The following is a 113,865-nucleotide window of genomic DNA, read 5'->3' on the forward strand; positions in this document are numbered from 1 at the left end:
GACATCGGCGGCGGGTTGCCGGTCGACTTCACGTCCGAGGCGACCGCGCCGACGTACGCGGACTACGCCCGGCTGCTGGCCGCCGAGGTACCGGGGCTGTTCGACGGGCGGTACGGCCTGGTGACCGAGTTCGGGCGGTCGCTGCTGGCCAAGCACGGCACCGTGCTGGCGCGGGTGGAGTACGCCAAGAGCGCGGGCGGCCGGCGGATCGCGGTGACGCACGCGGGCGTTCAGGTGGCCGCGCGGACGGTGTACGCCCCGGCGCAGTGGCCGCTGCGGGTCGCCGCGTACGACGCCGAGGGCCGGCCCAGGTCCGGGCCGGAGGTGGTGCAGGACGTGGCGGGGCCGGCCTGCTTCTCCGGGGACCTGCTCGCCGAGGGACGCGCGCTGCCCGCGCTGGAGCAGGGCGATCTGGCGGCGGTCCTGGACACGGGCGCCTACTACTTCGCCCACCACTACTCGTACAACTCCCTCGCCCGGCCGGGCGTTTACGGCTTCGTGCCGGACGGTGCCGGGGGCGTGGAGTTCGCGGTGGTGCGCGAGCCGCAGACGGTGGCGGAGATCGTGGCCGAGTCCGGAGGGGCGCACGCGGACGCGCTCACCACCCTGGACGCGCCCGGGAGCCGTTGACGCGGGAAGTCCGCCCGGAGGACAAAGAGCGCGCGGACAAAGGGACCGACTTCCGCGCAACGCAGGCCAATCGGCCCACACTAGTACGCCGGACGCACGTTCCAACGGAAAATGCCAAAGCCCTCACCCGCCACGCACACGTTGCGTAGTGTCAGTGTCACTGAGCCGGAGTCCCAGGCGGGGAGGGGAGCCCACGGTGCCCGGAATCGACGAATGCTTACTGGAAGCCATGCGGCTGCCCGGCGCCCGGGGGGCGGCGCTGGTGGACTGGACCAGCGGACTGGCCCTCGGGACGGTCGGCGAGGCGCCCGGCGGTGACCACGAGACCACGGCCGCCGAGGCCGCCGAACTGGCCCGGCTGGCAGCCGAACACGGTGCCTTCTCGGCCGGGGAGAGCGAGGACGGGCGGCCGCCGGTCGAGGACGTGATCGTCAGCAACCACGACAGCTACCACCTGCTGCGGTTCGTGGACACGTCCTTCGACAGCAGCGTCTTCCTCCATCTGTGGGTGGGCCGCGCGGAGGGCAATCTCGCGCTCGCCCGGATCAGGCTCGGCGAGATGGCCGACCGGCTGGTGCTGGGATGACCGTGGTGGACATACCCCCGCCGCTGCCCGTACGGGACCGGAGCGACCAGCGCGACGTGACGGCGGGCGCCCTGTCCCCGATGCTCAGACGGCTGGCGGAGGAGGAGGCCACCGGCGTCCTCGTCCGCGAGCACGGCACGCTCTACCTGGCCCAGGGCCAAGTGGTGCACGCCGAGAGCCCGCTCGCCCCCGGCCTCGGCGTGCTCCTCACGGCCCATGGCACCCTCGCGGCGACCGCCTGGCAGCGCGCCACCGAGCACTCCGCGAGCCCCGCGGACGCCGCCCGGCTGCTGCTCGACGCCGGGCTGCTCCCGGAGGGCGCGCTGGAGCTGTGCCACCTGGACGCGCTGTACGACGCCGGGTACTTCGCCCTCGCGCCGAGCAGCACCCCGGGCCGGTTCCGCTACGACGGCGCGCCCAGGCTCGGCCCGCTGCCCTCGGTGCCGGTGGTGGCGCTGGAGCGGGAGACGCTGCGCCGGCGCCTGCTGCTGCACCGGCTCTGGCCCGACCCGGCCGCCGACAGCGCCCCGTTGATCCGGGCCGACCCGACGGGCGCCGCCCCGGTCCCGCCCCGCCGCCGGGCGGTGCTGGAGCGGGTGGACGGGGTCCGTACCGCGCTGCGGATCGCCCACGACCTGGGACGCCAGGCGTTCCACACCCTGGTGGACGTACGGCGGCTCACCGCGGACGGGCTGCTGGCGCCGGTGCCCGTGCCGACCGCGCCGGACCCGCCGCCCGCGGGGTTCCACCCGCCCGCCCCGCTCACCGTCACCGACCCCGACATCGCGCTGCTGAAGAGGCTCAGGAATGCGCTGGAGGCGCTTTGAACGGCAACCGCCCGCCGAGAGGAGAGAGCTGATGCTGCCCGAATCGGACCTGGCCGCCGTCGTGGACGAGCTGCGGCGGCTGCGCACCCGCGTACCCCAGCTCACCGGCGCCCTGGCGGCGGGCGTGGACGGCCTGGTCGTCGCCCACGACACGCCCGGTATCGATCCCGACGGGCTCGCGGCGCTCACCGCCGCCTCGCTGGGCGTCGCCGTCCGGCTCGCCGACGCCACCGGCAACGGCGGCTTCCGGGAGCTGCTGGTGCGCGGCGAGCGCGGCTATGTCGCGACCTACGCGGCGGGGCGCACCGCCGTACTGACGCTGCTCGCGCAGGACCGGGTCAACGTGGGGCGGCTGCACCTGGAGGGCCGCCGGGCCGGCGCCCGCGTCGGGGAGCTGCTCGACGCGGCCGAGGCCGAGGCGCGGCGCCACGCGCCGGCGCGGCCCGCCCGGCCCGCGCCCGCCCGTACCCGCGCCGCGACCCGCACCCCGCGGGCCACGGCCACCGAAACACCTACCGCAACCGAGAGTTGAACCTCCGAAAGGACAGCAGAACCATGGCGAACACCGAAACGGCACTGAAAGAGGCGCTCACCTCCATCGAGGGTGCCAGCGGCGTCGCGCTCGTCGACTACACCAGCGGCATGGCGCTGGGCACGCTGGGCGGGAGCAAGACGTTCGACCTGAACGTCGCCGCCGCGGGCAACACCGACGTGATCCGCGCCAAGATGCGCACCATGGAGCACCTGGGGCTCAACGCCGAGATCGAGGACATCCTGATCACGCTGAACGACCAGTACCACCTGATCCGGCTGCTCAAGGGGCGGGGCGGCAACGGCCTGTTCCTCTACCTGGTGCTGGACGGCCGGGCCAACCTGGCCATGGCCCGGCACCAGTTGAAGCGCATCGAGCAGGACCTGGAGGTCTGAACCGCGCCGGCACCGAGGCACGGCGGCGGGCCCCGACGGGGCCCGCGCCACCGTGTGCGGTGCTCGCGCGCCAGGCCGACGAGGCACCTGCGACGAGCCGTGGGAGCGCGCCGGCCGGTCACTCCACGAAGAGCCCTCGGGCCGAGGCCCGCGCGTCGAACTCCTCCAGCCGGGCCTGCGCGTCCGGCAGCCCGTCGCACAGCGCCTCCAGCAGGACCCGGCCCAGCAGCATCGGCGCGCACGCGGTGTCGAAGGCGAGCCCGGTGCCGACGGCGGCGGGCAGCAGCAGGTCGGAGTACTTGGCGACCGGCGCGAACGCGGAGTCGGCCACCGTGACGATCGTCAGCCCGGCCTCCCTGGCGTACGCGAGGGTGTCCAGCACCTCGCGCGGGTGCCGGGGCAGGGCGAAGCAGAGCAGCGCGGACGCCCCGGCCCGTACGGCGGTGTCGATGCGGTCCTGCACCATCGAGCCGCCCTCGTCGAGCAGCCGGACGTCGGGGTGGACCTTGGCGGCGAAGTAGGCGAAGCCGAACGCCTGCGGCGCGGCGGCACGCAGACCCAGCACCGGAAGCGGGCGGGACGCGGCCAGGACCCGCCCCGCGCGCTCGACCGGGGCCGGGTCGGCGAGGAGCTCGGCGAGGTGGCGCAGGTTCTCGATCTCGGCCTCGACCGCCTGCTGGTACTCGTTGAACGCGCCGTTCTCCGCGGCCGGTTCGGCGGGTACGACCTCGCGCAGATGGCGGCGGAGCGCCGGGTAGCCGTCGAAGCCGAGGGCGACCGCGAACCGGGTGACGGAGGGCTGGCTGACCCCGGCCAGCTCGGCCAGCTCCACGCTGGACAGGAACGGCACGTCGGCGGCGCGGCGCACCATGCTGTGCGCGATCCGGCGCTGGGTGGGCGTGAGCCGGTGCCCCTCGAAGAGCGCCTGCAACCGGTTCGCAGGGCTGTCGCTCGCGCTCATGCCGCGCTCCCCTCCAGATGTCGTCGGGACCGGGACGCCCCCGCGCGGAAAGTACGGAGGGTACAGCGCCGGGGCGGGGTCGGGCACCGCCACCTATTCAGGCGCGATACCTCTTGCATACCTTTATACAGCGCGGCGGGCGGCCCGTCAGTCGGCCGGCAGATCCTCCGGCGCCGACCGGGCGATACCGGCCAGAGTGTCCAGGGCGCGGCCGAGCACGTCGGCGGGCGGGGAGGCGAGGGCGAGCCGGACCGCGTGCGGGGCACTGTCACGGCGTACGGCGAAGGCGGCGGCCGGAGCGACGGCGATGCCGTGGCGCGCGGCGGCGGCGACGAAGGTGTCCGCGCGCCAGCCCTCGGGCAGCCGCCACCAGCAGTGGTAGGCGGCCGCGTCCCCGCGCACGTCGAACCCGTCGAGCCGCCGGACCCTGGCCGCCTGCCGCTGGGCCGCGTCCCGGCGCTTGTCCGCCGCGAGCCGGTCGGCGGTGCCGTCGCCCTGCCAGCGGCGCATGGCCTCGAGGGCGAAGCGCGCCGGGGTCCAGCCGCCGGAGCGCAGCGAGGTGGCCAGGGCGTCGGTGCGGGCGGAGGGTGTGACGAGGAAGCCGAGGGTGAGGCCGGGGGCGACACGCTTGGAGAGGCTGTCGACGAGCACGGTCCGCTGGGGCAACAGGGCGGCGAAGGGCGGGAGTTCATCGCGCAGGAAGCCCCAGACGGCGTCCTCGACCACGGGCAGGTCCAGCCGGGTCAGCACCTCGGCGAGCGCGGCCAGCCGGGCGGGCGGAGCGGTGAGCGAGAGCGGGTTGTGCAGGGTCGGCTGCGTGTAGACGGCGTGCAGCGGGGCGCGCCGGTGAGCCTGCTCGACGGCGCCGGGGAGAAGCCCCTCGTCGTCCATGGCGAGCGGTACGAGGGTGACGCCGAGCCGGGCGGCGATGGTGCGGATGACGGGGTAGGTCAGCTCCTCCACGCCGAGCCGGCCGCCGGGCGGGACCAGGGCGGCCACGGCGGCGGAGACGGCCTGGCGGCCGTTCCCGGCGAACAGCACCTGGCCGGGGTCGGGACGCCAGCCGCCTCGGGCCAGCAGGCCGGCGGCGGCTTCACGGGCGGCGGGAGTGCCGGCGGCGCCGACCGGGCGCAGGGCGTCACCGAGGATGTCGGGGCGGGTGAGCGGGGCGAGGCCCTCGGCGAGGAGGGCGGCGTGGCCGGGGAGGGTGGAGTGGTTCAGCTCGAGGTCGACCCGGGCGGTGGCCGGTTCGGTGAGGGCGGGGGCGGCGGTCCCGGCTCCGGCGCGGACGTAGGTGCCCCGGCCGACCTCGCCGACGGTGAGGCCGCGGCGGGCGAGCTCGCGGTAGACGCGGGTGGCGGTGGAGTCCGCGATGCCGTGCCGCCGGGCGAACGCGCGCTGCGGGGGCAGCCGGTCACCGGGGCGGAGGGCCCCGCCGCGGATCTCCTCGGCCACCGCGTCGGCCACGCTCCGGTAGTCACTCACTCCGCGCCCCCTCCCACGACATTGCCCCGAGAACAATAGCGGCTATTGCACCGAGAGTTGAGGGTTCATAACCTCGGGGCAATACCGCTCAGGCACCCAACGGGGGGATTTCCCATGCTCATCGAGCCCAGCGCGGCCCTCGGAGTGACGGTGGTGGCCCTCGGGATGGTCCTCACGCCGGGACCGAACATGATCTACCTGGTCTCCCGCAGCATCACCCAGGGCAGACGCGCCGGGCTCGTCTCGCTCGGCGGCGTCGCCCTCGGCTTCGTGGCCTACCTGCTGGCGGCCAACCTCGGCCTCTCGGTGCTCTTCCTCGCGGTGCCGGAGCTGTACGTCGCGGTGAAGCTGGCCGGCGCGGGATACCTCGCCTACCTGGCCTGGTCGGCGCTCCGGCCGGGCGGCGTCCCCGTCTTCGCCCCGCGCGAGGTGCCCCCGGACTCCCCGCGCCGCCTCTTCACGATGGGCCTGATGACGAACCTCCTCAACCCGAAGATCGCCATCATGTACCTGTCCCTGATCCCCCAGTTCGTGGCCCTGGACCGAGGCCACGTCCTCACCCAGGGCATCCTCCTGGGCACCTGCCAGATCGCGGTGAGCGTGGCGGTCAACCTCGCCATCGTCCTGGCCGCCGGCACGATCGCCGCGTTCCTGTCCCGCCGCCCCTCCTGGCTGAGGTTCCAGCGGTACGCGATGGGGACGGTGCTGGGGGCGCTGGCCGTCACCCTGGCGATGGACACCTCGGGGCCGAGCGCCGCGAGCTGAGGCCCCGTGGAAAGACTTTCGCGGGGACCGCCGCACCCCCGGTGAAGGGGGGCGGGACGACGGCGGTCCCCGCGAAGGACGCGGGTCGGGTCAGGCCCGTGCGCGTCCGAGGCGCCGTGGGAGGTCCGGGAGCCGCTCCGGAGGTTCCTGGGCGCCGTTCGGCGCCGGCACGGGCGGGGAGCCTCCCCCAGTGCTTAATGCCTGGGAGGTACCCCCATCACCCTTGCCGACGCCCACTACTGTGCCGGGCCCGTGTTAAGCACGTGCTGCGCGCACGTGACACGCTCGTGCCGCTTGGACCACGGCCCGGTCAAACGCGCTAGTGCAGCCCGCCCTTGGCCAGGAAGGACAGCAGGTCCTGGCGGCTGACGACACCGGTGGGCTTGCCCTCGACCAGGACGATCGCCGCGTCGGCCGCGCCGAGCACCGACATCAGGTCGCCCACCGGCTCGCCGGAGCCGACCTGGGGCAGCGGGGCCGACATGTGCTTCTCCAGGGGGTCGCCGAGCGAGGCCCGCTGGGAGAACAGCGCGTCCAGCAGCTCGCGCTCCACGACCGAGCCGACGACCTCGGCGGCCATCACGTCCGGGTGACCGGCGCCCGGCTTCACGACCGGCATCTGCGAGACGCCGTACTCGCGCAGGACCTCGATGGCCTGGCCGACCGTTTCCTCCGGGTGCATGTGGACCAGGGACGGGATGACACCGCCGGCCTTGTCCTTGAGCACGTCGGCGACCCGGGCGCTGGGGCCCTCGTCCTCCAGGAAGCCGTAGTCGGCCATCCACTCGTCGTTGAAGATCTTCGACAGGTAGCCGCGGCCGCTGTCCGGGAGCAGGACGACGACCACGTCGTCCGGGCCGAGGTCCTCGGCGACGCGCAGCGCGGCGACGACCGCCATGCCGCAGGAGCCGCCGACCAGCAGGCCCTCCTCCTTGGCGAGGCGGCGGGTCATCTGGAAGGCGTCCTTGTCGGAGACCGGCACGATGCCGTCGGCGACGTTCGGGTCGTAGGCGGTCGGCCAGAAGTCCTCGCCGACGCCCTCGATCAGGTACGGGCGGCCCGAGCCGCCGGAGTAGACGGAGCCCTCCGGGTCGGCGCCGATGACCTTGACCTTGCCGCCGCTGGCGTCCTTCAGGTAGTTGCCGGTGCCGGAGATGGTGCCGCCGGTGCCGACGCCCGCCACGAAGTGGGTGATCTTCCCCTCCGTCTGCTCCCACAGCTCGGGGCCGGTCGAGTGATAGTGCGAGGCGGGGTTGTTCGGGTTGGAGTACTGGTCCGGCTTCCACGCGCCCGGCGTCTCACGGACCAGCCGGTCGGACACGTTGTAGTACGAGTCCGGGTGCTCGGGGTCCACCGCGGTGGGGCAGACCACGACCTCGGCGCCGTACGCGCGCAGCACGTTGATCTTGTCCATGCTGACCTTGTCGGGGCACACGAAGATGCACTTGTACCCCTTCTGCTGCGCCACGATGGCGAGCCCGACACCGGTGTTGCCGCTGGTCGGCTCGACGATCGTGCCCCCGGGCTTCAGCTCCCCGCTCGCCTCGGCCGCCTCGATCATGCGCAGCGCGATGCGGTCCTTCACGGAACCGCCGGGGTTGAAGTACTCCACCTTGGCCAGGACGGTGGCCTGGATGCCCTCGGTCACGTTGTTGAGCCTCACCAGCGGGGTGTTGCCGACGAGGCTGATCATCGAGTCGTGGAAATGCACCGTTGTCTCCGGTTGCTTGCAAAAATCTGTGGTCGTCGTGGTTGTGCCAGCCTACGGCCAGCGGGAGGAGATGCGGACGGGCCTTCACTCAGTGTGGAGATTGGCGCACATGCCGTACGGGGCAAGGAGTGGGTACGGCTACGAGGAGGTGGCGGCGACGCATGACGAGCATGTCGAGGGCGAGGGTGGCCCGGCGCATCGCGGCCGGGGCGGCGTACGGCGGCGGCGGGGTCGGACTGGTGGGCGCGGCCGCCGTCGGACTGCTGCTGACGGAGATGCGGATGGCGCGGCGCCATGTGAACAACGGCGGCGCCACCGGCCGGGTCCCCCTGGCGGACGGTGTGTACGGCGCGGGGTACGGGCGCTTCGGCGAGCCCCCGCTGCGGCTGGCGATGCTGGGCGACTCCACGGCCGCCGGACAGGGCGTGCACCGGGCGGGCCAGACACCGGGCGCGCTGCTGGCCTCGGGGCTGGCGGCGGTGGCGGAGCGGCCGGTGTCGCTGCGCAACGTCGCCCTGCCGGGCGCCACCTCGGACGACCTCGAACGGCAGGTGGCGCTGGTGCTGGCCGCCCCGATCACCGCGCCCGACATCTGCGTGATCATGATCGGCGCCAACGACGTCACCCGCCGCATCCCGCCCACCCGCTCGGTCCGGCACCTGTCGGCGACGGTACGGCGGCTGCGCTCGGCCGGTGCCGAGGTGGTCGTCGGCACCTGCCCCGACCTCGGCACCATCGAGCCGGTACGGCAGCCGCTGCGCTGGCTGGCCCGGCGCGCCTCGCGGCAGCTGGCGGCGGCGCAGACCATCGGGGCGGTGGAGCAGGGCGGCCGGACGGTGTCGCTGGGCGATCTGCTGGGCCCGGAGTTCGCGGCCAACCCCCGCGAACTGTTCGGCCCGGACCACTACCACCCCTCGGCGGAGGGGTACGCGACGGCGGCGATGGCGGTGCTGCCCACCCTCTGCGCGACGCTCGGCCTGTGGCCGGCCGAGGAGGAGAGGCCGGACGCCTCGCGCCGGGAGGGCTTCCTGCCGGTCGCCCGCGCGGCCGCCGAGGCGGCGTCGGAGGCGGGTACGGAGGTCGCGGCGGCGATGCCGACCGGGCCGCGCGGCCCGTGGGCGCTGCTCAAGCGGCGCCGGCGCCGCCGGGTGCCGGAGACGGAACCGGTCACACCGTCCTGAAACACCCGCCGTCGCGAAGGGAAGGACGCGGACGGGAATGATCCGGGCCAAGCAAGCGCTTAGACAATTGCGGCCAGTGTCACACCGCCGCACCGGTGACCCGGACCATACGTACGGGTAACTTCCGACTCGGCCCTGCCCCAATTCCCGCAAGCCTCTGGAGCCGTGATGCCCGAAGCCGTCATCGTGTCGACCGCCCGCTCCCCCATCGGCCGCGCCTTCAAGGGCTCCCTGAAGGACCTGCGCCCGGACGACCTCACCGCCACGATCATCCAGGCGGCACTCGCCAAGGTCCCCGAGCTGGACCCGAGGGACATCGACGACCTGATGCTCGGCTGCGGCCTGCCCGGCGGCGAGCAGGGCAACAACCTCGGCCGGATCGTGGCCGTGCAGATGGGCATGGACCACCTGCCGGGCTGCACGATCACCCGCTACTGCTCCTCCTCGCTGCAGACCTCCCGGATGGCGCTGCACGCCATCAAGGCGGGCGAGGGCGACGTCTTCATCTCCGCCGGTGTGGAGATGGTCTCCCGCTTCACCAAGGGCAACTCCGACAGCCTGCCGGACACGCGCAACCCGTTCTTCGCCGAGGCCGAGGCCCGCACCGCGGCCGTCGCCGAGCAGGAGGGCACCACCTGGCACGACCCGCGCGAGGACGGCCTGGTCCCGGACGCGTACATCGCCATGGGCCAGACCGCCGAGAACCTGGCCCGGCTCAAGGGCATCACCCGCCGGGAGATGGACGAGTTCGGCGTCCGCTCGCAGAACCTCGCCGAGGAAGCCATCAAGAACGGCTTCTGGGAGCGCGAGATCACCCCGGTCACGCTGCCCGACGGCACCGTGGTCGCCAAGGACGACGGCCCGCGCGCGGGCGTCAGCCTGGAGGGCGTCGAGGGCCTGAAGCCGGTGTTCCGCCCCGACGGCCTGGTCACCGCGGCCAACTGCTGCCCGCTGAACGACGGCGCCGCGGCCCTGGTCGTCATGAGCGACACCAAGGCCCGCGAGCTGGGCCTGACCCCGCTCGCCCGCATCGTCTCCACCGGCGTCTCCGGCCTCTCCCCCGAGATCATGGGCCTCGGCCCGGTCGAGGCGAGCAAGCAGGCGCTGAGCCGGGCCGGTCTCGGTGTCGGCGACATCGACCTGGTCGAGATCAACGAGGCGTTCGCCGCCCAGGTGATCCCCTCCTACCAGGAGCTGGGCATCGACCTGGACAAGCTGAACGTCAACGGCGGCGCCATCGCCGTCGGACACCCCTTCGGCATGACCGGCGCCCGCATCACCGGCACGCTGATCAACTCCCTGCAGTTCCACGACAAGCAGTTCGGTCTGGAGACCATGTGCGTCGGCGGCGGCCAGGGCATGGCCATGGTCATCGAGCGCCTCAGCTGAGACCCCTTCCGATCGACCCTCGGTGACCGTCTCCGCACGGTCGGTCGAGAACGGCCCAGAACCCGGTAAAGCCCCCTGGTTCTGGGCCGTTTTGTGATCCAATCTCCCCCAGGGTGTGACCTATCTCGCTCACTGGGGGCATCGGCGCAGGTCAATGCCGTGACCCGAGTGACACCCGAGGCCGCCGGGGCCAAAAGCCTGTCCGTTTCGTGACGTTACGCACTGACAGGCGGTCAGTCCACCCTTCAAGCTGAGGTAGGAAGTCGGGGGTCGACTTTGAACCTGGGAGTACGTCAGTGAGCGCCATGTCCATCGCCCTGCTGCTCACCACGGCCGCCACGGGCGCCGTGGGCGTCGCCGTCCTGTGCACCGTGCTGCGGTTGCGCCGCCAGATCGCCGAGCTGCACACCCAGCTCGCCGCGAACCAGGCGGCCGAGATCCGCGCACTGCTGCCCGCGGCCCGCACCACCGCCGACGCGGAGGAGATACGCGAGGCCGTGGCCGCCGCGCTCGCCGAGGAGCGGGAGCGCGAGCTGGCCGAGGCCCGCGCCTTCTGGGCCGCGCAGGAGGTCCGCGACCTCTCCGACGCGCCGCCCCCGCTGTACGGCCTGGACGCCGATACGTTCCTGCCCCGCGCGTCCGACTTCGCGGGCCTCGAGCCGGTGTCGGAGCCGGCCACCGAGCCGGACGAGTTCGCCGGCGACTCCCCCGAGCTGGCCGCGGCCCGCCGCCGCCACCCCTCGCACCCGGACTTCGTCCCCGTGCAGTCGCCGGTGGGCGACGAGGAGGACCGCGCCGTCACCATCCTGGAGCGGCTCTCCGTGGAGGGCACCGCCCTCGCCGACGTCCGCCCCGGCCCGCTGGGCACGCTCGACGTCTACGTCTTCGCCGACGGCACCACGCTGTGCATGACGCCGGGCCACCGCGAGACCGCGGAACGGCTGGCCGCCGCGCTCCAGGAGGGCGAGGCCCCCTCGCTGCTGGGCGGCTCGGGCATCTCCGGCGCCTTCACCCTGACCTTCGCCTGCGGCGAGGAGACGGTGTACGTCCTCGCCGACCGGGTCATCGCCTCGCTCTAGCCGGGCGCCCGGCTACGCCCCGCACCTCAGACACCGGCCCGCTTGCGCGCCTCCTCGACCAGCTCGACGGCCTCCGCGAGCTGGTCCTCGCCCTGGAGCGCGACCGCCAGGTCGTGCCCGGCCACCGTGATCTGGTCGGCCGCCGCGAACATCCCGGCGTCCGGCATCTCCCGCGGCTCACTGCCCGGCTCCTCCAGCTCCTGCGCGCGCCGGGCCAGCTCGCGCGCCACCGCCAGCGCCTCGGCGGCCGCGCCGCGCTGCAGCCGGCTCTGCGGGGCGGCCCGCAGCCGGTCGGCGAAGAGTTCCACTGCTTTGGTCAGGGGCGTCGTATCCAGCACGCGCCGAGCGTAACGCGGGCACTGTTGCCAAGCGGCCCGTGCTCGGGCACGGTGACCTGAAGGACCGGCCTTAATTTCCCGTGTGTCCGGAGGCGCCGATGTCCCAAGTCTTCTCCGAGGAGACCCACCGCAACCTGCTCGCCCGCATCCCGCACTGCACCGGCCGTGAAGTCACCGACTGGCTGCGCACCGTCGACGAGGGACCGTCCCTCTTCCGCTTCGAGGACAAGGTCACCTGGCTCCGCCACGAGCACAACCTCGCGTACGGCCACGCCAAGGCGATCATCCACGAGTACGACCTGAGGAGGGCCGCGCGGAAGCTGGGCTGACCGCCCCGGCCCCGCACATGGCGGAGGGCCCCCGGCGCGTGTGCACCGGGGGCCCTTCGTCGCGCCGGGGCGCTAGTCGTTGTTGCTGAAGATGGCGACCAGGCGCAGCATCTCCAGGTAGATCCAGACCAGGGACACGGTGAGCCCGAAGGCGGCGAGCCAGGACTCCTCGCGCGGGGCGCCGTAGGCGATGCCGTCCTCGATCTGCTTGAAGTCGAGCGTCAGGAAGAACGCGCCGAGGATGATGGCGATGACGCCGACGATCGCGCCCAGCGGGCCCATGCCGCGCAGACCGCCGTCCGGGGCGACCCCGAACGCGACCAGCAGCAGGTTGACCACCATGGCCAGCACGAACGCGAGGGCGATGGCCATGCCGATCCGGGCGTACCGGGCGGTGACGCGGATCCAGCCGGCCTTGTAGACCAGCAGGGTGGCGGCGGAGACCGCCATGGTGCCGAGCACCGCCTGGAAGGGGGCGCCGCTCCAGCGGCTGTTGTACATCTCGCTGATGACCCCGAGGAAGACACCCTCGAAGGCCGCGTATCCCAGGATCAGCGCGGGCGACGGCTTGCGCTTGAAGCTCTGCACCAGGCCCAGGACCATGGCGACGATCGCGGACCCGAAGGCCAGGCCGAAGCTGGTCGTGGAGACCGGCAGCAGGGCCCAGGCGAGCACCGCGCCGAGGACGACGACGCCCAGCGTGGTCGCCGAACGGACGATCACGTCGTCCATCGTCATTCGGCCGGCCGCGGGCGGCGCCTGCGGCGGGGCACCCTGGCCGACGGTGGTCTGCGCGTACGGGTTCTGCGCGTACGGGTTCTGGCCGTACGGGTTGCCCTGCGCGTACCCGGCCTGCGGTGCGGTGTCGAAGCCTGCGTAGCCGTTGTCGCGGCCGAACCCTCGGCGCGAGAAGACCGGGTTGCTGCTCCTCATTTCACTCCTCCATGGCTGCCGTGCGCAGCCTTGGCTCAAGAGTAATGGATTGGCAAAGGACCGTCAGTGCTCCTCAAGGAGGATCTTTCCTTCGCCGTGCTTGACCAACGCACCACGCGGGAGCCATGTTCCCGGCCCGGTCCTTTTATATGCGCAGGCCCACGCGGAAGAGGCCGGCCGCCGGTCCCCCGCGGGAGGCGCTCGCGGGAACCGGCGGCCGGCCGGGAGGGACGGTCAGGCCGGGGTCAGTGGCCCGGCCAGCCGTCCAGTCGGCGGTGCAGCGTCACGTCCGGCTTCTCGGTGCCCTTGGGCGCCTTGGCCACGGCCTCCTTCAGGACGCCGTTCACCTCGGCCGCGAGGGCGTCCACCCGCTTCTGCAGTTCGGTGGCGGGCAGCGTGGACCGGGTCAGCGCGTCCAGCCTGCGGTGGACGCCGGCCAGCCGGTGCCGGGCCCCCGCGTCCAGGGTGAGCGCGTGGGGTGTGGAGACGACGAACTGGTAGGCGCCGGCCAGGGTCTGGCAGCCGTCGCAGTACTTGTTGGCCGCGTCGCTGACGTTGACCGCCTTGAGGTGATGCGCGTCCCCGGCGACCGTGACGATCTGGAAGGACAGCGCGACCGAGCGGCAGTGGTCGTCCACCGAGCAGCCTGTGGAGACCGCGCGGGCCTGGTTGCGGACGGAGGTCGCGCTGACCTCGCCGAACTGGCGGATGGTGAAGGAGTCGCGGGCCTGGGTGTGGTGGAGCCGGTTGGCGCCGGTGAAGACGCTGTCCGACACCACCGCGGCCGACCGCGCGGGCCCGGTCGCGGCGTGCGCGGGAACGGCGGTGGCCACGCCCGCGGCACCGGCGGCGAGAAGGACGGTCCGGACGGCCCGCCCGTTGAACGGACTGCTGCGTGGTTTCCGGTGGCTGCTCATGGGTTCTCTCCCGAAGATGAAGGACGTGCTGGTGGAGGGCCCGGCACGCGCACGGACGCGGCCGGGCCGGGGGAGCCGCGACGGGTCAGGACGTGGACACCGGGGCCGGTGGATCGGTGGTGGGCGGCGGCGTCGTGGGCACGGTCGAGGCCGTCGGCGTGGCACTCTCCGACGGGACCGACGACGTCTCCGTGACCGGGGGCGGCGGCTGCTGCGGGGACGGGTCGCCGCCCGCGGCCGGGCCGCTGCCGCTCTCGCTCTGCCCGGGCCCGTCCTCGCCGCGCGTCGGCTTGTCCGGTGCCGTCGAGGAGGCGGCGGACGGCTGCGGCGCGGAGGCGGAGGCATCCGCCGAGGCCCCGGCGCCCGGGTCCCCCGGCTCGCCCTTGGCCGGCGCTCCCGGTGAGGCCGAGGGCTCGCCGGATGCCGCGCCCCGCCCGCCGGAGGTGCCCTCCGGACCGGCACCGGGCGTCGAGGCGTCCGGGGACGGCGGCGCCGTGGTGGGCACGCCCGGCTGGAGGATCGGCGCGATGGGCGGCTTCTTCGGCAGCGGCTGCGGGGTCACCCCGGAGGTCCAGGCGTAGGCGAGCCCGCCGAGCCCGGCGAGCAGCAGCCCGCACAACGCGACCCGCAGGGCGGGCCGCCCGGCCGTGGACCGTTTGGCGAGCCGGAACAGCCGGCCGCCGATCTTCACCGAGAGGTAGAGGACACCGGCCATCGGGAACAGCAGCATCAGCGTGCCGAGCACCCCGACGAGGCCGGGCAGCACGTCCCCCGCCGCGAAGGCCGACCCCGTGCCGGTGACCTGCTCGGTGAGCGAGCGGATCATCGTGCTGATGATCCGGGGCAGGTTCCACAGCCCGTAGCCCAGCTCGCCGATGATCAGCGGCACCATGGTCAGCACCCAGGTGGCGACGATGGTGCGCGCGGACTTCTTCAGCCCCGCGACCTCCAGGCGGGCCGGCTGCCCCCGCTTCCCCGGCACCAGGGAGAGCAGGATCGGCCTGATCTTGCCGTACAGGTCCGGGACGCCCGCGAGGTCGCCCAGGATGTAGTAGCCGTCCAGGCGGACGGCGGGCATGAGCTGTTCCAGGATCTCGAAGTGGCCGAGGTAGACCGCGGCCAGGAAGAACTGCTCCCCGGTGGCGAAGTAGGCGCCGGCCATGGCCAGCATGAAGACGACGTTGAAGTACACCCCGCCGAAGTCGGTGCGGATGCGCCCGGCCTTGTTGATCCGGTACACGTCGGTGACGTCGGTGTACATCGACGGCCAGATCAGGAAGAGCCCGCAGCCGATACAGCCGGGTCTCGCGCCGCCGTACCGGCACGCGGAGGCGTGCCCGAACTCGTGGAAGACGAGCGAGGCCACGGTGAGCACGAAGACCAGCAGGATGAGCACCGGCTGGTCCAGCACCTCCAGCACCGGCTCGATCGCGCCGAAGAAGCCGAACAGCCAGACGTCCATGACGACGGCCGCCAGCAGCACCGCCGCGACCACCACCGGCCGGTGCAGCCAGGCCAGCGACCTGGCGATCCGGGCGGTGCGCCGCTCGTCGAAGATGACCCGGTGGCCCTTGAGGGCGAGCAGCAGATCGGAGCGCGGGGCGTCGACCTCGTCGCTCTCCTGACCCTCCGGGACCGTCACGCCCAGCGGGTCGAGCTTGTTCTCCACGAGGTAGCGGATGTTCTCCCCGCTGACCTCGCGGCCGAAGCGGGCGCTGACCCGGTGGGCGATCGTGTCGTCGTCGCGGACCCCGTCGACGGACGACGCCACCAGGTACAGCAGGCGTGAGAGCTGCACGACCTGCCCGTCCCCCCGACGGGCGATGTACTTGGGCTCGGTGAAGCCCGATCCCTGGTACTCACCGTGCAGCCGCAGCCCCGCGCTCAGCCGCGGGACGGGCCGGGCCGGCACCCCGGCTGCCGGCAGGCTGCCGGTCGCCACCTGCTCGTACGTCACCGGCCAGCCACCGGGTCCGGGCAGCGGTCCGGTGTCGTACAGCGTCGTCGTGCCGTTCCCCAGCACCGTCATCCGTGGTCTCCCCCCACATCGATGCCGCCGCACCGCCGCGCTTCCCCCCGGCATGGCCGCGGGGGCGGACCGCCCCGCACTGCGGGCGCGGTCCGCCCCCGTGGCCGCCGTCGCGGCGGTGGTGCTACTGCTTGACGCTGATCGTCTGTCCGGCCTGCGACTGGGCGTCCGACCACAGCGAGTGGTCGTTGAGCGCGGCGGACTGGTTGGCGGCCTCGATGTTGGCCACGTGCTTGGTGACGTTGACCGTCTTGTTGAAGCTGAACTTCAGCTTGCCCAGGGCCTCGCGGCCCGGCAGCAGCTCCGCGGACTCGGCGTCCAGGTCGCGCATGTCCATGCTCATGATGGTGTTCCCCTCTTGTCCTGCTTGACGTGCTTGCTGTTTCCCGACGGTCCGGACTACTGGCTGACGCTGATGGCCTGCGAGGCGCCGGAGCTGGCGACGGACCACGCCGAGTGGTCGTTGAGCGCGGCCGACTGGTTGGCGGCCTCGATGTTGGCGACGTGCTTGGTGACGTTCACCGTCTTGCCGAAGCTGAACTTCAGCTTGCCGAGGGCCTCGCGGCCGGGCAGCAGTTCGGCGGACTCGGCCTCGAGCTCGTGGGCGTCCATCATGATGTTTCCCCCTCGGGAAATGGGCATTTCCGGTCGGACCGAGTCAGGTTCCCCCCGGACTCTGTCCAACTTGGTCGGACGAGCTGTCCAACGAGATTGGACACTAGGCCCTCGCGGCGGCAGCCCGCAACCCTTTTGGGTAATCACCCTTTCGGCGGTCCAGCTACTCGCCCGTAGACTCCCTCCCGACAGGGACGTGCGGCCGAGCGGCGAGCAGGACGAGCAGGAAGTGACCAACGGTGGCCAACGCACTGCAGCAGTTGATCCGCGAGCGCCTGGACCGCGAGGGCTGGTCCTACGGCGAAGTGGCGCGACGCGGCGGCGTCCCCCGCTCCACCGTCCACCACCTGGCCACCACCGAGCGCGTGGTCCGCATGCCGCAGGCCGGCACCCTGGAGGGGCTGGCCAAGGGGCTCGAACTCCCGCTGGACACCGTCCGCCGGGCGGCCGCCGAGGCGTGCGGCATCCATGTGTACGGCAGCCCGGCAGGCGAGGACGGCACCCCGGCCGCGCCCCGCTCCGGTGACCCCGAGGTGGACCTGCTGATCGCCAGCGTGCAGCGGCTGTCGTCCGACGACCGCAGACATGTCACCGCGCTGGTGGAGTCGCTGCTCGGCCGGGCGGCGGAGCCGGAGCAGCGCGACTGAGCCGCGTACCGGGGCGCGTCGCGGAGTGTCCGGGCGGCGCCCTCGTCCGGCCGCGCTTCCGTCAACTCGGAAAAAGAAAGCAAGTCCACCCGAACGGGCCGAGATCCCCCGCTAGTCTCTCGTCCTGCCCGAGGAGCGAGAGCCGCACGACCACGGGCCCTTGGGGGGAACGTGTTGTTGGTGCATGGCGGCCCGGCCACCGCGGTGGTCCGGGGCCCGGACGGCGAGTCCGTCGTCCTCCTGTCCGGCGAACTCCCCGAGGTCCTCACCGACCAGGCGGTCCATGAGCTCCTCGACCTCGCCGCGGCCATCCTGGACACCGCCGAACTGGCCCTCTTTCGCACCTGCCTGGCCACCCTGCGCGCGAACGGCATGCGAGCGGGCCGCAGCATCGAGATCGACGGCGCGGTACTGACGGTGTACGAGGGCTGAGCGCGGCCCGCCGGCCGGCACAGGGGGAATCGCACGCGGAGAGGTGTTCGAGCGGTGCGTGCGCCGGCCTGCTTCGGCCAAGCCCCCTGGAAGGGAATGTGCCCGGAGCCGGACTCGAACCGGCACGCCCGCGAAGGGGCAGCGAGGTTTAAGCTCGCCGTGTCTGCATTCCACCATCCGGGCAGGCCGTGGGCTCCGCATTCGAGATCCAGAGCCTATCGGGAGGGCTCACTCGGACAGCGGAAAGTACGGACCGACGTTGTCTTATTTTATTGATGTCTGAGGGTGCATCAGACCACGGAACGCGTCATCCGCACTTGCCAACAGCCTGCCGGGACACCCGAGCACCCGTACGCGGAATGACGGAATTTCACCTACCGAACAAGGGCGGTCCCCCTGTTCCTGGTGGTACGCCCCCTCAGGGGCCCCCTCAGGGTCGGCCGTCCTCCCCAGGTATGACACGGAGCGGCTCCGTCCGACCGGAGTCGCGGTAGGGAACGGGAACAGCGGCTGACCGAACGGCCGCCGGGTACGGGGACCATGGGAACAGACCCCGAGACCCGTCCGACAGGAGCACCACCCCGTGACCACCACACCCACCACCGGCAGGACCACCGCCGTGGCCGCGCGCGCCGCGGAGCTGTCGAAGATCTACGGACAGGGTGAGACCCGAGTGGTCGCCCTGGACCGGGTCTCCGTCGACTTCCGGCAGGCCGAGTTCACCGCGATCATGGGCCCCTCGGGCTCCGGCAAGTCCACGCTGATGCACTGCGTGGCCGGGCTGGACTCCTTCTCCTCCGGCTCGGTGCGCATCGGCGAGACCGAGCTGGGGTCGCTGAAGGACAAGCAGCTCACGCGGCTGCGCCGGGACAAGATCGGGTTCATCTTCCAGGCGTTCAACCTGCTCCCCACGCTCACCGCGCTGGAGAACATCACGCTGCCGATGGACATCGCGGGCCGCAAGCCCGACAAGGAGTGGCTGGACCGGGTCATCGGGATGGTGGGCCTGTCCGGACGCCTGTCGCACCGCCCCTCCCAGCTCTCCGGCGGCCAGCAGCAGCGCGTCGCCGTGGCCCGCGCCCTCGCCTCCAGGCCGGAGATCATCTTCGGTGACGAACCGACCGGAAACCTGGACTCCCGCTCCGGCGCCGAGGTGCTGGGCTTCCTGCGCAACTCCGTGCGCGAGCTGGGCCAGACGGTGGTCATGGTGACCCACGACCCGGTCGCCGCCGCCTACGCGGACCGGGTGGTCTTCCTCGCCGACGGCCGCGTCGTGGACGAGATCCAGGACCCGACGGCCGACTCGGTCCTCGACCTGATGAAGCGCTTCGACGCGAAGGGCCGTACGAGCTGATGTTCCGCACCGCGCTGCGCAACGTCCTCGCGCACAAGGCCCGGCTGATGATGACGGTGCTCGCCGTCATGCTCGGCGTCGCCTTCGTGTCCGGGACGCTGGTCTTCACCAACACCCTCTCCCGCGCCTTCGAGAACAGCTCCGCCCAGGGCTTCGACGGCGTCGACGTGGCCGTACGGGCCAAGCACCAGGCGGCCGGCGGCGACCGGGTCGGCTCCACCCCGGACCTGACCCCGGACCTGCTCGCCAAGGCCGAGAAGGTGCCCGGCGCCGCCTTGGCCACCGGTGTGGTCAGCGGCTTCACCGCGCTGGCCGACAAGCACGGCAAGCTGGTCGGCGACGGCTGGCAGTCCATGGGCGGCAACTACTGGGGCACCAAGGACCCCCGGTACACGCTCGTCTCCGGCCACGCCCCGCACGGTCAGGGCGAGCTGCTGATCGACTCCGAGACCGCCCGCCGCACCGGCTACGGCGTCGGTGACACCGTCCGCCTCTCGGTCGACGGCCCGGTCCTCACCCCGCGCGTCGCCGGCGTCTTCACCACCGACGACGGCAACGTGGCCGCGGGCGGCAGCCTCACCCTCTTCGACACGCCCACCGCGCAGACCCTGCTCGGCAAGAAGGGCACGTACGACGAGATCGACGTGACCGCCGCACCCGGCACCAGCCAGAGCGCCCTGAAGGCCGCGCTGGACAAGGCGCTCCCGGCCGGCCAGGTCAGCACCACCACGGGTGAGAAGCTCGCCGCCGACCAGGCCGAGCAGATCTCCGCGTCGATGAGCGGTCTGCGCCAGGCGCTGCTGGTGTTCGCGGGCATCGCCCTGTTCGTCGGCACGTTCATCATCGCCAACACCTTCACCATGCTGGTCGCCCAGCGCACCAAGGAACTCGCCCTGCTGCGCGCGGTCGGCGCCTCGCGCGGCCAGGTGACCCGCTCGGTGCTCACCGAGGCGCTCGCGGTCGGCACGGTCGCGGGCGTGGCGGGACTCGCCGCCGGTGTCGGTATTGGCGCCGGACTGCGCGCCCTGCTGAACTCCTTCGGCGCGAGCATGCCGGACGGGCCCCTCGTGGTCACGCCGGGCACGGTCGTCGCCGCGCTCGCCGTCGGCATCGTCATCACCGTGCTCGCCGCCTGGCTGCCCGGCCGCCGGGCCGCGAAGATCCCGCCGGTCGCGGCGATGAGCAGCGTGCACGCGACCGCCACCACCCGCTCGCTGGTGGTGCGCAACACCATCGGCATCCTGTTCGCGGCGGCCGGCGCGGCCGTGGTGTTCGCGGCCACCACCATGGACACCGACCAGGGCCAGGGCGCGATGGGCCTCGGCGCGGTCCTGCTCATCATCGGCGTGTTCGTGCTGACCCCGCTGCTGTCCCGCCCGCTGATCGCGGCCGCCGCCCCGCTGCTGCGCCTGTTCGGCGTCTCGGGCCGCCTGGCCCGGCAGAACGCGGTGCGCAACCCGCGCCGTACGGCGGCCACCGCGTCCGCGCTGATGATCGGCCTGACCCTGATCACCGGCATGACGGTGATGGCGGGCAGTCTGCAGAAGTCGATCGACAAGATGGCCGCGTCCTCGATCCGCGCGGACTACGTCGTCTCGATGGCCAACCACACCCCGCTCTCCCCCCGTGTGGCCACCAGGCTGGCCGCCACCGACGGGGTCGCCGCCTCGAGCCCGCTGCGCAACGGCGCCTCCCGCATCGGCGGCGAGACCGAGTTCCTGACCGGTGTCACCGGTTCGGCGATCGGGGAGCTGACCGACCTGAAGGTGAGGCAGGGCACGTTCGACGTGTCCGGCACCCGGATCGTGGTGGACGCCGACCGGGCGAAGGAGCGGGGCTGGAAGGCCGGTTCGAAGCTCACCGCGCACTTCGAGGACGGCAAGCGGGCCACGCTGACCGTCGCCGGGGTGTACGAGGGCAACGAGATGATCCAGGGCATCATGATCGACGACAAGGTGCTCACCCCGCACCTGCGCGCCCCGGCCGACATGCAGGTCCTGGTCCGCACGGCGGACGGCGCCTCGGACGCGACCAAGGACCGGCTGGCCAAGGCCCTCGGCTCCAACCCGGCGATCCAGGTGCAGGACAAGCAGGACATCACCGACGGCATCGCCAAGGTCTTCACGCTGATGCTGAACCTGGTCTACGGGCTGCTCGGCATGGCCGTGGTGGTCGCGGTGCTCGGTGTCGTCAACACGCTGGCCATGTCGGTGTTCGAGCGCTCCCAGGAGATCGGGATGCTGCGCGCGATCGGCCTGGAGCGCGGGTCGGTGAAGCGGATGGTCCGGCTGGAGTCCCTGGTGATCTCGCTGTTCGGCGGGGTGCTGGGCATCGGGCTCGGCGTGTTCTTCGGCTGGGCGGCCGGTGAGCTGCTGGGTACGAAGATGGCGACGTACGAGCTGGTGCTGCCCTGGTCCCGGCTGGTGCTGTTCCTGCTGCTGGCGGCGCTGGTGGGCGTGCTGGCGGCGCTGTGGCCGGCCCGGCGCGCGGCCCGGCTGAACGTGCTCGGCGCGATCAAGGCCGAGTAGCGCTCATGCGCTCGCGGGGCCCCGTTCCGGGTTCGGAACGGGGCCCCGCTGTCGTTCGTCAGGCGTTCCAGGTGCGGGTGCGCGCCGGGAGGCCCGAGGTGCCGGTCTCCGGGGTGCGGACGGCGAGGACCTGGTTGACACCGATCTGGTTGCGCTCGAAGGCCAGCGCGGAGGCGGCCATGTAGAGCCGCCACACGCGGGCGCGGCCGAACCCGGCGAGCCGGGTGGCGCGGGCCCAGTCGCCCTCCAGGTTGGTCACCCAGGCGCGCAGGGTGCGGGCGTAGTGCTCGCGCAGCGACTCCACGTCCCGCACCTCGAACCCGGCGCGCTCCAGCAGGGTGACGGTGGTGCCCAGCGGCGCGAGTTCGCCGTCGGGGAAGACGTAGGAGTCGATGAAGGCGTCCACCTCGTAGGCGGTCTCGTCCTGCTGGGGGCGGCGGGCGATCTGGTGGTTGAGGAGGCGTCCGCCGGGCCTGAGCAGGCCGTGGAGGTCGCGGGCGTACTCCAGGTAGCGTTCGGCGCCGACGTGCTCGGCCATGCCGATGGAGGAGATCGCGTCGTAGGGGCCGTCGCGGACGTCGCGGTAGTCCTGGACGCGGATCTCGACGCGGTCGGTGAGGCCCTCGTCGGCGACGCGCTTGCGGGCGAAGGCGGCCTGTTCCTGGGAGAGGGTGACGCCGACGACGCTCACCCCGTGCTCGCGGGCGGCGTGCACGGCCATCGAGCCCCAGCCGCAGCCGACGTCCAGCAGCCGCTGACCGGGCTTCAGGCCGAGTTTGCGGCAGACCAGTTCGAGCTTGTCCCGCTGGGCGGTCTCCAGAGAGCCGTCGTCCTCCCAGTAGGCGCAGGAGTACACCATGGACGGGCCGAGGACGAGGGAGTAGAAGTCGTTGCCCACGTCGTAGTGGTGGCTGATGGCCCGCTTGTCGGTGCGGCGGGTGTGCAGGTGGCGCCGCCGGCGGACCTCCTCGCGCGGCGGGGCGGGCGGCAGCGGCGGCCCGACCAGCCGGATCAGGTCGCGGACGGCGGCCCGCGCGGCGGGGTCGCGCACCGTGTCGGCGAGGGAGCGGCCGCCGCCCTCGTCGTCGTGCTCCCAGAGCAGGCCGGCCATGGCGCCGAGAGCGGTGTACAGATCGCCCTCGATGTCCAGGTCTCCGGCCACCCAGGCGCGGGCCATGCCCAGTTCGCCCGGCTTGAACAGCATGCGGCGCAGGGCGCGCCGGTTGCGTACGACGATCACGGGAGCCCCCGGCGGACCGGCCTGGGAGCCGTCCCAGGCGCGTACCCGCACCGGGAGGGGAGCTCCCAGCAGTTGTTCGGCGACACTCACCAAGCGCGACGCGGCGTCGGCCATGACGCACACCTCCAAGACGACGATCCCGGATGTCCGTTACCACGTAAACGCCGCGCCCTACCCGGCGCAGTCCCGCATTGGGGTTACGACAGGGCAAAACAGGGGGCGCGGCCGGGAACGCCGAAGGACCTCCCGCACCACGGATGGCGGAAGGTCCTTCGGGTCGAGCTGTGTGCGGGTGGAGCCGGGGGAACTGACCGGAGGTCAGCTCGCCTTGGCCTTCTCCTCGGTCTTCGGCGCGGCGGCGACCGGGGCGGGCTTGGCGGCCTCGTAGAACTCCTCGCGCGGGTGCTCCATGGCGCCGAGGGCGACGACCTCGCGCTTGAGGAACATGCCGAGGGTCCAGTCCGCGAAGACGCGGATCTTGCGGTTGAAGGTCGGCATGGCCAGACCGTGGTAACCGCGGTGCATGTACCAGGCGAGACGGCCCTTGAGCTTGATCTTCATCTTGCCCATGACGATCATCGCCACGCCCTTGTGCAGGCCGAGACCCGCGACGGCGCCCTTGTTGGCGTGCTCGTAGTCCTTCTGCGGGAAGCCCCGCATGCCGGAGACCACGTTGTCGCCGAGCACCTTGGCCTGGCGCAGCGCGTGCTGGGCGTTCGGCGGGCACCACGCGTTCTCGTTGCCCGCCTTGCGGCCGACGAGGTCGGGCACCTGGGCGTTGTCGCCCGCGGCCCAGATGTAGTCGGTGCCGGTGACCTGGAGGGTCGGCTGGCAGTCGACGTGGCCGCGCGGGCCGAGGGGCAGGCCGAAGCGGGTGAGGGCCGGGTTGGGCTTGACGCCCGCGGTCCAGACGATCGTGTCGGAGTCGACCTCGAGGCCGTTCTTCAGCACGACGTGGCCGTCGACGCAGGAGTCCATCGAGGTGGAGAGGTAGATCTCCACACCGCGGCTCTCCAGGTGCTCCTTGCCGTACTGGCCGAGCTTGGGGCCGACCTCGGGGAGGATCTTGTCGGCGGCGTCGACCAGGACGAAGCGCATGTCCTCGCGGGACACGTTCTTGTAGTACTTGGCGGCGTCGCGGGCCATGTCCTCGACCTCGCCGATGGTCTCCGCGCCCGCGAAGCCACCGCCGATGAAGACGAAGGTGAGCGCCTTGCGGCGGATCTCCTCGTCGGTCGTGGAGTCGGCCTTGTCGAGCTGCTCCAGGACGTGGTTGCGCAGGCCGATGGCCTCCTCGATGCCCTTCATGCCGATGCCCTGCTCGGCGAGGCCGGGAATCGGGAAGGTGCGCGAGACCGCGCCCATGGCGATGACCAGGTAGTCGAACGGCAGCTCGTACGCCTCGCCCACGAGGGGGGCGATCGTGGCGACCTTGCGGTCCTGGTCGATGGTGGTGACCCGGCCGGTGAGGACCTCCGCCTTCGGCAGCACGCGTCGCAGCGGTACGACGACGTGGCGAGGGGAGATGTTGCCGGCGGCGGTTTCGGGGAGGAAGGGCTGGTAGGTCATGTACGACCGGGGGTCGACGACCGTGACGGTCGCCTCTCCGAAGCGCATCTTCTTGAGGATGCGCCGAGCTGCGTACAGGCCTACGTACCCACCGCCTACTACGAGGATCCTGGGACGCTCCGTGGTGCTCATGCCATCGAGTATCCACCCGGCCCAGGGGGGTAGCTCGTGCGCCCCTTCACAAGCTTGCAGAGGGGATATGTTATCCTCCGCCGCTCGCGTGACGCAGGTCATGTTCACAAGGGGGAACCCCACGTGATCCCGACCCGTTGTCAATGCCGCTTGAGCTGGCTTTCCGGCCTCTTCGACCCCTCCCCGGACACCCCGCGCAGGCACCCCGGACACCCCCGCGAAACCGTGCCGCAATACGGTCGTGATCATGCTCCAGGGGCCGTCCGGACCCCGAACGGGCCAATGCGGACCCCTGCGTCCCCCACGAGGGCCGATTTCCTTGTGAAGAACTTCACGAAGGTTGTGGCGAGCACCCCGCGAAGCGGCGTGTCAGCCGCCCCGCGGAGGCGCTCATACGTCGTCCCGGCTGCTCAGCCGCACGCTACTGGACGGTAACAAGCCGTCCCGGTACGGGCGTCGGCAGGGGTCGCGCGGATCAGGCGATGGACCACGCGATGCCGTCGAGGATGTCGTGCTCGCTGACGACGACCTCCTCGGCACCGGTGCGCTCCATGATCGAGAGCAGCACGAGGGCCCCCGCCCCGATCACGTCCACCCGGCCGGGGTGCATGCAGGGGATCTCCGCGCGCTCGGCGTGCGAGGAACTGAGCAGCCACTCGGTGATCTGGCGGACACGGGCCCGCGAGATCCGGGAGTGGTGGATGCGCGCGGAGTCGTACTCCGGCAGCTCCAGCGCGATGGCGGCCACCGTGGTGACCGAGCCCGCGAGCCCGACCAGGGTGCGCGCCTCGTCCAGCGGCACGGTCTCGGCGGCCAGGTCCAGCGCGGCCGCGATGTCGGTCCTCATGGCCGCGACCTGCTCGTGCGCCGGCGGGTCGGTGACCTTGCCGTCGTGCACCAGGTGCCGCTCGGTCAGCCGCACGCAGCCGATGTCCACCGACCGCGCGGCGGCCACGTGGTCGTCGCCGACGACGAACTCGGTGGAGCCGCCGCCGATGTCCACCACCAGGTACGGCTTCTCCAGGTGGTCGCTGCCGGACAGCTCCCTGGTCGCCCCGGTGAAGGAGAACTCGGCCTCCTGGTCACCGGTGATGACCTCCGGCTCCACACCCAGGATGTCCATGACCCCGCGGGTGAACTCGTCCCGGTTCTCCGCGTCGCGCGAGGCGGAGGTGGCGACGAACCGCACCCTCGTCGCGCCGAGTTCGCGGATGACCTCGGCGTACTCCCGGCAGGCGGCGAAGGTGCGCTCCAGCGCCTCGGGGGCGAGACGGCCGGTGCGGTCGACGCCCTGGCCGAGCCGGACGATCGTCATCCGGCGGTCCAGGTCGGTCAGTTCACCCGTCTCGGGAGAGACGTCGGCGACCAGCAGGCGGATGGAGTTGGTACCGCAGTCCACGGCGGCCACACGGGTCATCGCTGCTCCTCCGCACCGGATCCGGCCTCCGCCACGCAGGCGCCGGGCACCACGCAGGGGCCCTTCGCCCACCACTCGGGCAGCATGGCGATGGCCTCGTCGCCCAGCGGGTTCACGCCCGGTCCGGCGGCCAGCGAGTGGGCCACCAGGACGTGCAGGCACTTCACCCGGTCGGGCATGCCGCCCGCGCTGGGGAAGCCCGCCAGCACCTCGATCTCGTCCCGGCGCCGGATGTAGTCCTCGTGCGCCGCCCGGTAGGCCGCGGCCAGCTCCGGATCGGTCTGCAGCCGCTCGGTCATCTCCTTCATCACGCCGTTCGCCTCCAGCGTGCCGATGGCCGAGGCGGCGCGGGGGCACGTCAGGTAGTACGTCGTCGGGAAGGGCGTGCCGTCGGGCAGCCGGGGCGCCGTCTCCACGACGTCCGGCTGGCCGCAGGGGCAGCGGTGGGCGATGGCCCGCAGGCCGCGCGGCGGGCGGCCGAGCTGGAGCTCGAAGGCGGCGATGTCCGCCTCGGTGGGCTCGGTGCGCGGGGTGTGGGGCGGGGGCGTTTCCATGACTGCTTCCGTAAGTGGCTTGTCTTCGGTCACCGGCGGGTGCCGGTCACTGGTCGGAGGCGTCGGACTTGTCGACGCCGTCCCAGACGTTGGCGTACCAGGGGCGGTGAGCGGCACCGCGGTCGGTGCGGGACTGCTGGGCGGCGCCCGGGTCGATCACGACGTACCCGGTCTCGCCGGGCATCACATAGTGCAGCCTGCGCCGGATCTGCTGTTCGGCGTAGGCGTCGTCCTGCCAGCGGGCCTTGACGTCCCTGAGCTGCTCGACCCGGGCGCGGGCCTGTTCCTGGCGGTGCTTCAGGTCCGCGATCTCGGCGCGCTGGGAGACGTACTGCCGCATCGGGTAGGCGAGCGCCACGATCATCGAGCACAGCACCAGGGCCAGCAGGGCGGCGCGGCCGGTGAGGCGGGAGCGGCGGGCCTGCCGTTTGGTCTGGGAGCGGTAGACGCGGGCCGCCGTCTGCTCACCGAGCAGCCGCAGCCTGGTCGTGGTGGAGAAACGGTCCCGGTCCCTCGCGGCCATCTGGCTCTCCGCCTCCACTGTGCCTGTGCGCCTTCGGCTCTGCGCCGCGCGCGGTGCTCATACGCGCGTACGTCCCCGGACACGGTACGGGACCGGGTCCGGGGACGTACGTACGACGGGCGGAGCCGGCTCGCGCCGACCCGCCGGGGTCAGCCCTTGAAGCGCGGGAAGGCGCTGCGGCCGGCGTAGACCGCGGCGTCGTCGAGGATCTCCTCGATGCGCAGGAGCTGGTTGTACTTGGCGACGCGCTCGGAGCGGGCCGGGGCACCGGTCTTGATCTGGCCGCAGTTGGTGGCGACGGCCAGGTCGGCGATGGTGACGTCCTCGGTCTCGCCGGAGCGGTGGGACATCATGCACTTGTAGCCGTTGCGCTGGGCCATCTCGACGGCGTCCAGGGTCTCGGTCAGCGAGCCGATCTGGTTGACCTTGACCAGCAGGGCGTTGGCGACGCCCTCCTCGATGCCGCGGGCGAGGCGCTCGGGGTTGGTGACGAACAGGTCGTCGCCGACGATCTGCACCTTGTCGCCGATGCGGTCGGTGAGGACCTTCCAGCCCGCCCAGTCGTCCTCGAACAGCGGGTCCTCGATGGAGACGAGCGGGTAGGCCGCGACGAGCTCCTCGTAGTACTCCGTCATCTCGGCGGCGGAGCGCTCCTTGCCCTCGAAGAGGTACTTGCCGTCCTTGTAGAACTCGGACGCGGCGACGTCGAGGGCGAGGGCGATCTGCTCGCCGGGGGCGTAGCCGGCCTCCTTGATGGCCTCGAGGATGAGGTCGAGGGCCTCACGGTTGGAGCCGAGGTTCGGCGCGAAGCCGCCCTCGTCGCCGAGACCGGTGGCGAGGCCCTTGCTCTTCAGGACCTTCTTGAGGGTGTGGTAGACCTCGGTGCCCCAGCGCAGGGCCTCGGAGAAGGACTCCGCGCCGATCGGGGCGATCATGAACTCCTGGATGTCCACGTTGGAGTCGGCGTGCGAGCCGCCGTTCAGGATGTTCATCATCGGCACCGGGAGCAGGTGCGCGTTGGGGCCGCCCAGGTAGCGGAAGAGCGGCAGGTCGCTGGCCTCGGAGGCGGCGTGCGCCACGGCGAGGGAGACGCCGAGGATGGCGTTGGCGCCGAGCGAGCCCTTGTTGTCGGTGGCGTCCAGGTCGAACATGGCCTGGTCGATCAGGCGCTGCTCGGTGGCGTCGTAGCCGACCAGCTCCGGGCCGATCTGCTCGATGACGGCGAGGACGGCCTTCTCGACACCCTTGCCCTGGTAGCGGTTCGGGTCACCGTCGCGCAGCTCGATGGCCTCGAAGGCACCGGTGGAGGCGCCGGACGGGACGGCGGCACGACCCGTGCTGCCGTCGTCGAGGCCGACCTCGACCTCGACCGTGGGGTTGCCTCGGGAGTCCAGGATTTCCCGGGCTACGACGACGTCGATGGACGGCACGAGCATCTCCTTCATGGATGTGACGCGATGAGTGCGGGGCGTGCGCCGGATGGCATGCCTTGCCTCTAGAGCCTAACCGTCCTGGGGCCGTCGGCCGTCGACCGACCGCCTCGTGGACGGGGTGGGACAGGGAGACGGTACCCATTGTTCCCGTCCGGAACAAAGGGTTCTGGGCAAAGCTTCCGGACGCGCGGGCCGGTGCGCCGGGCGGGCCGGCCGCACCACGCGCACCGCCCCGGCGCGCGGGGGGAACGCGCACCGGGGCGGGGGGTCCATCAGGGGACCGGAAGCTCGGGGGCCGGACGGTTCGGGGGCCGGGCCGCCGAGCGGGTCGCGGTTACTTCAGGTGGAGCATCTGGCCGGGGAAGATGAAGTCGGCCTTCTCGACGATGTCCTTGTTCAGGTCGAACAGCTTCTTCCAGCCGCCCTCGACCTTGTGCTTGGCGGCGATGGAGCTGAGCGTGTCGCCCTTGACCACCTTGTACTCGCCGTCGCCCTTCTTGACCTTGCCACCGGTCGGCGTGGTGACGGTCTTGCTCGCGTCCGGACGCTCGGTGGAGCGGGAGGCGGCCTGGTCGTCGGCGGCGCGGCCGGAGGTGTCGGCCGCGGCCTTGTCCTCCGTCTTGGTGTCCGTGGACGGAGCCGGGCTCGCCGGGGCGGCGGAACCGCTGTACGGCGTGCTGGACAGACCCGTGCCGCAGACCGGCCAGGCGCCCTTGCCCTGGGCGGAGAGCACCTTCTCGGCGACGGTGATCTGCTGTTCCTTGCTCGCCTTGTCGGCGGTGGCGGCGTACTGCGTGCCGCCGTACGCGGCCCAGGTGGAGGCGGAGAACTGGAGCCCGCCGTAGTAACCGTTGCCGGTGTTGATGGACCAGTTGCCGCCCGACTCGCACTGGGCGACGGCGTCCCACTCGGAACCGGTGGCGGCGGAGGCGCTGCCCGACGCCATCACCGGGCCCGCGACGGCCGCGCCGGCGACACCGGCGAGCGCGAGGACACGGACGGTCTTGGACGGGCGACGGCGCTTGCCCTTGCTGGAAAGCAGCATGGATCGATCCCCTCACCGACGCCTGCGAGGTGAGCTGTCGGGTTCGGGCCGGTTGAGTTGCCCGGCCACCCCTCCCCGGTACTTCTGGAAGGCGTGGCTCCACCCCAAGCCCGTCCCGGTGTCGGACACCGGTTCGGGCACCTACCTTGGGTCCCCCGCTCCTGCCTACGGCGCTTTACGCGACGGTTGTCCCCGACGGCCGCTGGCAGGATTCGGCGTTGCGGCCACGGGGGCTCGTGGTGACGAGCGGTCCCGACCGTAGACATGCCGCGCGGCGAAATTCAAAGACGATCAGGTCTTCTGAGAGTCATCCCACACTTTCGCCAAATAGGACATATAAGAAGATAGCGGGGCGTCAAATGCCGCTATTCGGAGTCCTATTCGCCCGGCACCCGCAGGGTCCGGCCCGGGTCGACATGGTTCGGGTCGGCGCCGATGGCCTGCTTGTTCGCGGCGTAGAGGGCCTCCCAGCCGCCGTCCACACCAAGGGAGTCGGCGATGGAGCCGAGGGTGTCCCCGTCGCGGACGGTGTAGGTGCCCGCAGAGGCGGTGGCGTGGCGGCCCGTGCCGGCTGTGTGCTGACCTTCCGTCACGTTCTCGTCGGCGCTGCCGCCGCGGTGACGGCCGCCGCCGAGGTCGCCGGTGTCGACGAGGCTCCAGGAGCCGCCGTCCTCCCACGACTCGTCGTCCTCCGCCGCGGGGGCGCCGGAGGCCGAACCGCCGTCCTTGTACCCGTGACCGGCGGCCGGGGGCGTGGACGCGTCGGAGCGGGCGGCTCCGGTGTCCTTCCCGGCGTCGCCGGCGGTGTCCTTCTCGCCGGCGCCCGAGGACGGCTTGCCGGTCTCCTTGGCGGAGGAGTCGGACGAGCCGGACGACGGGGAGGAATCACCCAGTCCGGGCGAGTCGGAAGCATCGGACGAAGCGTCCGCCTCCGGGGTCTCGCTCGACTTGCCGGCGTCCTTGCCCGGGGCGCCCTGACCGGCGGACGGGGTCTCGCTCACACCCGTGTCGACGTCCACCGAGCCGGAGTTGGAGGTCAGCCCGGAGACCAGGGCGCAGGTGGCCCAGTGGGTGGTGCCCTGGTCGGCCAGGATCTTCTCGGCCACCGAGATCTGCTGCGAGCGGCTGGCCTGGTCGGCGCTGGCCGCGTACTGCGTGCCGCCGTACTTGTCCCAGTCGTCCTGGGATATCTGGAGGCCGCCGTAATAGCCGTTGCCGGTGTCGGCGCTCCAGGAGCCACCGCTCTCGCACTCGGCGACCCTGTCCCAGGTGGTGCCGTCGGCCGCGTTGGCGCTCGCCGCCCCGAGGAGCGGGATGGCGATGGCGGACGTGGTCACGCCGGCCGCGACGAGGAGCGCCGGAGCCTGGCGGGGGCGACGGTGCCTACCGTTCCCGGAGAGCATGCGGTTGCCTTTCGTGCGACAGCAGTACGGCGTGGCGAGTGGTGCTCGGCGCCACACTGATGGGTGAACGTAGCGTCAGACGAACACTTGTCACAAGTTCATGCCGCAGAGATCACGTGAAGATCACATAGTTGAACGTCCGTCATATGTGCTTTCACGACTGGGACCGACCGGTGTGAACTTCACCGGCAGTGTGCGCAGTCCCCGCATGATCAGCCCGCCGCGCCAGCGGAGTTCGGCCGGATCGGCCGCCAGGGCGAGGTCCGGCAGCCGGGTGAGCAGGGTGGCCAGCGCGGTCTGCCCCTCCAGCCGGGCGAGCGGCGCGCCCACGCAGTAGTGGATGCCGTGTCCGTATCCCAGGTGCTGGTTGTCGCGGCGGCCGAGATCGAGCAGGTCCGGATCGGCGAACCGCTCCGGGTCGCGGTCCGCCGCCGCGAGGACCACCAGCACCGGGTCCCCGGCGGCGATGTCCTGGCCGCCGATGGTGAGCGGCTCGGTGGCGTAACGCCAGGTCGCCAGCTCCACCGGCCCGTCGTAGCGCAGCAGTTCCTCGACCCCGGTCTGGAGCAGGCCGGTCTCCCCCGCCGCCAGCGAGAGTTCGAGCCTGCGGCGCTCCCCCGGGTGGGTGAGCAGCGCGTAGGTGCCGTTGCCGATGAGGTTGACGGTGGTCTCGAAGCCCGCGAAGAGCAGGATGAAGGCCATGGCGGCGGCCTCGTTCTCGGTGAGGTGCTCGCCGTGGTCGGAGGCCCGGATGAGCGCCGAGATGAGGTCCTCGCCGGGGGCGGGCTCGGCGGGGAGCGCCTGGCGCTTGCGGTGGATGAGCTCCGCGAGGTAGGCCCGCATCTTCTTGACCGAACGCGCCACCCCGCCCCTCGGTCCGCAGCCGTGCCGGATCATCATCCCCGCCCAGTCCCGGAAGTCGTCCTGGTCCTCGCGCGGGACGCCGAGCAGGTCGCAGATGGCGTAGATGGGGAGCGGGAAGGCGAACTCGTGGATGAGGTCGGCCGAGCCCTTCTCGGCGAACCGGTCGATGAGGTCGTCCGTCAGCTCCTGCACCCGGCCCGCGAACTCGGCGACCCGGCGCGGGGTGAACGCCTTGCTGACCAGCCGGCGCAGCCGGGTGTGATCCGGCGGGTCGATGTTCAGCAGGTGGGTCATCAGGTCGGCCTTGCGCTCACCGGGGATACCGGTCTTCCCCTTGGCCTCGGCGGTCTCGGCGTGGTGCGCCGGGTTCTTGCTGAGCCGCTGGTCGGCCAGGGCCTGCTTGGCGTCGGCGTACCGGGTGACCAGCCACGCGTCCACCCCGCTGGGCAGCTTGGTCCAGCGCACGGGAGCGTGCTCCCTGAGCCAGGCGTAGGCGGGATAGGGGTCGGCGGCGAACTCCCAGGTGAAGAGGTCCGGGGCGGGAGCCCCGGCCGGGGCCTTGGCGGGGGCTCCGGAGGTGGGGTCGTCGGGGGTGGGCTGGTGCGGCTGGGTCACTCCCCGACGGTATCCGGCGGGCGGGGGTGGGGGCGGGTCGGCTCCTTTCGCCCGGGTCCGCCGGGGGCCGGCGCCGTGCTGGTGGGGGACCCGCGCCGGTACGGGGCCGCCCGCCGGGCTAGGCGGTGCCGTGGTCCGGGGTGGTCACGCCCTCGGCGGTGCGTATCGCGTCCCGGTAGGCGCGGGCGGCCGCTCTCAGGGCCGCTTCCGGGTCGACGCCCGCCTGCTCGGCGCGGGCGGCGAGCTCCAGCAGCTCGTATCCGATGCCGTCGCCCTGGGGCAGCGGGACGTCCAGGCCGGCGGTGCGGACGCGGGAGGCCAGCTTGGCGGCGAGGGCGAGGCCGGGCTGTCCGAGGGGGACGCCCTCGGTGACGGAGCTGCGCTGCTTCTCCTCGGCCTTCGTGCGCAGCCAGTGCGCCTTGACGTCCTCGGGAGTCTCCGCCTCCTCCTCCCCGAAGACATGCGGGTGACGGTGGATCAGCTTGGCGACGATGCCCCCGGCGACGTCGTCGACGGAGAAGGGGGCGTTCGGGTCCTCCTCGGCGATGCGGGAGTGGAAGACGACCTGGAGCAGCACATCGCCCAGTTCCTCGCGCAGCTCCTCGCGGTCGCCCGCCTCGATGGCCTCGACCAGTTCGTACGCCTCCTCGATGCCGTACTTGGCCAGGCCCTCGTGGGTCTGCCGGGAGGACCAGGGGCATTCGGCACGGATGCGGTCCATGACCTGGACGAGGTCGAGGAGGCGGGCGCCGGGCAGGTCGTAGGAGGCGGGGAGCAGCTCCAGTTCGGGCATCCGGACCCGGCCGGACCCGGCGAGCCGGGCGAGGCCGTCGGTGAGGGCGGGCTCTCCCTCACCGGTGGCGACGACCACCACCGTGCGGTCGCCCGCGCAGGCGTCGACCAGTTCCTCGGCGGTGGGCGACGCCTCCGCCACCGCTATCCCGGCCTCGCGCAGATACGGCACCTGCGGGTGCGCGCCGTCCGCGCAGAGCACGGCGTCGGCGGAGCGCAGCGCCTGCCAGGCGGGCCAGGACAGCAGGCCGGGGGCGACACGGTGGCTGGTGGTGAGCAGGACGATGCGGCCAGGGGCGGATGCGGAGCTGTTTGCGTTCACGATCCGAACGTAACCCAGGACGAGGAAGGGCGGGCCGGGTTGTCCACAGGGGTGGAGGAGTCCTGTGATCGTATGACCGACGCGCCGCGCGAGGCCGGGAACCAGCAGGTCACCAGCCCCGCACCGGAGGTACCGCGCTCAGGCGCTCTGGGCCGCCGAGGCGTCCCGCAGCCAGGGCGTGCGGGCGTCGACCCGGCTGCTCTTGGCCACGTCCCAGGCGCCGTAGCGGGGGTTCACATCGATGTGGAGTTCCTTGGACGCCTTGGCAAGGGCGTTCCAGAACGGGGGCTGGCTGGTGTCGGTGCCGAGCTTGGCGGCGAGCTTCTGCGCCTCGATCTGGAGACCGAGGTTGGCGTCGAGCCGCTCCGGGGCGATGCCGTACTTCTGGAGCCAGGCCGACTGGAGCTGCTCGGCCCCGCCCGCCTGCTTCTGCAGGTCGGCGTGCATCCGCTGGATCTCCTTGCGGGTGACCGTGACGCCCTGGTCGCGCGCGGCCCGGTGCAGTACCCGGTCGAGCACCATGTTGTGCAGGGTGTCGCGGGTGAGGCTGCCGGTGGAGGCGAGGACCTGCTGGTACTGGGCCTGGTCGGTCACCTCGGCCCGCTGCGCCGCACGTACCTCGTTCACCCGGCCCTCCAACTGCGCCACGGTGATCCGCTGCCCGCCGACGACGGCCGCGGCGCCCGGATGCGCGTCGCTACCGCAGGCGGTCAGGAGCGGGGCCGCGGCGGCGATCGCGGCGGTGAGGACCAGCGTGGTGCGACGGCGGCGGAGCAAGGGGAACCTCCTGAGGAGATTGTGCGACGGTGCACAAAGTCTTGCGGTGATCGATGTTAGGCAGCCGTACTGCTCCGGCCAACCCATTGGACCAACGATTCACCACGAGTTCGGGCACCGACGCGTCACTCTGCCGGGGACGCTCACCCCTTGCGCGGCCGCCGCAGCATGCCCACGGCCGGCCAGCCCACGCCCGCCACCGCGGCCCACAGGACACACGTGAGGACCGCGTACTCGCCCGCGCCGGTCTCCGGATCGCCCGCTCCCCCGACTGTCCAGGCCAGCGCCACGAAGGCGAGCAGCGCGGCGAGCGACAGCAGCAGGAAGACGCCGATCCGCTGCCCCCAGGTGCGCCGGGCGGGCGCGCTCGCCGCGGGCGCGGGCCCGCTCGCCGCGGCCGCCGTCCGAGGGCGCGGCGCCGCCGGTTGCGGGCGGGGCGGCAGGTGCACGACCGCCTGCGGCGGCAGGGCGGCGTCCAGGGCGGCCATCGTGTGGGCGTCGACGCCGTACAGGCCCGGCTCCACCTCGACGGTCAGACCGTCCGTGCCGACCAGCCGCCTGCCGCCGTCGGGCCAGCTCAGCACGGCGGCGCAGGCGCGGTAGTGGACGGTGACGGCCCGCTCGGAGGCGTCCGTCGACCGCCCGGTCAGGCTCACGCCGTCGGCGCCCACGACCAGCACCGTGTCGCTCCCGTCGCGGGCGGCGAAGCGCCGTCCGGTGACCGCGTACGGGGAGTCGACGGGCGCGGGGGTGTACCCGGCCCAGTCGGCGCGGTGGCCGCCGGGCACCTGGAGCAGGGCGGTGCCCGCCGCTTCCACGGCCACCCGGTGCAGATCGGCGGGGGTGACCGCGCTCAGTTCGGCGCGCAGTTCCCCGGCCGTGCGCAGCTGGCGCCCGGCGAGCAGGTCCTCCGCCAGGCCGGGCAGCCTGCGGGCCGCCGTGTCGGGGGCGGCCAGGGCACCGTCGACGCGGCCGCGCACCGCGTCGAGGTCGGCCTGGGCGATCCGGCCCGCCTGGAATCCGGCGAGCACGTCGACGAAGCCGCCGAGCACCGCGTCCTGCTTGGCGGGCAGGCTGTCCGCGAACGCGGTGACGAGGGCGTAGCCGTCCCGGCGCGAGGTGAAGTCGCTCGCGGCCGTGTACGAGTAGCCGCCCTCCTGCCGCAGGGCGCGGGTCAGTTCGCGCTCCAGCACAGCCGAGTACAGCCAGGCGGCGGCGGTGTCGGCGACCACGGCGTCCAGCAGCACTCCGCCCGTGCCGTCCGAGAAGTACGCGGGGGTGACGGGGAGGGCCGAGGTGACCGAGGGCATCGCACGCCGGTCGCCCGCGGGGAGCTTGAGGGAGAGGCCGGCCGGGATGTGCTCACCGGCGATCCAGAGCACCGCGTTGTCGGTCGTGAACCAGCTCTGCGCCCACTGCCACACGTCCTGCGCGTTCGCGTTGCGCACCCCCCACTCGGGGTAGCTGACCAGCCCGTATCCCTGGGCTCCGTACCGCCACAGCGGGAGCAGGCCCGGGTCGCGGCGGGACTCCTCGGTGCGCAGGATCTCCTTCTCCGTCTCCAGCCGGTCCATGGGCAGGTCGGTCAGGGAGGCGCAGACACCGGTGAGGTAGGCGGCGATCTCGTGCTCGGCGCCCTCCGCGTGGAAGTGGGTGAACGCGGCCTTCGTCGCGCCGTTGTAGTGGTAGTCCGCGACGCCCTGGCGGTACAGCGCGAGGTGCTCGACGAGGTGGGTGAGCCCCGCCCGGCCGAGGGTCTCGTCGGCGATGCCGACCCGGAAGACGAGCCCGGCGCGCATCGGGCCGGCCGCCTGGACGAAGAGCGTGGGTATGCCGTCGACCCGGGTGTGGTGGACGGCTGCGTGCGGGTTCATCCTCGGCCTCTGTTCGGCATGGTGGTCATCCTCGGGCGAGCGCCGCGTCGCGGTGCTTGACGTACGCCTCGGCGGGCTTCCCGAGGTAGCTCCAGGGGAATTCGGACGCCAGGTTGCCGAGAGCGCGGAAGTGGTGGGCGGCCCGGGCGGTGTCCCCCATCAGGGAGAACAGGGCGGCGTACGTGCCCTCCACACCGACCCAGCCGTGACCGCGCGCGAAGCCGGGGTGGGCCACCGAACGCCCGGCGCTCTCGACCAGTTCGGCGTGGACGTGGGGCTGGCGCAGGTACGCGGTGCGCTCCCGGCCGGCGTCGAGCTCCAGCCAGTGCTCGAGGTGGACCTCGGCCACCAGGCCCGCGTTCAGGGCGCCTTCGGGGGCGGCGAGCATGCACTCGCGGGCGAAGCCGTGCGCGTCCTCCCAGGTGCCGCTCCACTTGGGGCACAACTGCTGGAGCAGCCGGGCCTGGCCGGTGAAGTGGTTCGGATGGTGCTTGGCCAACTGCTGGTAGCGGCGCCGCGCCTCGTTCTGGCCGAGTTGCAGCCCCCGCGCGGTGTCGAGCCGCGCGGCCCAGGCCGCGTCGTCGGACGGGTCGAGGGCGGTGGCGCGTATGAGGTACTGCTCGGCGGTCCGCAGATGCGCGTGGAAGGCGGCGAACTGCTTCCGGCTGACGTGCTCGGCGCGGGCCGCGGTGCGTACCGCCCAACCGATCTCGATCTCCCGGGCACCGAGCAGCGTCAGGCCCAGTACGTCGTCCGGGACCGACTCGACCCGCGCGCGCAGGGCGTGTTCGACACCGTCCACCTCGCTGACGATCCGGACGGGGAACGCCCGGTCGGTGCCGTGCGGCAGCCCGTGGAAGTACCGCCACAGCGCTTCCAGGTCGCCCGCGGCGGCGGCCTGCCGGAGCCGGGCGACCTCGGGGAAGGCGGACGCGACCTCGAAGTCGGGGGGCGGCAGGGCAGATCCGGAAGCGAACGACATGCGGCGGATACTAGGTGAGACCAGTGACAACCCCGCCCACGGGGCGCCTTCCGGAACTTCCGTACAACCATCGGCGCCCGGCGCGGGTCTCCTTGGAGCCCGTTTCCCCAGCAGCGCTTCCCCGGAGTCCGAGATGTCCCTCAACGCCCGCCGCAACCGGCAACTGCTCGAAGCCACCGCCCCCTTGCTCCTCGAGGGTGAGCGGGTGGAGTTCACCTCGCTGGCCGCGGTCGGCTCGGTGTCGGTGCGCAGGCAGGCGCTCACCGCGGCGGTGGTCGGTGTGCTGAGCGCCGGCACGGTGATGGCCGCGATCACCCCCCGCCCGCTCTACCTGGCGCTCACCGACCAGCGCCTGCTCTTCTTCGACGGCAACCAGGGCCGCAAGCCGGGCAGGCTGGTGCTGAACCTGCCTCGCCGCTACCTCTCCGCGGGCAACTCCAGGAAGGTGTTCCTGGGCCTGCAGTTCGCCACCGTCCTCTCGCTGGCCGGCGAGGAGCAGGGGCTGAAGGTGACGTTCCCGGTCCAGCACAAGTCGGACGGGCCGCGCTTCGTCTCGGCGCTGCCCGTGACGCGCTGAGCCTTTCAGCGCACCTGGCCCAGCCATTGCAGGGTGCGCCGGATCTCCATGGCCATCGGGTGTCCGGGACCGTGCAGCCGCTCCACGTCCATCAGCAGCCGGGCCAGCGTGTCGTGCGCGGCCGGGCGGTCGCCGAGGGCGAGCAGCAGGTGGCCGACGCGACGGCGGACGTCGTGGGCGAGGGCGGGGTCGTCGAAGGCGTAGCGGTTCTCGTAGTAGGGGAGCAGCGCCCGGTACTCCGCCAGCGCGGCGGCCGGTTCGCCGAGTTGCTCCAGGCACTGCGCGGCCTCGTAGCGGAAGCGCAGGGACTGCTGGTCGGCCTGGCCCGCCTCGGCGGCGCGTTCGTCGGCGAGGCGGCGCAGCTCGGGCAGGGCGCGCCGGTACTGGCCGTCGTCGAGCAGCGTGGCCGCGTACTGCTTGCGCAGGGTGCGGACGACCGGTGAGCGCTCGCCGTGCTGTTCGGCCGCGGTGGGCAGGATCGCGCCGAGGATGTCCACGGCCTGGGTGATGCGCCCCTCCCCCAGCAGCCGCTTGACCTCGTCCACGGCCGCCGCGACATCGGGCTTCTCGTCCACCGGGGGCGCCGGGGCGAGGGGGGCGGGCTGCGGCGCGGGGGTGCGGGCGCGGTCCGGCCAGGGGGCGTGCGGGCGCAGGAAGGGACGCGTGGGGTCGAGCGGCGCGCCGGTGGGCGTGCCGCGCGCCGGCAGCAGCGGCGCGAGCTGCTCGTACACCTCCTGCGCCGAGGCCGGGCGGGCCTGCGGGTCCTTGGCGAGCAGCCGCAGCACCAGCGCCTCCAGCGCGGGCGGCACCTCGGGGCGCAGCCGGCCCACCGGGAGCGGGGGCTCGTACAGGTGCCGGTGCAGCACGCCGAGCGCGGTGGAGCCGGTGAACGGCACGTCTCCGCTGAGCAGTTCGTGCATCAGCACGCCCAGCGCGTACAGGTCGGTGTACGGGCCGACCGCGCCGCCCATCGCCTGCTCCGGCGCCATGTAGGCGGGCGAGCCGATCGGTGAACCGGTGTGCGTGAGGCGGGTGGTGTCGGTGTCCATGACGGATGCCACGCCCAGGTCGAGCACGGTGACGGTGCCGTCCTGTTTCACCATCACATTGCGTGGCTTGAGGTCCCGGTGCACGATCGGCACCGCGTGCACCGCGCTCAGCACCGCGCACAACTGCGCGGCCACCGCGACCGTCCACTGCCACGGGTACGGCTCGTGCTCCGCGAGATGGTCCGAGAGGTCGGCGCCGTCCACGTACTGCATGACGAGGAACAGCTCCTCGCCCTCACTGCCCGCGTCGTGCACCGTGACCAGGCCGGGGTGGTCCACCTGCGCGGTGACCCGGCACTCGCGCAGGAACCTGCGGCGCAGCTCGTCCGCCTCCAGGCCGGCCACCTTGTCCGGGCGGAGCAGCTTCACCGCGACCCGCCGGTCGAGCCGGCGGTCGTACGCCGTCCAGACCTGGCCCATGCCGCCCTGTCCGATCAGCGTGGACAGCTCGTACCGCTCGGCGACGACGCGTCCCTGCGTCACGCTCACCGTCCGCCCTCGGGCGGGCCGTCCTGCCGGCGCAGGTAGTCGCTCAGCTCGTCCAGCTCGGCGCGCACCTGGTCGATGCGGGCGGGGGCGGGGCGGGGCGGAGTGGGCGGCTGGGGCGGGAGGGTCCGGGGCGTCGGGGCGTGCGGCGCGGGGGCGTGCGGCGGCTGCGGGGCCGGTATGTACGTCGGCGGCGCCGGGGTCTGCCCCGCCGGGTGCGGCGGGGCGGGCTGGGGATAGCCGTAGGCCGAGGGAACCGTCTGGGCGGAGGGCGGCGCGTAGCCCGCGGGCATGGCCCCCTGCTGGTTCTCGAGCCGCATGTCCACGATCAGGAAGTGGACGGCCGCCCCGATGGCCAGCATCAGGATCAGGGCGAGCGCGACATCGCTCACCGGGTCCTTCTCCGGCAGGGAGCCGACCACGGCGAAGCCGCCGACGCCCAGCGCCAGGCCCGCCCAGGCCAGCAGCCAGTCGGAGCCGCGCCCGCGCAGGTAGGCCACCCGGAACAGCGGCACGCAGGCGAACAGCCCGCAGGACAGCAGCGCGCACGCGGTCAGCAGCACACGGAGAAGGACGCCCGTACCCGCGCTGCGGGCGGGCGGCTGCGCGCCTTGGCCGTGCATGACTGCTCCTGGACGGTTCGGTATCAGGGTCCGAGCGTATAGGCCGACACCGACAGGGCGTCACGGGTTGTGCGTAACCGTTGTACGGGGTTCCGCTCAGTGCGGCTCGACCGTGCCGTCCGTGAGCCCGTCGTACATGCCGCGCAGCAACTGCTCGCCCAGCCTGCCCGCTTGGCGCAGCGCCTGCTCGAACTCGTCCAGGGCCCGGAACCGGGCGCCGTAGCGGCGCTGTTCGTCCAGCGGGAGGCGGGGCAGTTGCAGCCGGCGGACGTCGAGACGGGTGGCGGTGGAGGCGTAGCTGCTGGCCTGGCGGTTGTTGGCGGTGCCGCGCAGGAACCCGGCGAGGAACCACGCGTCGAGCGCGGTGGCGTCCGGGCGCAGCAGGACGAGGTTGCGGCCGAGCGCGGCGCCCGCCGTGGCCGCGTCCACCACACGGGCCACCGAACCGCCGCCGAGCACCGGTACGACGATGTCGCCGGCCTCGGTCAGCACCGCCTCCTCGTCGCTCTCCGGGAGCGTGCCTGAGGGGGGTGATCCGGCGAGTACGTCGTGGTCGGTGAGGACGGGCACGCGCGCGTGGGCGGTGCCGGCGGTGCCGGCGGTGACGGTCGGAGCGCCTGGCATGGCGCCGGTACGCAGCAGCAGGGCGCCGCCTCGGGCGAGTTCGCCGATGGTGGTGAGCGGCCAGCGGGCCGGCGGGGCCGGAGTCGCGGGGGGCGGGGTGAGGCCGGCGGTGAGGCGGAGGGTGGCCGCCAGGTCGTCCCGGACGGCGGCGAGCTGCTCCACACCGTCGGCCGCGGCGGGCGGCGGGAGGTGGCGGGCGGGGGCGAGGTCCACGTCGTCGTCGAGGAGTTCGATGACCGGCACGGAACGCGCGAGACCGGGCCGTTCAGCGAGCTGGCCGTCGCGCGTGAAGGCGCGCCAGGTGTCGAGCGCCGCGTCCCGCACCGCCTGCCAGTCCGGTCCGCCGCGCGCCTCCCCGGCGAACGCCCCGGTGTCCACGAGCAGCACCTCCGGCGCCACCGGCGTCCGGTCGGGACGGCGCAGCACCCACAGGTGGAGCGGCAGGTTGTACGGCGGCGCCGCCCCGACCGGCAACGCGAGCACGGCCCTGAGCGCCCCCCGGCGCAGCAGGTCGGCGCGGATACGGCGCCCGGAACGCCGCGAGGCCGCGGCCGGCGGCATGAGCAGCACCGCGGTGCCGCCGTCGGCCAGCCGGGCCAGCGCGTGCTGCACCCAGGCCAGCTCGGACTCGTTGCGCGCCGGGAAGCCGTACTCCCAGCGGGCGTCGTAGGCCAGCTCGTCGTGCCCCCAGTTGCGCTCGTTGAACGGCGGGTGGCACAGCACGGCGGCGGCCCGCAGCTCCGGGTACGCCTCTTCGCGCAGGGTGTCCCCCGCGGCACCGCGCACGGCGGCGCGGGTGTGCAGCGCGAGTCGCAGCGCGGTGAGCGCGACGAGGTCGGGGGCGCTGTCCTGGGCGTACAGCGTCTGATGGGGACGTGCTTCGACGGCCCGGAGCAGGGCGCCGGTGCCACAGGCCGGATCGAGAACGGTGAGCGCGGGACCGGCCAGCTCCGCCATGAGCCCGGCCAGCTCGACGGGGGTGGGCGTGTACTGGCGCGAGTGGGCGTCCAGGTACCGGCCCAGCAGGAACTCGAAAGTCTGCCGCGCTCCCAGCTTCCCGGCGAGCTCGGCGGCGCCGCGCAGGAGGGGGGCGGAGGGAAGGAGCTGCGGACCGGAGGGCGTGTGAACTGGCACAGCGGTGTTCACAGATCCTGACGCGTTCACACGTCCTGAGGCGTTCACACGTCCTGATGCGTCCACGGTGTCCGAAGCGTTCACAGGCTCACGGCCGAACCGTGCCGCCAGCACCTCATCCAGCACACCGGGCAGTTTCGCGGCGAGCCGCTCGTCGGAACCGGCGTCGATGTCGAGCCACACGGTGGGCCGCTCCTGGACGAGCAGCAGGACACAGCCCACGTGCACGAGAGCCACGGCAGGCCCCTCGGGGTGGCCGGTGAGCTGCTGCCAGACCCGCTCCCGCAACGGCACCTCGGCGAGTTTCCCTTGTTCACGCAGCCACGCCTCGACCTCGGCGAGCGCGAAGGAGGGGCTGGTCTCGGTACCGCCCACCGGCTTGGGGAAGTCCGGGTGCCGGCGGCGCCAGTTGCTGACGGCGGCGCGGCCCACCCCGGCGAGCCGCGCGATCCCAGCGGCGGTCACCTCTGTCGCGTTGTCCTGCACCGGTCCCGCTCCCCTCGTCCCATGTGTGCACCGAGCATACCGATGCTTACGTGACTTCTGGATTCACAGCTGTGCACTCACCACTTCTTGTGAACCGTGTTGACTCGGTTCACAAGCTCTGGTCTTATTGACCCAGCGAACGAGCGGCCCGCCGGAGGGGGTTGGCCGCAGACAGGGGAGGGACGCGCCGTGGGGATGATGGGCAGGATCGCGCTCAACGCAGCCACCGGACTCGTCGTGATCGGCGCCATCTCCGCGAACGCCGGCCACAGCGGTGGCCCCGGCGCCGAGGACGCGGCCGGACCCGCTTCCACCACTGCCGGAAGCGGGTCCGGCCGGGCGCCGGGCGGCAACGGGGCCTCGGGGGGCGCCGGGTCGGGTGCGTCCGGGGACGTGCTGTCCGGTGACGGTGACTTCCGGGTCGGCGCGGACATCGCGCCGGGCACCTACCGGTCCACCGGCAACCCCCACAGCTCCTGCCGCTGGGAGCGCGTCAGGGATGCCGGGCACCGCCTGCGCTCGGTGATCGCCGGCGGCCACACCGCGGGCACCGCCGTCGTCACCATCCGCCCCACGGACGCGCACTTCAGGTCGACCGGCTGTGGCGGCTGGAAGAGGACCGGCTGACCCGCCGGACACCCGCTCCGCCCTGACGAGCTTTGCCCTTTCAGGAGCCCTCGCTCGCCGAACTCCTTCGCCGTCCGGCGCGCTCACGCCCGGACCGCGCGCCTCACCTCACTTCTCTCGGTTTCTCGTATCTCGCCTCACGACTCTTCAGTAGGAACTCTCATGCGTATTCCGCCCCGCTTCATCCAGGTCCTCGCCGTCGCCGCGCTTCCGCTGGCCCTGGCCGCCTGCTCGCCCAGCTCGTCCGACTCCGCCGCGTCGGCCAAGCAGCCGCAGGCGAAGAACCTGAACGCCGGTCTGATGACGGGCACCCAGCTCAAGAAGGCGCTGGCGCCGGCGTCGGCCTTCCCCTCCCACCTGAGTGCGGTCTCCGACGGCTTCTCGGACAGCGGCGACGAGTTCGCCTCCCCTGCCAGCCGGGACACCGCCAAGCCGGACTGCACCAAGTTCGAGAACACCACCTGGCTGGACGTCTCCGGGTTCAAGGGAGGCGTGTCGTTCGCGCAGGGCGAGTACGCCAACAAGGACGAGACCGAGGAGATGGTCCAGGAGATCGACGTGTTCCAGGGCAAGACGGCCGACACGGTGATGCGCGAGATACGTGCGGCTGCCGGGGCCTGCTCCACCTTCACGGACCTCAACGACCACTCGAAGGTGAAGCTGTCCGGCAGCGCCACCTCCGGGCTCGGTGACGACGCCTACACCATGACGATGACCAGCGGTCACTGGGAGAGCGGCACGACCCTGGTGGCCGCCCGCGTGGGCAACGCCGTGGTCACCGTGACCTCCACGGCCGGCAAGGACAACGGCGCCGCCAACGCGGCCAAGCTGGCGGGGCACCTCGTGGACTCGCTGAAGGCCGCCGGCGCCAAGGGCTGACCGGCGGAGGACCGGCCGCCCGTACCCCACCCCGGCCGGGCGGCGGCCGTACCGGGCAGCGGGCTCAGCCGGCAGCGGGCAGCGGGCGGCGGGCGGCGGGCGGCGGGCTCAGCGGGCCCGGAAGCGGGACGGGGCGTTGGTGGGGTTGCCGCCCGTGGGGAGTTTCTGGGCGGGGCAGGAGGCGAGGATCTTCTTCATCGCGGACTTCTCGGCCGAGGTGACCCAGAGGTCGTACTTCTTCTTCACGGCGACCTGGGCGGCGACGTAGGTGCAGCGGTACTTCTTCTCCGGGGGGACCCAGCTCGCGGTGTCGCCGTCGCCCTTGCCGCGGTTGGTGCTCGCGTCGACCGCTATGAGGTTCAGCGGGTCGTTGGCGAGGGCTATGCGCTTGCTGCCGTCCCAGTACTTGGCGCCCTTCTGCCAGGCGTCCGAGAGGGCGACGACGTGGTCGATGTCGACCAGGCTGCGACCGCGCCGGTAGGTGACCGTCTTGCCGGAGTAGGGGTCGGGCTCCAGTACGCCGAAGGTGACCTTGCACTTGCCTCCGCTGAACTTCACCTCCTTCAGATCGCGCTTGAGGATGTCGTCACGGGTGTCGCAGGAGTTGGAGTCGGTGTCGGCCCAGGCGCTGCCGAAGCGCTCACGGGAGTAACCGGTCTTCGGCGCGCGGCCCTTGACGTCCAGTGAGTCGACGGCGCTCAGGGCCGCACCCTTGGCACCCGTCGGCTGGGCCCCGGAAGAGCCGTTCACCTCTTCGGCCTTGCAGCCCGTCACGGCGGTCATCACGGCCATGGCGGTGACAGCCCCGCCCCACAGACGCTTCACGTGCGTCCCCCTCGTTCGCCCTGGTCCGTCCGCGGACGCGGGCGGAGAGATCCGCCCTCCACCGTAACGGCCGCGCCGCGCTTGCTGGAGAGGAACAGAAGGGGCGTACAGGGTTATTCGGGGCCTGGAGCGTCTGCCGGTTCGCGCGCCTTGCTCAGACCCTGCCTATCCCCAGGGTCGACTCCGAGGGCAGGAGGCCGGAGGAGAGGACCGCGACCCAGTGGTCGCCGAGGAGGTCACCCAGGCGGTCGGCGTCCACCCGGCCGAGGGACTGCCACGGGGCGGCGGCCAGGCGGTCGGTGTGCTCCTCGACGCGGCGGCGCAAGGCACGGCCCTCCTGCGTGGCCGTACCGTCCGGCTCCAACAGGCCGCGTGTCGCCAGGCGTTCACGGGCGGACACCCACTCCTCGCGGCTCCAGCCCCGGCTTTCGAAGCGCTCCACGGACGCGGCACCTATCGCCGCGAAGGACACCAGGGACTCCACGGGATCGAGTCCGGCGACGAGCAGGGCGGACAGATGGCCGTCGCCCCGGTGTTCCCGCAGGATCGTGGCGGCGTGCCACAGCTGGAGGTGCGGGGCCTTCGGCCAGGGGAGTTCGGCGTTGGCCGCCGCCAGGGGGCGGCCCTCGGTGCCGGCCGACTCCGCCGCACGGCGGGCCAGGGTGGCGGCTTCGGCCAGACCCGGCCCTTCGACAGCGTCTCCGAGTAGGGCGCGGTAGGCGCGGTCGATGCCCCGCAGACGGGCCGCCAGCACTTCCCGGGGCCCGGCGACACCCCACGCCCCCTCCATGTGCCGGGCGGTCATGCGCGGGCTGAAGCTGTAGAAGGCGGAGGTCACGCGCTCGGCACCGACCTCTCCCAACGGAGCGGCGCGCAGCGGGAAATAGGTGGGCCAGCGGTCCTCGGTGCGGTACCCGAGGGTGGCCATCTCCTCTTCCACCTCGGGTGCGTAGTAGAGCAGGGCGTGGAACGGCTCCAGCAGGTGCCAGAGCTGGCGTACGCGGGCCGCCTCCACCGCCTCCAGTGTCTTCTCGGACATGCCGGTCTCCTCCCCCGGACGCGACCGTCGGCCGATCGCCTTCGACTTGACACTGACTAGATTGCCGGGGCCGACGGAACTTGTCAATGACTAGATTCCGCGTATCCTGATTCCATGAGCCCCTCGAACTCCACGTCCGCGGACCGGCGGACGTACCACCACGGCGACCTGCGCCGGGCCGTGCTGTCCGCCGCGCTCGACGTCATCGCCGCCGAAGGGCCCGGCGCGCTGAGCCTGCGTGACCTCGCCCGCCGCGCCGGGGTCTCGCACGCGGCGCCCGCGCACCACTTCAAGGACCGCACCGGACTGCTCACCGCGATAGCCGCCGAGGGGTTCGGTCTGCTCGCGGACGCGCTGCGGGAGGCTCCCGGGCTGCGCGAGGCCGGCGTCCGGTACGTCCGCTTCGCCCGCGAACACCCCGCGCACTTCCAGGTGATGTTCAGCCCGGAGCTGCTGCGCCCGGAGGACCTGGAGCTGACCACGGCCCGTGCCCTGGCCGGTGAGGCGTTGAGCCGGGCCGTCACCACCGTCGACCCCGGCGACCGGGGTCCCGACGCCCGGCTGGCCGGGATGGCCGCCTGGTCCCTGGCCCACGGCTACGCCACGCTGCTCCTCGGCCACAACCTCGACGGCCAGTTGGGAGAGGAGGACCCGGAGGACACGTTCCGCGCGCTCACCGCGATGCTGTTCCACTCGGCGGCCGACTGACGGCGGCCCCGGCCCCCAGGCAGCCCCGGCCTCGCGCAGCCCCGGCTTCAGGCAGTCCGAGGGCAGACAGCCGGAAGGGCCGGGAGAACCACCGCTCCCCCAGCCCTCTCGACGAGCCCCTGCCTCTGGGCCGACCGCCTCAGGACCCCAGGATCGAGGCGAGGAACTCCCCGACCCAGCCCAGGAGTTCACGCCCGACCAACGGCTTGCCGCCGACCTTGGCCGTCTTGGGGCGCGGCACCAGCACCTGGTGCGCGGTCGGCTTGATGACCGAGCCCGGGTACAGCCGCTTCAGCCGCAGCTCCTGCGATTCGCGCAGCTCCACGGGCGCCAAGCGGATGTTGGGGCCCTGGAGGACGATCTCGCCCACCCCGCAGGCCCGCGCGAGCATGCGCAGACCGGCGACGAGCAGCAGGTTCTCCACCGGCTCGGGCAGCTTGCCGTAGCGGTCGGTGAGTTCCTCGCGGACGGCCTTGATGTCCTCCTCCGAGTTGGCGGAGGCGATGGACCGGTATGCCTGGAGGCGCAGCCGCTCGCCCGGCGCGTAGTCGTGCGGGACGTGGGCGTCGACCGGCAGCTCGATCTTGACCTCGAGCGGCGCTTCCTCCTCGATCTCGCCGGTCTCCAGCTGGCGCCGGTAGTCGGCCACGGCCTCGCCCACCATGCGCATGTAGAGGTCGAAGCCGACCCCCGCGATGTGCCCGGACTGCTCGCCGCCGAGCAGGTTGCCCGCGCCGCGGATCTCCAGGTCCTTCATGGCGACGTACATGCCGGCGCCCATCTCGGTGTGCTGGGCGATGGTCGCGAGCCGTTCGTGCGCGGTCTCGGTGAGCGGCTTCTCCGGCGGGTACAGGAAGTAGGCGTATCCGCGTTCGCGGCCACGGCCGACGCGGCCGCGCAGCTGGTGCAGCTGGGAGAGGCCGAAGTTGTCGCCGCGCTCCACGATCAGGGTGTTGGCGTTGGAGATGTCGATGCCGGACTCCACGATCGTGGTGGAGACCAGGACGTCGAACTTCTTCTCCCAGAAGTCCACCACGACCTGTTCCAGGGCCTGTTCGGACATCTGGCCGTGGGCTGTGGCGATGCGCGCCTCGGGGACGATCTCGCGGAGCTTGGCGGCCGCGCGGTCGATGGACTCGACCCGGTTGTGGATGTAGAAGACCTGGCCCTCGCGGAGCAGTTCACGGCGGATGGCGGCGCCGATCTGCCGCTCCTCGTAGGGGCCGACGAAGGTGAGGACGGGGTGGCGCTCCTCGGGCGGGGTGGTGATGGTGGACATCTCGCGGATGCCGGTGACGGCCATCTCCAGGGTGCGCGGGATGGGCGTGGCGGACATGGTGAGGACGTCCACGTTGGCGCGCAGCTTCTTGAGCTGTTCCTTGTGCTCGACGCCGAAGCGCTGTTCCTCGTCGACGATGACCAGGCCGAGGTCCTTGAACTTGGTCTCGGAGGAGAACAGGCGGTGGGTGCCGATGACGATGTCCACCGAGCCGTCCTTGAGGCCTTCCAGGACGGCCTTGGCCTCGGTCTCGGTCTGGAAGCGGGACAGGGCGCGCACATTGACCGGGAACTGGGAGTACCGCTCGGAGAACGTGCCGAAGTGCTGCTGCACCAGCAGCGTGGTGGGCACCAGGACGGCGACCTGCTTGCCGTCCTGGACGGCCTTGAAGGCGGCGCGGACGGCGATCTCGGTCTTGCCGTAGCCGACGTCGCCGCAGATCAGGCGGTCCATGGGGACGGACTTCTCCATGTCCTCCTTGACCTCGGCGATGGTGGTGAGCTGGTCGGGGGTCTCCGCGTACGGGAAGGCGTCCTCCAGCTCGCGCTGCCAGGGGGTGTCGCTGCCGAAGGCGTGGCCGGGGGCGGCCATGCGGGCGCTGTAGAGCCGGATCAGGTCGGCGGCGATCTCCTTGACGGCCTTCTTGGCGCGCGCCTTGGTCTTCGTCCAGTCGGCGCCGCCCAGGCGGTGCAGGGTGGGGGCCTCGCCGCCGACGTACTTGGTGATCTGCTCCAGCTGGTCGGTGGGGATGTACAGCCGGTCGCCGGGCTGGCCGCGCTTGGCGGGGGCGTACTCCACGACCAGGTACTCGCGGGTGGCGCCCTGGACGGTGCGCTGCACCATCTCGATGTAGCGGCCCACGCCGTGCTGCTCGTGGACGATGTAGTCGCCCGATTCGAGGGTGAGCGGGTCGATGGCCTTGCGGCGGCGGACGGGCATGCGGGTGCCCTCGCGGCCGGCGGACTTCTGCCCGGTCAGGTCGGTCTCGGTGAGGACGGCCAGCTTGAGTGCCGGGTCCACGAAACCCTGGTCGATCGAGCCGCAGGAGACGTGGACGAGGGACGGGCTCAGCTCGTCGAGGTCGGCGTCCAGCCGGGCCGCGATGCCCTCGCCGCCGAGCACCTCGACGATGCGGGAGGCCGGGCCGTGGCCCTCGGTGAGGAACACCGTGCGCCAGCCGTCGGAGAGCCAGCCCTTGGTGTCGGCGAGGGCGCGGGCGGTGTCCCCGCGGTAGGTCTCGGGGGCGCGCATGCCGAGCTTGAGGGTGTCGCCGCCCAGCTCCTCGTCGGCGGCGAACGGCGAGACGGACCACCACATCATGTCCAGCTCGCGCGCGCGGTCCCGTACGTCCGCGAGGGACCACAGGGAGGCCGCGCCGACGTCGATGGGCGCCTCGCCGCCGCCCGCGCTGGCCGCCCAGGAGGCGTGGAGGAACTCCTGGGAGGTGGCGACGAGGTCGGAGGCGCGGGTGCGGACCCGCTCCGGGTCGCAGACCACGGTCATCGCGTTCTTCGGGAGCACGTCGAGGAGCAGCTCCATGTCGTCCACGAGGACGGGAGCGAGGGACTCCATGCCCTCGACCGCGATGCCCTCGGCGATCTTGCCGAGCAGTTCGCCCAGCTCGGGGTGTTCCTCGGCGAGGGCCAGCGCGCGTTCGCGCACGTCGTCGGTGAGCAGCAGTTCGCGGCAGGGCGGGGCCCACAGACCGTGGTCGGCGACCTCCAGGGAGCGCTGGTCGGCCACCTTGAAGTAGCGGATCTCCTCGACGTCGTCGCCCCAGAACTCGATGCGCAGGGGGTGTTCCTCGGTGGGCGGGAACACGTCCAGGATGCCGCCGCGTACGGCGAACTCGCCGCGCTTCTCGACCAGCTCCACGCGCGCGTACGCCGCGGCGGCCAGGGCTTCCACGATCTCGTTCAGGTCGGCGCTCTGGCCGGTGCGCAGGGCAACGGGTTCCAGGTCACCCAGGCCCTTGACCTGGGGCTGGAGCACGGAGCGGACGGGGGCGACGACGACGGAGACGGGGCCGGTCTCGGGGTCGTCGGGGCGGGGATGGGCCAGGCGGCGCAGTACGGCCAGGCGGCGGCCGACGGTGTCGCTGCGGGGGCTGAGGCGTTCGTGCGGGAGGGTTTCCCAGGAGGGGTACTCCACGACGCCGTCAGGGGGCAGCAGTGAGCGGAGGGCCGCCGCCAGGTCCTCCGCCTCGCGGCCCGTCGCGGTCACGGCGAGCACCGGGCGGGTGGTGTCGCGTGCGAGGGCGGCGATCGCCAGGGGGCGGGCCGCCGGGGGGCCTACGAGGTCGAGGTGGGGGCGGTTGCCGTCCGTGGCCGCGGTGATCGCTTCTGCGAGGGCGGGGTCCTTGACGACGGCGTCGAGCAGACCGTGCAGTCTCATGGAGGGCTTTTCCGTCCTGGGGGTGGGAACGCGAATCGCCCGACTCGTCGTACGGGCCGGGGGTCTTCCAGCGTACGACGCTGCGGCTTGCTTGGCGGGGGCTGTGGATAACGTCTGCTTCCTGCGGGGCCTGTGCCGCAGTCGGCGTACCAGGGGGCTCTGCCCCCTGGACCCCCTGTTTCCCACCCCGGACACGCCGGTGCCGGGAGCCCCCAGGCTCCCGGCACCGGCCCCCGCCACGTCTCCCTACTCCGTGGCGATGGCGCTCAGCACGTTCATCCGCCCCGCCCTGAACGCCGGGATCAGCGCCGCGAACAGCCCCACGAAGGCGGAGGCGATGAAGACGGAGATGATCGTCGGCCAGGGGATCTCCAGGACCTTCAGCCCCTGGAGGGCGAGCAGCTTCTGGGCGGTGGCGCCCCAGCCCATGCCCAGGCCGAGGCCGAGGAGCGCGCCGAAGAGGGCGATCACCACCGACTCCAGGCGGATCATGCGGCGGAGCTGTCGGCGGGAGAGGCCGATGGCCCGCATGAGGCCGATCTCGCGGGTGCGTTCCACCACGGAGAGGGCGAGGGTGTTCACGACACCGAGGACGGCGACGATGATGGCCAGGGCCAGCAGGCCGTAGATCAGGTTGAGGAGCTGGCCGATCTGGTCCTTGAGGGCCTGCTTGTAGTCGGTCTGGTCGCGGACGGTGTACTGCGGGTAGTCGTGCAGGGACGCCTTCAGCGCCTTGTACGCGGCGTCCTGCTGACCTTCCTTGGCGGTGGCGAACAGGAGCAGGTCGAGCGGCATCCTGTCGGCCGGTACGTACTTCTTCGCGGTGGCGATGGAGACGTACATGGCGCCCTTGTCGACCACGACCTCGTCACTGGTGATCGCGCGGACCGTCAGCTTCGCGGTGCGGCCGCCCTTGAAGGCGACGTCGACCCGGGAGCCCAGCTTGATGCCGTGGTCCTTGGCGAAGCCGGCGAAGACGGACATGGAGTCGGCGCCGTAGGCGTCGGCGAGGTCGCCCTGGACGGTCTTGGTGCGCAGGTCCTCGGCGTAGCCGGGGTCGGCGGCGTTGAGGGTCTCGTTCCTGGAGACCTTGCCGTCGGGCGTGGTCATGGTCACCGGGAGGATCTTGTACTCGGTGACCCGCTCCAGGCCCCGCGTGCTCTTCAGGGCGTCGACGGCCTGCGGGGTGATGACGGAGCCGTTGTCGCTCTGGACGATGAAGTCCGCGCCCACCGTCTTGTCGAGCTGGTCGGTGGCGGAGGCCACCATGGACGAGCCGACCACCGACAGGCAGGCCACCAGGGCGAGGCCGATCATCAGGGCGGCGCCGGTCGCGCCGGTGCGGCGCGGGTTGCGCAGTGCGTTGCGCTCGGCCATGCGGCCGACGGGGCCGAAGACCCTGAGGACGATCGCGCCGAGGACACGCACCACGCCGGAGGCGAGCAGCGGGCCGATCACCACGAAGCCGATCAGGGAGAGCACGATGCCGACACCCAGCCAGGCCGAGCCGGTCGTGGCGTGGTCGCTGGCGGCGGCCGCGGCCAGGCAGGCGGCGCCGGCGCCGGTGAGGACCAGGCCGATGACGGCGCGGATCACGCCGGCCCGGGCGTCGGCCGGGGCACCCGCGTCGCGCAGGGCGGCCATCGGGGAGATCCTGCCCGCGCGGCGGGCCGGCAGATAGGCGGCGAGGACGGTGACGACGACGCCGAGCACCACACCGGCGACCGGGGTGGTCCAGGCGACCGTCAGGTCGTCCGTGGACAGGTGCATGCCGATCTGGCCCATGAGCTTCATCAGGCCGACGGCGATCCCGACCCCGGCGCCCACGCCGAGCACGGAGCCGACGACGCCGAGCAGCAGGGCCTCGATCAGCACCGACCGGTTGACCTGGCGGCGGGAGGAGCCGATGGCCCGCATCAGGCCGATCTCACGGGTGCGCTGGGCGACCAGCATCGAGAAGGTGTTGATGATCAGGAAGATGCCGACCAGGAAGGCGATCCCGGCGAAGCCGAGCATGGCGTACCGCATGACGTCGAGGAAGCTCTTCACGTCCTGCTGGTTGGCGTCGGCGACCTCCTTGGCGGTCTGCACCTTGTAGCCGGCGCCGAGCGCGGTGCTCACGTCCCGCTTGAGGCGGGCGTCGGTGACGCCCCGGTCGGCGGTGACGTTGACGTTGGTGAAGACGCCGGTGCGGCCCACCAGGGCCTGCTGGGCGGTCCGGGTGTCCAGGTAGAAGATCGCCGCGCCGGGGTTGGTGACGGTGAAGGTGGCGATGCCGGACACGCGCGCCTGGTGCGTGCCGACGGCGGTGATGACGCCGATGTCGTCGCCGAGCTTCAGGTGGTGCTTCTTCGCGGTGTCGGCGTCGACCATGATCTGGCCGGACCCCCGGGGCGCCGCGCCGGTGGTGATCTTCATGGTGCGGGCGTCGTTGGCGTTCCAGTTGCCGACGATGGTCGGGGCACCGCTGGTGGGCGACAGCTTCTCCTTGTCGCCGTCGACCACGGTGACCGAGGTGGAGAAGACGGTGCCCTCGGCCGACTTCACGCCCGGCGCCCGCTCGATCTCGCCGACGACCGCGGCGGGGAGCACCGGCGGCTTGCCGGTGTCGGAGGTGGTCTCCCCGGTGTCGGAGGCGCCCTTGGCGCTCACCGTGACGTCGGAGGACGTCACCTGGAAGAGCTTGTCGAAGGTGGTGTTCATGGTGTCGGTGAACACCAGGGTGCCGCAGACGAACGCCACCGAGAGCAGGACCGCGATCGCGGAGAGCGCCATCCGGCCCTTGTGCGCGAGGAAGTTGCGCAGCGAGGTCTTCAGGACGGTCATGAGGTGCGCCCCCGCGCGTCGAAGTCCTTCATCCGGTCCAGGACCTGCTCGGCCGTGGGCTTGGTCATCTCGTCCACGATCCGGCCGTCGGCCAGGTAGAGCACGCGGTCCGCGTAGGAGGCGGCGACCGGGTCGTGGGTGACCATGACGATGGTCTGGCCCAGCTCGTCCACCGAGCGGCGCAGGAAGCCGAGGACCTCGGCGCCGGCGCGGGAGTCGAGGTTTCCGGTCGGTTCGTCACCGAAGATGATCTCGGGGCGGGCGGCGAGCGCGCGGGCCACGGCGACGCGCTGCTGCTGGCCGCCGGAGAGCTGGGTCGGCCGGTGCCTGAGCCGGTCCTTGAGTCCGACGGTCTCCACGACCCGGTCCAGCCACGCCTTGTCGGGCTTGCGGCCGGCGATGTCCATGGGCAGCGTGATGTTCTCCAGCGCGTTCAGCGTCGGCAGCAGGTTGAACGCCTGGAAGATGAAGCCGATCCGGTCGCGGCGCAGCCGGGTGAGCTTCTTGTCCTTGAGGCCGGTGATCTCGGTCTCGTCCAGGTAGATCTGACCACTGGTCACGGTGTCGAGACCGGCGAGGCAGTGCATGAGGGTGGACTTGCCGGACCCGGAGGGGCCCATGATCGCGGTGAACTGGCCGCGGGCGATGTCCACGTCGACGTGGTCGAGGGCGACGACGCGGGTCTCCCCGGCCCCGTAGGCCTTCACGACCTGCCGCGCTCGTGCGGCGACGGCCGTAGGCCCTCCAGTGCCCCCGTGCCTGGGAATGGTCACAGCCGATGTCACGGTATGTCTCCTATGCGGGTCGATCGCGGGCACCCTGGATCGCGGTGCGACGTATGGGTTCGGTGGTGCGGGCCGGTGCGTCCGTGCGCTGCGCCTGAAAGTCTGGCCGTGGCGGGGGGTGCCGCACGCTGGTGCGAACCCCCGTTTCCCGGGGGGAAATCCCTACCCCCGCGGTCCGGCCGACCGCCCCCCTGGCGGCATAAGAACAGACTAAGGACGCGGCACGGCCGGCCTCGTCCTCCGCGGGGACGAACCCTCCCCGAGCCCTCGTACGGAGATACCCCTAGGGGTACTCCACCGACGGGTGGAGCCCTTCTCAGGGTCGTGTCCACCCCCGAACCCGGTCAGCCTCCACCCTTACGCCGCGTCAGGGTCAACCCGCCCCCTACGGGCACCCCGACACGACCCCAGGTCACTGGGCGGCGGCCCGCCCCGTCAGCTCCGTCAGACGGTCGCGTACGCGGCTCGTCTGGGCCTGCACGTCGTCCCAGGTGTCGCTGTGTTCGCGCAGGACGCGCTCGGTCTCGCGGGCGGTGCGCTCCGCGTGGAGGCGGGCCCCGGCGAGGATCTCGGCGGCACGCGCGCGTGCCTCGTCCTGGCAGTGCCGCGCCCGCACGGCCGCCTCCTCCAGCGCCCGCCCGGCCGCCGCTAGTCCGGCCTGCGCGCGGGCGGTCCGCTCGGCGAGGCTCGCCTTGGCGGCCGACTCCCGCTCGGCGTCCGCGCGTTCGGCCGCCGCGCGGCGCTCCGCCCGTTCGGCCTCCAGCACGCCGGGCAGCGCGGCGGCGTGGGCGCGCGCCTCGCGCAGCACCGCGAGGGCCCGGCCGCGCAGTTCCCGCACCTCGCGCCTGGCATCCACCCGTACCCGGTCCGCCTCGGCGCGCGCCGCCAGCAGCAGCTCCGCGGCCTCCTCCTCGGCCCCGGCGCACCGCGCCCGCGCCGCCTCCCGCGCGGCCCGCACGACACCGGCCGCGTCCTGCTCCGCCCGCGCCACCTCGTGCCGGGCCTCCTCGCGGGCCGCCTCGCGCACCGCGCGGGCCTCCTCCCGGAGCAGCCCGAAGGCGTACCGGGCGCGCTCGCCGAGGGTGTCGTACTCCTGCGGGGCCAGCCCGGCGGCCGTCTCCGAGAGGCGCGCGGCCTCGGCCTCGAGCCGCCCGACCAGGACGGTCAGCCGGGCCGCGCGCTCCCAGGCGGCGTCCCGGTCGCGGGAGATCGCCGCCAGGTAGGCGTCGACCTGGTCGGGACGGTAGCCGCGCGGTGTCCTCGCCGTACCGCTCACCTTCGGACCCCTCTCCGCCGGGCCTACCCGACAGGACGATTTCCCGCATATCCTGCCGGTCGTTTCATATCCGCCCATGACGCGACACTCCGCGTACAGGACTTGGCCGGAAGTGGGCAGGAAACGCCAGAGGGCCCTTCACCCGAACCGGTGAAGGGCCCTCTGTTCGAGCGGCGGCGTCCGCTAGAGCAGGCCGTCCCACATCTGCTCCAGCAGCACCGACCACCAGCTCTCCGGCGATGCCAGCGCGGCCGGGTCCAGGGCGGCCAGCTGGGCCTGGAAGTCGACGGTCCAGCGGGCCGCCTGCTCCTGGTTCAGGCCGTACCGCAGCCGCCACATCCGGCCCAGCAGGGCCAGGCAGCGGGCGAACTCGGGCAGCCCGGAGTTGACGAACTGCGGCGGCACCGGCGCCCCGCCCGGCCCGCTCTCCACCGGCACGGCCACGATGTTGGCGGTGCCGTACTGCACGCAGATCGCCTTGCCGAAGTCCGTGCCCATCACCAGGTAGGACCCCGCGTCCGAGGCCGGGGCCACCCCGCGCTCGGCCGCCAGCTCGGCCAGCGTCGGCACCGGACGGCCCGGCTGGGCCTGCGCCCAGAAGAACGGGCCCATGTCCAGCGGGAGTCCGGCCACCACCAGGGTGTGCGCGACGACCGGCGGCACACCCTGCCGGGCCACCGCCTGCTGCTCGAACCGGTACACGCCGGGACCGAACACCGCGGCCAGCTCCTGCGCGACGGCCTCCGGCGGGACCGGCGGCACGGGCGGCACCGGCGGCAGCGGCGCCCGCACCGGCGCGGGCCGCGCGGGACCGTCCGCGACCTGGTGCAGCTCGCCCTGATGGGCCAGCAGCTCCCGCATGCCCTCCTGCCGGCTCGCGTGGTCCGTGCCGTACGGCGCGATGGACGCGATCCGCGCCTGCGGCCACTGCTCCCGGATCATCCGCGCGCAGTACGCGCCCGGCAGTTCACAGGACTCCAGCTCGGTGTGCAGCTCCAGCACCTGGTCCGGCGGCACGTTCATCGCGCGCAGCTCGTGGAAGATCTGCCACTCCGGGTGCGGGGTGCCCGGCGCCGAACGCCGGATGAGCTGCTGCTCCGAGCCGTCGTGGGCGCGGTAGCGCAGCACCGCCTGGTAGCCGGGCCCCACCATCGGCTGTCCCTGCTGCGGATACCCGTACGCGCCCGGCTGCCCCGGCATCGGCGCGGCCGGCGGAGGCATCGCGCCGGGGGGAGGCATGGCACCGGCCGGGGGCGGCATCGCTCCCGGCGGGGGCATGGCACCCGGCGGCGGCAAGGGCGCGCCCTGCGGCGGCGGTCCCGCGTGCGGCATCGGCTGCGGCGCGGGCGGCGGGCCGGCGGGCATCCCGGGTACGGGCGGCATCCCGGCCGTCGGCTGGGTGCCGGGCGCGGGGGGCGTGCCGGGGGCGGACGGCGGCGGGGGCACGCCGGGGCCGCCGGGCGAGGGCGGGGCCAGCACGGTCTCCGCGTGGTGCACGGCACCGGGCGCCCCGGCGGGCCGCGGCGGGGCCGGGGCGTTCGGCGGCTGCGGTGCCCCCTGCGGCCCGGAGGGGCCGTCGAGCGAGGACACCAGTTGCGTCGGTACGTAGCCCTCGGCGGCCCCGCCCGGCTGCGCCCCCGGAGTGCCGGGGGCGCCCGGCGGGTGCGGCAGGGCACCCGAACCGCCGCGCGGCTTGCGGGGCGGCGGGGCGGCCTTGCTGGTGGCGGCGTCGGCGATGTCGCCGGCGTGCGGCGGCAGCGGCCGGGCAGCAGGCGGAGGCGGAGGCGTACCCGTGCCCTGGGCCGGCGTCCTGGCGTCGTCCACCGCGGGCGCGACCGCCGTGGGCGGGAGCCGGCTGCCGCCCGACATCAGGGCCGTCTTGGCGTCCGGGGCGGAGGCGGGCGGCGGCGGGGTGCCGTCGTGCACCGGCGGCGCGAACACCGTCGCGGGCAGCGGCACCGAACGGTCCTCCCCGTCGCCGTTGGTGTCCGTACCGGCCCACGGGGTGTCGCCGTCCCGGCGCTCCTGCTCCGCGTCGCCCTCGGCGGCGGGCCACGCGGCCCCGCTGTCCGGGGCGGCGGCGGGGATGCCGGCCTGCGTCCGGGCGAGCTCCGGGGAGGAACCCTGAGCCGGGACCGGGGGCGCACCCTGACCGGACCCGGTGCCGGAACCCGCGCGCCGGTCCGGGATGCCCAGCTTGTCCGCCGCCTCCTGCAGCCACTCCGGCGGACTCAGCAGGAACGACGTCTGGTTGAGGTCCACCCGCGCGGCGGGCGGCACCGGCACCTCGTCCTCGACGTCGTCGGGGCGGCCGTACAGCTCCTCGTACCGGCGGATGACCTCGCCCACCGGCAGCGCGGGCCACAGCGTGGCCTCGCCGCTGTCGCGCGCGATGACCAGCCGCTGACCGCCCGCGTCGGAACGCGGCCCGTCGGCACGGTCCTCGCCCCACACCACGAAACCGAGGTCGAACTCCCGCACCCGCACCTCCCGGTGCTGGTACGCCGGGACGTCCCCGTTGATCCACTCCTCGCCGCGCTCCTGCGCGCGCGCAAACGTCACCATGACCCGGACCTCACTCCCCCGCCGGCGCCGACGCCGCGGACACCGGGACGGCGTGCGCGAAGCCGCCGTCCACCATCAGACTCGCCACCGTGTCCAGCTCCGGCGGATCACCGGCCAGCCGGGACAGGAACGCGTCGAAGTCGTCCCCGCAGGGCAGCAGCAGCCGCTCCACACGCTCCGCCGCCGACCACGACGGGTCGGTGTCCCGTACGTCGTCGTACGCGCAGAACCACACCGAACCGGCCCGCTCGCCCTTCACCTTCACCGCGAGCAGACCGCCCTGGACGAACGCGACGCCCAGGTAGTCCTTGGTCAGGTGGTCGCGCAGGCACTTGTTCACGTACACCAGGTCGTTGACCGCCGCCTCGTCACGGACCGTGAAGAACGGCTGGTCCAGCAGCAGGCCCAGCTCGGCGTCGAGCGCGGCGCCCACCGGGGCGCAGCCGCCTGCCGCCTTCAGGAAGGACCGGTAGGCGCCCGGCAGCCGGTAGCCGAGGTCCTCCTCCACGCCCTGCACCTGCGACTCCGTCACCGCGATCCCGGACTTGGGGAGCGCGAAGTGCGCCGGACGCGTCTCGTTCAGCGGGCGGGTGCCGCGCTTGGCGTGGTCCACCGCCGCCGTCGCCACTCCGCCGTGGTGCCGCAGCAGCGCCTTCACCTCGACCGGGACGAGCTCGAGACGCCGGGAGTTGGCCACGTGGTGCCACGTCCAGCCGTGCGGCGTCGCCACCTCCGGCACCGTGTCCCACAGCTCGTGCCCCGACGCCGCGAGCACCGCGTTCGCCGACACGTAGTCCGTGAGCCGCAGTTCGTCGACGCCGAACCCCTCCGGGGGCTCCGCGATCTCGGCCGCCGCGCGCGCGTACGGCGCGAAGTCGGGATGACCGTGCTCGTCGATCCGCACCCCGCGCGGATGGCGGGCCGCCCGCACCGGGTCCGGGAAGTGCACGACCTGCCCTGCATAGGCCGCGTTCGGCGGCGCGGCTTCCTGCCCGAGCCGACCTGTCGTCATGGCGGTTGCCCCCTGCGGCACTCTGTACGAGCCAAGACGCCCCGACCCGTATCCGACTGTCTTCAACGTCACCGACGCCCTTGCCCGCGCGCCCTGGCGCGGTGCCGACAGCCTATGCGGTACACGTGTGCCGGTCACCGGCCCACCGGACCCCGGCCCTCCGCCCCGCCCCCTCGAACACCCCCGCGAACACCCGTCAGTTGTGTGACCGACCGTCACCGCACGTGATCGCGGAGTCCCGCCCCCGCGTGTCGCACCGCCCCAGCTTCCGCAGCCGCCACGGCATTTGGCACTCTGTGTCCTCCGGGCGAGGGCCCAGGGGAGGGAAGACGACCATGAACACGATGCCGACCGGAGGTACCGACGTGCGGTCCGGCGACCCCCGCATCGGCTGGAGCGACAGCACCGAACCTCCCGCCCCCGCCCTGCTGCACCGCCGCGACGGCATCCTGCCCGCCGTCGCCGCCGCCCTCTCCGTACGCGGCGCCACCCTCACCGGCACCGCCGCCCGCGGCGACCAGCCGGCCCCCCTGCACCACCTCGTGCAGGACTTCCTCGACACCCTCACCAGCGGCCAGCGCGACCGCTTCACCGGACGGTGTGCCGAAACGATCCTCATCTCCCGGCACCTCACCGCCGCCGACGCCACCCGCAGCAGGCGCTCCGCCCGCCGCCCCATGACCAACGGCGAGGCCCGCAAGTCCCTCAAGCACGCCAAGCTCACCGCCCGCCGCATACGCGAGGACGGCGACCCGCTGCACGGCTCCTTCGCCACCCCCTGCCGCGCCTGCGCCGCCCTCAGCGCCCACTTCGGCGTCCGCGTCGTCGACCCGGCCACCACCGGCGACTGACCCCGCCGCGCCCCCGCCGGGCCCCCGAAACCAGCTCACCAGCACGACGATCGACAGGGCAGATGCACTCCGACCGCACCTCATCCCCCAGGCTCACCGCACCGCACGGGCCGGGCGGCACCACCCCCCGCTTCCCCGGCGCCGTCGACAACGCGCTGCGCACCGCGGGCTGGCACCCCGGCCGCTGGGACATAAAGCAGGCCGAGATCTGGGCCGACACCCTGCGCGAACACCTCTCCCCCGCAGGACACCGGCACGCCGTCTTCCCCGCCGCCGTCGAAGCCTGGGCCGAGTTCGGCGGACTCCGCATCACCCCCACCGGCACCGGCCGCCAGATCGCCCCGGCCAACCTCCACCTCGACCCGCTCCAGGGCCTGCACCTCGCCCGCACCCTCGGCGACCTCGGCCGCGCGCTCGGCACCGAACTCAGCCCCCTGGGCGAGGAGACCGACACCGCCGCCCTCCTCGCCATCGACACCCAGGGCCGCGTCTACACCCTCGACCACACCGGCGACTGGTACCTCGGCCCCGACATCGACCACGCGCTGACCGCGCTCATCGCCGGCACCCAGCCCGCCCGCCTCACCACCGGCTGACCCCCGCCGCGCCCTTCACCGCGAGCACCCAGCGGTTGGCGGCCAGCGCGTCGTCCGGCTCCGGCCGCGGCCCCCGCCCGTACCGGCGGACATGGTCGTACGGCGTCCCCACCCCGGTCCGCCAGCCCCGGCCCGCCAGATCCGCCGCCGAGTCCGGCCGCGGATCACCGTCGAACAACGCCAACAGATCCACCCCGAGCCGCTCCCGCGCCTCCACGTACACCGGGCTGTCCCGCACCGCGCGGGCCTCCTCCAGCAGCTTCACCTCGTAACCGAGCATGCTGCCCGGCGCGCTCAGCTCGTCGACGACCGCGACCAGCCGGCGTTCGGCGGCCGCCGGGAGGTACAGCAGCAGCCCCTCCGCCAGCCACGCCGTCGGCAGCCCCGGCTCCAGACCGGCACCGAGCAGCGCCGCCGCCCAGTCCCCGCGCAAGTCCACCGGCACCGCCACCCGGCCCGCCGACGGCACCGCGCCCTCCCGGGCCAGCACCCGCTCCTTGAAGCCGAGCACACCGGGGCGGTCCACCTCCCACACCGTGCTGCCCGACGGCCAGTCCAGCCGGAAAGCCCGCGTGTCCAGGCCCGCCCCCAGCAGCACGAACTGCCGGGTCCCGGCCCGCGCCGCCGACCGCAGCGCGTCGTCCAGCACCCGCGTCCGCAGCCCGAAGTACCGCGCCAGGCGCCCCCACACCGGATCGGCGTCCCCCCGCGGCACCTCCTCCAAGGACACCGGCCAGCGCGCCGACCTGGGCGCCGCCCGCACGAAGCACTCCGCGTACGGGTCACGCGCCAGCGCGTCCGGACGACGCGCCTCGATCGCCCGCGCCGCCGCCACCAGCAGCGCGGTCACCCCTACCCCCGCGTCCACTCCGAAGTCACCGGCACCGGACCGGCCGGCCGTACCGACGGTTGCGATGATTCCCCCTCCGTCGAAGGACACGCGGCCCACAACTCCGGGTCCGCACGCGTCGTCAGCCGGGCCCCGTACACCCGCCGCATGAACGACAGGATCACCGGCTCCGGCAGATGCAACGGCGTCGTGCAGTCCGTCAGCACCGACACCTCGAACCCCTTCTGGAACGCCGTCCGCGCCGTCGAATCCACACACACATCGGTGAACACCCCCGCGAACACCAGCCGCACCACCCCCCGCTCCCGCAGATACCGCTCGAACCCCTCCGCCAGGAACGCGTCGAAACACGCGTACTTGGTGAACACCCGCTCCCCCGCGGCCGGCACCACCCCGTGAAACTCCGCGCCCCCGCTCCCCGTCACACACTTCGGACGCTTCCCCCGCGCCCGGTCCCGCCGGCGCCAGCTCGCCCCCTGATACCCGACATCCCCCAGGAACCGGACGAACACCACCTCCACCCCCGCCGACCGCGCCTGTTCCACCACCCCGGCCGCGGCCCCCGCCGCCTCCGCGAGCACCCCCGGATCGCTCCCATGACGGGCGGCGGCCGACGCGTCGCAGAAATCGTTCTGCAGGTCGACCACCACCAGCACCACCCCGCTCACGCCCCCGCCACCAGCGCCTCCGCCCCCGGACCCGACACCCCCAGCCCCGCCAGCACCCCGGCCACCACCTCCCCCGTCGACGCCGAACCCCCCACGTCCGCCGTGCCCACCCCCCGCGCCGCCAGCCCCGCCAGCGCCCCCTCCACCGCGGCCACCGCCCCCGCACACCCCACATGCCGCTCCGCCACGGCCGCCGCCGCCCGGATCGCCGCCACCGGATTCACCAGACCACGGCCCTCCAGATCGTCCGCCGAGCCGTGCACCGTCTGGAACTCCACCAGCCCCGCCACCCCCGGCAGCAGATGCACGTTCTCCGAGAACCGGCTCTCCTGCCGCTCACCCCCGAACCGGTCCAGCAGCACCACATGCATGATGTCCGCCCACTCGTTCCCCGCCACCACCACCGTCCTCGGCGGCAGCCCGTGCGCGATCAGATCCCGGTTCACCGTGTCCGGCTGGCACAACCGGATCTCCACCCCGTGCCGCTCAGCCGCCCGCCGCACCCAGTCGTCCAGCGCCCCGTCCAGCAGATGGAACTTGTACGCCATCACCACCCGCGCCGCCCCGCCCCCGGGCCACACCAGCCGCGCCCGCGCCAACGCGCAGTCGATCACCTCGTTCGTGACCGACTCGGCGAACTCCATCGTCCGCACCACACGCCCCGGCTCATGCCGGTTCTCCCCCGTGTAGAACCCCTGCGCCTGATCCCGCACCAGCAGCAGCTCCGGCGCCACCCCGCCCGGCGGACCCCCCAGCCCGTCCACCTTCACCGCACGAAGGCGCTGCCGCACCAGATACAACGACTGCGCGTTGACCGCCGTACGGAACACCGCCGAGACCCCCCGGCCCGCCAGCCCCCGGCAGAACGCCTCGTAATGCGCCGCGTCCTCCTCGGTCAGCGCCGCGACCCGCTCCGGCGCCTCACCCCGCAGCGACACATACGAGTGGTAGACCCGCTCCGCACGCTCCACCCGCACCGGCACCCCGTACGCCCCCGCCAGATGCCCCAGCACCCGCTCGAAGACCCCGGCCACCTCCGCGCCCGTACCCCGCCCCACGGCGAGCCCCACGACCGTCACCCCGGACCGCCCCTCTCCCCGACCCGCCCCGCCTCAGACCACCGCGCCCACCAGGTGATCCCCCGGAATCCCCGCCTTGTCCGGCGCGTAGAAGTCCTCGATCCCCGCCACCCAGGTCGCCACCGCGATCCGGTCCTCCCCGTCCGGACCGAACGCGTCGAACAGCGCGTCGATGTTCGGGCCCGCGAAACCGATCGCCCGCATCAGCGCCGTGAACAACGGCCGCCCGACCGCCCCGTCCCCGTCCGGATCACCCAACGCCGCCAACGCCTCCGCGAACTCCCGCACCGTCCCCGCGAACCGCTCCGGCGCCAGCACACACGCCCGGTACTCCTCCAGCGTGATCCGCCCGTCCCCGTCCGCGTCCAGCTCCCCCTCCAGCGTCTCCCAGTACCGCTGGAACGCCGCCGACATCCGCGCCCGCGCACCCTCCCCCGACCCCTCCGCCGCCGCCGTCACCCGCGACGCCATCAGCTCGAAGTCCTCCGGGTCCAGACGACCGCTGCCATTCGCGTCGAACAGCGAGAACACCAGCGTCACCCGGTCGATGGCCTCAGCACGCATGACTGACCAGACCCCTTCGTCGACTCGCCCCGAACCCCTCGGCACGCACCGACACACTGCGTCCCCACAGCCCCCCGCATGCCGCCCGGCGGACACGTTCATCCCATGGGGGGATTCAGCACGTACCGAGGATTGGGCGGCGAACACGACACAAGCGGCCGCCGAGAACGCGGGCCTAAGCCGCCGGAATCACCGCCGACACCCGGAAACCCCCCGCATCCGTCGGCCCCGACACGAACACGCCCCCCAGCGCCACGACCCGCTCCCGCATCCCCACCAGACCATTGCCGCCCGACGGCAGACCCGCCGACGCCGAGCCCGGCTCCGGCGGCGCATCGTTCTCCACCTGCATCGCCAGCTCCGCCGGCCGATGAGCGAGCCGCACATACGTCTTCGCGCCCGCCGCGTGCTTGTGCACGTTCGTCAACGCCTCCTGCACCACCCGGTACGCGGTCTGCTCCACCTCCGCCGGATACGACCGCAGCTCACCCTCCACCGACAGCGCCACCACCATCCCGGCCGCCGCCGACTGCCCCACCAGCTCCTCCAGCTCCGACAGACACGGCCCGTCCACCACGACCACCTCGGCCGCCGCCTTCGACGCCGCCTCCGCCGCCGCGGCCCCCACCGCGGCCAACGGCACCGGAACCGGCTCCGGCGCCACCCGCCGCCGCACCGCCTCCCCGGCATCCCCCGACCGCAGCACCCCGAGCATCTCCCGCAGCTCCGTCAGCGCCTGCCGGCCCATGTCCCCCACCAGCGCCGCGTTCCGCACCGCCTTCTCCGGGTCCTTGCGGGCCACCGCCTGCAACGCCGCCGCGTGCACCACCATCAGACTCACCCGGTGCGCCACCACGTCGTGCATCTCCCGCGCGATCCGCGTGCGCTCCTCGCTCCGCGCCCACTCCGCGCGCTCCTCCGCCCGCTCCGCGAGCAACTGCAACTCCCGCTCCAGGCTGTCCGCCCGCTCCCGCAGGCTCTCCATCAGCCGGCGCCGGGCACCCACGTACAGCCCCAGCAGCAGCGGAGGCGCCGTCAGGCCCAGCGAAGTGGTCACCGCGGCGAACGGCACGAACCAGTCGCCCAGCGTCAGATCCCCGCGCGCCATGTCCTGGCGCACCCGCACGAACGTCACGATCATCGTGCCCACCAGCGACATGCCCGCCAGCGCCACGATCACCCGGCGCGGCAGCTCGCACGCCGCCAGCGTGTACAGGCCGACGATGCCCATCAGGAAGCCCATCTGGGCGGGCGTCACCGCGATCGCCACCAGGACCACCGCGACCGGCCACTTCCGGCGCACCAGCAGCACCGAACCAGCCAGCAGCCCGAACACGACACCGAGCCACAGCGGCACGCCCGCGTCCCGCGCGAACGGCACGCCCTCCGCGCCGCACTCCACCGCCGACGCCAGCCCCAGGCCGACGTCCAGCGCCGCACCGCGCCGTCTCTCCCACCACCACGGGCCGGTCGGCGCCCTGGTGTGGTCTTCCCCCGTCGTGGTCATGCCCTCCAGCCTACGGGCGCCCCCGGCGGCATTTCCGGTGACTTTCCCCTACCCGCCCCGGCCGCGGACCCCTCCGTCACTCGAACTACTGAACTCCACCGCACGGGCCCCCGGAGGCCCGCATTCCGCCCGGACGATATGCAAATGGCACATTCACCGGGCAAAACCTCCAAGTACGCCGACTTCGAAGACCTCCGCGCCCAGGCCGTCGCCCTCCGCCGTCAGGGCATGAGCCTCCGCCAGATCCGCGACCACCTGAAAATCCACAACAACGACCTCCTCAACCGCCTCGTCCACGGCGAACCGGCCCCGGAGTGGACCAAGCGCCCGAACGCCAAGGACGCCCTCCGGGAGCAGGCCCGGGAACTCCGCCGCCAGGGCTGTACCTACGACCAGATCGAAGCCGCACTGGGCTGCTCGCGCAGCTCGGTGTCGCTGTGGGTACGGGACCTGCCGAAGCCGGAGCGGAAGCGGTCGCCCGAGGAGGCGGCGGCCATCGCCAGAAAGGGATGGGAGGAGAAGCTGCGCATCCGGGACGAGGAGCGCCGACGAACCAAGGACGAGGCCCGACGGAGGGTCGGCGCGCTGTCCGAACGCGAGCTGTTCCTGGTCGGCGTCGGGCTCTACTGGGCGGAAGGAACCAAGGACAAGCCGTACGACCGCCGCGAGCACGTCACGTTCGTCAACAGCGACCCCGGAATGATCACGACCTTCCTCGCCTGGCTCGACCTGCTGGGCGTCGAGCGCGAGCGGCTGCGCTTCACGGTGCTGATCCACGAGACCGCGGACGTACCCGGCGCCGAGCGGTTCTGGGCCGAGGTGGTCGACGCGGACCGCGCCGCCTTCAACAAGACGTCCCTCAAGAAGCACAACCCGAAGACCGTCCGGCGGAACACGGGCGACGCCTACCGGGGTTGCCTCGTGATCAAAGTCCTGAAAAGCGCAGACTTGTACCGTCGCATCGAGGGCGCCTGGTACGGCATAGTGGAGGCCGCGCGCGAAGCCGATCAATCGAATCGGACATAGCGGCAATCCCAGGTCGTCTAAGGGCAAGACGTCAGATTTTGGTTCTGATCATGGGGGTTCGAGTCCTCCCCTGGGAGCAAATGCTCAGTTCGGGTCCCGACCGGCACACCCCCCCGGCGGGACCCGCTCTCATGTCCGCCGAAAAGCCCCCCGGTATTCTGCCGCCAGTCACCACCTCCCCCCAGAGCCGAAAGGCAACTCCGTGAGCGCCATTCGCCCGGCAGCCGTCGTCGTTCTCGCAGCGGGTGAGGGCACCCGTATGAAGTCGGCCACACCGAAGGTCCTGCACCGGATCTGCGGCCGCTCCCTGGTCGGTCACGTGCTGGCCGCCTCCCGTGAGCTGGACCCCGCCGAGCTGGTGGTCGTCGTCGGCCACGCCCGTGAGCAGGTCGCCGCCCACCTCGCCGAGATCGACCCCGGGGTCCGCACGGCCGTGCAGGAGCGGCAGAACGGCACCGGGCACGCGGTACGCATGGCGCTGGAGGAGCTGGGCGGCCCGGTGGACGGCACCGTCGTGGTGGTCTGCGGCGACACGCCCCTGCTGACCGCGGACACCCTGGCGGCCCTCACCGGCACGCACCGGGCGGACGGCAACGCCGTGACCGTGCTGACCGCCGAGGTCCCGGACGCGACCGGTTACGGCCGGATCGTGCGGGACGGCGCGAGCGGCGCGGTGACCGCGATCGTGGAGCACAAGGACGCGACCGCCGAGCAGCGGGCGATCGCCGAGATCAACAGCGGTGTGTTCGCGTTCGACGGCCTGCTGCTGGCGGACGCGCTGAAGCAGGTGCGTACCGACAACAGCCAGGGCGAGGAGTACCTGACCGATGTGCTGGGCATCCTGCGGGCGGCCGGGCACCGGGTGGGCGCGTCGGTGGCGGGTGACCACCGGGAGATCGCCGGGATCAACAACCGGGTGCAGCTCTCGGAGGCCCGCCGGACGCTGAACGACCGTCTACTGACGGCCGCGATGCTGGACGGCGTGACCGTGGTGGACCCGGCGACGACATGGGTGGACGTGACGGTCGGGTTCGGCCGGGACGCGGTGGTGCACCCGGGTACGCAGCTCACCGGTGCGACGCGGATCGGGGAGGGCGCGGAGGTCGGCCCGAACAGCCGTCTGAACGACACGGTGGTGGGCGCGGGCGCGCGCGTGGACAACACGGTGGCGGACGGCGCGGTGGTCGGCGAGGGCGCGTCGGTGGGTCCGTACGCGTATCTGCGGCCCGGTACGCGGCTGGGTGTGCGGTCGAAGATCGGTACGTACGTGGAGACGAAGAACGCGTCGATCGGTGAGGGGACGAAGGTTCCGCATCTGTCGTACGTGGGGGACGCGACGATCGGTGACTTCACGAACATCGGCGCGGCGAGCGTGTTCGTGAACTACGACGGTGAGAGCAAGCACCACACGACGGTGGGGTCGCACTGCAAGACCGGTTCGGACAACATGTTTGTGGCTCCTGTCACGGTCGGGGACGGCGCGTACACCGGCGCGGGGTCTGTGATCACGAAGGATGTGCCGCCCGGCGCGCTGGCCGTGGCCCGTGGTCAGCAGCGGAATATCGAGGGCTGGGTGGCTCGTAAGCGTCCTGGGAGCGCGGCCGCGAAGGCGGCGGAGGCGGCGTCCGGGGCGGGCGTGGACGAGGGCTGAGGGAGGGCTCGCAGGAAACGGCCGCGTCAAACACGGCGTACCGTGATAAGTGCACAACCGCACCCCTACCAGCTGATTCGGCCCTCTCGTGCCCCGTCGAGAGGTCGCTTGGCCGGCGGCTGGCTGAGAACCTCTGAGGAGACAGTGCTGTGACCGGGATCAAGACGACCGGCGAGAAGAAGATGATGTTCTTCTCCGGCCGCGCCCACCCCGAACTTGCCGAGGAGGTCGCTCACAGGCTCGGTGTGGGGGTCGTCCCGACCAAGGCGTTCGACTTCGCCAACGGTGAGATCTATGTGCGTTATCAGGAGTCGGCCCGCGGCGCGGACTGTTTCCTGATCCAGAGCCACACGGCGCCGATCAACAAGTGGATCATGGAGCAGTTGATCATGATCGACGCTCTGAAGCGGGCGTCGGCGCGCTCCATCACGGTGATCGTGCCGTTCTACGGGTATGCCCGGCAGGACAAGAAGCACCGTGGCCGTGAGCCGATCTCGGCGCGTCTGATCGCGGACCTGATGAAGACGGCGGGTGCGGACCGCATCCTGACCGTGGATCTGCACACGGACCAGATCCAGGGCTTCTTCGACGGTCCGGTGGACCACCTGTTCGCGCTGCCGCTGCTGGCGGACTACGTGGGCGCGAAGGTGGACCGGTCGAAGCTGACCGTGGTCTCCCCGGACGCGGGCCGGGTGCGGGTGGCCGACCGCTGGTGCGACCGGCTGGGCGCGCCGCTGGCGATCGTGCACAAGCGCCGGGACAAGGACGTGGCGAACCAGGTCACGGTGCACGAGGTCGTGGGTGACGTCGAGGGCCGTATCTGTGTCCTGGTGGACGACATGATCGACACCGGTGGCACGATCTGCGCGGCCGCGGACGCGCTGTTCGCGCACGGGGCCGAGGACGTCATCGTGACGGCGACGCACGGTGTGCTGTCGGGTCCGGCGGCGGACCGGCTGAAGAACTCGCGGGTGAGCGAGTTCGTGTTCACCGACACGCTGCCGACGCCGGGTGAGCTGGCGGCGGACCTGGACAAGATCACGGTGCTGTCGATCGCGGGGACGATCGCCAGCGCGGTGCGTGAGGTGTTCGAGGACGGTTCGGTGACGAGCCTCTTCGACGAGCAGTGAGGTTTCTGCGGGCCCTCTGAGGGGCGGCGGAAGATCCTTTTGGGCGCGGCCCCCTTGCCGAGTAGACTGCGACAGTTGCTCGGCGAGGGAGGCCGCGCTCGTGTTTCACGGGTGCCGGTTGTCCGTTATCGACGCGCTCTTCGTAGCAGGCCGTTCGTGGCCGGGTGACCCCGTCCGATCTACCTGTTCGAGGAGTGATCCGTATGTCCGAGGTCAAGCTCGCCGCCGAGTCCCGCACCGAGTTCGGCAAGGGTGCCGCCCGCCGCATCCGCCGTGACAACAAGGTTCCCGGTGTCCTTTACGGCCACGGTTCCGACCCGCTGCACCTGACCCTGCCGGGCCACGAGCTGCTGCTGGCGCTGCGTACGCCGAACGTCCTGATCGCCCTGGACATCGACGGCAAGACCAACGAGCTGGCCATCCCGAAGTCCGTGCAGCGCGACCCGCTGAAGGGCTTCCTGGAGCACGTCGACCTGCTGCTGGTCAAGCGTGGCGAGAAGGTCAACGTCGAGATCCCGGTCGTCGCCGAGGGCGAGCTGGCCCCGGGCGGCAACCTGCTCGAGCACGTGCTGAACGCGCTGCCGGTCGAGGCCGAGGCCACCCACATCCCCGAGTCCGTGACGGTCTCCGTCGAGGGCCTGGAGGCCGGTGCCTCCGTGCTCGCCAAGGACATCCAGCTCCCCAAGGGTGTCTCCCTGGCCGTCGAGGGCGACGCCGTCGTCCTCCAGGTCCTGGCCGCCCAGGTCGAGGAGCCGGCCGAGGACGAGGCCGCCGAGGGCGAAGAGTCCGCCGAGGCCTGAGCCGTACCGGTTTGAGTCATCCGTCAGCCGTCGTCCCCGTTCTCCGGGGGCGGCGGCTGGCGCATACCGAGGAGAGATGGGTCGTTGAGTACCCCCGCGAACGCCCCTTGGCTGGTGGTCGGGCTCGGTAATCCGGGGCCGGAGTACGCGATGAACCGGCACAACGTCGGTTTCATGGCGGTGGATCTGCTCGCGGAGCGGATCGGCGGGAAGTTCAAGCGTGCCGGCAAGGCGCAGGCGCAGGTGCTGGAGGGCCGGATCGGTCCGGTGGGTCCGGCGAACCGGCGGGTGATCCTGGCCAAACCGATGTCGTACATGAACCTGTCGGGCGGTCCGGTGAACGCGTTGCGGGAGTTCTACAAGGTGCCGCTCTCCCAGGTGGTGGCGGTCCACGACGAGCTGGACATCGACTACGGCGCTCTGCGGCTGAAGCTGGGCGGCGGCGACAACGGGCACAACGGTCTGAAGTCGATGACGAAGGCGATGGGCCCCGACTACCACCGCGTCCGCTTCGGTATCGGCCGTCCGCCGGGCCGGATGCAGGTGGCGGACTTCGTGCTGAAGGACTTCGCCTCCGCCGAGCGCAAGGAGCTGGACTACTTCGTGGACCGTGCGGCGGACGCGGTGGAGTGTCTGGTGACGGAGGGGCTGGAGCGGGCTCAGTCGGCCTACAACGCGTAGCGTCCGGGCGGTCGGCGGGACGGTGGAGTTGACCCGCCGTAGGGATATGGCCAATGATCCCGGCCATGCCTGCTGCCTCCGCCAGTTCCCCGCGTTCCGGGTCCGTCGTCCGGGTGGGCCGGGTCGTGGTCGCGGGGGTGTTCGCCGCGTTGATCGTGTTCGCCGGGGCGTGGGGGTCCTGGGGGGCCGCGCAGCACGCGATGCTGCCCAAGGGGCGCGAACGCGGCACGCTGACGGTGACGGACTGTCTGCCGGAGCACTGCGCGGGCACGTTCGAGCCGCTGTCGCCGGGCGCCACCCCGCGGTCCTCCGTCCGCATCGGGCGGTCGGTGGTGGTGCGCGAGGGGCACAGCTACGACGTCGTCCTCGAACCCGGTACGGATGTCGCGGTGCGCGCGGGCGTCTCCGGTGTCCTGCTGGCCTGGCTGCCGCTCGGCGGGGCGCTGCTGCTGGCCTCGGTGGTGGTCGCGGGCGGCATGCGGATGCCCCGGGCGGCCTGGGTGCTGGGCCTGGCGGGCGCGGGCCTGCTGACGGCGGCCTTCGTGCTGTCCTGAGCGGGGCGTCCTGGGAGGGCTGTCCTGAGCGGGGTGTCCTGGGAGGGCTGTGCCGAGAAGGTGTCCTGATACGCCGGTGCCCCCGGAGCCGACGCGCTCCGGGGGCACGGCCGTACGCACCGCGGATCAGCCGGTGTTGCGCAGGCCCGCCGCGACGCCGTTGACGGTGAGCAGGAGGGCGCGGCCCAGGATCGGGTCGGGCTCCTCACCGGCGGCGGCCGCGTCGCGCTGGCGCTTGAGCAGGGCCACCTGGAGGTAGGAGATCGGGTCCAGGTAGGCGTCGCGGATACCGAGGGTCTGCCGCAGCTCGGGCTGTGCGGCGAGGAGCTCGTCCTCGCCGGTGATGCGCAGCACCTCGGCCACGGTCAGCTCGTGCTCGGCCTTGATGGTCTCGAAGACGTGCTTCAGCTCGTCGGGGACGAGCGTGTCCACGTAGTGCTGGGCGATGCGCAGGTCGGTCTTGGCGAGCGTCATCTCGACGTTGGAGATGAAGTTCCGGAAGAAGTGCCACTGCTCGTGCATCTCACCGAGCACGGTGTCCAGACCGGCCTCGCGCAGGGCCTTCAGTCCGGAGCCGACGCCGAACCAGCCGGGGACGATCTGCCGGGACTGGGTCCAGCCGAACACCCACGGGATGGCCCGCAGTCCGTCCAGCGAGACGCCGGAGCCGGGGCGGCGCGAGGGGCGCGAGCCCAGGTGCAGCTCGGCGAGCTGGTCGACCGGCGTGGAGGCGAGGAAGTACGTCGGCAGGTCCGGGTCCTCGACGAGCCGGCGGTAGGCGGCGTGGGCGGCGTCGGAGACCACGTCCATGGCCGCGTCCCAGCGGGCGAGCGCCTCGTCGGACTGGCGGGGCGCGGTGTGCAGGGCGGACGCCTGGAGGGTGGCGGCGACCGTCAGCTCAAGGTTCTCCCGCGCGAGGGACGGGATCAGGTACTTGTCGGAGATGACCTCGCCCTGCTCGGTCACCTTGATCTCGCCCTCCAGGGTGCCCCAGGGCTGCGCGAGGATCGCGTCGTGCGAGGGGCCGCCGCCGCGGCCGACGGTGCCGCCGCGGCCGTGGAAGAGACGCAGCCGTACGCCGTAGCGGTGGGCGACGTCGCGCAGCCGGCGCTGGGCGCGGTGGATCTCCCACTGGCTGGTGGTGATGCCGCCGAACTTGGAGGAGTCGGAGTAGCCCAGCATGACCTCCTGCACGTCCCCGCGCAGCGCGACCAGGCGCCGGTAGGACGGGTCGGAGAGCATGTCCTCCAGGATGGTGTCGGCGGCCTTCAGCTCGTCGGTGGTCTCCAGCAGCGGCACGATGCCGATCTTCGCCCAGCCGGCGTGCAGGTCCAGCAGTCCGGCCTCGCGGGCCAGCACGGTCGCGGCGAACACGTCGTCGGCGCCCTGGCACATCGAGATGATGTACGACTCGACGACCTCGGGCCCGAAGACCTCCAGCGCCCGCCGGACGGTCTGGAAGACGCCGAGGGTCTTGGCCGCGGCGGCGTCGACCGGGGCCGGGCTCGGGGCGAGCGGGCGGCGCGAGCGCAGCTCCTTGGCGAGCAGCTTGGCGCGGTACTCGCGGGGCATGTCGGCGTAGCGCCAGGACTCCTCGCCGAGCCGGTCGAAGAGCTGGCCGAGGGCGTGGTGGTGGGCGTCGGCGTGCTCGCGGACGTCCATGGTGGCGAGCTGGAGGCCGAAGGCGGCCAGGGTGCGGATGACGCGGTCGATGCGGCCGTCGGCGAAGAGGGCGCCCCGGTGCTCGCGCAGGGAGGTCTGGATGATCCGCAGGTCGGCGAGGAGTTCGGCGGTGCCGAGGTAGTCCCGGCCCTCCTCGTGCGGGGTGTTGCGGGCCAGGCGCTGCTTGGTGTTCTCCAGCTTCTGCCGGATCGCGGTGGCCTTGAGCCGGTAGGGCTCCTCGGCGTTGAGCCGCTTGTAGCGGGGGCTGATCTCCGGCAGGCGCTCCAGGTCGGCCTCCAGGGAGTCCAGGAGTTCCCCGGTGGCACCCGCGTAGCGGATGGAGTTGGAGAGCAGGCCACGGAGCTGGTCGATCATCTCCAGCGCGTCGTTGATGCCGTGCTCGTGCTGGAGGATCAGCACGTCCCAGGTGACCTGGGGGGTGACGTTGGGGTTGCCGTCGCGGTCGCCGCCGATCCAGGTGCCGAAGGTCAGCGGGCGGGTGTCGGGCGGCAGGGTGACGCCGACCCGCTCCAGCTCGGCGGTGAGGTCCTCCAGGACGTCCCCGACGGCGTCGGCGTGCAGCTCGTCCAGGTAGTAGATGGCGTTGCGGGCCTCGTCGGTGGGCTCGGGGCGGACCACGCGCAGTTCGTCGGTCTGCCAGACGAGGTCGATGTTCTCGGCGAGCCGTACGTCGTGGCGGCGGCGGTCGGAGTCGAGGACGGGGGTGTCCAGGAGCTCCGCGATCCGGCGCAGCTTGTTGAGGACCGAGCGGCGGGCGGCCTCGGTGGGGTGGGCGGTGAAGACCGGGCGCACGTTGAGGTTGCGGACGGTGTCCCGCAGGTGCTCGGGGTCGGCGTCCTTGAGCCGGTCGGCGGTGCGGGAGAGCAGACCGCCCTCGGTGGCCCGGCGGGCGCGCAGCTCGCGGCCGCGGTGCACCTGCTCGGTGACGTTGGCGAGGTGGAAGTAGGTGGAGAAGGCGCGCACCAGCTTGGCGGCGGTCTCCAGCTCGGTGCCGCGCAGCAGCTCGGCCGCGGCCTCGCCGTCCTCGCGGGTGAGGCGGCGGACCTTCTCGACCAGTTCCAGCAGCTCGGGGCCCTCCTGGCGGACGAGGGTCTCGCCCAGGAGATCGCCCAGGCGCCGGATGTCGGCGCGCAGCGCCTGGCCGTTCGTGGTGGTCTGGTCGTCGACACTGCTCACAGGTGCGGCTCCTTGCGGTGTTGAAGCTCATCCGGCGGGAACCCGGACACCCATCCATCACGCGGCAAAACGCCGCATACCGGCCGGAACGTCCGGGAAGTAAACAGAGCGGACCGCGCTGTCCGACCGTCTCCAAGGATAGGTGTCCCGGTGGACGCGCAGGATCTCGGGCTCTTGCCGCCGGCCGAACCGCTGACATACTTACGACGCCGTAGGTTACGGAACCGTAGGGACGTACCGTCCGTTCCATACCTGTCCGGCTACCCCCTCGACCCCCGCCCTCGACCCCACAGGGGACGCGCATGACCTCAAGTAGTTCCGATGTGATCGACGAAGTCCGCACCGACGGCACCACCGCCACGCTGGGCGGCGAACAGAAGCGCTCGATCGAACAGATCGCGCTCCTGGTGTTCATCGTCGTACCGTTCCTGGCCCTGCTGGCGGCCGTGCCGCTGGTGTGGGGCTGGGGGGTGAGCTGGCTCGACCTGGGCCTGCTGGTGTTCTTCTACTTCCTGGGGTGCCACGGCATCACGATCGGCTTCCACCGCTACTTCACCCACGGCTCCTTCAAGGCGAAGCGGCCGCTCAGGATCGCGCTGGCGATCATGGGGTCCATGGCGGTGGAGGGGCCGCTGGTGCGCTGGGTGGCCGACCACCGCAGGCACCACAAGTTCTCCGACGCCGAGGGCGACCCCCACTCGCCGTGGCGGTTCGGGGATACGCTCCCCGCGCTGATGAAGGGCCTGTGGTGGGCCCACATCGCCTGGATGTTCGACGAGGAGCAGACCCCGCAGGAGAAGTACGCGCCGGACCTGGTCAAGGACCCGGCCATGCGGGCGATCTCCCGGCAGTTCGCGCTGTGGACGGCCGTCTCGCTGCTGCTGCCTCCGCTGATCGGCGGGCTCGCCACGATGTCCTGGTGGGGCGCCTTCACCGGGTTCTTCTGGGGCTCACTCGTCCGGGTGGCCCTGCTGCACCACGTGACGTGGTCGATCAACTCGATCTGCCACGCGGTGGGCAAGCGCCCGTTCAAGTCCCGCGACCGCTCGGGCAACGTGTGGTGGCTGGCCGTGCTGTCCTGCGGCGAGTCCTGGCACAACCTGCACCACGCCGACCCGACCTCCGCGCGGCACGGGGTGGAGCGCGGGCAGATCGACTCCTCGGCCCGGTTCATCCGCTGGTTCGAGAAGCTCGGCTGGGCCTATGACGTGCGCTGGCCGTCGCGCTCGCGCATCGACGCGCGCCGTGCGGACGACGGCGGTTCCTCCCGGCGCGGGAAGGCTGCCGCGAAGGCGGCATGATGGACGGCGTGGCCACCGACTCCAGCAGCACTTCCAGCAACGACAAGACACGGCGGACCCGCCGGACCCGGATGACCGGTGCGGAGCGCCGCCAGCAGTTGCTGGAGATCGGCCGGACCCTCTTCGCGGCGAAGGGCTTCGAGGGCACGTCGGTGGAGGAGATCGCGGCCAAGGCCGGGGTCTCCAAGCCGGTGGTGTACGAGCACTTCGGCGGTAAGGAAGGGCTGTACGCGGTCGTGGTGGACCGGGAGATGCGGTGCCTGCTCGACATGGTCACCGGCTCGCTGACCGCCGGCCACCCCCGTGAGCTGTGCGAGCAGGCCGCGTTCGCGCTGCTGGACTACATCGAGGAGTACACGGACGGTTTCCGCATCCTCGTCCGTGACTCCCCCATCCCGCAGTCCACCGGCTCCTTCGCCTCGCTGATCTCCGACATCGCCACCCAGGTGGAGGACATCCTGGGCCGCGAGTTCAAGAGCCGCGGCTTCGACTCCAAGCTCGCCCCGCTCTACGCCCAGGCCCTGGTCGGCATGGTCGCCCTCACCGGCCAGTGGTGGCTGGACGTCCGCCGCCCCAAGAAGGCCGAGGTGGCCGCCCACCTCGTCAACCTCGCCTGGCACGGCCTGGACGGCCTGGAGCAGAAGCCCCGCCTCATAGGGCACCGCAAGAGCTAGCCGCTAGGCGGGCTTCACCGCCACCGCGAACAGGCGCCGGAAGGGCAGGACCGTCCCGTGGGGGGCCGTCGGGTAGGCCTTCCGGAGCAGCTCGCGGTACTCGCCGACGAAGGCGTCCCGCGCTTCCGGGTCACCGGCCAGCGCGGTCAGGGCGGGGCGCAGGCCGGTGCCCTTGACCCAGTCCAGGACCGGGTCGGCACCGGGGAGGACGTGCTGGTACGTGGTCTGCCAGACGTCGGCGGCGCAGCCCAGGCGGGCGAGGTGGTCCAGGTAGACGCCGGGGGCGTGGACGGAGTCGGGGGCGCGCAGGACGCCGGCCAGGCGGGGGGCCCAGCGGGGTGTGGCGGCCAGTTCGCGCATCAGGGTGTGCAGCGGGGCGTCGGTGTTGTCCGGCACCTGGAAGGCGAGGACCCCGCCGGGCTTCAGCGCGCCGATCCAGTCCGCGAACCGGTCCAGATGGCCCGGCACCCACTGGAGGGTGGCGTTGGAGAACAGCAGGTCGTGCGGGTCCTCGGGCGTCCAGGTGCGGGCGTCGGCGGGGGCGAACTCCAGCGCGGGCTGCTCGGCGCGGGCGCGCTGAAGCATCTCGGGCGAGTTGTCGTACCCGGTGACCCGGGCGCCGGGCCAGCGTGTGGCGAGCAGCGCGGTGGCGTTGCCGGGGCCGCAGCCGAGGTCGGCGATCCGGGGCCGCTCGGCCGGCAGGTCGGGGACGCGGGCCAGCAGGTCCACGAACGGGCGCAGCCGGTGGCCGGAGTGACGGAGGTACTGGGCGGGGTCCCAGGAGGGCGTCGTCATGACAGCCACCTTCCCGAAGAGTTTCTCTTGATGTCAAGATACTCACCTTCAAGAGACTTCACGTCGACACAACCACTACACTGATCTCCATGGAGGACGAGGTCGATCGGCTGGTCGCAGCGTGGCGCCGGGAGCGCCCTGACCTCGACGTGGAACCACTGGAAGTGCTGAGCCGGGTGAGCAGGCTGGCCCGGCACCTGGACCGCGCCCGGCGGCTCGCCTTCTCCGAGCACCAGCTGGAGCCCTGGGAGTTCGACGTGCTGACCGCGCTGCGCCGCGCCGGCACCCCGTACCAGCTCTCCCCCGGGCAGTTGCTCACCCAGACGCTGGTCACCTCGGGCACGATGACCAACCGCATCGACCGGCTGGCCAAGAAGGGCCTCGTGGAGCGGCTGCCCGACCCCAGCGACCGGCGCGGGGTGCTGGTGCGGCTGACCGACACCGGCCGCGACCGCGCCGACGAGGCGCTCGCGGGCCTGCTGGCCCAGGAGCGGGCCATCCTCGGCGAGCTGTCCCGTACCCAGCGCGGCGAACTCGCCGGACTGCTACGCCAGTTGACCGCCCCGTTCGACAACGTCCCCGGTTAGGTCGACCGGCCCCACCCCGGCCCGCCGGGCCAGCGCCACGGCGGCCAGCGTGGAGTGCACGCCGAGCTTGCCCAGCACGTTCTGCATATGGGTGCGGACGGTGTGCGGGGAGAGGAACAGCCGCTCCGCGACCGCCTTGCGGCCGAGCCCGGCGACCATGCAGCGCAGCACCTCCCGCTCGCGCGGGGTCAGCGACTGCACCAGCCGCTCGCTCTCGCTGCGGTGCTTGCGCGCCGCCGTCAGCTCCTTGAGCACGCCGGTGAGCAGCGCGGCCGGCAGATGCGTCTCGTCCCGCAGCACGCCCCGTATCACCGTGAGCAGCCGGGACAGCGAGCAGTCCTTGGCGACCCAGCCGGAGGCGCCCGCCTGGAGCGCGAGCGCGGCCCGGTGCGGGTCGTCCTTCTCGGCGAGCACCACCGTGCGCACCCCGGCCTGCGCCGAGCGCACCCCGGCCACCAGCGAGATCCCGTCCACCAGTCCGTCCGCGTCGCCCGCCTGCACCGGCACGGCCGCCCGCCCGCCGGGCAGGGGCCGCCCGAGGTCGGCGTCGACCAGCAGCACGTCGTAGCGGCGGCCCTCGGTGGCGGCGCGCTCCAGGCAGCGCAGCGCGGCCGGGCCGCTGCCCGCGGCGGACACGTCCACGTCGGGCTCGGCGGCCAGCGCCGCCGCCAGTGACTCGGCGAAGATGCGATGGTCGTCCACGACCAGCACTCGGATGCGAACCACGAAACCCCCTTCCCCAGGCTCCACTTGGAGCAGGGGTCACCCACGGCCCGGCAACGGCGCGGCGGCCGCCGTCGCGGGAACAGCTACCCCTGGCGCGGTCCCCGTACCCGCCCGTCCCACTCCCTGATCGGCCACCCGCCCCCACGGGAGCCGCTCTTGAGGGCCCTCAGCGTACGGGCGGCCCCTGGCCGGGGGGAGCCGATTGACGGAACTGACCGGCCGTCGCGTTTATGGTGTGCCGCATGTTTCGGATCGAGACGGAAGTGGACAAGGACCGACGGGATCTGCTGCGCGCCCGGTTGCGGGACACCAACACGGCGGCCTCCCCGGTGCTGGCCGCGCTGCGGGGCTCGCCGGGCGAACGGCACACCCCGCTGCACGTGTGGGTGCTCGACGAGGCGGGCGGACTCGCCGGGGGGCTGGTCGGGCACACCTGGGCGGGCTGGCTGCACGTCACGTATCTGTGGGTGGACGCCCGCCACCGGGGCGCGGGCCTCGGTACCCGGCTGCTGGACGAGGCCGAGCGCGTCGCGCGCACCGGCCGGGGCTGCGCGCGCGTCCGCGTGGAGACCTGGGACTTCCAGGCCCCGGCGTTCTACAAGGACCGCGGCTACGACGTGGTGTCCGTGATCCCCGACTACCCGCCGGGGATCACGGAGTACACGCTGACCAAGCGGCTCGGCTGAAGCCGCCGGCTCAGCCCAGGCGGCGGGCGCCCGGCGAGGGCACCGCCTCGAAGACGCGCGGGGCGGTGTGTCCGGCCGCCGCGAACGCCTCCTCCACCGCCTTGGTGACGGTGTCCACAGCGGACGCCTCGGCCAGCGCGATCGCGGAGCCGCCGAAGCCGCCGCCGGTCATCCGGGCGCCGAGCGCGCCGGCGGCCAGCGCGGTGTCGACCGCGAGGTCCAGCTCCGGGCAGGAGATGCGGAAGTCGTCGCGCAGCGAGGCGTGGCCCTCGGTGAGGACCGGCCCGATGGCCCGGACGTCACCCGAGGTCAGCAGCTCCACCACCTGCTCGACACGCCGGTTCTCGGTGACGATGTGCCGCACCAGCCGGCGCACCTGAGCCGCGTCCTGTCCGGAGCCGAGCCGCTCCAGCGCCGCCTCCAGCCCGTCGTAGGGCACGTCGCGCAGGGCGTCGACGCCGAGCAGGGCCGCGCCCTTCTCGCAGCCGGCCCGGCGCTTGCCGTACTCGCCGCCGCTGTGGGCGTGCTTGACCTGGGTGTCGACCACCAGCAGGCGCAGGCCCTCGGCGGCCAGGTCGAACGGGATCTGCCGCTGGGACAGGTCACGGGTGTCGAGGAAGAGCGCGTGGCCCTCCTCGCAGCAGGCCGACGCGGTCTGGTCCATGATGCCGGTGGGCGCGCCGACGTAGACGTTCTCCGCGCGCTGGCACAGGCGGGCCAGCTTCCAGCGGGGCAGCTCCAGGCCGAACAGGTCGTCCAGCGCGAGCGCGATGACGACCTCCAGCGCGGCCGAGGACGACAGCCCGGCACCGGTCGGCACGGTGGACGCGAGGTGGACGTCGGCACCGGTGACCGGGTGCCCTGCCTCCCGCAGCGCCCACACCACGCCCGCCGGGTAGGCGGTCCAGGCGTCGTCGGTGCCCGGCGCCAGGCCGTCCAGGGCGAGTTCGACGACCCCGCACCCGATGTCGGCGGAGTGCAGCCGCAGCACTCCGTCGGTGCGGCGGGAGACGGCCGCGGTGACCTGGTGCGGCAGCGCGAACGGCATGACGAAGCCGTCGTTGTAGTCGGTGTGTTCGCCGATCAGGTTGACCCGGCCCGGCGCCGCCCACACCCCTTCCGGTGCCGCCCCGTACAGCTCGGTGAAGCGGTCCCGGACCTGCTGTGCCCCCACTAGTGCTCCTTCTGCGTGTCGCGCGCGAACTCCCAGGCGTCCGCGATGATCCCGGCGAGGTCCGCGCGGGACGGGTTCCACCCCAGTGTGGCGCGCGCGGTCTCGGCCGACGCCACCAGGACCGCCGGGTCGCCGGCCCGGCGCGGGGCGGTGACCTCGGGGATGGGGTGGCCGGTGACCTCGCGGGCGGTCTCGACGACCTCGCGGACGGAGAAGCCGTTGCCGTTGCCGAGGTTGCAGATCAGGTGCTCGCCGGAGCGCGCGGCGCCGAGGGCGAGCAGATGGGCGTCGGCGAGGTCGGCGACGTGGATGTAGTCGCGCACGCAGGTGCCGTCGGGGGTCGGATAGTCGTCGCCGTAGACCGAGATGGCCTCGCGGCGGCCCTGGGCGACCTGGAGGACGAGCGGGATGAGGTGGGACTCGGGGTCGTGGCGCTCGCCGTACGGGCCGTAGGCGCCGGCCACGTTGAAGTAGCGCAGGGAGACGGCGGCCAGGCCGTGGGCGTGCGCCTCACCGGTGATCATGTGGTCGACGGCCAGCTTGGAGGCGCCGTAGGGGTTGGTGGGGCGGGTCGGGGCGGACTCCGGGATCGGGACCTCCTCGGGCTCGCCGTAGGTGGCGGCGGTGGAGGAGAAGACCAGCCGGTTCACGCCCGCCTCGCGCATGGCGGCGAGCAGGGCCATGGTGCCGCCGACGTTGTTCTCCCAGTACTTCTCCGGCTTCACCACCGACTCGCCGACCTGGGAGAAGGCGGCGAAGTGCAGCACCGCCTCGTAGGACGGGTCGAGCCACTTGGCCGCGTCGCGGATGTCGCCCTCGACGAAGGCCGCACCGGCGGGCACGCCCGCGCGGAAGCCGGTGGAGAGGTTGTCGAGGACGGTGACCTCGTGCCCCGCCTCCAGCAGATGCTGGGCGACCACGCTGCCCACGTAACCCGCGCCACCCGTCACCAGGTACTTCATGAAGTCGCTACCTCTCGCAGTCGCTCGGCCGCGCGCTCCGGCGGCACGTCGTTGATGAAGACGCTCATACCGGACTCGGAACCCGCGAGGAACTTCAGCTTGCCGGAAGTGCGGCGGATGGTGAAAAGCTCCAGATGGAGCGCGAAGTCGTCCCGCGTCACCCCGTCGAAGCCGGGGAGGCCGCCGAACGGCGCCTGGTGCCAGGCCGCGATGTACGGCGTCGGCGCCTCGGCCTCGTCGCCCTCCGCACCCTCCGGCCGCCCGAAGAGCCGGTCGAAGCGCCGCAGGAGTTCCAGGTAGACCTGGGGGAACTCGGCGCGCGCGGCCTCGTCCAGGGCGAGCAGGTCGGGCACCCGGCGCTTGGGGTAGAGGTGGACCTCGTAGGGCCAGTGCGCGGCGTACGGGACGAAGGCCGCCCAGTGTTCACTCTCCAGGACGACCCGGTCACCGGCGAGTTCGCGTTCCAGGACGGCGTCGAAGAGGTTCTCCCCGCCGGTTTCCGCCGTGTGGTCGGCGAGCGAGCGGAGCATCAGCGCGGTGCGCGGGGTGATGAACGGGTAGGCGTAGATCTGGCCGTGGGGGTGACCCAGTGTCACCCCGATCTCGGCGCCCCGGTTCTCGAAACAGAAGACCTGCTTGACGGAGGGCAGATGCGACAGCTCGGCGGTGCGGTCGGTCCACGCCTCCAGCACCAGCCGCGCCTGCTCGTCGGTGAGGGAGGCGAAGGACGCGTCGTGGTCGGAGGTGAAGCAGACGACCTCGCAGCGGCCGGAGTCCCCGGCGAGGGAGGGGAAGCGGTTCTCGAAGACGACCACGTCGTAGCCGGTGTCCGGGATCTCGCTGAGCCGCCCGTCCCGGCTGGGGCAAAGCGGGCACTCGTCGGCCGGGGGATGGTAGGTGCGGCCCTGGCGGTGGGAGGCGACGGCCACGGAGTCGCCGAGCAGCGGGTCCCGGCGGATCTCGGAGGCGGTGACCGTGGGCTCCAGCGGCCGCCGGTCCACCGCGTCGCGGACGGTGTCGTTCCGCAGGTCGTAGTAGACCAGCTCACGCCCGTCGGCCAGCCGGGTCGAGGTCTTCTTCACGCCGGACTCCTCGCTCTCACTCAACACAATCAAACATAACAAACCACAACCCGACAACGCAGTGCACGATCACAATCGAACAAAGATCCCCAACAGAACTGTTCAAATAATGAACGCCGCGGCGTAGGTTCCGCTCTGGATCAGTTCGCGCAACGAAGCGAGTTCTCATGCAGACCCCCCCGACCGGACCCGCGCCCCTGGCGGCGGGCCCCAGCTATCTGGCGGCGGAGCTACGGCTCCCCACCAACTGGCTCGACTACACGATCCTGGCCATCTACTTCGTCGTGGTTCTCGGCATCGGCTTCGCGGCCCGCCGCTCGGTGAAGACCAGCCTGGACTTCTTCCTCTCCGGACGCTCGCTGCCCGCCTGGATCACCGGCCTCGCCTTCATCTCGGCGAACCTGGCGGCCACCGAGATCCTGGGCATGGCGGCCAACAGCGCCCAGTACGGCGCGTACACCGTGCACTGGTACTGGATCGGCGCCATCCCGGCCATGGTCTTCCTGGGCCTCGTGATGATGCCCTTCTACTACGGCAGCAAGGTGCGCTCGGTCCCCGAGTTCCTGCTGCTGCGCTTCGACAAGGCCGCCCACCTGCTCAGTTCGATCCTGTTCGCCTTCGCCGCCATCCTGATCGCGGGCGTGAACCTGTACGCGCTGGCGATCGTGGTGGAGGCCCTGCTCGGCTGGCCGCAGTGGGTGGCCATCGTGGTGGCGGGCGCCTTCGTGCTCGGCTACATCACGCTGGGCGGCCTCTCCTCGGCGATCTACAACGAGGTGCTCCAGTTCTTCGTGATCCTGGCCGCCCTCATCCCGATCACCATCCTCGGCCTGAAGAAGGCCGGCGGCTGGGACGGCCTGACCCACAAGCTGGACGCGGCCCACGGTCACAACTTCACCACCGCCTGGGGCGGCACCGGCATCGGCAGCGCCAACCCGCTGGGTGCCAACTGGCTGACCATCGTGCTCGGTCTCGGCTTCGTGCTGTCCTTCGGCTACTGGACGACCAACTTCGCCGAGGTGCAGCGCGCGCTGTCCGCGAAGAACCTCTCCGCCTCCAAGCGCACCCCGCTGATCGCGGCCTACCCGAAGATCTTCATCGTCTTCCTGGTCATGATCCCCGGCCTGGTCGCCGCCGCCCTGGTCCCGAAGATCGGCCAGCCCGGCTCCGGGCTCCAGTACAACGACGCGATCCCCTACCTGATGCAGGAGCTGCTGCCCAACGGCGTGCTCGGCATCGCGGTCACCGGTCTGCTCGCCGCGTTCATGGCGGGCATGGCGGCCAACGTGTCGTCCTTCAACACGGTGTTCACCACCGACATCTGGGCCCGCTACGTGAAGCCGGACCAGGAGGACGCCTACTACGTCCGCTTCGGCCGCTGGATCACCGTCATCGGTGTCGCCGCGTCGGTCGGCACGGCCTTCCTGGCGTCGTCGTTCTCGAACATCATGAGCTACCTCCAGACGCTGTTCTCCTTCTTCAACGTCCCGATGTTCGTGGTCTTCATCGTCGGCATGTTCTGGAAGCGCGCCTCGGCCAAGTCCGGCTTCTGGGGCCTGCTCGCCGGCACCGCGACCGCGATGGTGAACTACTTCGTGTTCTACAAGGAGGGCATCATCTCGATCCCCTCCGACCAGGGCGCCAACTTCGTCTCCGCCATCGCGGGCTTCGTCGCCGGCGCGGTCGTGATGGTCGCGGTGTCGCTGTTCACCAAGCCCAAGCCGGCCGAGGAACTCCAGGGCCTGGTCTACGGCACCACCTCGCCGGGCATGACCGAGGCACCCGCCGAGGGCGACGACGCCTGGTACCGCAAGCCCGCCCTGCTCGGCTGGGGCGCGGTCGTCCTGGCCGCCGCCTGCTACATCCCGTTCTCGTTCTGATCGCGGGAGGATGAGGAAACCATGACCGACGAATCCCCCCGCCCCGAGCACGGCGCGACCGAGCAGGACGTCCAGCGCGAGGTCACCGAGCTGGAGGGCAAGTCCGCCACCGCGGCCCGCATCTTCGACCTGCGGCGCATCATCGGCGGCCTGTTCGTGCTGTACGGCGTCATCGTCACGATCACCGGCCTCACCGACTCCCAGGCCGCGATCGACAAGGCCGAGGGCGTCAACATCAACCTGTGGACCGGCATCGGCATGCTGATCCTCGGCGTGTTCTTCCTGGCCTGGCTGAAGCTGCGGCCGACCCCGCCGCCGGTGCCCGCCGAGGACGCGGGTGACGAGGAGCCCGTGCACTGACCACGCGCGTGACCGGGCCGGAGCCGGAGCTGTGGACTACAGCTCCGGCTCCGTCGTGTGCGGGGCACCGCCGGCGCGGTCCAGCAGGCCGGTGCGGGCCGCGAGGGCGGCCGCCTCCAGCCGGGAGCCGACGCCCAGCTTCATCAGCACCCGCTGCACATGGGTACGGGCGGTGCTGGGCGCTATCCCCATGCCGGCCGCGATCAGCCGGGTGTCCTCGCCGTCGGCGACCCGGACCAGCACCTCCACCTCCCGCGGGGTGAGCAGCCTGAGCAGCCGCTGGCCCTCGTCGTCGGGCTGCACGGCCGGGTTCAGCAGCTCGGCGAAGGCGCCCTGGAGGAGCTGGGGGGCGACGGCGGCCTCCCCGGCGCGGGCCTTCAGGATGGCCCGCTCGACCCCCTCGATGCGCTCGTCGTGCCGTACGTACCCGGCGGCGCCGGCCGCGAAGGCGGCCGCGATGCCGCGCGGGGACGGGACCGGGCCGAGGACCAGGACGGCCACCTGCGGGCGCTCCCGCCTGATGCGGGCCACCGGGTCGAACGCGCCCGGCTCGGCGGGTGCCGCGGTGCCCAGCAGGCACACCTCGGGGGCGCGCGATATCACCAGCTCGGCCGCGCCCGCGGCCGGCGCCGCCGCGGCGAGCACCCGGTGCCCGCGCAGCTTCAGCGCCGACGCCAACGCCTCCGCCAGCAGGCGGTGGTCGTCGACGACCATGAGCCGCACTCCCATAGAGCAACCCCCCAGTCCCTCCGATGTCCCGGAAGTTACACGCTCGGGGCGCCTGCCGTGCGGGCTTCGGTCAGTCGCGGGTGCCGAAGGCCACGACGCAGTTCTTGTCCTTGTCGAAGTTCCCGAGCGGCTTGGCCGCGTTCGGCGCCGCCATGAACAGCCTGCCCTGGCTGTACCGGTACTCCGAGAAGGTGGGCTGAAGCCCGTTCTGCAGGGACCGGTCGGCCTGGTCGGGGGGCAGCTCCATCAGCGTCGTGGACTTGAAGCTCGCGCCGTCGACGCTGACGACCTGGCCGCCCTTGTCGTACGGCGGCTCCTTGTACGCGATCAGGTTGCCGCCGTCCATGCGCAGCGGGAACAGCGTGTAGCCCTCGCCGGCTTCGGACCGCTGGCCGGTCTGCTTGCCGGTGGCGAGGTCGAAGGCGACGACCTCGTTGGTGTGGACGAGCTTGCTCCCGCCGCCGCTGCTGTGCTCCTTGGTCGCCAGGTACAGCTTGCCCTGGCCCGCCACGACACCCTTGCACTCCTCGACGAGGGTGATGGTCTCGCACTCGCCGTCGTAGGTGTCGCCCGAGACCGGGATGCGGGCCAGCAGCCTGCCGGTGCGGCTGTCGATGGAGAAGTAGTCCGAGACCCCGCTGCCGCCGCTCGCGCTGTGCCCCGCGTCCGCGCCGACCACCAGCGGGTCGGTGGAGACGATGCCCGCGTACTCGATGCCGGCGCCCATCTTGTACTCGGAGATCACCTTGCCCGAGGTGGGGTCGACGTTCTGGATGCTGAGAGTGCGGTTGCCGTACTGGCCGCACTTGCGGACCGCGACCAGCTTGGTGCCGCCGCCGTAGCCGACGTCGTCGCAGTCGTCACCGGGCTTGGGCTGCCAGAGCACCTTGCCGGTGCCGATGTCGTAGGCCGCGCCGCCGTCGAGACCGCCGACCGCGACGGTCTTCCCGGCGACGGTGACGTTCTGGAACGTGCTGGCGAACTCACCCGTGCCGATCGACCTGGTCCACAGCTTGGTGCCGGCCCGGACGTCGACGCCCGCGACCTGGGTGCAGCCGGGGCGGCTGGTCCTGGTCGGCATCGAGGGCTGGTAGACGATGCCGGTACGGCCGTCGGCGGTGACGTGCCCGGTGGCCGCGCAGACCGGGCCGGGCAGCTTGAGCGTCCACTTCTTGTGGCCGTCGGCCGGGTCGTAACCGGTGATCTCGGCGATGCCGCTCTTGGCGTAGACACCGGTGCTCAGCCAGGAGCCCGGCGTGGTGACGACGTTCTCCTCGGTCTTGGGCTGCGGGACCTTGAACAGGACGTCGGCCGCCGGGTTGTCCGGCACCTTCTCCTTGCCGCCCACGGCGGTGCCGGTGCCGTTCTTGCCGCCCCCGGCGCTCGTGCTCCCCCCGCCGCCGTCGGAGGAACGGGAGTACCAGACGCCGGAGCCGATGATCAGGCCGATGGCGACGACGGCCGCGAGGACGATCAGCGCGATGGCCCGGTTCTCCCTGGCCCGGACGTCGTCACCCGCCACGACCGTGGCCGGCTGGGCGGGGTATCCGTAGCCCGGCTGCTGCGGTGCGGCCGGGTAGCCGTAGCCGGGCTGCGGCTGCGGCGGGGGTGCCTGCGGGTAGCCGTACGTCGGCTGCGGGCCGGCCGGCGGGACGGGCGGGGTGGGCGGCTGTTCCTGGGGCGGGCCGGAGGGCGGCTGGTCGCTCATCGTGGGGTACCTCGAAGCGGCTGGTGGGGACGGCGGGCTCGGCGGGGAGGACGGCGTGGGGGCTACTTGCCGTAGGCCATCATCAGCTTCTCCTCGGAGTCGTCCTGGCCGCTCAGCCGGTTGGTGGCGATGAAGAAGCGGCCGCCGGACCAGACCGTGGTGGCGTCGAAGAAGCCGTTCTCGATCTGCGCGGCGCCGTCCGGGTTCCGGAGCAGCGTGGTGGGCCGGTGCGCGCCGGAGCCGGTCGGGATGGAGAGCACCCGGCCGCCCTGGGAGTAGGACGCGTCGGCGTAGGCGATGAGGTTGCCGCCCTGGAGTCCGACCGGGACCATCGGGCGGTCGAGGGGGGACTTCACCCGCCACTTCTCCTTGCCGTCGGCCAGGCTGATGGCGAAGATCTCGTTGGCGCCGGTGGTGGACTCGGTGGGCAGGTAGAGCGTCTTGGCGTCCACCGCGACCGCCTGGCACTTCTGCAGGCCCCGGTCCAGGGAGAGGAAGCCGCAGCCGGGGGCGAACTTCTTGTCGACCTTGACCTCGGAGGTGAAGCGGCCGCGGTTGTCGAGGGTGGAGATGTTCCACGCCTTCTTGTCGCGGTTGGTCAGGTAGACGACCAGCGGGTTCAGGGAGAAGACGCGCTCGGCCCGCCAGCCCTTGGTGACGACGCGGGTCCACTTCGCCTTGCCGGTGGCCGGGTCGAGCTCGCGGATCTCGTCGCGCTCCTTGGCACCGCCCGCCCCGCAGGAGGCCACCTGGACCAGGTGCCCGGTGTCACCGGCGTATCCGGCCGGGTAGCAGTCCGTGCCGTACTTCTTGAGGTCGTACCGCTTCTTGCCGGTGGCCGCGTCGTAGGCGGTGCCCGACATGTCGCGGCCGACCATCAGGGTCTGGCCGGCCAGCGTCAGCTCGATGCTGCGGGTGCTGTCGAACAGACCGGTGCCGTCGGCGACTTCGGCGTGCCAGCCCTTCTTGCCGGTGTCCAGGTCGATCTGCTGGAGCTGGTTGCAGTTGGCCCGGTCGGTGGAGCCGTTCATGTACGCGATGACGATCTTGCCGTCGGCGCCGGGGCGCTTGGTGACCGCGCAGACCTCGTGCGGCAGGGTGATCGGGGCCCAGGCGGCCGTGCCGTCGGCGACGCGGAAGCCGACGACCTCCTTGTACGCGGCCTTCACCGCGGTCTTCTCCGTGACCCAGAGGCCGGGCGCGTCCGCGCCGTTGCCGGGGGCGTCGGGGGCGGACTTGTACCAGAGGACCTTCGCCTCGCCGGGCTTGCGGCCCGCGTTGAGGTCCTCGGCGTCCGCGCGGCCGTCGCCCTTCCCGTCGCCGGTGTCGGCGGAGGGGGACGCGGTGGCGGAGTGCTCGGCGCCCCCGCTGGGGTGGGCGACGGGCTTGTCGTCGTCCCCGCCGCCGCTGGTGACGGCGTACACGGCGCCGCCGACGAGCAGCAGCGCGACGGCCACCGCCCCGGCTGTCAGCGCGGCGCGCTTCTTGCCGCCGGGCGGCTTGCCGGGGGCGCCGGGGTGCGGGTAGGGGCCGTGCGGGGCCTGCCCGTAGGGGCCGGGGGTCTGACCGTACGGACCGGGAGCCTGGCCGTAGGGGCCGGGCTGGGCGTACGGTCCGGGGGGCTGCTGGGGGTAGCCGTAGCCGGGCTGCTGGGGAGCGCCGAACCCGCCGTGCGGCGGCGGCTGTTGTGGAGCGCCGAAGCCCCCCTGCGGCTGACCCTGCGGCGGCTGGCCGTGCGGTGGCTGATTCTGCGGCGGGCCGAAGCCGCCGTGCGGCGGCTGACCGGGCGGCGGCTGGCTCATCAGCGCTGCTCCCCCTCGTTCACTGATTTTTAGCCTACGAACCGCCTTTCTATCACCGACCGGCGACAGCACAGGGGCCCGTGCGGACCCCTGTGCCCAAGGACGAACCACCCCGTGATGCGGCCGTTACGGACCCGCCGGTATGGCCGGTTTCCGCCGTACGCGTTACGCGTCCTCCGCCAGCTCCAGCCAGCGCAGCTCCAGTTCCTCGCGCTCGCCGGCGAGTTCGCGCAGTTCGGCGTCGAGTTCGGCGACCTTGGCGAAGTCGGTGGCGTTGTCCGCGATCCGGGTGTGCAGCTTGGACTCCTTGTCGGAGATCTTGTCCAACTGCCGCTCGATCTTCTGGAGTTCCTTCTTCGCGACCCGCTGGTCGGCGGCGCTCTTCTCCGTGGTGGCCGGGGCGGGCGCGGCGGCGGCCGAGCGCTGGGCGACGGCCTCCTCCATGCGCAGCCGGCGCTCCAGGTACTCGTCGATGCCGCGCGGCAGCATGCGCAGGGCGCCGTCGCCGAGGAGGGCGTACACCTTGTCGGTGGTGCGCTCGACGAAGAACCGGTCGTGGGAGATGACGACCATCGAGCCGGGCCAGCCGTCGAGCACGTCCTCCAGCTGGGTCAGGGTCTCGATGTCCAGGTCGTTGGTGGGCTCGTCGAGGAAGAGGACGTTGGGCTCGTCCATGAGCAGGCGCAGCAGCTGGAGCCTGCGGCGCTCACCGCCGGAGAGGTCGCCGACCGGCGTCCACTGCTTCTCCTTGGTGAAGCCGAACGTCTCGCAGAGCTGGCCGGCCGTCATCTCGCGGCCCTTGCCGAGGTCGACGCGCTCGCGGACGCGCTGCACGGCCTCCAGCACCCGCCAGTTCGGGTCGAGTTCGGCGACCTCCTGGGAGAGGTAGGCGAGCTTGACGGTCCTGCCGACGCTGACCTTGCCGCCCGCGGGCTGCTCCTCGCCGCCGGTGCGTGCGGCCTGGGCCATGGCCCGCAGCAGGGAGGTCTTGCCGGCGCCGTTGACACCGACCAGGCCGATGCGGTCACCGGGGCCGAGCTGCCAGGTGACGTGCTTCAGCAGTTCCTTGGGGCCGGCGGTGACGCTGACGTCCTCCAGGTCGAAGACCGTCCTGCCGAGCCGGGAGGAGGCGAACTTCATCAGCTCGCTGCTGTCGCGGGGCGGCGGTACGTCCTTGATCAGCTCGTTGGCGGCCTCGACGCGGAAGCGGGGCTTGGAGGTGCGGGCGGGGGCGCCCCGGCGCAGCCAGGCCAGCTCCTTGCGGACCAGGTTCTGCCGCTTGGTCTCCTCGGTGGCGGCGATGCGCTCGCGCTCGGCGCGGGCGAAGACGTAGTCGGAGTAGCCGCCCTCGTACTCGTAGACGGTGCCGCGCTGGACGTCCCACATGCGGGTGCAGACCTGGTCCAGGAACCAGCGGTCGTGGGTGACGCAGACGAGGGCCGAGCGGCGCTCGCGCAGGTGCCGGGCGAGCCAGGCGATGCCCTCGACGTCGAGGTGGTTGGTGGGCTCGTCCAGAACGAGGAGGTCCTGCTCCTCGATCAGCAGTTTGGCCAGCGCGATCCGGCGCCGCTCGCCACCGGAGAGCGGTCCGATGACCGTGTCCAGACCCTTGGGGAAGCCCGGCAGGTCCAGCCCGCCGAACAGCCCGGTCAGCACGTCCCTGACCTTGGCGTTGCCCGCCCACTCGTGGTCGGCCAGGTCACCGATGACCTCGTGCCGGACGGTGGCCTCGGGGTCGAGCGAGTCGTGCTGGGTGAGCACCCCGCTCCGCAGCCCCCCGGAGTGCGTGACCCGCCCGCTGTCGGCCTCCTCGACCTTGGCGAGCATCCGGATCAGGGTGGTCTTCCCGTCGCCGTTGCGCCCGACGACCCCGATCCGGTCCCCTTCCGACACACCGAGCGAGACGCCGTCCAGCAGGGCCCGCGTGCCGTAGACCTTGCTGACGTTCTCGACATTGACCAGATTGACGGCCATTTCACTCCTGCGCAGGGGGATGGATCAGCCTTCAAGCGTAGGCCCTGCCGGGCGGGGGGCGGGGCGCGCGGGTGCGGTCACTCTTTGTGATGACGTGATCGACGTCCGGCCGCTACCGTTGACCCCAGGCAGCAGGATCTCCGTCCATGGGAGGCACCATGACCGCCGAGTCCGTAGAGCACCGTCCGCACTGGCCGGTGCCGCCCAAGGACGGCTACACCGTGGACGACCTGTTCACACTGCCGGATCTCCCGCCGCACACAGAGCTGATCGACGGGAGCTTGGTTTTCGTGAGTCCGCAGAGGGATTTCCACAGTGTCGTGATCGATCTGCTCGCTGCCGGCCTCAGGAACACCGTGCCATCCGAACTCCGGGTGCGCAGGGAGATGACCGTGGTCCTCGACCGGCGCAACGGCCCCGAGCCCGACCTCTGCGTCGTACGCGCCGAGTCCGTCGTCGATCGCCGTCAGACACGGTTCGAGGCTGCCGACGTCCTGCTCGCCGTGGAGGTCGTCTCCCCGGACTCCGAGGCACGGGACCGTGACACCAAGCCGCACAAGTACGCTGCGGCGGGCATTCCCCACTTCTGGCTGGTGGAGATGGCCGGCGAGGACGACCACCCCGTGGTTCAGGTGTACGAGCGTGGCGAGGCCACCGGAACCTACGCCCTGACCGGCATCCACCACTCGCAGGTCAAGCTGACCGCGCCCTACGGGATCGACATCGACCTGACCGAGATCGACCGCCTCTGAGGCTCAGAGAACCGTCGCCCCCGGCACCGGTCCCGCCGCCGTGCGGGTGGTGCGGCAGGTGCCGGAGTCTTCGAGAGTCTGGGCGACCCGGGTCGCGGTGGCCGCGTCCGGGACCAGGAAGGCGGTCGTCGGGCCCGAGCCGGAGACCAGGGTGGCGAGGGCACCTGCCTCGCGGCCGATGGTCAGGGTGGCCGCCAGCTCCGGGTAGAGGGAGAGGGCGGCGGGCTGGAGGTCGTTGGTGAGGGCCGCCGCGAGGGCTTCCGGGTCGCCCTTCGCCAGGGCCGTCAGGAGGGCCGGGTCGGCCTCCGGGGCCGGAATCTCCCGCCCCTCGGTCAGGCGGTCGAACTCGCGGAACACCGCCGGGGTAGACAGACCGCGCTCGGCCATCGCGAACACCCAGTGGAAGGTGCCGCCGACCTCCAGCGGGGCCAGCTTCTCGCCGCGCCCGGTACCGAGCGCCGCCCCGCCGACCAGGCTGAAGGGCACGTCGCTGCCCAGCTCCGCGCAGATGTCGAGCAGCTCGGCACGCGTGGCGCCCGTACCCCACAGCGCGTCGCAGGCGACCAGCGCGCCCGCGCCGTCCGCGCTGCCGCCGGCCATGCCGCCCGCGACCGGGATGTCCTTGGCGATGTGGACGTGGACGGCGGGCTCGACGCCCCGGCGTTCCGCGAGCGCGAGCGCGGCGCGGGCGGCCAGGTTGGTGCGGTCCAGGGGGACCGACGCGGCGTCCGGCCCGGAGCAGGTGATGCGGAGCTCGTCGGCCGGGGTCACGGTGACCTCGTCGTAGAGGCCGACCGCGAGGAAGACGTTGGCCAGGTCGTGGAAGCCGTCGGGGCGGGCGGCGCCCACGCCGAGCTGGACGTTGACCTTGGCGGGGACCCGTACCGTGACGCTCACGCGCCCGCTCCCTTGTGCTCGGCGATCGCCGCGAACTCCTCGACCGTCAGCGCCTCGCCGCGGGCCTGCGGGGAGACCCCGGCGGCGACCAGCGCGGCCTCGGCGGCGGCGGCCGACCCGGCCCAGCCGGCCAGCGCGGCGCGCAGGGTCTTGCGGCGCTGGGCGAAGGCGGCGTCGACCACGGCGAAGACCTCGGCGCGGGTGGCCGACGTCTTGACCGGTTCGGTGCGCCGCACCAGCGAGACCAGGCCGCTGTCCACGTTTGGCGCGGGCCAGAACACGTTCCGCCCGATCGCCCCGGCCCGCTTGACCTCGGCGTACCAGTTGGCCTTGACCGAGGGCACGCCGTACACCTTGGAGCCGGGCGCGGCGGCGAGCCGGTCGGCGACCTCGGACTGGACCATCACCAGGGTGCGCTCGATGCTCGGGAAGGTGGCGAGCATGTGCAGCAGCACGGGGACGGCCACGTTGTAGGGCAGGTTGGCGACGAGCGCGGTCGGCGGCGGGCCGGGCAGTTCCTCGACGAGCATCGCGTCGGAGTGCACCAGCGCGAACCGGTCGGCGCGGTCGGGCATCCGGGCGGCGACGGTCGCGGGCAGCGCGGCGGCCAGCACCTCGTCGATCTCGACGGCGGTGACCCGGTCGGCCGCCTCCAGCAGGGCCAGGGTGAGGGAGCCGAGTCCCGGCCCGACCTCCACCACCACATCGTCGGGGCGCACCCCGGCGGTGCGCACGATGCGGCGGACCGTGTTGGCGTCGATCACGAAGTTCTGGCCGCGCTGCTTGGTCGGCCGTACGCCGAGCACGGCCGCCAGTTCGCGGATGTCGGCGGGACCGAGGAGGGCGTCAGGGGTGGGGCTGCTCACGGGACAAGGGTACGGGGCGGCAGGGGCGCCACCGCCCCGGCTCAGCCGCGCAGCCGCGTCCCGCAGTGCGGCCAGGGCGAGGTGCCGTGCCGCAGGTACAGGGTCTTGGCGCGCCGGGTCTGCTCCTCGGGCGGCGCGTCCTCGGGCCGTCCGCTGCCGCCGAGGCGGTGCCAGGTGGCGGTGTCGAACTGGTAGAGCCCGCCGTAGGTGCCGGAGGGGTCGACGGCGTCCGCCCGGCCGCCGGACTCGCAGACGGCGAGCGCGTGCCAGTTCAGGCCGTCCGCGCCGGAGGCGGTGGCCGGCCGGGCCCGGGTGCCGACCCGGACGAGCTGGCGGCGCGGTTCGCGGACCACCTCGGAGTGCTCGCGGCGGGGGCGCTGCCGGACGCCGTTGACGGTGCGCAGCAGGTAGGTGGTGCGCCGCAGCCCCGGCCGCCCCGCCTGGTCGACGACCTCGGTGCCCTTCGGCAGCGTGGGGTCCTCGGCGCGGCGCACGGCGTACGGGATCTCCTCGTCGCGCGTCTCGCGGGTGCCGGTGATCCGCAGCACGGTGACGGTCTGCCCGTCGCGCGGGAAGGAGGTGCCGGGCACGGAGGTGGTGTCCTCGCCGTGCAGGGTGATCCCGGCCTCGCGCAGCGCCTCGGCGACGGTGGCCGCGTTGGTGCGCAGCGTGCGGGTACGCCCGTCCGCCATGACGGTGACGCTGCGCTCGGTACGCACGTCCAGGGCGAGCCCGGCGCGCCCGATGGGCAGGGAGCGGGAGGCGGACAGGTAGGCGCCCTCGGCCCGCACCCCGAGCTGTCCGAGCGCGCCCTCGACCGTGTCGGCGGTGGTCCACACCACGCGGCGCTCGCCGTCGATGGTGAGCCGGACCGGGCGGCCGTGGCGTACGGCGATCTCGTCGCCGTCGGTGAGCGGGGTGCCGGGGGCGGGCGCGACCACGTCGTGCGGGCCGACCCGGACGCCCTCCTCGGCCAGGAGGCCGGTGACGTCGTCGGCGAAGGTGTGCAGGGTGCGGGGACGGCCGTCGACGGTCAGCTCGACCGCCTTGTCCTCGGCGACGAAGGCGGCCGTGCCGCCGGCCAGGAACGCGACGACCAGTGCCTGGGGCAGCAGCCGGCGCACCGGCGACTCGGGCCGTTCGGCGGCCCGCCGCCGGTGTCCCGCCGGTCTCGCACCCCGCGGTGCCGCGCGGGGCGGGGGTACGGCCTCGTAGGCGGGCCGGTAGGTGTCGCCAGGCACGCCGTAGGGCAGGGTCAGCGCGTCGTGCACCGACGGCACGGCCGGTTCGTCGCCGAGGGTGCCGTGGGGGCCGTACCGCTCGTACTGCTGGGTCACGCCGACACGCTCCAGGGGGCGTTGGCCGATCGGGCTCCCAGAACCTAGCGGAGGCCGCGTCACTCTCCAAAGCGACGCGGCCACTCAGGGTCACGGCTCGAACTGGCGCCTCAGTGAGGTCCCGGCCCGCCTTCCGTACGCCTCAGTACCCGAAGGCGCGCGCGGTGTTGGCGCCGAGGGCGGCGGCGAGGGTGTCCTCGTCGGTGCCTCGTACGGCGGCCATGGCGCGCACGGTGACCGGGATCAGGTAGGGGGCGTTGGGGCGGCCCCGGTAGGGCGCCGGGGTGAGGAAGGGGGCGTCGGTCTCCACCAGGACCAGCTCCGGCGGGGCCACGGCCAGGGCGTCCCGGAGGTTCTGGGCGTTCTTGAAGGTGACGTTGCCGGCGAAGGACATGTAGTAGCCCTCGCGGGCGCAGACCTCGGCCATCTCGGCGTCGCCGGAGTAGCAGTGGAAGACGGTGCGCTCGGGGGCGCCCTCCTCCTTCAGCACGCGCAGCACGTCGGCGTGGGCGTCGCGGTCGTGGATGACCAGGGTCTTGCCGTGCCGCTTGGCGATCTCGATGTGGGCGCGGAAGGAACGCTCCTGGGCCTGTTTGCCCTCGGGGCCGGTGCGGAAGAAGTCGAGGCCGGTCTCGCCGACGCCCTTGACCTGCGGGAGCGCGGCGAGCCGGTCGATCTCGGCGAGCGCCTCGTCCAGCGCGGCGTCCCCGCCCGGCTGGCGGGCGCCCTGCCGGGACCAGCCGTCGGGGTCTCCGTGCACGATGCGCGGGGCCTCGTTCGGGTGCAGGGCGACCGTCGCGTGGACGCGCTCGTGCGCGGCGGCCGTCTCGGCGGCCCAGCGGGAGCCCGCCAGGTCGCAGCCGACCTGCACGACCGTGGTCACGCCGACCGACGCGGCCTTCGCCAGCCCCTCCTCCACGGTGCCGGACTGCATGTCGAGGTGGGTGTGGGAGTCGGCCACCTCGACGCCGAGGGGTGCGGGGAGCGGGGGCGGCGCGTTCTTGTCACCGGCGTTCGAAGGCATGCCCCGATCCTACGGAAGGGGCGCGCTAACTCGCCCGGCGCTGGAAGGGATGCAGCAGGTCGGAGAGGTGCCAGTGGTGAGACTCCGGCCCCGCCACGGGCTCCGGGGCCGGGGCCGGGGCAGGGGCAGGGCGGCGCACGGAGGCCACCTGTCCGGCGCGCATGATCCGTACGACGCGCCCGTCGCAGTTCTCGCACACCGGCCGGCTCAGCGGGGAGGGCACGACGGCGCCCTCGGCCACGTACCGGACGCACTCATGGCCCTCGGTGTCGGTGTGGTGCTCTATCGCGTACGACTGCTCCCAGCCGTGCCCGCAGCGCATGCAGGCGAACGCGTACGACTCGTGAACGGCGGCGATCTGCCCGGCGACCTCACTCATGCCCAGCTCCTGCGGTCCACTGGCGCCCCCGGTACGGAGGCGGGGGGCGGTTCCCGCCCCTTCGACCAGTGGACGCCCGCCCTGCCCCGAAAGCACGCGACCTGTCGACTGTTGGACGCCCCTTGGACGTTCCTTGCCGAACCGCTCCGCCGGGCCCTGATTCCCTTTGCCCGCCCGCACCCGCCGTTTGCCCGGCCATGGGGCGCACCCCGGCAGACGCGCTGCGCGAAGGGCGCGGGGCCCGCTCAGCCCGCCGAGCGCTTCGACGCCACCACCGCGTCGAAGACGACCCGCTTGGGGAGGCCCGCCTCGGCGGCGACCGCCGCGATCGCCTCCTTGCGGCGTTCGCCGGCGTCCTCGCGGATGCGCACGCGGCGGACCAGTTCCCCGGCGTCGAGTTCCTCGGGGCCGGAGTCGGGGGCACCCTCGACCACGACGGTGATCTCGCCGCGTACGCCCTCCGCGGCCCAGGCGGCCAGGTCGGCGAGGGGGCCGCGCTTGACCTCCTCGTACGTCTTGGTCAGCTCGCGGCAGACGGCGGCCCGGCGGTCGGCGCCGAAGACCTCGGCCATCGCGGCGAGGGTGTCGTCCAGGCGGTGCGGGGCCTCGAAGTAGACGAGGGTGCGCCGCTCCTCGGCGACCTCGCGCAGCCGGGACAGCCGCTCGCCGCCCTTGCGCGGCAGGAACCCCTCGAAGCAGAACCGGTCCACCGGCAGCCCGGACAGCGCGAGCGCGGTGAGCACGGCGGACGGCCCCGGCACGGCGGTGACCTTGATGTCGTGCTCGACGGCGGCCGCGACCAGCCGGTAGCCGGGGTCGGAGACCGACGGCATCCCCGCGTCCGTGACGAGGAGCACGCGGGCGCCCCCGCGCAGCTCCTCCACCAGCTCGGGGGTGCGCGCGGACTCGTTGCCCTCGAAGTACGAGACCACCCGGCCGCCCGGCGCCACCCCGAGGGCCTGGGTGAGGCGGCGCAGCCGCCGGGTGTCCTCGGCGGCGATCACGTCGGCCTCCGCCAGCTCCTTGGACAGCCGGGGCGGGGCGTCCGCGACGTCGCCGATGGGGGTACCTGCGAGGACAAGGGTTCCAGTCACGGGACCATCCTCCCAGGGGTGCCGGGCGGTACGGAAAACGATCGCGTCCCAATCGGTACCGCGCTTGCGCGGGACTCACACGGCACGTTTCCCTACCATGGCGCGGTGACCAGTACCGCGTCCTCCACGGACCTCCGGCAGGGCCAGGCGCCGCCCGACGACGAGCGGCCCTCCTGGCAGCGGCGGCTGCGCCGATTCGGCTATGTACCTCCCGCGGGCGCCCCCGCGGCCGACGTGCGGGACCGGCTCGTGCCGCCCTACGCGCAGCCCTCGCCGAGGGTGTGGCAGGTGCTGGGCTGCCCGCCGCACCTGGCGGACCGGATCACCCGCTGGTCGGGCTGGGGCGGGCCGCTGCTGGTGACGCTGTTCGCGGGCCTGCTGCGGTTCTGGCACCTGGGCAGCCCGCGCGCGGTGATATTCGACGAGACGTACTACGCCAAGGACGCCTGGGCGCTCGTCCACCGGGGCTTCGAGGTCAACTGGGACAAGAACGCCAACGACGCGGTCCTCGCCACCCACGGCCACCTCGCCGTCCCCACGGACGCCGCGTACGTGGTGCACCCGCCGGTCGGCAAGTACGTGATCGGCCTGGGCGAGCTGGTCTTCGGGTTCGACCCGTTCGGCTGGCGGTTCATGACCGCGCTGCTCGGCACGCTGAGCGTGCTGCTGCTGTGCCGGATCGGCCGCCGGATGTTCCGCTCGACCTTCCTCGGCTGCCTGGCGGGCGGGCTGATGGCGGTGGACGGCCTGCACTTCGTGATGAGCCGGACCGCGCTGCTGGACGGCGTGCTGATGTTCTTCGTGGTCGCCGCCTTCGGCTGCCTGGTGGTGGACCGGGACCGGGCGCGGGAGAAGATCGCCGCCGCGCTCCCGGTCGGCCCCGACGGCGTCGCCCGTCCGGACGCCCGTGTCGCGGACACCTTCCGCTTCGGGTGGCGCCCCTGGCGCTGGGGCGCGGGCGTGATGCTGGGCCTGGCCTTCGGCACCAAGTGGAACGGCCTGTACATCCTCGCCGCGTTCTGCCTGATGGCGGTGTTGTGGGACGTGGGCGCCCGCAAGGTCGCCGGTGCCCAGCACCCGTACGAGGCGGTGCTGAAGTACGACACCGGCTTCGCCTTCCTGGCGACGGTGCCGGTGGCGATCGCGGTGTACGCGGCCTCCTGGACCGGCTGGATCCTCTCCCCCACCGACGGCACCGGCGGCTACTTCCGCAACTGGGCCGCGACGGATGGCCGGGGCGGCTCCTGGACCTTCCTGCCGGACTGGCTGCGCAGCCTGTGGCACTACGAGCACGAGGTCTACAACTTCCACGTCCACCTGTCGTCCCCGCACACCTACCAGTCCAACCCGTGGAGCTGGATCGTGCTGGGCCGCCCGGTCTCGTTCTTCTACGAGTCCCCCGGCCCCGGCTCCGCCGGCTGCCCGATCGACACCACCGACAAGTGCGCCCGCGAGGTCCTCGCCCTCGGCACCCCGATGCTCTGGTGGGCGGGCTGTGCGGCGGTCCTCTACGTCCTGTGGCGCTGGGCCTTCCGCCGCGACTGGCGCGCCGGCGCCATCGCCTGCGGCATCGCCGCCGGATACCTCCCCTGGTTCATGTACCAGGAACGCACGATCTTCCTCTTCTACGCGGTCGTCTTCGTCCCCTTCCTCTGCCTCGCGGTCGCCATGCTGGTCGGCGCGATCATCGGCCCCCCGCAGTCCACCGACACCCGCCGAGTGATCGGCGCCACCGCCGCCGGCGTCCTGGTCCTCCTGATCACCTGGAACTTCATCTACTTCTGGCCGCTGTACACGGGCGAGGCGATCCCGATCGGGTCCTGGCGGGGCCGGATGTGGCTGGACACCTGGGTGTAGGCGGGAACACGCCAGGTTTCGCCACCCCCGCAGGGGCGCTGCCTGGGGGTTCTCGAAGCGCCAGGGGAACGCGCCAGTCGAACGCCACCGGGCCCGCCACCGGCATATGGGGGCGAACCCCCACAGGGGCCGGGAGCGGGGGCGGTTGAGCGGGTGGGGGCGGGTGGGGTTTTCTCGTCTCCGGAGGCCCCGGGGGGAGAGCCTTCGTCACGGTCCCCGTATGCGTGGGGCCCGGCTCCGGTCACGCACCCCGGAGCCGGGCGGACGGGCGGGGACGGGGCGGGTCCGGGCGTACGCACGTCGTCCGGGCCCGCCCCTCGCGCGTACCCCGTTCAACGTCTCCGTTCGGACAAGTATCGGAAACGGCCGCCCCAACTGCCTGTGGAGCACATACAGTTCCGTGCGCACCCGCTTTTGAACGCGTTCAGGAATCCGGTGCGGCAACGGGGACACCACGGGGAGGACGGCTTCATGGGCACGTCGAAGGGCAACGGAGTCAGAGTCGCGGTCATCAGCGGGGTGTGCGCCGCGATGCTGGGCGGGGCCGGGTACGGCATGTACAACATCGCCTCGGCGCTGAACAGCACCGCCACCGGCGGCGCCAAGGCCTTACCGACCGGGCCGCCCAGCGGCGAGGAGGTCGAGCAGACCACCGCGAAGTTCTTCGCCGCCTGGGAGCAGGGCCGGCCGGAGCAGGCCGCGAGCCTCACCAACTTCCCCGAGGAGGCCGAGTCGCTGCTGACCGCGTACGGCTCGGACGCGCACATCACCGGCGTGCGCGTCACCCCCGGCAAGGCGACCGGCCAGACGGTGCCGTTCCGGGTGCGGGCGACGGTGTCGTACGGGAAGGAGACCCGGCCGCTGGCGTACGCGAGCCGGCTGACCGTGGTGCGCGGGGTCAACTCGCACCGTCCGCTGGTCGACTGGGACCCCGCGCTGGTGCACCCGAAGCTGGCCAAGGGCGACTCGCTGACCGTGGAGGAGTCCGCCACCCCGCAGATCGACGCCGTGGACCGCGACGGCCAGGTGCTGACCAAGGAGAAGTACCCCTCCCTCGGCCCGGTCCTGGACGAGCTGCGCAAGCGGTACGGCGCCAGGTCGGGCGGCCGGGCCGGGGTCGAGCTGGTGGTCCGGCACGAGGGCAGCGGCGCGGCCGACACCACGCTGATGACCCTGGTCAAGGGCAAGCCGGGCAAGCTGCGCACCACCCTCAGCGCGCGCGTCCAGGCGGCGGCCGAGGCGGCCGTGAGCGACTACACCAACTCCTCGGTGGCGGCCGTACAGCCCAGCACCGGCGAGATCCTGGCCTTCGCCAACCACCGCGACGACGGCTTCAACGCGGCCTTCCTCGGCGAGCTGGCCCCCGGCTCCACCATGAAGATCATCAGCGCCGCGACCCTCATCGACTCCGGCCTGACCACGGCGAACGGCCCCGCCCCCTGCCCGCCGTCCGCCGTCTCGCAGAGCCAGACCTTCTCCAACCTCAAGAACCTCCCGCCGAACGAGAACGCCACCCTCTCCGAGAGCTTCGCCCGCTCCTGCAACACGGCGTTCGTGAAGTTCGCGGACTCGGTGAGGCCGGACTCGCTGGCCACGGAGGCCGCGCAGCGGTTCGGCATCGGGCGGAACGACTGGAAGGTGGGCGTGCCCTCCTTCGACGGCCGGGTGCCGGCGCCGGACGGCCCCGACAAGGCGGCAGGGCTGATCGGGCAGGGCCAGGTCCAGATGAGCCCGCTGAACATGGCCTCGGTGACGGCGACCGCGAAGACCGGCACCTTCCGGCAGCCGGTGATCGTGCCGCTGGGCCTGGACGGCCGCCGGGCCGCCACCGCGCGGGGGCTCGCGCCGGGTACGTCGCGGCAGTTGCGGGAGATGATGAACCGCACCGCGCGCAGTGGCACCGCGGCAGGCGTGATGGCCGGGCTGAGCGGAGATGTGGGCGCGAAGACCGGTTCGGCGGAGGTCGACGGGCAGTCGCGGTCCAACAGTTGGTTCACCGGCTACCGGGACGACATCGCGGCGGCCGCGATGACGGAGGACGGCGGGCACGGCATCGACGCTGCCGGTCCTATTGTCGCAAGAGTGCTACGGAGTGTGGGCTGAGATCAGCCGAGTCCGCGAGGACTCTAGGCTGTTGAGGTCGTTGGGGACGTGTGAGGGCTGCGGGGACCCCGGGGAGAGCGCGGAGGACTTGGGACTGTGGGCAAGAGAAGGCGTGCCGCCGAACGGCCGAAGCGGAAACCCGCCGTACTGGGCGGCATGATCGCCGTCGTCGTCGGCGGCGCCGGGTTCGGCCTGTACGCGCTGTACGGCGGCGGGGCGTCCGCCGACGAGGCGTCCACGCTGTCCGACCACAAGAACGTGAAGACCGGGCCGCCCAGCGCGTTGGAGATAAAGACCGTCACCTCCCGCTTCCTGACCGCCTGGCAGCAGGGCCGTGTCCCCGAGGCGGCCGCTGCGACCGACGACGCCAAGGCCGCCACCGCGCTGCTCACCGGCTACACCAAGGACGCCCGGCTGAAGGACGTCACCCTCACTCCGGGCAGGGCGACCGGCGCGAAGGTGCCGTTCTCCGTCAAGGCGACCGTCGCGTACCAGGGCGTCAGCAAGCCCCTGGCGTACACGAGTTCGCTCACCGTGGTGCGGCGGGCGAGCGACGGCGCGGCCCTGGTCGGCTGGCAGCCCGCGGTGGTGCACCCGGAGCTGAAGGACGGCGACACCCTGATGACCGGCGCGTCCGGCACCCCGCCGGTCAAGGCGCTGGACCGCACCGGCGGCGAGCTGACCGTGACCGCGTACCCCTCGCTGGGCTCGGTGCTGGACGGGCTGCGGGAGAAGTACGGCAAGACGGCCGGCGGCAAGGCGGGCGTGGAACTGCGCGTGGTGCGCGGCAAGGCGTCGGAGAAGGCCGGGCTGTCGGACAAGACCCTGGTGGAGCTGAGCGAGGGCACGCCGGGCACGGTGAAGACCACGCTGGACCCGAGGTTCCAGGCGGCGGCCGAGCAGCAGGTGGCCAAGCGGGAGAAGGCGTCGGTGGTGGCGCTGCGCGCCTCGACCGGTGAGGTCCTCGCGGTCGCCAACAGCGGCCACGGCTTCAACATCGCCTTCCAGGGCTCGCTGGCCCCCGGCTCCACCATGAAGGTGATCACCTCCTCGCTGCTGATCGAGAAGGGCCTGGCGGAGGCGGACAAGAAGCACCCCTGCCCGAAGACCTTCACCTTCGGCGGCTGGAAGTTCCACAACGACGACGACTTCGAGATCAAGAACGGCACCTTCAAGGCGAGCTTCGCCCGCTCCTGCAACACCGCCTTCATCAGCCAGGCGAAGAAGCTGAAGAACGACGACCTGACCAAGCAGGCGCAGCAGGTCTTCGGCCTCTCCATGAACAACTGGTCGGTCGGTGTGCCCACGCTGGACGGCTCGGTGCCGGTGCAGTCCGCGGCGCAGATGGCGGCCTCGCTGATCGGGCAGGGCGGGGTGCGGATGAACCCGCTGAACATGGCCTCGGTGGCGGCGACCGTGAAGACCGGCACCTTCCACCAGCCGTACCTGGTCGCCCCGTCGGTGGACCACCGCACGCCGGCGACGGCGTCCCGCACGATGTCGGCGAAGACGCTGGGCCAGCTCCGCGAGCTGATGAACTTCACGGCCGCGTACGGCACGGCGGCCGAGGCGATGTCCGGGCTGGGTCCGGACTACGGCGCCAAGACCGGCTCGGCCGAGGTCGACAACCAGAAGAAGCCCAACGGCTGGTTCACCGCCTACCGGGGCGACCTCGCCTCGGCCGGCGTGGTGCAGGCGGGCGGCCACGGCGGCGACACGGCCGGCCCGATCGTCGCCACCCTGCTCAAGCTCGGCGGCTGATCAGTTCCGTACGGGCTCGGCCGTGTAGGTGCGCAGCAGGAACCGGGTCAGCGACTTCACGTCGAACTGGACCACGTCCACCCCTTCCGGGGAGTGGAACTCCAGGACCGCCTGCACCCGCCCGCACGGCCAGACCCGTACGTCCCCGCTCTCGGCGGGGGCCCGCAGGCCGTCCTCCAGCAGGGACCGGGAGAAGGTCCACTCGGCGGGGCCGGGCAGCCCGACATGGACGGAGAGGGGATCGGCGTCGGGGTCGTAGCGGAGCACCACGCGTACGGCGTCGGGGTCGTCCTCCGCGTCGGTGACGATGTGGGCGCGTGTGTACTGCTCGATTACGGACATCGGATCGCCCTCTCACGTTCAGTGACCGCCACGAAGGCCGCACAACCACTCGGTCTCTAATGTCGCATATTTTCCGATTTGCGCCCCCGGAAGGGGGACGAGAAGCGAGAGAACCTCGCTCTTGCAAGGCATTCGCAACAAGCGCTTAAAATTGAACGGTGCATGTACCTGACGGATTCATCGACGCCCCCACCTCCGCTGTCACCGGGGTGGTCGCCGCAGGCGCCCTCGCGGTGAGCCTGCGCGGCGCCCGCCGCGAACTGGACGAGCGCACCGCGCCGCTGGCCGGCCTGGTCGCGGCGTTCATCTTCGCCGTACAGATGCTCAACTTCCCCGTGGCGGCCGGGACGAGCGGCCACCTGCTGGGCGGGGCGCTGGCGGCGATACTCGTCGGCCCCTATACGGCCGTGCTGTGCGTGTCGGTCGTGCTGCTCATGCAGGGCGTGCTGTTCGCGGACGGCGGGCTGACCGCGCTGGGCGTGAACATCACGGACATGGCGATCGTCACGACCGTGGTGGCGTACGCCGTCTTCAAGGCGCTGCTGGCGGTACTGCCCCGCTCCCGGCGCTCGATCACCGCCGCCTCCTTCGTCGCCGCCCTGCTCTCCGTGCCGGCCGCGGCGGTCGTCTTCACGCTGATCTACGCGATCGGCGGCACCACCGACGTGTCCCTCGTCAAGGTGGCCACCGCGATGATCGGCGTCCATGTGCTGATCGGCATCGGCGAGGCCGTGATCACCGCGCTCACCGTCGCCGCCGTCGTCGCGGTGCGCCCCGACCTCGTGTACGGCGCGCGCGGACTGCGGCAGAAGCTCCGGCTCCGGGTGAACGGCGAGCTGGTCGACGCCCCCGACGCCGCCCCGGCCCCGGCCGCCGCGCGCACCTCCCGGCGCACCCTGTGGATCACCGGCCTGGTGACCTCGCTGGTCCTCGCCGGCTTCGTCAGCTTCTACGCCTCCGCCAACCCGGACGGCCTGGAGAAGGTCGCCCACGACAAGGGCATCGACAAGAAGACCGAGCCGCACCACTCCTCGGACTCCCCGCTGGCCGACTACGGCGTCAAGGACGTGGCGAACGCCCGGCTCTCCGGGGGTCTCGCGGGCGTGATCGGCGTCGGCGTCACCGTCGTCGCGGGCAGCGCGGTCTTCTGGGCGGTGCGCCGCCGCCGCGACCACGACGCCTCTCCCGCGAACACGAGCGTCTGAGATGGGCGCGGGTCACGCCCACAAGCTCTACCGGCACGGGCACTCCGCCGTGCACCGGCTCCCCCCGCACACCAAGCTGGCGGCCGTCTTCGCCTTCGTCGTGGTGGTGGTCTCCACCCCGCGCGAGGCGATGTGGGCGTTCGGGGTGTACGCGCTGCTGCTGGCGTCGGTCGCGTACCGGGCGCGGGTACCCGCCGGGTTCCTGCTGAAGCGGCTGCTGATCGAGGTGCCGTTCGTCGCGTTCGCGGTGCTCATGCCGTTCGTCGCGGAGGGCGAGCGGGTGCACGTCCTCGGGCTCTCGCTGAGCGTCAACGGCCTGTGGGGCGCCTGGAACGTGCTGGCCAAGGGCACCCTGGGCGTCGCCGCGTCCGTGCTGCTCGCCGCCACCACCGACCTGCGCGAACTGCTGCTCGGGCTCCAGCGGCTGAAGCTGCCGCCGCTGCTGGTGCAGATCGCCTCCTTCATGATCCGCTACGGCGACGTCATCACCGACGAGATGCGCCGGATGCGGATCGCCCGCGAGTCGCGCGGCTTCGAGGCGCGGGGGGTACGGCAGTGGGGGGTGCTCGCCAAATCGGCGGGCGCGCTGTTCATCCGCTCCTACGAGCGTGGCGAGCGGGTGCATCTGGCCATGGTGAGCCGGGGCTACGCCGGGTCGATGCCGGTCATCGACGAGGTCACCGCCACCCGTGACCAGTGGCTGCGCGCGCTGGCCCTGCCCTGCTCCGCCCTCGTCGTCTGTCTGCTGGGATGGTTTTTGTGAGTACCGCATCGCTGTCGCTGGAGGTCTCCGGCCTCGCCTTCGCCTACCCCGACGGCCACCAGGCCCTGTTCGGCGTCGACTTCACCGTCCCGCGCGGTGAACGGGTCGCGCTGCTCGGGCCGAACGGCGCGGGCAAGACCACGCTCGTGCTGCATCTGAACGGCATCCTGTCCGGCGGCACCGGCACGGTCACCGTGGCCGGACTCCCGGTCGGCAAGCGGCACATGGCCGAGATCCGGCAGAAGGTCGGCATCGTCTTCCAGGACCCCGACGACCAGCTCTTCATGCCGACCGTGCGCGAGGACGTGGCGTTCGGGCCGGCGGCGGCCGGGCTGAAGGGGGCCGCGCTGGAGGAGCGGGTGCGGACCGCGCTGGAGCAGGTCGGGATGGCGGAGTTCGCCGACCGGCCCCCGCACCATCTCTCCTTCGGGCAGCGGCGCCGGGTCGCGGTGGCGACGGTGCTGGCGATGCGGCCGGAGATCCTCGTCCTGGACGAGCCGTCCTCCAACCTCGACCCGGCCTCGCGGCGCGAACTGGCCGACATCCTGCGGGCGTTGGACGTCACGGTGCTGATGGTCACGCATGATCTGCCTTACGCCCTGGAGCTGTGCCCGCGTGCGCTGATCCTCAGTGACGGGGTGATCGCGGCCGACGGCCCCACGGGCCGGCTGCTCTCCGACGACGCGCTGATGCGGGCGCACCGGCTGGAGCTGCCGTTCGGGTTCGATCCGCGCACGGTGGCGTTGGACGCGTGAGCGGTCGTGGGGCGTCGGAGTCCGGCGTCCCGTCGAGGCCGAGGAATCCACGGCCGTACGGCCGTGTTTCACTCGTGAGTGCGGGCGAGGAAAGGGACACGGCGTGGATGCGCGGGTGAACGGCACGGTGGCCGAGGGCTTCGAGCCGGTGGCGGAGGCGTTCGCGGCGAACTTCGCCCGGCTCGGCGAGCGGGGCGCGGCCGTGGCCGTGTACCGGGACGGGCACCGGGTCGTCGACCTGTGGGCCGGTACCCGGGACGTCGACGGTTCCGCCCCCTGGGAGCGCGGCACCGCGCAGATCGTGCGCTCCGCGACCAAGGGGGTCGCCGCCGCCGCGCTCCTGCTGCTGCACCAGCGGGGCCTGCTGGACCTGGACGCCCCGGTGGGCGCGTACTGGCCCGAGTTCAAGGCGGCGGGCAAGGAGCGCGCCCTCGTGCGCGATCTGCTCGCCCACCGGGCGGGCGTGCCGGTGCTGGACCGGCCGCTGGCCCCCGCGGAGGCGGCGGACCCCGATCTGGGCGCCGCCGCCGTCGCCGCGCAGGCGCCGGTGTGGGAGCCGGGCACGGACCACGGGTACCACGCGCAGACGTACAGCTGGCTCACCGGCGAGCTGGTCCGCCGGGTCACCGGGCGTCCGGTCGGCGAGTTCGTCGCGTCCGAGATCGCGGCGCCGGCCGGGGCGGACGTATGGCTGGGGCTGCCCGCCTCAATGCAGGCGCGGGTGGGCCGCGTGGGGCCCCTCTCCCCGCCCGGGACACCGGGTGCGCTGAAGGTGCGCCCCAAGCGGGCCGTGGCCGACGCCTACGCCGACCCCGCCTCCCTGACCCGGCGCGCCTTCGCCGCGATCACCCCGCTGCCGGACGAGAACGCGCCCGCCTACCGTTCGGCCGCCCTCCCCGCTTCGAACGGCATCGCCACGGCGGACGGGCTGGCCCGCGTGTACGCGTCCCTCATCGGTGAAGTGGACGGCGGCACACGGCTGTTCACCCCGAAGACGGCGGAGCTGGCCCGCGCGGAGACGTCGGCGGGCCCGGACCGGGTGCTCGTGGTGGGCACCCGGTTCGGGCTCGGCTTCATGCTCCACGGCCCCGCGTCCCCCCTCCTCTCGCCCACCGCCTTCGGCCACCCCGGCCGGGGCGGCGCCCTCGCCTTCGCCGACCCCGCCTCCGGTGTCTCCTTCGGCTATGTCACCAACGGCTTCCAGGGCGGGGTGACGGCGGACCCGAGGGCCCAGGCACTGGTGCGGGCGGTGCGGAGCTCGCTGGGCTGAGCCCGGTCAGACGTGGATGGCGTGCGAGATGCGCCCGGAGTCCGCGTCGATCTCCTCGTGCGCCTTGGTCAGCAGGCGCATGGCCAGTTCGTTCAGGGCGCGGGCGCCGGCGATCTCCTCGCCGACCCTCGGCTGGTTGGAGTCGACCCGGTGCCGGGTGGCGTGCCCGTGCGCCCGTACCTCACTGCCGTCCGCCAGCCGCACCATCGCCACCGCGCGCGTGTGCTGGTCGTCCTCCTCGAACTCCAGCTCGATGTGCCAACCCACGGCGTTGTGCGTCATCCCAACCACCTCCGAAAGCCACCGTGCCCCCTGCTTCAAGGGTGCGCCCGCCTCCGGCGAAGTTCACGTCGGCGTGTTCCCGCGCGGGGCCTGGCCGGGCCGGGGTCAGCGGCGGCTGAACCGCCCCCGCGCGCGGGGCCGGCGGGTCGCGGTCCGGGCGCGCGCCCGGCTCCGGGAGCCCCCGCCGGCCGCCGGAGGCTCACTCGGCCGTCTTCTCCTCGAAGCTGGCGAAGTACGCCGCCGCCATGTCCTCCTCCCCGTGCCCCTGGGCGGCCGCGCGGGCGAAGCGGTCGGCGGTGGCCTCGGCGAGGTCGAGGCGGACGCCGCCCCGGTCGGCGGCGGAGGTGATGAGGCGGGCGTCCTTCTCGGCGGTGGCGACGGCGAAGGAGGCCGGGGTGAGCTTGCCCTCCAGGATCAGGGCGGCCTTGGCGCGGAGGTAGCCCATGTCCAGCGGGCCGCCCTCGATGAGGTCGAAGAACGAGCGCGGGTCGACGCCGAGCGCCTGCGCGAGCGCCAGTACCTCCCCCGTGGCCGCGGTGACCGCGAGCACCCAGTTGTTGGCGACCAGCTTGAGCCTGCTCGCGCTGCCCTCCGCCCCGTCCTCGCCGGTCCACACCGTGCGCGAGCCGACCGCGTCGAAGACCGGCGCGAGGGTGGCCCGCCCCGCCTCGGGCCCGGCGGCCAGCACGGTGAGCTGACCGTCCTCGGCGGGCTTGCGGGTGCCGAGCACGGGCGCGTCGTAGAACTCCAGCCCGTGCTCGCGGGCGAACGCGGCGAGGCGGCCGGTGAGTTCCGCACCGGCGGTGGTGCTCTGCACCCACAGGGTGCCGGGGCGCAGCGCGGGCACCGCCTCGCGCATCACGTCCAGCACGGTGTCACCGTCGTACAGCATGGTCAGCACCACGTCCGCGCCCTCGACCGCCTCGGCGGCCGTACCGGTGACGCGGACGCCGTCCTCCGCGAGCGGCTCGGCCTTGGCGCGGGTGCGGTTCCAGGCGCGTACGGGGAGCCCGGCGGCGGCGAGGTTGCGGGCCATGGCGGCGCCCATGATGCCGGTGCCCAGCACGGCGACGGTCGGCCGGTCGGTGGCGGTCATACGGTGGCTCTCCTTCTCACGGGGTGCGGTCCCACGAGGGGCTGTCGATCATGCCCCTCGCCCCCATCCTGCCCGCAGATCCGGCCCGGTCCACCGTTGCACAGCCGGTCCCGCTCCTACTCGTCGAAGACTTCGACGGCTTCCCTCGCGGCGCACTCCCCGGCGACGCGCGGAAACAGCACCCGGGGCGGCGGACTCACCCCGCGTGCAGCATCAACCCGATCCCCACCACCAGCAGCCCCGCCGCCGCGATGCGCGGAGCGCCGAAGCGCTCCTTGAAGAAGAGAGCGCCGATGGCCGCGCCGACGATGATCGAGGATTCGCGGAGGGCGGCGACGGGGGCGAGGGGGGCGCGGGTCTGCGCCCACAGGACGAGGGCGTAGGCGGCGACGGAGAGGACCGCGCCGAGGAGGCCGAGCGTGGCGTACGGCCTGAGCCGGCGGACCAGGTCACCGCGGACCCGGTAGTACATGTACGCGGGGATGAAGATCCCCTGGGCGGCCATCAGCCAGGCGATGTAGCCGAGCGGGGTCTCCGCGTGCCGTACGCCGACGCCGTCGAGGACGGTGTACACGGCGATGGTGAGCCCGGTGGCGACGGCGGCGCCGATGGCCTTGAAGTCCGGCCGCCGCCCCCGCAGCCCCCACAGGCTCACCCCGGTCAGCCCGACACAGGACACCGCGACCCCGGCCGCCGTCCACCGGCCGGGCACCTCGTGCGCGAACAGGGCGGCCAGCACGGTCACGACCAGCGGCGCGGTACCGCGTGCGATCGGGTAGGCCTGCCCGAAGTCACCGAGCCGGAAGGAGGTCATGAGCAGGGCGTAGTACGCGACATGCACGCCGGCGGAGACGAGCAGATACGGCCACGCGGGTCCGGCCGGCCAGGGCGCGAACAGCGCCATCACCAGCCCGACGACCAGCCCGCCCCCGGCGATCAGCGTGAACCCGGTCAGCTTGTCGCTGATCCGGTGGGCGATGGCGTTCCACCCGGCGTGGGTGAACGCGGCCAGCAGGACAGCGGCGGTGACGAGCGGCGTCACCGGTCAGGGCCAGTCGTCGTCATACCCGGCACGCTAACCGATCACCGCGTGGCCTGTACACGGGGTTTGGCCGGTCCCCCCGGATCGCGGGGGGGGCGACGACAAACGGCCGGTGGGGCACCCGCCCCACCGGCCGTCCGCCGGGAACATCCTCAGGCGCTGACCAGTTCCCGGTCCCCGTCCGGGTCGGAGTCGGTGCGCAGGCCCTCGCCCTCGACGTCCACGTTGGGCAGGGCGCGGTCCAGCCAGGCCGGGAGCCACCAGGCGCGGCGGCCAAGGAGGGCCAGGACGGCCGGGACGACGGCCATGCGGACGATGAAGGCGTCGAAGAAGACGGCGATGGCCAGGCCGAAGCCGATCATCTTGATCATCGCCTCACTGGAGCCGATGAAGCCGGAGAAGACGGCGATCATGATGACGGCGGCGGCGGTGACGACGCGGGCGCTGTACCGGAAGCCGGTGACGACCGCCTGGCCCGGGTTCTCCCCGTGGACGTACGCCTCACGCATCCGGGTCACGAGGAACACCTCGTAGTCCATGGCGAGTCCGAAGACCACGCCGACCATGAAGATCGGCATCATCGACATGACCGGCCCGGTCTGCTCGACGTTCATCAGGCCGGACAGCCAGCCCCACTGGAAGACCGCGACGACCGCGCCGAGGGCGGCCAGCACGCTGAGCAGGAAGCCGAGGGCCGCCTTCAGCGGGACCAGGATCGAGCGGAACACCACGATCAGCAGCAGGAAGGCGAGGCCGACGACCAGCGCGAGGTACGGCAGCAGCGCGTCGTTCAGCTTCTGCGACACGTCGATGTTCATCGCCGTCGCGCCGGTGACCAGCAGCTTCGCGTCCGTCGCGGAGGCGATCGACGCGCTCTTGCCCCGGATCGCGTGCACCAGGTCCTCGGTGGTGGCCGAGGACGGCTGGGACTTCGGTACGACGGTGATGATCGCGGTGTCGCCCGCCTTGTTGGGCGCCGGCGGGGTGACCGTGACGACGTCCTTCAGGCCCTTGATCTCGTCGCCGACCTTGGCGAACGCGGCCTTCTCGTCGGCGCTGCCCTTGGCGTCGACGACGACCATCAGCGGGCCGTTGAAGCCGGGGCCGAAGCCGTCGGAGAGCAGGTCGTAGGCGCGGCGCTGGGTGGTGGAGACCGGCTGGGAGCCGTCGTCGGGCAGGCCCAGTTCGAGCGAGGCGGCCGGGACGGCGGCGGCGCCGAGGCCGACCACACCGAGCAGCAGCACGGTGACCGGGCGCCGGACCACGAAGCTCGCCCACCGGGTGCCCATGTTGGGACGGCCGGCCTTCTTGGCCGCGCGTCCCCCGCCGAGCAGCTTGCTTTTCTCGCCGGCCGGCTTGACCGTACGGCCCGCGTACCCGAGCAGTGCCGGGATCATGGTGAGCGCGATCAGCACCGCGATGGCGACCGTGCCCGCGGCGGCGACGCCCATCTTGGTCAGCATCGGGATGTTGACGACGGAGAGCCCGACCAGTGCGATGACGACGGTGAGGCCCGCGAAGACCACCGCCGAGCCCGCCGTCCCCACGGCGCGGCCCGCGGCCTCCTCGCGGTCGCGGCCCTCGGCCAGTTCGGCCCGGTAGCGGGAGACGATGAAGAGGGCGTAGTCGATGCCAACCGCGAGGCCGATCATCGTGGCCAGGGTGGAGGTGGTGGAACCCAGGTCCAGCGGGGTGGCCAGCGCGGTGATCGCGGAGACGCCGATGCCGACGCCGATGATCGCGGTGAGCAGCGGCAGGCCGGCCGCGATGAGCGAACCGAAGGTGATGACGAGGACGACGGCCGCGATGGCGATGCCGATGACCTCGCTGGACCCGGTCTCGGGCGCGGTGGTGAGCGCGTCGCCGCCGATCTCGACGGTCAGCCCGGCGTCCCGGGCGTGCCCGGCGCTCTCCTTGAGGGCGTCGCGGGAGGAGTCCTCCAGCTCCATCCCGGAGACCTTGTACTTCACCGAGGCGTAGGCGATCGTGCCGTCCCGGCTGACCGCCTTGCCGGTGTACGGGTCGGCGACGGAGGCGACCTCGGAGCCGGAGCCCAGCTCCTTGACCGTCTTCTCCACCGCGGCCTTGTTGCCGGCGTCGGTCATCTTCTGGCCCTCGGGCGCCTTGAAGACGACGCGGGCGGTGGCGCCGTCGGCGCTCATGCCGGGGAAGCGCTGCTCCAGCAGGTCGAAGGCGCGCTGCGCCTCGGTGCCCGGGATGGAGAAGGACGAGTTGCCGGCGGGCGGCGCGGAGGCCGCGCCCACCCCGGCGAGGGTGAGCAGCGCGACCCACAGCAGGGCGACGAAGTGCCGTCGCCGAAAGGCGAATCGGCCGAGTTTGTACAGGTAAGTGGCCACGAGGGCGTACTCCCGGTCAGGTCGTGGAGAGCATCTGGGCAGGAAAGGTCAGCCCGGCGACGTGAGCGGTGACGTCAGGTGGTGGGCTTGCTGGGGAGGGGTCGGTCAGGTGGTGGGGACGCCGAGAGCGGGGAGGATCACGGCGTCGATGTAGGAGCTGAGGAAGTCCTGGGTGGGCGGCCGCCCGTCGATGAGCGCCCGGGTGGCGAACGCGCCGATCATCATGTGCACCACGAAGGCCAGCGCCGGGTTGTCCGGGGCCACTTCGCCCCGGTCCACGGCGCGCGAGAGCATCCGGCTCAGCTCGGTCATCTCGGGTTCGATGACCTGTTCCCGGAACGCCTGCAGCAGGTCCGGGTTGGTGTGCGTGGCCATGGCCAGGCCCCGCATGAGGGCGGTGTTCTGCTCCATGGCGCAGTCGTCCTCGCGGTGCACGAGGGCCAGGAAGTCCCCGCGCAGCGAGCCGGTGTCCACGTCGGAGATCCGGCCGGGCTTGCTGTGCCGGATCGCACGGGCGACCAGTTCGGCCTTGCCGCCCCACTGGCGGTAGAGCGTGGCCTTGCTGGAGCGGGTGCGGGCGGCGACGGCGTCCATGGTGAGGGCGTCGTAGCCGACCTCGCGGAGCAGGTCGAGGACCGCCTCGTACAGCTCGGCCGCCCGTTCGGGCGTGAGTCTGCTGCGGCGCGCGGTGGCGGCGTCGGTCATCCGCCTCACCCTCTCCCGTCCCTCCGGACGCATGGCTCGCGTACGGGACTCCGTACGAGAAGACGGTACCCCGGCCGTCTACGAAACGAAACCGTTTCGTACGGCTGCGGGGCGTGGCCTGCGTCACGGGTAGGCGTCCGCACGAGTTGCTGTGCCTCCCGCGCCGGAAAAGCATGGATGGGTGAGCTATCTGCGGCTTCCCCACATCAGTGACGATCTGCTGTGCTTCGTGGCCGAGGACGACCTCTGGCTGGCGCCGCTCGACGAACCGGGCCGCCCCTGGCGGCTCACCGCGGACCGCACCAAGGCCGGACACCCCCGCTTCTCGCCCGACGGCAAGCAGATCGCCTTCACGAGCTGGCGCAGCCTGGTGCCGGAGATCCACCTGGTGGACGTGGCCGGCGGCCCGGCGCGACAGCTGACGTACTGGGGCAGCGCCGACACCCAGGTGTGCGGCTGGACGCCCCCCGACCAGCACGGCAGGAGCGACATCCTGGCCGTCGCCTCGCACGGCCAGCCCTTCTCCTACTTCACCTGGGCCCACAAGGTCGGCACCGACGGCAGTCCCGGCGGGCGGCTGCCCTGGGGCCCGGTCGGTGACATCCAGGTCGCGGACACCGCGGGCGAGCACCAGACCCTCCTCCTCACCGGCACGCCCCCGCACGAACCGGCGTCCTGGAAGCGGTACCGCGGCGGCGCGACGGGGCGGCTGTGGCTCCAGGGGCGGCGGCTACTGGCGGACATCGACGGCCAGCTCTCCTCCCCGATGTTCGTCGCCGGCCGCATCGTCTTCCTCTCCGACCACGAGGGCATCGGCAACCTGTACTCCGTCGCCCCGGACGGCACCGACCTGCGCCGGCACACCGACCACGACGCCTTCTACGCCCGGCACGCCGCGACCGACGGCGAGCGGGTGGTCTACCAGTGCGCCGGTGACCTCTGGATCGTGGACGACCTCTCCCCCACCGGCACCCCGCGCAGGCTGGACATCGACCTGGGCGGCCCCTCCCCCGGCCGCCGTCCCTACCAGGTGCCCGCCGCGCACAACGTGGACGGCCTCTCGGTGGACGAGACCGGCCGGGCCAGCGCTGTCACCGTCCGGGGCGGCCTGTACTGGCTCACCCACCGCGACGGCCCGGCCCGCACCATCGCCGACACCCCCGGCGTCCGGGTCCGGCTGCCGGAGATGCTCGGTTCGACCGGCCAGCTCGCCTACGTCACCGACGCCGAGGGGGAGGACGCGGTGGCCGTCGCCCAGCTCCCCCGCGCCACCGGCGGCCGCGAGCCCCGGCTGCTCGGCGAGGGGCGGCTCGGCCGGGTGCTGGAGCTGGTCTCCGACCCGGAAGGCGAACGGCTGGCCGTCGCCTCGCACGACGGCAGGCTGCTGCTGATCGACGTGGCGGAGGACGCCGAGAGCACTGAGGGACGGGCGCCCGGCACCGTCACCGAGCTGATCCGCTCCGACAACGGCCCCGTCCGCGACCTCGCCTTCTCCCCCGACGGCGCCTGGCTCACCTGGTCCCACCCCGGCATCGGCCGCTCCCTGCGCCAGATCAAGCTCGCCCGGATCAAGGACCGCCATATCGTCGACGTCACCAACGGCCGCTTCGAGGACGAGAACCCGGTCTTCACCAGCGACGGCCGCTACCTCGCCTTCCTCTCCTGGCGCGGCTTCGACCCGGTGTACGACGTGCACACCGGCGACCTGTCCTTCCCGCTCGGCTGCCGCCCCTACCTGGTCCCGCTGAACTCGGCCACGCCCTCGCCCTTCGCGCTCAATCCCGAGGGCCGTCCGGCGGCGGGCGGGCTCGATCCGCTGGAGACCGGGTCCGACGAGGGCGGCACGGTGACCGTGGAGGTGGAGGGGCTGGAGAACCGGGTCACGCCGTTCCCGGTGATGTCCTCCAAGTACTCGGCGCTGCGCCCGGTCGCGGGCGGCGGGCTGGTGTGGCTGCGCTGGCCCATCTCCGGCGCGCTGGGCGAGACCTTCGTCAACCCCGCCGACATCAGCGGGCGGCCCACGCTGGAGCACTTCAACCTCAGCAAGGCAAAGAAGTCCGAACTCGTCGGCCACCTGGACTGGTTCGAGGTGAGCGGCGACGGCACCCGGCTGGTCGTGGTGGACGAGGGCGACCTGCGCGCGGTGCCCGCCACCGAGCCCGGCGACAGCGACACCACGGTGTGGATAGACCTGCGGCGCATCCTGCACGAGGTGGACCCCGCCGCCGAGTGGCGCGGCGCCTACGCCGAGGGCGGCCGGATCACCCGGGACTACTTCTGGGACCCCGGCATGTGCGGGATCGACTGGACGGCGGTCCTGGAG

General features: G+C 72.5%; 100 protein-coding genes, 2 tRNA genes, 1 pseudogene and 1 riboswitch (2 of these 104 running past the window's edge). Of the genes and pseudogenes, 42 read left to right on the top strand and 61 right to left on the bottom strand.

The annotated features are described in order from the left end of the window. From EV284_RS26795 to EV284_RS26815, 5 genes are all read left to right on the top strand, one after another. Positions 1-630 carry the 3' portion of a diaminopimelate decarboxylase gene (locus tag EV284_RS26795; protein WP_130338562.1) on the top strand. It extends 771 nt beyond the left edge of the window, so 630 of the gene's 1,401 nt are visible here — the last part of the coding sequence; the start codon falls outside the window, past its left edge; its stop codon occupies positions 628-630. 196 nt (positions 631-826) lie between these two features. After that, positions 827-1,216: a hypothetical protein gene (locus EV284_RS26800; RefSeq protein WP_078858580.1), complete on the top strand. Its 390-nt coding sequence runs from the start codon at positions 827-829 to the stop codon at positions 1,214-1,216. Then, positions 1,213-2,043 (top strand): transcriptional regulator, encoded by an 831-nt coding sequence (locus EV284_RS26805; protein ID WP_130338564.1) that lies wholly within the window; start codon positions 1,213-1,215, stop codon positions 2,041-2,043. Before EV284_RS26800 ends, EV284_RS26805 begins: the two co-directional genes overlap by 4 nt. 31 nt (positions 2,044-2,074) lie before the next feature. Further along, positions 2,075-2,575, top strand: coding sequence for a roadblock/LC7 domain-containing protein (locus EV284_RS26810; protein ID WP_130338566.1), 501 nt, complete (start codon positions 2,075-2,077; stop codon positions 2,573-2,575). 23 nt (positions 2,576-2,598) lie between these two features. Continuing rightward, positions 2,599-2,970, top strand: a complete 372-nt coding sequence (locus EV284_RS26815) for a hypothetical protein (protein WP_130338568.1) — start codon at positions 2,599-2,601, stop codon at positions 2,968-2,970. A 118-nt stretch (positions 2,971-3,088) separates the two neighbouring features. Here the strand turns inward: EV284_RS26815 and EV284_RS26820 are convergent, their stop codons facing one another. Continuing rightward, a complete protein-coding gene (locus EV284_RS26820) occupies positions 3,089-3,931 on the bottom strand; it encodes a MurR/RpiR family transcriptional regulator (RefSeq protein WP_130338570.1) in 843 nt (280 codons plus the stop codon). A 147-nt stretch (positions 3,932-4,078) separates the two neighbouring features. Then, positions 4,079-5,416 (bottom strand): PLP-dependent aminotransferase family protein, encoded by a 1,338-nt coding sequence (locus EV284_RS26825; RefSeq protein ID WP_130338572.1) that lies wholly within the window; start codon positions 5,414-5,416, stop codon positions 4,079-4,081. Between the two features lie 114 nt (positions 5,417-5,530). Here EV284_RS26825 and EV284_RS26830 point away from each other — a divergent pair, with 114 nt between their 5' ends. Next, complete coding sequence (locus EV284_RS26830) at positions 5,531-6,181, top strand: LysE family translocator (protein WP_130338574.1); 651 nt, start codon at positions 5,531-5,533, stop codon at positions 6,179-6,181. Between the two features lie 319 nt (positions 6,182-6,500). On the opposite strand, the gene EV284_RS26835 is transcribed toward EV284_RS26830, so the two are convergent. Then, on the bottom strand, positions 6,501-7,892 hold the full coding sequence (locus tag EV284_RS26835; RefSeq protein ID WP_130338576.1) for a cystathionine beta-synthase: 1,392 nt from the start codon (positions 7,890-7,892) through the stop codon (positions 6,501-6,503). 161 nt (positions 7,893-8,053) lie between these two features. Between EV284_RS26835 and EV284_RS26840 the strand changes: the two genes are divergently transcribed. The 3 genes from EV284_RS26840 (at position 8,054) to EV284_RS26850 (ending at position 11,541) form a co-directional block, all read left to right on the top strand. Next, positions 8,054-9,073: an SGNH/GDSL hydrolase family protein gene (locus EV284_RS26840; protein ID WP_207229146.1), complete on the top strand. Its 1,020-nt coding sequence runs from the start codon at positions 8,054-8,056 to the stop codon at positions 9,071-9,073. A gap of 168 nt (positions 9,074-9,241) precedes the next feature. Beyond that, positions 9,242-10,462, top strand: a complete 1,221-nt coding sequence (locus EV284_RS26845; RefSeq protein WP_130338578.1) for an acetyl-CoA C-acetyltransferase — start codon at positions 9,242-9,244, stop codon at positions 10,460-10,462. 296 nt (positions 10,463-10,758) lie between these two features. Further along, a complete protein-coding gene (locus EV284_RS26850) occupies positions 10,759-11,541 on the top strand; it encodes a hypothetical protein (RefSeq protein ID WP_130338580.1) in 783 nt (260 codons plus the stop codon). A gap of 26 nt (positions 11,542-11,567) precedes the next feature. On the opposite strand, the gene EV284_RS26855 is transcribed toward EV284_RS26850, so the two are convergent. Then, positions 11,568-11,879: a hypothetical protein gene (locus EV284_RS26855; RefSeq protein ID WP_207229147.1), complete on the bottom strand. Its 312-nt coding sequence runs from the start codon at positions 11,877-11,879 to the stop codon at positions 11,568-11,570. Between the two features lie 98 nt (positions 11,880-11,977). On the opposite strand from EV284_RS26855, the gene EV284_RS26860 reads away from it, so the two are divergent. Next, on the top strand, positions 11,978-12,208 hold the full coding sequence (locus tag EV284_RS26860; protein WP_130338582.1) for a DUF4287 domain-containing protein: 231 nt from the start codon (positions 11,978-11,980) through the stop codon (positions 12,206-12,208). A 72-nt stretch (positions 12,209-12,280) separates the two neighbouring features. On the opposite strand, the gene EV284_RS26865 is transcribed toward EV284_RS26860, so the two are convergent. The 5 genes from EV284_RS26865 to EV284_RS26885 form a co-directional block, all read right to left on the bottom strand. Next, a complete protein-coding gene (locus EV284_RS26865; protein WP_130338584.1) occupies positions 12,281-13,141 on the bottom strand; it encodes a Bax inhibitor-1/YccA family protein in 861 nt (286 codons plus the stop codon). Between the two features lie 245 nt (positions 13,142-13,386). Beyond that, positions 13,387-14,058 carry a hypothetical protein gene (locus EV284_RS26870; RefSeq protein WP_130338586.1) on the bottom strand — a complete coding sequence of 224 codons (672 nt, stop codon included), beginning with the start codon at positions 14,056-14,058 and terminating at the stop codon, positions 13,387-13,389. An 85-nt stretch (positions 14,059-14,143) separates the two neighbouring features. Further along, the gene (locus EV284_RS26875) at positions 14,144-16,087 is read right to left on the bottom strand and encodes a hypothetical protein (RefSeq protein ID WP_130338588.1); all 1,944 of its coding nucleotides are present in this window, start codon (positions 16,085-16,087) and stop codon (positions 14,144-14,146) included. A 124-nt stretch (positions 16,088-16,211) separates the two neighbouring features. Beyond that, positions 16,212-16,430: a hypothetical protein gene (locus EV284_RS26880; protein WP_030814261.1), complete on the bottom strand. Its 219-nt coding sequence runs from the start codon at positions 16,428-16,430 to the stop codon at positions 16,212-16,214. Between the two features lie 56 nt (positions 16,431-16,486). Continuing rightward, positions 16,487-16,702, bottom strand: a complete 216-nt coding sequence (locus EV284_RS26885; protein WP_030814257.1) for a hypothetical protein — start codon at positions 16,700-16,702, stop codon at positions 16,487-16,489. Between the two features lie 239 nt (positions 16,703-16,941). On the opposite strand from EV284_RS26885, the gene EV284_RS26890 reads away from it, so the two are divergent. Together EV284_RS26890 and EV284_RS26895 are read left to right on the top strand one after the other, a co-directional pair. Beyond that, positions 16,942-17,349: a helix-turn-helix transcriptional regulator gene (locus EV284_RS26890; protein ID WP_130338590.1), complete on the top strand. Its 408-nt coding sequence runs from the start codon at positions 16,942-16,944 to the stop codon at positions 17,347-17,349. A gap of 171 nt (positions 17,350-17,520) precedes the next feature. Continuing rightward, positions 17,521-17,781: a hypothetical protein gene (locus EV284_RS26895; protein WP_242625838.1), complete on the top strand. Its 261-nt coding sequence runs from the start codon at positions 17,521-17,523 to the stop codon at positions 17,779-17,781. A 99-nt stretch (positions 17,782-17,880) separates the two neighbouring features. Here EV284_RS26895 and EV284_RS26900 read toward each other — a convergent pair. Then, positions 17,881-17,964 (bottom strand) — tRNA-Leu (locus EV284_RS26900). Between the two features lie 400 nt (positions 17,965-18,364). On the opposite strand from EV284_RS26900, the gene EV284_RS26905 reads away from it, so the two are divergent. Next, positions 18,365-19,135 carry an ABC transporter ATP-binding protein gene (locus EV284_RS26905; protein ID WP_130338592.1) on the top strand — a complete coding sequence of 257 codons (771 nt, stop codon included), beginning with the start codon at positions 18,365-18,367 and terminating at the stop codon, positions 19,133-19,135. Next, positions 19,135-21,663, top strand: a complete 2,529-nt coding sequence (locus tag EV284_RS26910) for an ABC transporter permease (protein WP_130338594.1) — start codon at positions 19,135-19,137, stop codon at positions 21,661-21,663. Before EV284_RS26905 ends, EV284_RS26910 begins: the two co-directional genes overlap by 1 nt. 58 nt (positions 21,664-21,721) lie before the next feature. Here the strand turns inward: EV284_RS26910 and EV284_RS26915 are convergent, their stop codons facing one another. The 13 genes from EV284_RS26915 to EV284_RS26975 all read right to left on the bottom strand — a co-directional run bounded on the left by EV284_RS26915 (position 21,722) and on the right by EV284_RS26975 (position 37,205). After that, complete coding sequence (locus EV284_RS26915; RefSeq protein ID WP_130338596.1) at positions 21,722-23,017, bottom strand: cyclopropane-fatty-acyl-phospholipid synthase family protein; 1,296 nt, start codon at positions 23,015-23,017, stop codon at positions 21,722-21,724. A 204-nt stretch (positions 23,018-23,221) separates the two neighbouring features. After that, on the bottom strand, positions 23,222-24,604 hold the full coding sequence (locus EV284_RS26920) for an NAD(P)/FAD-dependent oxidoreductase (protein WP_078858577.1): 1,383 nt from the start codon (positions 24,602-24,604) through the stop codon (positions 23,222-23,224). Positions 24,605-25,079: 475 nt separating this feature from the next. Next, positions 25,080-26,021, bottom strand: coding sequence for a Ppx/GppA phosphatase family protein (locus EV284_RS26925; RefSeq protein ID WP_130338598.1), 942 nt, complete (start codon positions 26,019-26,021; stop codon positions 25,080-25,082). Beyond that, a complete protein-coding gene (locus EV284_RS26930; RefSeq protein ID WP_130338600.1) occupies positions 26,018-26,575 on the bottom strand; it encodes a DUF501 domain-containing protein in 558 nt (185 codons plus the stop codon). The genes EV284_RS26925 and EV284_RS26930 overlap by 4 nt, the downstream gene beginning before the upstream one ends. 46 nt (positions 26,576-26,621) lie before the next feature. Continuing rightward, entirely contained in the window at positions 26,622-27,098 is a 477-nt protein-coding gene (locus EV284_RS26935; RefSeq protein ID WP_130338602.1) for a septum formation initiator family protein, read from the bottom strand. A gap of 149 nt (positions 27,099-27,247) precedes the next feature. Beyond that, the gene (gene eno / locus EV284_RS26940) at positions 27,248-28,534 is read right to left on the bottom strand and encodes a phosphopyruvate hydratase (RefSeq protein ID WP_130339306.1); all 1,287 of its coding nucleotides are present in this window, start codon (positions 28,532-28,534) and stop codon (positions 27,248-27,250) included. Between the two features lie 331 nt (positions 28,535-28,865). Further along, positions 28,866-29,576: a transglycosylase family protein gene (locus EV284_RS26945; protein WP_130338604.1), complete on the bottom strand. Its 711-nt coding sequence runs from the start codon at positions 29,574-29,576 to the stop codon at positions 28,866-28,868. A 4-nt stretch (positions 29,577-29,580) separates the two neighbouring features. Beyond that, positions 29,581-29,759: riboswitch (cyclic di-AMP (ydaO/yuaA leader) on the bottom strand. A gap of 194 nt (positions 29,760-29,953) precedes the next feature. Further along, positions 29,954-30,979: a transglycosylase family protein gene (locus EV284_RS26950; protein WP_130338606.1), complete on the bottom strand. Its 1,026-nt coding sequence runs from the start codon at positions 30,977-30,979 to the stop codon at positions 29,954-29,956. 123 nt (positions 30,980-31,102) lie between these two features. Next, on the bottom strand, positions 31,103-32,458 hold the full coding sequence (locus EV284_RS26955) for a cytochrome P450 (RefSeq protein WP_242625839.1): 1,356 nt from the start codon (positions 32,456-32,458) through the stop codon (positions 31,103-31,105). 118 nt (positions 32,459-32,576) lie between these two features. Beyond that, positions 32,577-33,572 carry a nucleoside triphosphate pyrophosphohydrolase gene (locus tag EV284_RS26960; RefSeq protein WP_130338608.1) on the bottom strand — a complete coding sequence of 332 codons (996 nt, stop codon included), beginning with the start codon at positions 33,570-33,572 and terminating at the stop codon, positions 32,577-32,579. Positions 33,573-33,710: 138 nt separating this feature from the next. Next, entirely contained in the window at positions 33,711-34,349 is a 639-nt protein-coding gene (locus EV284_RS26965; protein ID WP_165425660.1) for a SurA N-terminal domain-containing protein, read from the bottom strand. Between the two features lie 143 nt (positions 34,350-34,492). Next, positions 34,493-36,223, bottom strand: coding sequence for an insulinase family protein (locus EV284_RS26970; protein ID WP_130338612.1), 1,731 nt, complete (start codon positions 36,221-36,223; stop codon positions 34,493-34,495). A 25-nt stretch (positions 36,224-36,248) separates the two neighbouring features. Continuing rightward, complete coding sequence (locus EV284_RS26975) at positions 36,249-37,205, bottom strand: hypothetical protein (RefSeq protein WP_130338614.1); 957 nt, start codon at positions 37,203-37,205, stop codon at positions 36,249-36,251. Between the two features lie 133 nt (positions 37,206-37,338). Between EV284_RS26975 and EV284_RS26980 the strand changes: the two genes are divergently transcribed. Further along, a complete protein-coding gene (locus EV284_RS26980) occupies positions 37,339-37,782 on the top strand; it encodes a hypothetical protein (protein WP_130338616.1) in 444 nt (147 codons plus the stop codon). A gap of 5 nt (positions 37,783-37,787) precedes the next feature. Here EV284_RS26980 and EV284_RS26985 read toward each other — a convergent pair whose 3' ends face one another. The 3 genes from EV284_RS26985 to EV284_RS26995 form a co-directional block, all read right to left on the bottom strand. Continuing rightward, complete coding sequence (locus EV284_RS26985) at positions 37,788-39,278, bottom strand: serine/threonine-protein kinase (protein ID WP_278045871.1); 1,491 nt, start codon at positions 39,276-39,278, stop codon at positions 37,788-37,790. Between the two features lie 38 nt (positions 39,279-39,316). After that, on the bottom strand, positions 39,317-39,940 hold the full coding sequence (locus EV284_RS26990) for a hypothetical protein (protein WP_130338620.1): 624 nt from the start codon (positions 39,938-39,940) through the stop codon (positions 39,317-39,319). Positions 39,941-40,036: 96 nt separating this feature from the next. Beyond that, positions 40,037-42,184 carry an N-6 DNA methylase gene (locus EV284_RS26995; RefSeq protein WP_130338622.1) on the bottom strand — a complete coding sequence of 716 codons (2,148 nt, stop codon included), beginning with the start codon at positions 42,182-42,184 and terminating at the stop codon, positions 40,037-40,039. A gap of 195 nt (positions 42,185-42,379) precedes the next feature. Here EV284_RS26995 and EV284_RS27000 point away from each other — a divergent pair, with 195 nt between their 5' ends. After that, positions 42,380-42,811 carry a hypothetical protein gene (locus EV284_RS27000; RefSeq protein WP_130338625.1) on the top strand — a complete coding sequence of 144 codons (432 nt, stop codon included), beginning with the start codon at positions 42,380-42,382 and terminating at the stop codon, positions 42,809-42,811. A gap of 162 nt (positions 42,812-42,973) precedes the next feature. Beyond that, a complete protein-coding gene (locus EV284_RS27005) occupies positions 42,974-43,690 on the top strand; it encodes a hypothetical protein (protein WP_130338627.1) in 717 nt (238 codons plus the stop codon). 108 nt (positions 43,691-43,798) lie between these two features. Here EV284_RS27005 and EV284_RS27010 read toward each other — a convergent pair whose 3' ends face one another. Both EV284_RS27010 and EV284_RS27015 read right to left on the bottom strand, forming a co-directional pair. Further along, the gene (locus EV284_RS27010; protein ID WP_130339308.1) at positions 43,799-44,473 is read right to left on the bottom strand and encodes an HNH endonuclease family protein; all 675 of its coding nucleotides are present in this window, start codon (positions 44,471-44,473) and stop codon (positions 43,799-43,801) included. A gap of 196 nt (positions 44,474-44,669) precedes the next feature. Then, positions 44,670-45,554: a hypothetical protein gene (locus tag EV284_RS27015; RefSeq protein ID WP_130338629.1), complete on the bottom strand. Its 885-nt coding sequence runs from the start codon at positions 45,552-45,554 to the stop codon at positions 44,670-44,672. 114 nt (positions 45,555-45,668) lie between these two features. On the opposite strand from EV284_RS27015, the gene EV284_RS27020 reads away from it, so the two are divergent. Beyond that, positions 45,669-46,262 (top strand): TetR/AcrR family transcriptional regulator, encoded by a 594-nt coding sequence (locus EV284_RS27020; RefSeq protein WP_130338631.1) that lies wholly within the window; start codon positions 45,669-45,671, stop codon positions 46,260-46,262. A gap of 139 nt (positions 46,263-46,401) precedes the next feature. On the opposite strand, the gene mfd is transcribed toward EV284_RS27020, so the two are convergent. The 6 genes from mfd to EV284_RS27050 all read right to left on the bottom strand — a co-directional run bounded on the left by mfd (position 46,402) and on the right by EV284_RS27050 (position 58,399). Next, positions 46,402-49,935 (bottom strand): transcription-repair coupling factor, encoded by a 3,534-nt coding sequence (gene mfd / locus EV284_RS27025; protein ID WP_130338633.1) that lies wholly within the window; start codon positions 49,933-49,935, stop codon positions 46,402-46,404. Positions 49,936-50,181: 246 nt separating this feature from the next. Then, positions 50,182-52,761, bottom strand: coding sequence for an ABC transporter permease (locus tag EV284_RS27030; protein ID WP_130338635.1), 2,580 nt, complete (start codon positions 52,759-52,761; stop codon positions 50,182-50,184). Beyond that, on the bottom strand, positions 52,758-53,546 hold the full coding sequence (locus EV284_RS27035) for an ABC transporter ATP-binding protein (protein WP_130338637.1): 789 nt from the start codon (positions 53,544-53,546) through the stop codon (positions 52,758-52,760). The genes EV284_RS27030 and EV284_RS27035 overlap by 4 nt, the downstream gene beginning before the upstream one ends. 412 nt (positions 53,547-53,958) lie before the next feature. Continuing rightward, positions 53,959-54,822 carry a cellulose-binding protein gene (locus EV284_RS27040; protein ID WP_130338639.1) on the bottom strand — a complete coding sequence of 288 codons (864 nt, stop codon included), beginning with the start codon at positions 54,820-54,822 and terminating at the stop codon, positions 53,959-53,961. 183 nt (positions 54,823-55,005) lie between these two features. Beyond that, complete coding sequence (locus EV284_RS27045) at positions 55,006-57,387, bottom strand: SUKH-4 family immunity protein (protein ID WP_130338641.1); 2,382 nt, start codon at positions 57,385-57,387, stop codon at positions 55,006-55,008. Between the two features lie 10 nt (positions 57,388-57,397). Beyond that, positions 57,398-58,399 carry an SMI1/KNR4 family protein gene (locus tag EV284_RS27050; protein ID WP_130338643.1) on the bottom strand — a complete coding sequence of 334 codons (1,002 nt, stop codon included), beginning with the start codon at positions 58,397-58,399 and terminating at the stop codon, positions 57,398-57,400. 335 nt (positions 58,400-58,734) lie between these two features. Here EV284_RS27050 and EV284_RS27055 point away from each other — a divergent pair, with 335 nt between their 5' ends. Further along, positions 58,735-59,250, top strand: coding sequence for a YwqJ-related putative deaminase (locus tag EV284_RS27055; RefSeq protein ID WP_130338645.1), 516 nt, complete (start codon positions 58,735-58,737; stop codon positions 59,248-59,250). Between the two features lie 62 nt (positions 59,251-59,312). Then, the gene (locus EV284_RS27060; RefSeq protein ID WP_130338647.1) at positions 59,313-59,846 is read left to right on the top strand and encodes an SUKH-3 domain-containing protein; all 534 of its coding nucleotides are present in this window, start codon (positions 59,313-59,315) and stop codon (positions 59,844-59,846) included. Here the strand turns inward: EV284_RS27060 and EV284_RS27065 are convergent. The 5 genes from EV284_RS27065 to EV284_RS27085 form a co-directional block, all read right to left on the bottom strand. Beyond that, complete coding sequence (locus EV284_RS27065; RefSeq protein WP_130338649.1) at positions 59,833-60,714, bottom strand: SAM-dependent methyltransferase; 882 nt, start codon at positions 60,712-60,714, stop codon at positions 59,833-59,835. The two genes, EV284_RS27060 and EV284_RS27065, sit on opposite strands and share 14 nt — an antisense overlap. Further along, complete coding sequence (locus EV284_RS27070) at positions 60,699-61,364, bottom strand: isochorismatase family cysteine hydrolase (protein WP_207229148.1); 666 nt, start codon at positions 61,362-61,364, stop codon at positions 60,699-60,701. The genes EV284_RS27065 and EV284_RS27070 overlap by 16 nt, the downstream gene beginning before the upstream one ends. Beyond that, positions 61,361-62,443 (bottom strand): isocitrate/isopropylmalate family dehydrogenase, encoded by a 1,083-nt coding sequence (locus tag EV284_RS27075; RefSeq protein ID WP_130338651.1) that lies wholly within the window; start codon positions 62,441-62,443, stop codon positions 61,361-61,363. Before EV284_RS27075 ends, EV284_RS27070 begins: the two co-directional genes overlap by 4 nt. Positions 62,444-62,476: 33 nt before the next feature. Further along, a complete protein-coding gene (locus EV284_RS27080; RefSeq protein ID WP_130338653.1) occupies positions 62,477-63,007 on the bottom strand; it encodes an EF-hand domain-containing protein in 531 nt (176 codons plus the stop codon). Between the two features lie 175 nt (positions 63,008-63,182). After that, positions 63,183-64,514, bottom strand: a complete 1,332-nt coding sequence (locus EV284_RS27085; RefSeq protein WP_130338655.1) for a histidine kinase — start codon at positions 64,512-64,514, stop codon at positions 63,183-63,185. Positions 64,515-64,658: 144 nt separating this feature from the next. Between EV284_RS27085 and EV284_RS27090 the strand changes: the two genes are divergently transcribed. The 7 genes from EV284_RS27090 (at position 64,659) to EV284_RS27120 (ending at position 70,356) form a co-directional block, all read left to right on the top strand. Then, on the top strand, positions 64,659-65,540 hold the full coding sequence (locus EV284_RS27090; RefSeq protein WP_130338657.1) for a hypothetical protein: 882 nt from the start codon (positions 64,659-64,661) through the stop codon (positions 65,538-65,540). 6 nt (positions 65,541-65,546) lie between these two features. Then, positions 65,547-65,617, top strand: a tRNA-Gln gene (locus EV284_RS27095). A gap of 125 nt (positions 65,618-65,742) precedes the next feature. Then, entirely contained in the window at positions 65,743-67,191 is a 1,449-nt protein-coding gene (gene glmU / locus EV284_RS27100) for a bifunctional UDP-N-acetylglucosamine diphosphorylase/glucosamine-1-phosphate N-acetyltransferase GlmU (protein WP_130338659.1), read from the top strand. A gap of 149 nt (positions 67,192-67,340) precedes the next feature. Next, entirely contained in the window at positions 67,341-68,321 is a 981-nt protein-coding gene (locus tag EV284_RS27105) for a ribose-phosphate diphosphokinase (RefSeq protein ID WP_130338661.1), read from the top strand. 203 nt (positions 68,322-68,524) lie between these two features. Further along, complete coding sequence (locus EV284_RS27110) at positions 68,525-69,121, top strand: 50S ribosomal protein L25/general stress protein Ctc (protein WP_130338663.1); 597 nt, start codon at positions 68,525-68,527, stop codon at positions 69,119-69,121. An 84-nt stretch (positions 69,122-69,205) separates the two neighbouring features. Further along, positions 69,206-69,802, top strand: a complete 597-nt coding sequence (gene pth, locus EV284_RS27115; protein WP_130338665.1) for an aminoacyl-tRNA hydrolase — start codon at positions 69,206-69,208, stop codon at positions 69,800-69,802. Between the two features lie 65 nt (positions 69,803-69,867). After that, positions 69,868-70,356 (top strand): hypothetical protein, encoded by a 489-nt coding sequence (locus EV284_RS27120; RefSeq protein WP_242625840.1) that lies wholly within the window; start codon positions 69,868-69,870, stop codon positions 70,354-70,356. 126 nt (positions 70,357-70,482) lie between these two features. On the opposite strand, the gene ppc is transcribed toward EV284_RS27120, so the two are convergent. After that, positions 70,483-73,215, bottom strand: a complete 2,733-nt coding sequence (gene ppc, locus EV284_RS27125; RefSeq protein WP_130338669.1) for a phosphoenolpyruvate carboxylase — start codon at positions 73,213-73,215, stop codon at positions 70,483-70,485. Between the two features lie 302 nt (positions 73,216-73,517). On the opposite strand from ppc, the gene EV284_RS27130 reads away from it, so the two are divergent. Together EV284_RS27130 and EV284_RS27135 are read left to right on the top strand one after the other, a co-directional pair. Further along, positions 73,518-74,516, top strand: coding sequence for an acyl-CoA desaturase (locus EV284_RS27130; protein WP_130338671.1), 999 nt, complete (start codon positions 73,518-73,520; stop codon positions 74,514-74,516). Further along, entirely contained in the window at positions 74,513-75,190 is a 678-nt protein-coding gene (locus EV284_RS27135) for a TetR/AcrR family transcriptional regulator (RefSeq protein ID WP_030814681.1), read from the top strand. The genes EV284_RS27130 and EV284_RS27135 overlap by 4 nt, the downstream gene beginning before the upstream one ends. Before the next feature lie 3 nt (positions 75,191-75,193). On the opposite strand, the gene EV284_RS27140 is transcribed toward EV284_RS27135, so the two are convergent. Continuing rightward, positions 75,194-75,985, bottom strand: a complete 792-nt coding sequence (locus EV284_RS27140) for a trans-aconitate 2-methyltransferase (protein WP_130338673.1) — start codon at positions 75,983-75,985, stop codon at positions 75,194-75,196. Between the two features lie 89 nt (positions 75,986-76,074). Here EV284_RS27140 and tamR point away from each other — a divergent pair, with 89 nt between their 5' ends. Continuing rightward, positions 76,075-76,572: a MarR family transcriptional regulator TamR gene (gene tamR, locus EV284_RS27145; protein WP_130338675.1), complete on the top strand. Its 498-nt coding sequence runs from the start codon at positions 76,075-76,077 to the stop codon at positions 76,570-76,572. Here tamR and EV284_RS27150 read toward each other — a convergent pair. Then, positions 76,531-77,298 (bottom strand): response regulator transcription factor, encoded by a 768-nt coding sequence (locus EV284_RS27150; RefSeq protein WP_130338677.1) that lies wholly within the window; start codon positions 77,296-77,298, stop codon positions 76,531-76,533. The two genes, tamR and EV284_RS27150, sit on opposite strands and share 42 nt — an antisense overlap. Before the next feature lie 230 nt (positions 77,299-77,528). Here EV284_RS27150 and EV284_RS27155 point away from each other — a divergent pair, with 230 nt between their 5' ends. Next, complete coding sequence (locus tag EV284_RS27155) at positions 77,529-77,984, top strand: N-acetyltransferase (RefSeq protein ID WP_130338679.1); 456 nt, start codon at positions 77,529-77,531, stop codon at positions 77,982-77,984. Between the two features lie 10 nt (positions 77,985-77,994). Here the strand turns inward: EV284_RS27155 and galK are convergent, their stop codons facing one another. From galK to galT, 3 genes are read right to left on the bottom strand one after another with little or no spacing between them, the layout of a single operon-like run. After that, complete coding sequence (gene galK / locus EV284_RS27160) at positions 77,995-79,158, bottom strand: galactokinase (protein ID WP_130338681.1); 1,164 nt, start codon at positions 79,156-79,158, stop codon at positions 77,995-77,997. Further along, positions 79,158-80,120: a UDP-glucose 4-epimerase GalE gene (gene galE / locus EV284_RS27165; RefSeq protein ID WP_130338683.1), complete on the bottom strand. Its 963-nt coding sequence runs from the start codon at positions 80,118-80,120 to the stop codon at positions 79,158-79,160. The genes galK and galE overlap by 1 nt, the downstream gene beginning before the upstream one ends. Beyond that, positions 80,117-81,202, bottom strand: a complete 1,086-nt coding sequence (galT, locus tag EV284_RS27170) for a galactose-1-phosphate uridylyltransferase (RefSeq protein ID WP_130338685.1) — start codon at positions 81,200-81,202, stop codon at positions 80,117-80,119. Before galT ends, galE begins: the two co-directional genes overlap by 4 nt. Positions 81,203-81,369: 167 nt before the next feature. Here galT and EV284_RS27175 point away from each other — a divergent pair, with 167 nt between their 5' ends. Beyond that, positions 81,370-83,082, top strand: a complete 1,713-nt coding sequence (locus tag EV284_RS27175) for a sodium:solute symporter family protein (protein WP_030814651.1) — start codon at positions 81,370-81,372, stop codon at positions 83,080-83,082. Positions 83,083-83,103: 21 nt separating this feature from the next. Next, positions 83,104-83,442 (top strand): hypothetical protein, encoded by a 339-nt coding sequence (locus EV284_RS27180; RefSeq protein ID WP_130338687.1) that lies wholly within the window; start codon positions 83,104-83,106, stop codon positions 83,440-83,442. Positions 83,443-83,478: 36 nt separating this feature from the next. Here EV284_RS27180 and EV284_RS27185 read toward each other — a convergent pair whose 3' ends face one another. The 4 genes from EV284_RS27185 to EV284_RS27200 all read right to left on the bottom strand — a co-directional run bounded on the left by EV284_RS27185 (position 83,479) and on the right by EV284_RS27200 (position 89,655). Beyond that, complete coding sequence (locus EV284_RS27185) at positions 83,479-84,171, bottom strand: LuxR C-terminal-related transcriptional regulator (protein WP_130338689.1); 693 nt, start codon at positions 84,169-84,171, stop codon at positions 83,479-83,481. Positions 84,172-84,241: 70 nt separating this feature from the next. Then, positions 84,242-85,879 (bottom strand): PQQ-binding-like beta-propeller repeat protein, encoded by a 1,638-nt coding sequence (locus EV284_RS27190; protein WP_130338691.1) that lies wholly within the window; start codon positions 85,877-85,879, stop codon positions 84,242-84,244. Positions 85,880-85,941: 62 nt separating this feature from the next. After that, the gene (locus EV284_RS27195) at positions 85,942-87,681 is read right to left on the bottom strand and encodes a proline-rich domain-containing protein (protein ID WP_130338693.1); all 1,740 of its coding nucleotides are present in this window, start codon (positions 87,679-87,681) and stop codon (positions 85,942-85,944) included. A gap of 165 nt (positions 87,682-87,846) precedes the next feature. Continuing rightward, the gene (locus EV284_RS27200; protein WP_130338695.1) at positions 87,847-89,655 is read right to left on the bottom strand and encodes an ABC-F family ATP-binding cassette domain-containing protein; all 1,809 of its coding nucleotides are present in this window, start codon (positions 89,653-89,655) and stop codon (positions 87,847-87,849) included. Positions 89,656-89,801: 146 nt separating this feature from the next. Between EV284_RS27200 and EV284_RS27205 the strand changes: the two genes are divergently transcribed. After that, on the top strand, positions 89,802-90,407 hold the full coding sequence (locus EV284_RS27205) for a Uma2 family endonuclease (protein WP_242625841.1): 606 nt from the start codon (positions 89,802-89,804) through the stop codon (positions 90,405-90,407). Positions 90,408-90,410: 3 nt separating this feature from the next. On the opposite strand, the gene EV284_RS27210 is transcribed toward EV284_RS27205, so the two are convergent. The 6 genes from EV284_RS27210 to rsmI all read right to left on the bottom strand — a co-directional run bounded on the left by EV284_RS27210 (position 90,411) and on the right by rsmI (position 96,004). Further along, a complete protein-coding gene (locus tag EV284_RS27210) occupies positions 90,411-91,304 on the bottom strand; it encodes a 4-(cytidine 5'-diphospho)-2-C-methyl-D-erythritol kinase (RefSeq protein WP_130338697.1) in 894 nt (297 codons plus the stop codon). Then, positions 91,301-92,170, bottom strand: a complete 870-nt coding sequence (gene rsmA, locus EV284_RS27215) for a 16S rRNA (adenine(1518)-N(6)/adenine(1519)-N(6))-dimethyltransferase RsmA (protein ID WP_130338699.1) — start codon at positions 92,168-92,170, stop codon at positions 91,301-91,303. Before rsmA ends, EV284_RS27210 begins: the two co-directional genes overlap by 4 nt. A 41-nt stretch (positions 92,171-92,211) precedes the next feature. Next, a complete protein-coding gene (locus tag EV284_RS27220) occupies positions 92,212-93,450 on the bottom strand; it encodes a resuscitation-promoting factor (RefSeq protein WP_242625862.1) in 1,239 nt (412 codons plus the stop codon). Between the two features lie 199 nt (positions 93,451-93,649). Then, complete coding sequence (locus EV284_RS27225; RefSeq protein WP_130338703.1) at positions 93,650-94,531, bottom strand: TatD family hydrolase; 882 nt, start codon at positions 94,529-94,531, stop codon at positions 93,650-93,652. Positions 94,532-94,556: 25 nt separating this feature from the next. Next, on the bottom strand, positions 94,557-94,910 hold the full coding sequence (locus EV284_RS27230) for a hypothetical protein (protein ID WP_130338705.1): 354 nt from the start codon (positions 94,908-94,910) through the stop codon (positions 94,557-94,559). 245 nt (positions 94,911-95,155) lie between these two features. Further along, the gene (gene rsmI / locus EV284_RS27235) at positions 95,156-96,004 is read right to left on the bottom strand and encodes a 16S rRNA (cytidine(1402)-2'-O)-methyltransferase (RefSeq protein WP_130338707.1); all 849 of its coding nucleotides are present in this window, start codon (positions 96,002-96,004) and stop codon (positions 95,156-95,158) included. 105 nt (positions 96,005-96,109) lie between these two features. On the opposite strand from rsmI, the gene EV284_RS27240 reads away from it, so the two are divergent. The 3 genes from EV284_RS27240 (at position 96,110) to EV284_RS27250 (ending at position 101,725) form a co-directional block, all read left to right on the top strand. Beyond that, positions 96,110-97,861, top strand: a complete 1,752-nt coding sequence (locus tag EV284_RS27240; RefSeq protein WP_130338709.1) for a phospholipid carrier-dependent glycosyltransferase — start codon at positions 96,110-96,112, stop codon at positions 97,859-97,861. A 471-nt stretch (positions 97,862-98,332) separates the two neighbouring features. Then, positions 98,333-99,964 (top strand): penicillin-binding transpeptidase domain-containing protein, encoded by a 1,632-nt coding sequence (locus EV284_RS27245; RefSeq protein ID WP_130338711.1) that lies wholly within the window; start codon positions 98,333-98,335, stop codon positions 99,962-99,964. A 96-nt stretch (positions 99,965-100,060) separates the two neighbouring features. After that, on the top strand, positions 100,061-101,725 hold the full coding sequence (locus EV284_RS27250; protein ID WP_130338713.1) for a penicillin-binding transpeptidase domain-containing protein: 1,665 nt from the start codon (positions 100,061-100,063) through the stop codon (positions 101,723-101,725). On the opposite strand, the gene EV284_RS27255 is transcribed toward EV284_RS27250, so the two are convergent. After that, on the bottom strand, positions 101,726-102,067 hold the full coding sequence (locus EV284_RS27255; RefSeq protein WP_130338715.1) for an SsgA family sporulation/cell division regulator: 342 nt from the start codon (positions 102,065-102,067) through the stop codon (positions 101,726-101,728). A 158-nt stretch (positions 102,068-102,225) separates the two neighbouring features. Between EV284_RS27255 and EV284_RS27260 the strand changes: the two genes are divergently transcribed. The 4 genes from EV284_RS27260 (at position 102,226) to EV284_RS27275 (ending at position 106,060) form a co-directional block, all read left to right on the top strand. After that, positions 102,226-103,272 carry an energy-coupling factor ABC transporter permease gene (locus tag EV284_RS27260; RefSeq protein WP_130338717.1) on the top strand — a complete coding sequence of 349 codons (1,047 nt, stop codon included), beginning with the start codon at positions 102,226-102,228 and terminating at the stop codon, positions 103,270-103,272. Between the two features lies 1 nt (position 103,273). Continuing rightward, entirely contained in the window at positions 103,274-104,035 is a 762-nt protein-coding gene (gene cbiQ, locus EV284_RS27265; RefSeq protein WP_130338719.1) for a cobalt ECF transporter T component CbiQ, read from the top strand. Next, the gene (locus tag EV284_RS27270; RefSeq protein ID WP_130338721.1) at positions 104,023-104,790 is read left to right on the top strand and encodes an ABC transporter ATP-binding protein; all 768 of its coding nucleotides are present in this window, start codon (positions 104,023-104,025) and stop codon (positions 104,788-104,790) included. Before cbiQ ends, EV284_RS27270 begins: the two co-directional genes overlap by 13 nt. A 103-nt stretch (positions 104,791-104,893) precedes the next feature. Continuing rightward, the gene (locus tag EV284_RS27275) at positions 104,894-106,060 is read left to right on the top strand and encodes a serine hydrolase domain-containing protein (protein ID WP_130338723.1); all 1,167 of its coding nucleotides are present in this window, start codon (positions 104,894-104,896) and stop codon (positions 106,058-106,060) included. A gap of 6 nt (positions 106,061-106,066) precedes the next feature. Here EV284_RS27275 and EV284_RS27280 read toward each other — a convergent pair whose 3' ends face one another. The 5 genes and pseudogenes from EV284_RS27280 to EV284_RS27300 all read right to left on the bottom strand — a co-directional run bounded on the left by EV284_RS27280 (position 106,067) and on the right by EV284_RS27300 (position 111,542). Next, entirely contained in the window at positions 106,067-106,342 is a 276-nt protein-coding gene (locus EV284_RS27280; RefSeq protein WP_130338725.1) for a DUF1876 domain-containing protein, read from the bottom strand. Positions 106,343-106,541: 199 nt separating this feature from the next. Beyond that, a pseudogene (locus EV284_RS27285) lies at positions 106,542-107,453 on the bottom strand (NAD(P)-dependent oxidoreductase); the annotation flags it as partial. Between the two features lie 181 nt (positions 107,454-107,634). After that, positions 107,635-108,480 (bottom strand): EamA family transporter, encoded by an 846-nt coding sequence (locus tag EV284_RS27290; RefSeq protein ID WP_130338729.1) that lies wholly within the window; start codon positions 108,478-108,480, stop codon positions 107,635-107,637. A gap of 152 nt (positions 108,481-108,632) precedes the next feature. After that, positions 108,633-110,837, bottom strand: coding sequence for an MMPL family transporter (locus tag EV284_RS27295; protein ID WP_130338731.1), 2,205 nt, complete (start codon positions 110,835-110,837; stop codon positions 108,633-108,635). Positions 110,838-110,942: 105 nt separating this feature from the next. Beyond that, positions 110,943-111,542 (bottom strand): TetR/AcrR family transcriptional regulator, encoded by a 600-nt coding sequence (locus EV284_RS27300; RefSeq protein WP_130338733.1) that lies wholly within the window; start codon positions 111,540-111,542, stop codon positions 110,943-110,945. A gap of 181 nt (positions 111,543-111,723) precedes the next feature. On the opposite strand from EV284_RS27300, the gene EV284_RS27305 reads away from it, so the two are divergent. After that, a protein-coding gene (locus tag EV284_RS27305; RefSeq protein WP_130338735.1) for a S41 family peptidase crosses the window boundary here: on the top strand, positions 111,724-113,865 show its 5' portion. 1,131 nt of this gene lie beyond the right edge of the window; only the first 2,142 of its 3,273 coding nucleotides appear in the window; it begins with the start codon at positions 111,724-111,726; its stop codon lies beyond the right edge, outside the window.

This window comes from Streptomyces sp. BK022, assembly GCF_004217355.1.
Lineage (GTDB): Bacteria > Actinomycetota > Actinomycetes > Streptomycetales > Streptomycetaceae > Streptomyces > Streptomyces griseoluteus.

What these genes read in the sequence shown, in the direction of transcription:
- EV284_RS26805 (WP_130338564.1), top strand. Translation starts at nt 1,213, where the DNA reads ATGACCGTGGTGGACATACCCCCGCCGCTGCCCGTACGGGACCGGAGC.
- EV284_RS26810 (WP_130338566.1), top strand. Translation starts at nt 2,075, where the DNA reads ATGCTGCCCGAATCGGACCTGGCCGCCGTCGTGGACGAGCTGCGGCGG.
- EV284_RS26815 (WP_130338568.1), top strand. Translation starts at nt 2,599, where the DNA reads ATGGCGAACACCGAAACGGCACTGAAAGAGGCGCTCACCTCCATCGAG.
- EV284_RS26820 (WP_130338570.1), bottom strand. Translation starts at nt 3,931, where the DNA reads ATGAGCGCGAGCGACAGCCCTGCGAACCGGTTGCAGGCGCTCTTCGAG.
- EV284_RS26830 (WP_130338574.1), top strand. Translation starts at nt 5,531, where the DNA reads ATGCTCATCGAGCCCAGCGCGGCCCTCGGAGTGACGGTGGTGGCCCTC.
- EV284_RS26840 (WP_207229146.1), top strand. Translation starts at nt 8,054, where the DNA reads ATGACGAGCATGTCGAGGGCGAGGGTGGCCCGGCGCATCGCGGCCGGG.
- EV284_RS26845 (WP_130338578.1), top strand. Translation starts at nt 9,242, where the DNA reads ATGCCCGAAGCCGTCATCGTGTCGACCGCCCGCTCCCCCATCGGCCGC.
- EV284_RS26860 (WP_130338582.1), top strand. Translation starts at nt 11,978, where the DNA reads ATGTCCCAAGTCTTCTCCGAGGAGACCCACCGCAACCTGCTCGCCCGC.
- EV284_RS26865 (WP_130338584.1), bottom strand. Translation starts at nt 13,141, where the DNA reads ATGAGGAGCAGCAACCCGGTCTTCTCGCGCCGAGGGTTCGGCCGCGAC.
- EV284_RS26870 (WP_130338586.1), bottom strand. Translation starts at nt 14,058, where the DNA reads ATGAGCAGCCACCGGAAACCACGCAGCAGTCCGTTCAACGGGCGGGCC.
- EV284_RS26875 (WP_130338588.1), bottom strand. Translation starts at nt 16,087, where the DNA reads ATGACGGTGCTGGGGAACGGCACGACGACGCTGTACGACACCGGACCG.
- EV284_RS26880 (WP_030814261.1), bottom strand. Translation starts at nt 16,430, where the DNA reads ATGAGCATGGACATGCGCGACCTGGACGCCGAGTCCGCGGAGCTGCTG.
- EV284_RS26885 (WP_030814257.1), bottom strand. Translation starts at nt 16,702, where the DNA reads ATGATGGACGCCCACGAGCTCGAGGCCGAGTCCGCCGAACTGCTGCCC.
- EV284_RS26910 (WP_130338594.1), top strand. Translation starts at nt 19,135, where the DNA reads ATGTTCCGCACCGCGCTGCGCAACGTCCTCGCGCACAAGGCCCGGCTG.
- EV284_RS26915 (WP_130338596.1), bottom strand. Translation starts at nt 23,017, where the DNA reads ATGGCCGACGCCGCGTCGCGCTTGGTGAGTGTCGCCGAACAACTGCTG.
- EV284_RS26920 (WP_078858577.1), bottom strand. Translation starts at nt 24,604, where the DNA reads ATGAGCACCACGGAGCGTCCCAGGATCCTCGTAGTAGGCGGTGGGTAC.
- EV284_RS26925 (WP_130338598.1), bottom strand. Translation starts at nt 26,021, where the DNA reads ATGACCCGTGTGGCCGCCGTGGACTGCGGTACCAACTCCATCCGCCTG.
- EV284_RS26930 (WP_130338600.1), bottom strand. Translation starts at nt 26,575, where the DNA reads ATGGAAACGCCCCCGCCCCACACCCCGCGCACCGAGCCCACCGAGGCG.
- EV284_RS26935 (WP_130338602.1), bottom strand. Translation starts at nt 27,098, where the DNA reads ATGGCCGCGAGGGACCGGGACCGTTTCTCCACCACGACCAGGCTGCGG.
- eno (WP_130339306.1), bottom strand. Translation starts at nt 28,534, where the DNA reads ATGCTCGTGCCGTCCATCGACGTCGTCGTAGCCCGGGAAATCCTGGAC.
- EV284_RS26945 (WP_130338604.1), bottom strand. Translation starts at nt 29,576, where the DNA reads ATGCTGCTTTCCAGCAAGGGCAAGCGCCGTCGCCCGTCCAAGACCGTC.
- EV284_RS26950 (WP_130338606.1), bottom strand. Translation starts at nt 30,979, where the DNA reads ATGCTCTCCGGGAACGGTAGGCACCGTCGCCCCCGCCAGGCTCCGGCG.
- EV284_RS26970 (WP_130338612.1), bottom strand. Translation starts at nt 36,223, where the DNA reads ATGAACCCGCACGCAGCCGTCCACCACACCCGGGTCGACGGCATACCC.
- EV284_RS26975 (WP_130338614.1), bottom strand. Translation starts at nt 37,205, where the DNA reads ATGTCGTTCGCTTCCGGATCTGCCCTGCCGCCCCCCGACTTCGAGGTC.
- EV284_RS26980 (WP_130338616.1), top strand. Translation starts at nt 37,339, where the DNA reads ATGTCCCTCAACGCCCGCCGCAACCGGCAACTGCTCGAAGCCACCGCC.
- EV284_RS26990 (WP_130338620.1), bottom strand. Translation starts at nt 39,940, where the DNA reads ATGCACGGCCAAGGCGCGCAGCCGCCCGCCCGCAGCGCGGGTACGGGC.
- EV284_RS27000 (WP_130338625.1), top strand. Translation starts at nt 42,380, where the DNA reads ATGATGGGCAGGATCGCGCTCAACGCAGCCACCGGACTCGTCGTGATC.
- EV284_RS27005 (WP_130338627.1), top strand. Translation starts at nt 42,974, where the DNA reads ATGCGTATTCCGCCCCGCTTCATCCAGGTCCTCGCCGTCGCCGCGCTT.
- EV284_RS27010 (WP_130339308.1), bottom strand. Translation starts at nt 44,473, where the DNA reads ATGACCGCCGTGACGGGCTGCAAGGCCGAAGAGGTGAACGGCTCTTCC.
- EV284_RS27015 (WP_130338629.1), bottom strand. Translation starts at nt 45,554, where the DNA reads ATGTCCGAGAAGACACTGGAGGCGGTGGAGGCGGCCCGCGTACGCCAG.
- EV284_RS27020 (WP_130338631.1), top strand. Translation starts at nt 45,669, where the DNA reads ATGAGCCCCTCGAACTCCACGTCCGCGGACCGGCGGACGTACCACCAC.
- mfd (WP_130338633.1), bottom strand. Translation starts at nt 49,935, where the DNA reads ATGAGACTGCACGGTCTGCTCGACGCCGTCGTCAAGGACCCCGCCCTC.
- EV284_RS27030 (WP_130338635.1), bottom strand. Translation starts at nt 52,761, where the DNA reads ATGACCGTCCTGAAGACCTCGCTGCGCAACTTCCTCGCGCACAAGGGC.
- EV284_RS27045 (WP_130338641.1), bottom strand. Translation starts at nt 57,387, where the DNA reads ATGGTGACGTTTGCGCGCGCGCAGGAGCGCGGCGAGGAGTGGATCAAC.
- EV284_RS27050 (WP_130338643.1), bottom strand. Translation starts at nt 58,399, where the DNA reads ATGACGACAGGTCGGCTCGGGCAGGAAGCCGCGCCGCCGAACGCGGCC.
- EV284_RS27055 (WP_130338645.1), top strand. Translation starts at nt 58,735, where the DNA reads ATGAACACGATGCCGACCGGAGGTACCGACGTGCGGTCCGGCGACCCC.
- EV284_RS27060 (WP_130338647.1), top strand. Translation starts at nt 59,313, where the DNA reads ATGCACTCCGACCGCACCTCATCCCCCAGGCTCACCGCACCGCACGGG.
- EV284_RS27080 (WP_130338653.1), bottom strand. Translation starts at nt 63,007, where the DNA reads ATGCGTGCTGAGGCCATCGACCGGGTGACGCTGGTGTTCTCGCTGTTC.
- EV284_RS27085 (WP_130338655.1), bottom strand. Translation starts at nt 64,514, where the DNA reads ATGACCACGACGGGGGAAGACCACACCAGGGCGCCGACCGGCCCGTGG.
- EV284_RS27090 (WP_130338657.1), top strand. Translation starts at nt 64,659, where the DNA reads ATGGCACATTCACCGGGCAAAACCTCCAAGTACGCCGACTTCGAAGAC.
- EV284_RS27110 (WP_130338663.1), top strand. Translation starts at nt 68,525, where the DNA reads ATGTCCGAGGTCAAGCTCGCCGCCGAGTCCCGCACCGAGTTCGGCAAG.
- EV284_RS27120 (WP_242625840.1), top strand. Translation starts at nt 69,868, where the DNA reads ATGCCTGCTGCCTCCGCCAGTTCCCCGCGTTCCGGGTCCGTCGTCCGG.
- EV284_RS27130 (WP_130338671.1), top strand. Translation starts at nt 73,518, where the DNA reads ATGACCTCAAGTAGTTCCGATGTGATCGACGAAGTCCGCACCGACGGC.
- EV284_RS27135 (WP_030814681.1), top strand. Translation starts at nt 74,513, where the DNA reads ATGATGGACGGCGTGGCCACCGACTCCAGCAGCACTTCCAGCAACGAC.
- EV284_RS27140 (WP_130338673.1), bottom strand. Translation starts at nt 75,985, where the DNA reads ATGACGACGCCCTCCTGGGACCCCGCCCAGTACCTCCGTCACTCCGGC.
- tamR (WP_130338675.1), top strand. Translation starts at nt 76,075, where the DNA reads ATGGAGGACGAGGTCGATCGGCTGGTCGCAGCGTGGCGCCGGGAGCGC.
- EV284_RS27155 (WP_130338679.1), top strand. Translation starts at nt 77,529, where the DNA reads ATGGTGTGCCGCATGTTTCGGATCGAGACGGAAGTGGACAAGGACCGA.
- galE (WP_130338683.1), bottom strand. Translation starts at nt 80,120, where the DNA reads ATGAAGTACCTGGTGACGGGTGGCGCGGGTTACGTGGGCAGCGTGGTC.
- EV284_RS27175 (WP_030814651.1), top strand. Translation starts at nt 81,370, where the DNA reads ATGCAGACCCCCCCGACCGGACCCGCGCCCCTGGCGGCGGGCCCCAGC.
- EV284_RS27180 (WP_130338687.1), top strand. Translation starts at nt 83,104, where the DNA reads ATGACCGACGAATCCCCCCGCCCCGAGCACGGCGCGACCGAGCAGGAC.
- EV284_RS27185 (WP_130338689.1), bottom strand. Translation starts at nt 84,171, where the DNA reads ATGGGAGTGCGGCTCATGGTCGTCGACGACCACCGCCTGCTGGCGGAG.
- EV284_RS27190 (WP_130338691.1), bottom strand. Translation starts at nt 85,879, where the DNA reads ATGAGCGACCAGCCGCCCTCCGGCCCGCCCCAGGAACAGCCGCCCACC.
- EV284_RS27195 (WP_130338693.1), bottom strand. Translation starts at nt 87,681, where the DNA reads ATGAGCCAGCCGCCGCCCGGTCAGCCGCCGCACGGCGGCTTCGGCCCG.
- EV284_RS27200 (WP_130338695.1), bottom strand. Translation starts at nt 89,655, where the DNA reads ATGGCCGTCAATCTGGTCAATGTCGAGAACGTCAGCAAGGTCTACGGC.
- EV284_RS27205 (WP_242625841.1), top strand. Translation starts at nt 89,802, where the DNA reads ATGGGAGGCACCATGACCGCCGAGTCCGTAGAGCACCGTCCGCACTGG.
- EV284_RS27225 (WP_130338703.1), bottom strand. Translation starts at nt 94,531, where the DNA reads ATGCCTTCGAACGCCGGTGACAAGAACGCGCCGCCCCCGCTCCCCGCA.
- EV284_RS27230 (WP_130338705.1), bottom strand. Translation starts at nt 94,910, where the DNA reads ATGAGTGAGGTCGCCGGGCAGATCGCCGCCGTTCACGAGTCGTACGCG.
- EV284_RS27245 (WP_130338711.1), top strand. Translation starts at nt 98,333, where the DNA reads ATGGGCACGTCGAAGGGCAACGGAGTCAGAGTCGCGGTCATCAGCGGG.
- EV284_RS27255 (WP_130338715.1), bottom strand. Translation starts at nt 102,067, where the DNA reads ATGTCCGTAATCGAGCAGTACACACGCGCCCACATCGTCACCGACGCG.
- cbiQ (WP_130338719.1), top strand. Translation starts at nt 103,274, where the DNA reads ATGGGCGCGGGTCACGCCCACAAGCTCTACCGGCACGGGCACTCCGCC.
- EV284_RS27270 (WP_130338721.1), top strand. Translation starts at nt 104,023, where the DNA reads ATGGTTTTTGTGAGTACCGCATCGCTGTCGCTGGAGGTCTCCGGCCTC.
- EV284_RS27280 (WP_130338725.1), bottom strand. Translation starts at nt 106,342, where the DNA reads ATGACGCACAACGCCGTGGGTTGGCACATCGAGCTGGAGTTCGAGGAG.
- EV284_RS27300 (WP_130338733.1), bottom strand. Translation starts at nt 111,542, where the DNA reads ATGACCGACGCCGCCACCGCGCGCCGCAGCAGACTCACGCCCGAACGG.